Below are 114762 nucleotides of genomic sequence, written 5' to 3' on the forward strand. Positions count from 1 at the left end.
CCGCACGGCGCGGTGTCCAAGGAGTACGGCGTGTTCCTCGACAAGAAGGGGTTCGCGACGCGGGCCACCTTCGTGATCGACGTGCAGGGCCGCATCAAGGCCTCGATCATCACCGAGCCCGGCCTGCAGCGCGACGTCGCGGAGTACCGCGCAGCGCTCGACCGCCTCGCCGCCTGCACGGCACCCGTCCCCGTCGGCTGACGCCGCCGCTCCGAACCACCGGTGGGACGCGTCCGCGTCCCGGTGACCGGACGGGAGGCGCGGTGCACGCCGTCGACGACCCCGCCGGTGCGCGGGTGGTCACCGCCACCCCGTCGCCCGGCTCGTACGCGCCGCACCCGGTCACGGCCGACCCCGCGGTGTGGTCGCTCGTGCGCACCACCGTCGCGACGGACGCCGGTCCCGTGGTCGTGCACCACCGGCACGGACCGCGCCCGGTGCTGTTCCTGCACGGCGTCGCGGGTTCGTGGACGACCTGGACGCCGCTCCTGACCGCCGTCGACGGCCTGGCCGACCGCGGGCTGGTGCTCGTCGACCTGCCGGGGTGGGGTGCGTCGACGACCGCCCCTTCCGCCCCTTCCGGACCAGCCGACCTCGACGCGGTCGTCCGGGCCGTCGTCACGGTGCTCGACGCCCTCGGCACCGGTCCCGTCGACGTGGTCGGCCACTCGATGGGCGCGTTCGTGGGCCTCGAGACCGCCGTCGCGGCGCCGACGCGCGTGCGCTCGCTCGGTCTCGTCTCGGGCACCACGACGGCGACGGTCCGGGCGGCACGGCACCCGGTCCGTGCCCTCGCCACGCTGCCGGCGTTCACGCTGCTGCGCGCCGGGCTCGCGGTGACGGGTCCGACCGCCCGGTCGCTGCTGCGGGGGCTGGCCCGGGTCGGGGTGCTCCCGCTGCTCGCCGCACCGGTCTTCGCACACGTCCGCCGACTCGACCCGAGCGTGCTCGACGCGTTCGTCGCCGAGTTCCGGCCGCAGCTGTTCTCCGCGGCGGCCCGCTCGGCGGCCGGGTACGACGTCGAGCGCTGGCGCGCGGTGACGAGCCCGGCGACGGCGGTCGTCGGCCGGCAGGACGTGTTCGCCCGGACGACCGACCTGGACGACCTGCGGGCGCTGCTGCCCGGGGTCCGGACCGCGGTGCTCGAGGACTGCGGCCACTTCGCGCACGTCGAGCACCCGGACGCCGTCGCTGCGCTGCTCGGGCTCGCCTGACCCGCACCGTTCGGATCCGGCTGACCCGCATTGCTCGGGCTCGCCTGACCGCACCCGCCGGGCTCGCCGGGCGCGACCCGGTCGCGCCCGGCACCGACGACCGACGTGCCGGACGTCAGCGGTACTGCGGCGGCCAGTCGAACGGCGCCGGCCGGTGGGCGACCTCGCCGATCGTCGTGACCGCGAGGACGACCTGCCGACGGTCCTCGAGCGCGATGGTCCGGGGGTTGCCGAGGAAGCGGTGGCCGTCGACCCACACGGTCAGTTCCCCCCGCAGCCCGCCGACGTGCCCGGCGCCGAGCGAGACGCCCCACTCGTCGAAGAACTGCCCGAGGGTGAACGTGCGGCGCTCCGGCGACTCGACGTGCAGGATGCCCGACGTGTCGTGCGTGTGCAGCTCCGCGGCGAACCGCTCGCGCGACGAGTGTCCGACGTTCCCGGGCACCGTGACCGGCACGTCCCCGTCCAGGATCGTCAGGTGGGTGTGCACGTGCTCCGCGAGCGGCTCACCCCACACGTTGCGCAGGCCCGCCGCGTCGGCCCGCGTCTGCAGGTCGGTCGGGGCCGGCCACGGAGGCGCGGACCGGGTCGTGCCCGCGGCCGGCGTCGAGCAGACGGCCAGCAGCAGGACGGCGACCGCCGCCACGACCACCACCGCGCGCGGCGCGGGGCGGGCGCCCGCACCGCCCGTTCGGCGACGCGGCCCGGCCGCGGTCGTGCTCACCACCGGTCGTGCACGGCGGCACGGAACCACCGGTCGTAGAGCTCGTGCACCGTGGCGTCGAGGCCGGGCACCTCGCCGAGGTCCGCGGCGCCCGCGTTCGAGCGGGCCTGCTCGGGGTTGCGCGCACCGGGGATCGCGGCCGTCACGCCGTCCTGGGCGACGATCCACGCGAGCGCCGCCTGCGGGACCGAGACGCCCTCGGGCAGGGCGGCGGCGAACGCCTGCGCCGCCTGCACGCCGTCCGCGAAGTCGACCCCGCTGAAGGTCTCGCCCTGGTCGAACGCCTCGCCGTGCCGGTTGTAGTTGCGGTGGTCCTGTTCCGGGAACGTCGTCTCGGTCGTGTACCCGCCGGACAGCAGCCCCGAGGCCAGCGGCACCCGGGCGAGGATGCCCACTCCCGCCTCACGCGCGGCGGGCAGCACGCGGTCCAGGGGCTTCAACCGGAACGCGTTGAGGATGACCTGCACGCTCGCGACACCCGGCCGGGCGATCGCCGTCAGTGCCTGGTCCGCGGTCTCGACGGACACGCCGTACGCGGCGACCGACCCGTCGGCGACGAGGGCGTCGAGGGCGTCGTAGACACGGTCGTCCTCGAAGACCGCGGTCGGCGGGCAGTGCAGCTGGACGAGGTCGAGCGTGTCCTGCTGCAGGTTCCGCCGCGAGCGGTCCACCCACGCGCGGAAGTTCGCGGCGACGTAGTTCTCCGGCACCTGGTCGGCGCGACGGCCCATCTTGGTCGTCACGGTGAGCGGGACGTCGGGGTTGGCCCGTCGCCAGGCTCCGATGCGCTGCTCGCTCCGGCCGTCGCCGTACACGTCGGCGGTGTCGAACAGGGTGACGCCGGACTCGACCGAGGCGTCCATCACGGCGGCGGCGTCCTGCTCGCTGACGGGACCCCAGTCACCGCCGAACTGCCAGGTGCCGAGACCGACCACGGACACGGAGCGGCCGGTACGGCCGAGGGTGCGACTCTGCATGCCGTCGAGCGTAGTCACGGCCGGTGCGGGCGGTGCCCGGACCGTCCGGTCCGGGCACCGTCGTCGTGCGGCAGGATCGGCGACGTGGACCGTCCCGCCGCCGCACCGCCCCAGCCGTCGCTCGCCCGCCGTCTGACCCTGCCCGACGCCGTGCTCATCGGGCTCGGGTCGATGATCGGGGCGGGCGTGTTCTCGGCGTTCGCACCCGCGGCCGCAGCCGCGGGCGCGTGGCTGCTCCTCGCCCTGGCGCTCGCCGGTGCCGTCGCGTTCTGCAACGCCACCTCGTCCGCCCAGCTCGCGGCGCAGTACCCGACCTCGGGCGGCACCTACGTGTACGGACGGGAGCGGCTGGGACCGTGGGCCGGGTACGCCGCCGGGTGGTGCTTCGTCGTCGGGAAGACCGCGAGTGCCGCGGCCATGGCGCTCACCTTCGCGTCCCACGTCGCCCCGGGGCCCTGGACGAGACCGGTCGCCGTCCTCGCGGTGCTCGCGACCACCGGGGTGAACCTGCTCGGGATCACCCGGACCGCGCGGCTCACCCGCGTGCTCGTCGCGGTCGCCCTCGTCGCGCTCGTCACCGTCGTCGTGATCGGCGCGACGACCACCGCCCCCGCCGCGGACGGACCAGCCGGGGGCCCGTCACCGCTCGGGGTGCTGCAGGCCGCGGGCTTCCTGTTCTTCGCGTTCGCCGGGTACGCCCGCATCGCCACCATTGGCGAGGAGGTCGTCGACCCCGCCCGGACGATCCCGCGCGCGGTCGTCCTCGCGCTCGGGCTCGCCCTCGTCGTCTACGCCGCGGTCGCGCTCGCCCTGCTGCACGCCCTCGGCCCGGCGGGCACGGCGGGCACGCCGACACCCCTCGCCGCCGTCGCCGCGCTCCCCGGCGGGCCGTGGCCGGTCGTCGTCCGCGTCGGGGCCGCCGCGGCCTCCCTCGGGGCGCTGCTCGCGATCGTCGCCGGCATCGGTCGGACCGCCCTCGCCATGGCCCGCGGCGGCGACCTGCCCGCGGCGCTCGCCGCCGTGCACCCCCGCCGCCGGGTGCCCCACCGCGCCGAGGCGCTCCTCGCCGTCGTCGTCTGCGTCCTCGTGACGACCGTCGACCTGCGCGCGGCGATCGGCGCCTCGGCGTTCGGTGTCCTGCTCTACTACGCGGTCGCGAACGCCGCGGCGTGGACGCAGGACCGCGCGCACCGCCGCTGGCCCCGGGCGCTGGCGCTCGCCGGGGTGGTCGGGTGCGTGGTGCTCGTCGCCGCCCTGCCACCGTCGTCCGTGGTGGCGGGCACCGTGGTGCTGGCGGTCGGACTCGCGCTGCGGTGGGTGCGGCTGCGCCGTTCCGCTCCACGGCGCCCGAGTCCGCCGCCGGGCGACTGACGCTCGCGGGTGCGCCGGACGCCAGGGGAGCCCGGCCGATCACCGGGGTCGCGCCGCGCTCGGTCCCCGTCGTCAGTCCGCGGAGCGGGGGTCCGTCGACGGGTCGTACCGCTGGTCGCCCCAGGTCCCGTCGTCACCGGGTGGGGCCGGGTGCTCCGACTGCCAGGTGCTGCTCACGTCGTCGAACTCGGACGCGCCGCACCAGTCGCCCGCGGACAGGTCCGAGACGCCGAAGACCACGAACAGCGAGGACTCCGGCACGATGCCGAGGGACTCGCCCCTGGCCGTCATGCACCCCTGGAACCGGTGGAACGCCGCGAGGTACTCGCTCCGGGTGACGACGCCGTCCCGGACCGCCTCCTGCTGCGCGGCGCTGGGTCCGGGCAGCGGCGGAGCCCCGAGCCACCCCGTCGACAGTGTCCAGCGCGCACCGGGAGTGGTGCGGACGACGACGGTGCGCGACGGCAGCGCTCCGACCGCGATCGTGCCCGTCACGGTCCGACCCGGGTCGCACGAGGGCACCGAGGACCCGCCTGCCTCCGATGCCGCGAAGCCGACCCGCGTCGCCCCGGCGTCGGACAGGCAGCGGAGTGACCAGGCGAGCTGCTCGGCGCCGGGCGGTGGTGCACCGACCGAGACCTCGTCGTCCCCCGACCCGAGCACGGCCTCGGGATCCCCGACGATCGGGGTGTACGGCATCGTCGTGCCCTGCACCGCGGCCCGGGCTCCGGCACGGGCGGCCGTGGCGTCGGCGTCAGGCGTCGCGGCGGCGGTGATCGCCCCGCCCACGGTCGCACCGGCGAGCACGCAGAGCAGCGCACCGCCGACGCTCGCGGACCGCCACCGCCGTCGCCGGGCGGTCTGCTCGACGGTCGTGACGAGCAGGGACCGCAGTGCCAGGGTCCGCTCGTCGACGGCGCCTGCCGGAGCGCCGCGGTCGTCGGCTCGGGGCTGGTCGTGGTGGGTCACGGGCGTGCTCCGTTCGGTCGGGTCCGGCGTGCGGGCTGGTGCTGGTGCTGGTGCTGGTGCTGGTGCTGGTGCTCGTGGTGGTGGTCGTGGTGGTGGTCGTGTGGCTCCGCATCCGACGACCGCGCGAGCCGTGCCGCCAACCGGGCACGCGCACGGGAGAGTCGGGACTTGACGGTGCCCGGCGGGATCCCGAGCGCCTCGGCGACCTCCCGCTCGGCGTAGCCCTCCAGGACGACGAGGGTCAGGACCTCCTGGTCCCGGGGAGCAAGCGTGCGGAGGGCACGCACGGCCTCCCCGTCGGTCTCGCGGTCGGCGTGGTCCGGCGACGGCTCCGGTGGGGGCAGCCGGTCGAGCGCCGCCCGGTACCGGCGGGTCGCGCGGCCCTGGTTCCGCGCCGTGTTCGTCGCCGTGACGAGCAGCCACGGGAGCACGGACCCGTCGACGAGCCGCACACGGGCCCGGAGCCGCCACGCCTCGAGGAACACGACCGCGACCGCGTCGGCGGCGTCGGCCTCGACGGGCAGCAGTCGCTGCGCGTGCCGCAGCACACGGTGCCGGTGCCGGTCGAACACGCGGCCGAACGCCTCGCCGTCACCACCGAGGGCCCGGCCCCAGTCGACGCGGTCCTCGTCGGTGCTCGTGCCCGGTCTGCCGGGCTGCTCGTTCCCCATGCCCAGGAGTGTCCGCTCGGTGCCGATCGGTTCCACTCCGTCCCGATCCGGTCCCGTCCCGCGTGTCGACCCCACCTGCGGAAGGCTCGCACGACCCGTGCGGCCCCCCGTGGGGCGCGCCGCGCTCGCCGCGGACCGGTTGTGGCGGGGCCCCGAGGAGGCGGGTCGCGCCTCCCGGCCGGTCGCGGACGACCGGACCCGCCGTGTCGGAGCCGAGCCGGGCCTCCAGACCGACGGCTGCGCCGTCAGGACGCGGTGGTGACCCCGCGGCGCAGCACCGCGCGCGCAGCGCGGGCACGGGGGATCACCCAGCAGGCCGACCACACGCCCATGCCGACCCACAGGCCGCTGAGCAGCAGCGTGAGGAGCAGTCCGTGCTGGTCGAGGGCCGACCAGGTCATCGCCGTCCACAGCACGCAGAGGACGATCTTGCTCCAGCCGGCGCCCTCGCGGTCGGCCTGCGCCTGCAGGAGGGGGATCCAGACGTCGGCGGTGACGTCGGGCGGGACCGCGCCGTCGGCGACCCAGCGCTGGGCGCGCACCGACTGCTCGTAGCCACCGCCGGAGCGCCAGCTGCGCAGCTGGGTCCAGACGCCGAGCGCGGCACCGAGCAGTCCGGCCGGGACCCCGACCGCGACCAGGAGACCCGTGGTGGGTTCCGCCCAGGACGAGGCGACGAGGACGACCAGGACCGCGCCGAAGGCCGCGCCCGCGACCGCGGTACCGAGCAGGCGGAGCCGCCCGGCCTCGTCGAGCACTCCGACACCGTCCACGGGGACGACCGTACCCGGCTCGGCGGGAGGGACGCTGCGCGCACGGCCGGGGTGCGGCATGATCGACCGGTGCCCTCCTCGAACCCGACCACGGCCTACCGCGCGGCGCGCGACGAGCTCCTCGCCGTCCTCGACGAGCACGACGCCGGCCGTGCCGAAGCAGCGCGCCGTGCCTTCCGGTGGCCCGACGTCGGCGAGACGTTCAACTGGGCGACCGACTGGTTCGACGTCGTCGCCCGGGGGAACGACCGCGTCGCTCTCTGGATCGTCGACGGCGAGGGCGGGTCGCGCACGACCTACGCCGAGATGGCCGCACGGTCGGACCGCCTCGCGGTGCACCTCGACCGCCTCGGGGTCCGCAAGGGCGACCACGTGCTCGTCATGCTCGGCAACCAGCTCGAGCTGTGGGAGACGATGCTCGCCGTGATGAAGCTCGGCGCCGTGATCCTGCCGACCTCCACGATGCTCGACACCGCCGACCTGCAGGACCGCATCGACCGCGGTGGCGTCGCACACGTCGTGACGAACCACGGCGAGACCCCGAAGTTCGACGGTGTCACGGGAGCGCCGTCGCGCATCGTGATCGGCGGCGCGGCCGACGGCTGGACGACCTACCCCGACGACCTCGGCACCCCGACCGACACCGCCGCGCGCCCCGTCGTCACGACCCTGACGACCGACCCCTGCCTGGTGTACTTCACCTCGGGCACGACGTCGAAGCCGAAGATGGTCGTGCACACGCAGGCCTCGTACCCGATCGGCCACCTCAGCACGATGCACTGGCTCGGCATCCGGCCCGGCGACGTGCACCTGGCGATCAGCTCGCCCGGCTGGGGCAAGCACGCCTGGAGCTGCTTCTTCGCGCCGTGGATCGCCGAGGCGACCGTGTTCGTGTACGACACCCCGCGGTTCGACCCGGCCGGGCTCCTCGACCAGCTCGATCGGGCCGGCGTCGACACCTTCTGCGCGCCGCCGACCGCGTGGCGCATGCTGCTGCAGGCTGACCTCGGACCGAAGCCGCGCGCGCTCCGCGAGGTCGTCTCGGCCGGCGAACCGCTCAACCCGGAGGTCATCGCCCGCGTGCAGGACGCCTGGGGCCTGACCATCCGCGACGGCTACGGCCAGACCGAGACGACCGCGATCATCGCGAACGCGCCCGGCGCACCGGTCACACCCGGTGCGATGGGCCGACCGCTGCCCGGCGTCACCGTCACCCTGCTCGACCCGCTGACCGGTGCGCCCGTCGACGAGGGCGAGGTCTGCCTCGACCTGACCGAGCGGCCGACCAACCTGATGGCCGGGTACCTCGGCGACCCCGACCGCACCGCGGACGCGATGCGCGACGGGTTCTTCCACACCGGCGACGTCGCCTCGCGGGACGCCGACGGCCAGCTGACGTTCATCGGCCGGACCGACGACGTGTTCAAGTCGTCCGACTACAAGGTGTCGCCCTTCGAGGTCGAGAGCGCCCTGCTCCAGCACGCAGCCGTGGCCGAGAGCGCGGTCGTGCCCGCGCCCGACGCGGCACGCCTCAACGTGGTGAAGGCCTACGTGACGCTCGCCGCCGGGTGGGAACCCTCCGAGGAGACCGCCCGCCGTGTGCTCGAGCACGCCCGGACTGCGCTGCCCGCCTACGCACGGGTGCGTCGGGTGGAGTTCGGCGAGCTGCCGAAGACCATCTCGGGCAAGATCCGTCGCGTCGAGCTGCGGGAGCGCGAGGAGCGTTCCGCGGCGTCGGGGACGGCGGTGACGGGGGAATGGCGCGACGACCAGTTCCCCGAGCTGCGTGCGGTGGGGCGGCGCGCGGACGACCGGCACGGGGCGGCGGGATCGGACGAGTCCGGGTCCGGGTCCGACGGATCCTCTTCGTGAGCGCGGACTGACCTGGCGTTCGCCCGGGGCGTCGGCAGCCGTGTCGGGCTGATCGCGCTGGTCCGATCAGCCGGCCCGCACGGACGGGTCGGTCAGGCGGCCCGGAAGAAGTCGCCGTAGGACGGGTCGCGCGGCACGTCGCCGAGCGTGCGGTGGTGCACGAGCGCCTCGATCTCGTCGGGGTGCCGCATGCCGCGGCGGTGCCACTCGTGCGGGTCGCGCTGCAGGGCGCCGAGGTCGCTGGTGTGGACCACGCGGCTCACGCTCCCAGGGTGACGACGCTGACGGCGGCGGCGGTGACCGTCACGGCCACGATGCCGACGGAGGTCGCGACCGCGGCGAGCAGGCGCCCGTGTGCCGCTTCCCGGACCTCGGAGAACTGCGAGTGTGTCGCGTCGATGGTGCTCATGGCCGGGCCCTCCCTGTGTCGTCGCACCCGCTGCTGCGGTGCTGGGACCAGACTGCGCCTGTTTCCCTAGTTTGTCTAACTACCGACTTGGATGCGTACGCATATGGGACATCGGGTCGCCCACCTCCGACCCGTCGGCGTCCATCGCATCGATCACGTCCGCGAAGAACGCGCGCATCTCGTCGATCGTCTGCGGGGACAGCCGCTCCGCCGCGGCGATCATCCGGGCGTGCACGTCGGTCAGTTCGGTCCGCACCTCGTCGTCGGTGTGGCCGGTCGCGACCAGGAGCACCCCGCGGCCGTCGTTCGGGTCGGCGCGCCGCTCGACGTGCCCCGAGGCGACGAGTCGCTTGAGCACCGCGGTGGTCGACGCCGAGGTGATCCCGAGGTGTGCCGTCAGGTCACCCGGGCGCACCTGCTGGCCGCGTTCGCCGGCGCGGAGCAGGAACCGCACGGCCTCCATGTCGGTGGCGTTCATGCCCATCGACCGGCGCGTGCGTTCCCGCATCGCGACCTCCGAGGCGCGGTAGCGCCGCATCATCGTCAGCAGCTCGACACCGCTCCGACCGGGACGGCCCGGGTACCAGTACCCCGTCGCGCCGTACGTGTCGTCCTCGCTCACCCCGCACCACCTCCCGCAGTGGCCCAGACGGTACCGGGGTCCGCTCGCAGGTCGGGGTACAGATCCACGGTCGTCCCACCGTCGGGACACCCCCGACCCGTCGGCGCGGCACGCCTGACCCGTCGCCGCGGCGCGCCCCACCCGTCGGCGCGGCACGCCTGACCCGTCGCCGAGGCGCGCCCCACCCGTCGGCGGGGCACCCGTCCGCCGGAGCGGCACGGACCGTATGCTCCGGGGTGAGCACTCGTCACACGAGACGGAAGGTCGGCATGACCAGCACCGCACCCACCCCCGACACCACGGCGACCCCCGTCCGCCGTACCCAGGCGACCGCGTCGGTCGCCGCGATCCTCGCGGAGTCCGCCGCCCGGTTGCCCGACGACGTCGCCGTCGTCGTGGGGGACGAGCGCACGACCTATTCGGAGCTGTGGGCGCAGACGCTCGCGTACGCCGGTGCGCTCCGTGCGCGCGGCATCGGCGAGGGCGACCGGGTCGCCATGCTCGTCCCGAACGTCGCGGACTTCGCCCGCGTCTACTACGCGACCCTCGCGCTCGGCGCGGTCGTCGTGCCCGTGCACGCACTCCTCAAGCGCCGCGAGATCGAGTACGTCCTGCAGGACAGCGGCGCAGCCGTCCTCGTCTGCGCGGCGCCGCTGCTCGCCGAGGGGGCCGCGGGTGCGGCCCTCGCCGGTGTCGACGTGGTCACCGTGCTCGCGCCGGCCGACGCCGACACGGGGCACGACGGCCTGGAGGCGCTGGCCGCCGCCGCCACGCCCCTCACCACGTACACGCCCCGCGATCCCTTCGACACCGCGACGATCCTGTACACGAGCGGCACGACGGGGCGGCCCAAGGGTGCCGAGGGGTCGCACTTCGCGCTCCTCGCCCAGGTCGACACGAACCTGATGAGCACGTTCGACATGCGCCGCGGTGACGTCCTGCTCGGCGCGCTCCCGCTCTTCCACACGTTCGGGCAGACCTGCACGATGAACACCGGCTTCCGCGCCGGCGCCACCATCGTCATGCTGCCGAGGTTCGACGGCGACGCGGCCCTCGCGGCGATGGTCGAGCACGAGTGCGTGATCTTCATGGGGGTGCCGACGATGTACATGGCGCTCCTCGACGCCGCGAGCCGGAGCGACGCGCGCCCGGCCCTGCGCTACGCCATCTCCGGGGGAGCCTCCCTGCCGCTCGCCGTGCTCGAGCGCTTCCAGCAGGTGTACGACGCTCCGATCCACGAGGGCTACGGCCTGACCGAGACCTCGCCCGTCGCGTCGTTCAACCACGTCGGCACCGCACCGCGGCCCGGGACCATCGGCACGCCCGTCTGGGGCGTCGACATCGAGATCGCCGACCCCGAGGTCCAGGACGCCGTGCACTTCCTGCCCCGTGGCGAGATCGGCGAGCTCGTCATCCGCGGGCACAACCTCATGAACGGGTACCTGAACCGCCCGGAGGACACCGCCGCGGTCATGGTGGAGGGGTGGTTCCGCACCGGCGACCTCGGGACGAAGAGCGAGGACGGGTACCTCACCATCGTCGACCGGACGAAGGACATGATCATCCGCAACGGCTACAACGTGTACCCGCGGCAGGTCGAGGAGGTCCTCGCGACCCACCCCGACGTGACCATGGCCGCGGTGTTCGGCGTGCCGCACGAGGTGCACGGCCAGGAGGTCGCCGCCGCCGTCGTCCTGCGCGGTGGAGCGACCGTCACGCCGGAGGAGCTCGTCCGGTTCGTCGCCGACGAGATCGCCGCGTACAAGTACCCGCGCACGGTCCACGTCGTCGACGCGCTCCCGCTCGGCCCGAGCGGCAAGGTGCTCAAGCGCGAGTTGGTCGAGCGCTTCGGCCGGTAGGATCGGCCGGGAGGGCCTTTAGCTCAGCTGGTAGAGCGCCACGTTTACACCGTGGATGTCGTCGGTTCGATCCCGGCAGGGCCCACTGGAGAAACCCCCGAGCAGGAGCCGGACGGCGCCTCGCACGGACGCCGCGGGCCGTGCCGGGAGCACCGACCGGCCACCTCCGGGTCAAGCGCTGTTCACCGGCTGCCACTACCTCTGCTCGTCGGAACCTCGTCCGAGGCTCCCGACATCGGAGAACCCATGAACGCGCGCACCGCACTGTCCTGCTTCGCCGTCACCGCCCTCGCGTCGCTGGCGCTCGCGGTACCGGCACACGCCGACGACGCCCCCTCCCTCAGCAGCAAGCAGCCCTACGTCGCCCCCAGCCCGTCGGACATCGGTGCCTACTCGCCCGCTCCGGACGGCTACGCACCCGTCGCCACGGAGTCGGTCGCCCGACACGGCTCCCGGGGGCTCTCCTCCTACAAGTACGACGCGCTGCTGCACCGCCTCGCCGCGACGGCGCAGGCCGAGAACGGGTTCCTGACGCCGGAGATCGGGAGGGAGTTCTCCGCGAACCTGGACGCCATCACGGCCGCGAACGTCGAGAACGGCTACGGCATGCTCACGGGTCAGGGCGCCGCCCAGCACCGTGGCATCGGCGCGCGGGCCGCACAGCGCAACGCGCAACTGTTCGCGGACGCGGCGAAGACGGGTGGGCGTGTCGTCGCCGAGACCTCGGGTGAGCAACGCGCCACCGAGTCGGGCGAGAACTTCCTGGCGGGCTTCGGGATGCCGGGTGTCGCGCTCGTGCCGCGTCCGGATCTGCTCTACTTCCACGAGGTCCAGAACCCGGACGGCACCGACAAGGCCGTGGGGTCGCCCGAGCGTGCGCGTGCCCAGGCGTACGAGGACTACATCGCCCGACAGACCGGTGCCGGCGGCACGATCGCCGCGGCGCTGCAGTACATCGAGAGCCGGCCGCGATCGGTCGCGGCGGCCGACGACCTGCTCTCCGGCATCTTCACGCCCCGGTTCATCGCTGCGATCGGCACGGACGCGGCGCACGTCTGGTACGACACCGCCGACGGCACCAAGGGTGGCGGGGTGACGTGCGCGCCCGGCGCCGACAGGACGGCGGACCCCGACGCCTGCGGCGATCCGAAGAAGTCGATCAAGACCCCGGTCGATGCGGCGATGGCGTTGTACAACCTGGACATCATCGCGGCGGACATGCACGACGAGGACGTCGCTCCGCACGAGTTCGACTTCACCCAGTACTTCGCAGGCCGATCGGCGGATGCCGAGTGGTTCGCGTACCTGCTCGACGCCGAGGACTTCTACGAGAAGGGCCCGAGCCTCGCCGGGCACGACGAGACGTACTCGATCGCCGAGCCCCTGCTCGACGACTTCTTCGCGACCATCGACGCCCGCGTTGCCGGCGGCGACGTGGTCGCGACCTTCCGCTTCGCGCACGCCGAGACGATCATCCCGTTCGCTGCGCTGCTGCGTCTTCCGGGATCCACGGTCGCCGCACCCGACGATCCTGCTCCGGCGTCGGATGCCGACGTCTACGACTCCGCCACCAACCCGTGGCGAGGGTCCCAGGTGACACCGATGGCCGCGAACGTGCAGTGGGACGTCGTGGCGCGAGCGGGCATCGACCCCGCCACCGGAGCGGCCTACACGCCGCTGGTGCGCATGCTCTACAACGAGCGTGAGATCGCGTTCGCCGCCGGGTGCCGTGCGGTCGCCGCCGGGTCGAACTGGGTCAAGGAAACCGAGCTCAAGCGCTGCCTCACCGGCGCGGCGATGTCCGAGAGCCCGCTGATCGCTGCTGCCACGCCGGGACCGGCGGGGACGCCCGCCTCGTCGCCCTCCCCGATGCCGGCCGTGACCACGACATCAGCGGCTCAGGGCGCCGGCACGCCGGTGGTCCCGGCGACGGGCACGCTGGCCGCGACCGGAGCACCGTCGCCCCTCGGGCCGGCGTCGCTCGCAACGCTGCTCCTCCTCGCCGGTACCGCAACGCTGGTGCTGCGTCGCCGGCGTCGGCGCACCGAGTGACACCGGTGTAGAGCGTCGGCATCCCCGGGGTCGCCGCTCCGTCGTCCCGCAGCCGGCGTCCTCCGCGCGTGGCGCTGCGGGCAGGATGAGCCCACCACTCTCGGCTGGTCACATCGCGACCCGAGCGGCCACCGGGACCCGATGGTGCTGGCTCCGTCAGATCCAAGCGGTCTCGTACGAGAGGTGCTCGCCGCGCTCCAGTTCGTCGAGGCCCCGACGGAGGGACTCCAGCCGTCCACGACCGACGACGGAGCAAGCCACGAGGCGCCCGCGCGTCTCGACCGCTGCGCAGTGGGTCGTGAGCAGGTCCCGCAACGCGGCGACGTCTCCGTCGGGTGCGAGGAGGACGCGAAGCGACCAGTGATCGCTCCGCTCCAGGACGTCCCCAGGGGTCAGGCCGATCTCGGCGTCGTCCGCGAGCGCGACGACATCACCGAGGCAGAAGCCGTAGGTGAAGAACGGGATGCAGCACAGCCGGTAGCGCTGGTCACGGAGCTTCTCGAAGAGCAACTGTTCGAACCGGAGCGACCCTGGGCCGCTGTCATCGAACGTCGTGTTCGCAACGAAGTCGACCTTGTCGCCCCACGCCGGAGCGGGGTGGAGGACCCACTCGTCCGGATTCGACGGCAGCGGCAACATGATTCCCTTCCACACTGACCGACGGCCGACGGCCGGCGCCCGCGAGCAAGCGTACTGAGCGTCGAGCGCGGGAGCGGCTCAGGAGAGAGCGGCCCTCCGAACGGGTCAGGGACGTCCCGGCAGTCGGAGGTCCCGCCACGTGAAGCCGCCTCGGGGTGGGAGTGCGGCCAGGATGTGATCACTGTCGAAGCGGGCCTTCGGTGCCAGGTCGTCGGGCAGTTCCCCGGCGGGCTGTGTCGCCTCCGTGACACCCTCGGCGAGCATCCGCACCTGCGCCTTGGCGACGAGTGGCACCCGCATCGTCCACTCGGTGACCTGCGCGAGCACCCGGTGCGCCCAGACCGGTGCCGGGAACACCCACACCGGCCGACCGACCACGCCGGCGACACGGCGGACGGCCTCGCTGAGCAGCAGCGCCTCGCCGCCGCGGACCGCGACGGTCCTGCGTGACAGTCGTCCCTCCAGTGCGCCGACCAGCACGTCCACGAGTTCAGCGACCGGGATCGGGCTGATCGTCTTCTCGCGCAGACCGACGGAAGCGAACAGCGGCACGGTCTGCACGGTGTGGCTGAGATGGTCGACGAGGTGGTCACCGTGGCCGTAGATCATGCCGGCCTTGAGCACGGTGTAGTCGAGCCCAGAGGCGCGGACCATCTCCTCCGCTGCCCACTTCGTCTCGTGGTACGGAGACCCCGTGCCCGGTCGCGCCCGCAGGAAGCTCAGGAGGACGACTCGCTGCACCCCTGCCCGGTGCGCTGCTTCGAGCACGGCGGCCGTCCCGCGGATGTGCACCCGCTCGAACGACTGGTCACCGATCTCGCGGTTGATGCCCGCGCAGTGCGCCACGGTGTCGACGCCCGCGAACGCCTCGGTGAGCGCGTCGACGTCGTCGATCTCGATCCCGGTCCGACGGGAGACGATCACCACGTCCTCGGGGTCGTACCGCTCCGCGAGGTGCCGTCCGACGAAGCCGGTCCCGCCCGTGATCGCAACCCGCATGCGTCTCTCTTCCGTCAGGGACGCCGCGCGTCCTCGATTCGAACTCTAGGGCGTTCGGGACCGTTCGACGGCGCTCCACATCGGGCGGCGCGCTCGACTCCACGTGCACGGTCGAGGACCGAGCCGTCCCGTGCCAGCCCGAGCTCCCCGCCGACTCGTGGGCCCGATCCGGTGTCCGGTGCCGATCGACTACCGGGCGCCAGTGGTGTCGCCTGGTCCGGAGCGGTGGTCGTGCCCCACGGGGCAGTCGCACCAGACGAGGATCTGCTCACCGGTCGCGATGCCGGTGAACGTCTCGACGTGGCGGGATGGGGACGGTGTGTTCGTCATGGTGACTCCTGATCCGACGGGTGGCTGGGTGGTCGCGGGTGATCCCGCGCTGCGGAACCCTTCCCGCGACTCGTGCTCGTGCTCGTGCTCGTGCTCGTGAGGACAGTCGGTGCACCCGCTCCTGCGGGCGGTCGCGATCGGGGACTTCGGACGGACGCGTCCCGACGCGATCGACGAGTTCGGACGGCGTGCTCCCGGTCCTCACTCGGTCGGACGCCTGCCTAGTGGTACTGCCCGTGGCGGTGGTCCCAGCTCGGGAACTGGTCGGACAGGAACCGCATGATGCGGTCGAGGTCGAGTCCCTTCCGGATGAGCGTCGGAACCGGAGCGACCGAGCGGGCTCCGTGTTGCTCGGGCACGAGGTGCCCGCCCTGGTCGACCATCGACACCATGACGCCCTGTTCCCAGCGGGTGTCAGCGTCGCGGTCGGGCTGGACGGAGGCGACGTAGTCGTCGGCCTCGACGAGGAGGTCCGCTGCGCCAGCGATCCGATCGCCGATCCCGGCGAGGACACCGCGGTTCCCCTGCCCGGACGGGTTCGCCGAACTCGCGAACGAGAGCAGTTCGTGCTGCTCCCAGAGGTCTCGCGCGATCGATTCGGCCGGCACTCCGAAGCGGATGACGAAGCACGACGTCGCCCGGCTGTCCATCACGAGTTCGCGGGAGCCGTCGTCGGGGATGTGTCGCAGTCCGTCCGGGCGCCAGGGGAGGATGCAGCCGAGCAGGACGTCCTCGTTCCAGCAGCGTTCGTAGAGTGCGTCGATCTCCGGCGTCGTCTCGGCCAGTCGATGCACCATCTCGAGCGAGCTGACGAGGACCACCCCGGGCTTCGACAGGGGCCGCTGCTTGGCGTCGAACTTCCGCTCCAGGCCACGTCGATCGGTCGTCATCACGATGTAGCCGACCTTGGTGGGGGCGACGATCATGCCACCCGGGGCCACGAGGCGCTGCGCTGCCGCTGCCTGCACGTCGTCACTCCATCGCACTGCTGTGGTCATCGGCCCGGCCTCGTCCCTGACAGATCATCGGTCTTCGTCAGACGATCGTATGGCGAACGATGGGGCCACCGCTGCTGATTCCCAGCGTGCACGCGGGCTGTCGGCGCAGACGGAGAGGTCGTTCAGCGAGCCGGCGGCGGCCGTGCCATCGGGCGGTGCGGCCTGCTGACCTGCACGACCAGGATCGCGTCGGGTCGCGCCGCTGAACGCGCACTCACCAGACGTTCGTCTGACCGTCACCCCGAGTTGGTCGGCGGAGGGGTCGTCCTTCGGCCGTACGTCGGTTCCGGCACCGACGATCCCGACGGGTGATGGTCACCCCTCGTCAGCAAGGAGAACAGTCATGGGAACCCTCGTTCCGACTCGTGCCACCGAGCGCCGGCGCACCACGCTCCTCGCGCTCACCGTGTCGACCCTGGCGGTCCTGCTCGCGGTGCTCGTCGCGCCCGGGCCGGCGTCCGCGTCGACGACCACTCCGTCGGATGCACGAGCGGCAGTGGTCCGCTCGATCGAGCGCGGCACCGTCCTGGTGGACATCCGGTCCGGGGCGCTCTCGTCGACGATGCTCGACCAGGTCGCGACGACTGGCTTCAGCGTCGGTGGACAGACGATGCGCCACTGGACCGACCTGACCACGCAGGAGGACGCGGAGGCGCGTGCGACGGCATCGCGGATGACGCCGCAGCAGCTGCTCGGCACCTCCGGTGACGGTGGTGCCGTCGCCGCGCCGCGCACCGCGGCCGGGGACCCGGCCGCCGAGATCGGGGAGAGCAAGCACTGGTGGAGCAACCACGAGTACTTCCTCTCCGGCCAGGTGGTCCGCACGATCGTCACCGTCGGTGCGGGCGTCTACCTCGCCGCCGTCTGCATCAGCCTCGACCTGTCGAAGACCTCGTGCACCGCCCTCGGGGTCCTCGTCGCCGGTGCGGCGGAGTTCATCAAGAGCGGTGGATGCGGTCGCGGGTACTGGTTCGACTTCCCGCAGGTCTGGAAGTCGCACTGCGGCTGAGGTGCGACACGCGCGTGGGCGGCGTGCTCCGGCGCGCCGCCCACCGGCGCTCCGGAGGGACGATCGTCGCCGGTCGCCGGTCGCCGGTCGCCGGTCGCCGGTCGCCGGTCGCCGGTCGCCGGTCGCGGTGAGCGGAGGGAGCGGACGCCCCGGACAGGATCCGGACGGGACGCGTGCGCCGCGGAAGGACTCAGGCGGAAGGTCCGCTGGTCCGTCGACCCTGGTGTGCCCGGCGCGGACGGCGGGGGACGAGTCGCCAGGTCAGTCGCCAGGTCAGCGGGAGGAGTCCGGCGGCGAGCAGGGCCTTGAGCGCGTCACCGACGAGGAACGGCACGAGTCCTGCGCCGAGGACGGCTGCGGGGGAGTGCGGAGCGCCGAGGTGCGTGAGGCTGATCGCGAGCCAGGGCAGCGCGACGGCGTACATCGCGGCGGAACCGAGCCCGAACGCGGCGAGGGAGCGCAGCGGTGTGCGGTCCCAGCCTCGCTCGGCGAGGAAGCCGACGAGGGCGGCGGCGACGACGAAACCGACGAGGTAGCCGCCGGAGGGCATCGCGAACGGGTTGCCGGAGGCGCCGCCGGTGAAGACCGGCAGACCGACGGTGCCGGCGACGAGGTAGAGGCTGGTGGCGGCGGCTGCCCGGCGGGTGCCGAGCGCGGCGCCGAGGACGAGGACCGCGAACGTCTGACCGGTGATCGGTACGGGCCACAGCGGGACGGTCAGCTGCGCTGCCGCTGCGAAGAGACCGGTCCCGGCGACGACGGTGGCGACGTTCGCAGTGGTTCCGCGGGCGACGAGATCGCCGAGGACGTGCGGCGTGGTGGTGGTGCTGGTCGTGGTCACGGTAGGCCTCCGGGTCTGTTCCTGGACGGGTGAGGTGCACCGAGCGTCGCACGACCGGGCCCGCGAAGTTGTGTACAACAGTGTGTCCAGCGCTGTCGACACAGGAAAGTTCGTTCCGGGGAACATGCCGGAAACATCCCGTCGCCAGGCTCGTTGCCACGCCCCCGGTCGTGTCCCGGTGGCGTCGCCCGGTCCACTCCGATGACGTGGTGTGTGTCGTTCCGGGTCTTCACCTCAGCCGTGCACCACCGATCGAAAGGGTTCGCCGTGTCCACTGACGTCGAGGCACCTCACGACGGCACCATCACTGTTCCTGGCTCCTCCGCATCGTCCGACACCCGCGCTGCGACGCGGGAGAGCCTGGAGGACTACACGCTGCGCTTCGCTCCTCGCTCCTACCGGAAGTGGGGCGCAGGAGTCGTCGCGACGAGCGCACTGGGCGGGATCGCGTACCTCGCCGACTTCTCGATCGGCGCGAACGCCGGCATCGCCTACGGGACGACGAACGCGCTGCTGGGCATCCTCGTCGCCGCGGTGGTCATCTTCGTCACGGGGATCCCGCTGGCGTACTACGCCGCCCGGTACAACATCGACCTGGACCTCATCACCCGGGCGTCGGGTTTCGGGTACTACGGCTCGGTGATCACGAACGTGGTCTTCGCCACCTTCACGTTCATCTTCTTCGCCCTCGAGGGGTCGATCATGGCGCAGGGCCTGGAGCTCGGGCTGCACGTGCCGCGGCCGCTCGGGTACGCCGTGTCCACGCTGATCGTCATCCCGCTGGCCGTGTACGGGATGAAGGCGCTCTCGAAGCTGCAGGTGTGGACCACCCCGTTCTGGTTGGTGCTCATGGTGGTGCCGCTGGCCTACCTGCTCGTCTCCGACCCGTCGTCGCTGTCGACCTTCTTCGCCTACGCGGGCAAGGACGGCTCCGGGACCGGGGTCAGTCCCGCATCGGTCATGCTCGCTGCGGGTGTGTGCCTGTCGCTGATCGCGCAGATCGCCGAGCAGATCGACTACCTCCGGTTCATGCCGCCCCGCACCGACGCGAACCGTCGCTCGTGGTGGCGTGCGGTGATCATCGCGGGCCCGGGTTGGGTGGTGTTCGGCGCGTTGAAGCAGGCGATCGGCCTCTTCATCGCCGTCTACCTGATCGCGACGCTCGACCCGGCAGCGTCGGCGACGGCGAACGAGCCGGTGCACCAGTTCCTCGGCGTGTACGAGCGGATGATGCCGGGGTGGCTGGCCATGACGCTCGCCGTGGTCCTGGTGGTGCTGTCGCAGATCAAGATCAACGTCACCAACGCCTACTCCGGCTCGCTGGCGTGGACGAACGCCTTCACCCGGGTCACCCGCGCGTACCCGGGCCGGCTCGTGTTCGTCGTCGTCAACCTCGCGATCGCGTTGGCGCTGATGGAGCTGAAGATGTTCGACTTCCTCAACACCATCCTCGGCTTCTACGCCAACTGCGGGATGGCCTGGATCGTGACGGTCGCCGTGGACATCGCCGTCAACAAGTACCTGCTGGGCTTGTCGCCGAAGCACCCGGAGTTCCGCCGCGGCATGCTGTACGCCTGGAACCCGGTCGGGGTGGTGTCGCTCCTGCTCGCCGCCGGCGTCTCGATCGCGGTCTTCTTCGGTGCGTTCGGTCCCGGCGTCGCTCCGTTCTCGGCGATCTTCGCCGTCGCGATCCCGATCGTGGTGACGCCCCTGACGGCGGTGCTGACCCGCGGGCGGTTCTACCTGCGCCGCACCGACGACGGCATCGACCTGCCGATGCTCGACGCCGACGGGAACCCCAGCGGGGAGCTGCTGCGCTGCCACGTCACGGGCCTCGAGTTCGAACGCCCGGACATGCTGCTCTCGGCAGAACGCGCTCCGGACGGGTCGGCGCAGTACATCTCGTCCCTGGCGTTGGCGACGGACAAGACGGGCCGGTACGTCCTGCCGGAGCAGCGATGACCGCCGCGGACGACCGGGCCCCCGCGACGGGTCGGCGGGGGCGTTCCCGCACCGACGTCGTCTACGAGCACCTCCGGGAACAGCTGATGAACGGCCGGTACGCGCCGCGCAGCCGACTCCGCGAGGACGCGATCGCGCACGAACTGCAGGTGTCCCGCACGCCGGTCCGGACGGCGCTGTTCATGCTCCGTGCCGACGGGCTGATCGACAACGACGAGTACGGGTACCGGGTGGTGCTGCCGGACCTGCACCACCTGGCCGAGCTGTACGAGCTCCGCGTCACGATCGAGATGCGCGGCGTGCAGCGCACCGTCGAACGGGAGCTCGCCGGCTACGACTTCGCGCTCCTCGGCGCGGAGCTGGACCGGTGGCGGGAGCTGCGACGATCGCCCCCGTCGCCCACGCCCCAGTTCGTGATGGACGACGAACGCTTCCACGTCACACTGTGCCGCGCCGCCGGGAACGAAGCCCTCGTCGAGGCGCTGGAGAGCGTCAACCACCGCATCCGCGCGGTCCGCATGTACGACTACGTGACCGAAGACCGCATCACCGCCACCATCGACGAACACCTCGCGATCGGTGACCTGGTGGTCGCCGGACACCTCGAGCAGGCCAAGACCGCGCTCGGGGAACACATCGGCGAGTCCATGGACACGGTGATGGCGCGCGCGACGCGCGCGATCACCAACATGGTCACCCGCGGCGTCCTCTGACCCCACCCCGACCGCCGCCCGCGCCGCCGTCGGTCGGCGCGGGCGGCGCCCCTCCTCCGTCTCGCCACCACCCGGGAAGGCAACCACCACCATGCCTGAGCAGCAGCCTGCGTTCGAGAGCGTCCTGATCGCCAACCGCGGGGAGATCGCCCGCCGCGTCATCCGCACCGCGAAGCGGATGGGCCTGCGCACCATCGCGGTGTACTCCGACGCGGACCGTGCCAGTGCCCACGTGCGCGAGGCCGACGAAGCGCACCGCCTCGGCCCGGCCGCCCCGGAGCAGAGCTACCTCGACGTCGACCGCATCCTCGCCGCCGCGCGGGCGTCCGGGGCCGGCGCCGTCCACCCGGGCTACGGGTTCCTGTCCGAGAACCCCGGGTTCGCCCGAGCCGTCGAAGCCGCCGGGCTGGTGTTCATCGGTCCGACGTGGCAGCAGATCGAGGCGTTCGGACCGAAGCACACCGCCATCGCGATCGCGACGGAGTGCGGGGTGCCCTGCGTGCCCGGGTCGGGACTGGTCGACACCGTCGACGAGGCGGCGACGGCCGCGGAGCGGATCGGCTACCCGGTGATGGTCAAGGCCTCCGGCGGTGGTGGCGGCGTGGGGATCTCCACCTGCTGGAACGAGGCCGACCTGCGGGCAGCGTTCGGGTCCGTGACCCGACTGGCGGCTGCGAACTTCGCCACACCGGGGGTCTTCGTCGAGAAGTTCATCGCCCGTGCGCGCCACCTCGAGGTGCAGGTCTTCGGCGACGGCGACGGGACCGTCCGGATCCTCGGCGACCGGGACTGCAGCCTCCAGCGCCGACACCAGAAGGTCGTCGAGGAAGCCCCCGCCCCGGACCTGCCCGGACACGTCCGCACGCTGATGCACGCCAGCGCGACCGCACTGGCCGAGCACGTCGGCTACCGGTCCGCGGGGACGGTCGAGTTCGTCTACGACACCGACACGCAACAGGTGTACTTCCTCGAGCTCAACACCCGCCTCCAGGTCGAACACCCCGTCACCGAGCAGGTCTTCGACGTCGACCTCGTCGAGTGGATGCTCCGCGTCGGACTCGGCGACACCGGCCCGTCCGGCTTCCTCGCCGGCACCACACCCGTCCCGAACGGTCGTCACGCGATCGAAGCGCGGGTCTACGCCGAGGACCCGGTGAAGCACTACCAGCCCTCCACGGGGCTGCTCACCCGGGTCCGGTTCCCCGACACCGACGGTGCGGAGCGCGGCGACGTGCGGATCGAGACGGGCGTCGAGACGGGCGACGAGGTCTCCCCGGTCTACGACCCCATGCTCGCGAAGGTGATCGTCACCGCCGACGACCGTCGCACCGCCTTCGCCGCCCTGCAGCGCGCCCTGTCGGACACCGAGGTCGCCGGCATCGAGTCGAACCTCGGCCTGCTGGGGGCGATCTGCACCACCGACGCGGTGCTCGACGCGGCCGTGACCACGAACCTCCTCGAGGACGTCTCCGATCCCCGGCCACGCATCGACGTGCTCCGGGGCGGCGCATCGACGACCGTCCAGGACTGGCCCGGCCGGATCGGTCTCTGGCAGGTCGGCATCAGCCCCGGCGGCCCGATGGACGACCGCTCCTTCCGGGCGGCGAACACCGCCGTCGGCAACCCGGAGGGCGCCCCGGCCCTGGAGTGCACCGTCTCCGGACTGGCGCTGCGGTTCACGGAGGAGACCGTCGTCGCCGTCACCGGCGCACCCGCACCCGTCACGGTCGGCGGGGTCGCCGTCCCGCAGTGGGAGCCGATCACCGTCCCCGCGGGCGGCACGCTCGACGTCGGCACCGTCCGCGGGACCGGGGTGCGCACCTACCTCGCCGTCCGCGGCGGCCTCGACGTGCCCAGCTACCTCGGCAGCGCAGCCACCTTCGAGCAGGGCCGCTTCGGCGGGCACGGCGGCCGCCCGATCGCCACCGGGGACGTCCTCCGTGCCACCACCACCACGTCGCTGGCCACGCCGACCGTCATCGATCCCGCCGCCCGGATCAGCACGAGCAGCAGCTGGGAGCTGCACGTCACCGAGGGCCCCCAGCCCGCCCCGGAGTACTTCACCCGGGAGGACGTGCAGCAGCTCTACGACGCCACGTGGACCGTGCACTTCCACGCCGCCCGCACGGGGGTGCGCCTGATCGGCCCGAGACCGACGTGGGCGCGCAGCGACGGTGGGGAGGCCGGCCTGCACCCCTCGAACCTGCACGACAACGCGTACTCCGTCGGCGCCGTCAACTTCACCGGCGACACCCCCTCCGTCCTCGGCCCGGACGGGCCGAGTCTCGGCGGGTTCGCGTGTCCGGTCACCGTGGTGAGCGCGGACCGCTGGAAGCTCGGCCAGCTCCGCCCCGGCGACACCCTCCGGTTCGTCCCCGTCGACAGCACCCAGCTGCCCGCGATCGCCGAGGCGAACCGCACGAACACCGTCTTCACGCCGACCCTGAGCCGTCGCGACGACGACGACGGCGTCCTGGCCGCCCTGCCCGCCACCGGGACGACCCCGGCGGTGGTGTACCGGCGCGGCGGCGACGACAACGTGCTCGTCGAGTACGGGCCGATGACGTTGGACCTCGGCCTGCGCATGCGGGTCCACGCCCTGATGCAGGGCCTCCGCGAGGCGGCGCCGGCCGGGCTCGTCGACCAGACCCCCGGCGTCCGGTCACTGCACCTGCACGTCGACCCCGCGGTGCTGCCGATCCGACGCCTCGTCGACCTGCTGGTCGAGATCGAGCAGCACCTGCCCGCCACGGACGACCTCGTCGTCCCGAGCAGGGAAGTGCACCTGCCGCTCTCGTGGGACGACCCGACCGTCGCCGAGGCGATCGCCCGCTACGGCTCCCTCATCCGCGACGACGCCCCGTGGAACCCCTCGAACATCGAGTTCATCCGCCGCGCCAACGGGCTGGAGACCACCGACGACGTGCAACGCATCGTCACCGAGGCCGAGTACATGGTCCTCGGACTCGGCGACGTGTACCTCGGCGCCCCCGCCGCCGCGCCGCTGGACCCCCGGCACCGACTCCTGACCACCAAGTACAACCCGGCCCGGACCTGGACGGCAGAGGGAACCGTCGGCATCGGCGGCACGTACATGTGCATCTACGGCATGGACAGCCCCGGCGGCTACCAGCTCGTCGGGCGCACCGTCCCCATCTGGGCCGGCCTCCGAGCGCGACGGACGTCCTTCACCGACGGACACCCCTGGCTGCTGCGGTTCTTCGACCGCATCAGGTTCCACCTCGTCAGCCCCGACGAACTCACCGACCTGCGCGCCGAGATGGCAGCGGACCGGCTGCAGCTCGACATCCGCCCCGGCGAGTTCTCCCTCCGGCAGCACCAGGAGTTCCTCACCCGACACGCCGCGGACATCGAGGCGTTCCGCGCCCGTCAGGCCGCCGCGTTCGAGACCGAGCGCCTCGCGTGGGAAGCCGCCGGCGAGTTCGCACCGCGCGACGACGGAGCGGCCGCTGCGACGACCACGGACGACGTGTACAGCCGCCTGCCCGACGGAGCGACCGTCGTCGAGGCACCGATGGCCGGGGCCGTCTGGCGGGTCGACGCCGCCGCGGACGACGTCCTCGACGACGGCGCGGACCTGCTGGTGCTCGAGGCGATGAAGATGGAGACACCGGTCCGGGCGCCGCACCACCTCACCGTGCTGGAACTGCTCGTCGCCCCCGGGGACACCGTGGCGGCGGGCCAGCCCCTCGCCGTCGTCACCGCAGCCGACGTCCACGCCGACGTCTGACCACCGGCCAGCGCCCCGAAACGGAGACGACCCGCACCATGAGCACCACCACTCCCACCTTCCGTCCCACGGCCGCCGCTCCCACGCCGGACCCGGTCGCCCGCGTCACCGCGGCCTACGAGCGGATCGCGTCCGTCGACCGACCGGAGGTCTGGATCACCCTCCGGGACCGGGACGACGCGCTGGCCCGGGCACGCACCGTGCAGGAACGCCTGGACACGGTCGGTGCCGAACGCCTCCCGCTGGCCGGCACGGTGATCGCCGTCAAGGACAACATCGACGTCGCGGGACTGCCCACGACGTGCGCAGCACCGTGGACCGGGTTCGTCCCCGACGAGAGCGCGACGGCCGTCGCCCGCCTCGAGGACGCCGGTGCGGTCGTGATCGGCAAGACCAACCTCGACCAGTTCGCCACCGGTCTCGTCGGTACCCGCAGCCCCCACGGCGTCGTCCGGAACGCGTTCGACCCGGGACTCGTGTCCGGCGGGTCCAGTTCCGGGTCGGCGGTCGCCACCGCGCTCGGCATCGTCGACGCCGCCCTCGGCACCGACACGGCAGGGTCCGGTCGGGTCCCGGCCGCGTACAACCGGCTCGTCGGCATCAAGCCGACCCTCGGACTGGTGCCCGCTCGCGGCATGGCCCCTGCGGCTCCGTCCTACGACACCGTCACGGTGTTCGCTCCCACCCTCGCCGTCGCCGAGCACGTCGCCGCCGTCATCACCGGGGTCGATCCGCTCGACCCCACCAGCCGTGCGTGGGACCCGGCTGCTCCCGCCGCCGCGCCGCCCACGTCGCGGCTGGCGATCGCGCGGGAACCGGACCTCGCGCCGCTCAGCCCCGCGTGGCGCGCCAGCTACGACCAGACGCTCGAGGTGTTGCGCGCCGCCGGCGCGGAACTGGTCGAGACGGACATCACCCCGCTGCTGGACGCTGCGAAGCTGCTCTACGACGGTGCGCTCGTCGCCGAGCGCACGTACGCCGTCGGCCACCACCTCGACGCCGACCACGGATCGGGGGACCCGAGTGTGACCGCGATCATCCGGGGCGGGCACGGTCCGAGTGCCGTCGACCTGGTGGCCGACCAGCAGACCCTCCGGCGCGCGGCCCTGACCGCTCGGACACTCCTCGGCGAGGTCGACGCGCTCCTGCTGCCCACCGCGCCCGGCCACCCGAGCATCGCCGACGTGCAGGCCGACCCGATCGGCGTGAACTCGTGGGTCGGGACCTTCACCAACTTCGTCAACCTGCTCGACCTCGCGGCGATCGCGGTCCCCGGAGCCGAGGCCGACGGCCGACCCTTCGGCGTCACGCTCATCGGTCCGGCCTTCTCCGACGCAGCCCTCGCCGACCTGGCCGACCGGTTCCTCCTGCACGAGACGGGGCGATCTGCGCCGTGGCGTCCGCCGACGATCGACATCGCCGTGTTCGGAGCCCACATGAGCGGACAACCCCTGAACCGGCAGCTCACCGACCTGGGTGCCGTCCACGCCGGACCCGCGGTCACCGCGCCGCGCTACCGCCTCCACGCCCTCCCGACGACGCCGCCGAAGCCCGGCCTGGTCCGCGTGCACGACGGCGGCGCCGCGATCACGGGGGAGCGGTGGTCGATCCCCGCCGCACGCGTCGGCACCTTCCTGACGCAGCTCGTCGCGCCGATGACCGTGGGCGTCGTCGAGCTCGGGTCCGGCGACACGGTCCTCGGCTTCCTCTGCGAACCGCTCGCGACCGTCGACGCACCGGACATCACCGACGCGGGGTCCTGGAGGTCCCACCTCGCGGCGCGGTAGGACCCGCGACGCGCGACGGCCGGGGCGGCGGCGACACGCCCCCCGCCCCGGCCGACGTGCGACGCGTCACCAGTGCACGTGCCACCCGATCGAGTTGTTGGTCGAGCCCCCGTGCGCCGACTCGGCGTGGGCGGTCGTCGGGGTCGCGGGCCCGCCGAGTGCAGCCGTCGCCGCGACGGCCACCGCCGCGGCGACGAGGCCGATCCGGGGCACGAGCGCCCCCAGGGACGCGAGGGACGGGGTCGAGGTCGAGGTCGTCATCAGGTTCTCCTCCGGACGGACGGACGGACGGACGGACGGACGGTCGGATGGGCGGACGGTCGGATCGGACAGGAACGGATCCGAACGAGCAGTGCAGGCCGCACCGCCTCGCGAGACGATCGTATGGCGAATCCTGCATCGCGAGCCCTGAGAACCCGACCAGCCACCGGTCGTCCGCGCCGCCAGGACGGCCCGCAGCCGGGACGCGTGGCAGGGTTGACCTGTCCGTCGAGCGCGCGGCTCCGGGTGGTCGACGCCGACCGGAGCCGACCGCCACCGCACGTCGTCACGCACGAGGAGACCCATGTCCCGCAAGACCATCGTCATCACCGGGGCCAGTGACGGCATCGGTGCCGCCGGCGCACGTCAGCTCGTCGCGGACGGGCACGACGTCGTGGTCGTCGGCCGTTCAGCCGACAAGACGCGCGCTCTCGCGGAGGAACTGCACGTGCCGTTCCACCTGGCCGACTTCGCCGAGCTGGAGCAGGTCCGCACCCTCGCCGCGGCGCTCCGGTCCGAGCACGCCCGCATCGACGTGCTGGTGAACAACGCCGGCGGGATCTTCGGTGACCGGGCCCGCACCGCGGACGGGTTCGAGAAGACGCTCCAGGTCAACCACCTCGCCCCGTTCCTGCTGACGAACCTGCTGCTCGACACCCTCCTCGACAGCCACGCGACCGTGGTCAACACGTCGAGCATCGCGGCACGGCTGTTCGGCCGGATCGACCTCGACGACCTCGGCAACGAGCGGCGGTACTCGTCGAACAAGGCCTACGGCGACGCGAAGCTGGCGAACGTCCTGTTCACCAAGGAACTGCACCGGCGCTTCCACGCCGACGGGCTGTCCGCCGCCGCGTTCCACCCCGGGGTGGTCCGCACCAACTTCGCCGCCGACACGACGAGCCTCATGCGCTTCGTGTACCGCACCCCGCTCGCCCGCGTGTTCGGCTTCATCGGCCCCGAGGCCGGCGCGGCGCCGATCTCGCAGTTCGCCGAGGGGGAGCCCGGCGTCGACTGGACCTCCGGCGAGTACTACGAGAAGGGCGTCGTGGCGCGGACCAACCCGCAGGCAGCCGACCCTGCCCTCGCCGCAGGACTCTGGGAGCGGAGCGCCGCGATGGTCGGACTGGCGTCCTCCGGACGCTGACCCGGCGACGCCGGGGCCGGACCGGTGACGGGTGACCGGTCGTCGGGGCCGACACCCGTGAGCGGGACGGACGCCGGGACGGACGGGAGGCGCGGTGCGGGCCCGCACCGCGCCTCCCGTCCGTCCTCCGGTCACCGACCGAAGCCGTCATCGCGGCGGCGCGCAGGCGGCGCCGTCAGCGCTGCGGGACCGGTTCCGTGAGGCCGAGGATGCAGCCCTCCACCGCCGCGATGCGGACGCGCTCGGTGTCGTCGTGCAGGACGCTCTGGCTGACCGCGCCGACGTGCGCGGCGACGACGGCGCGGGTGAACAGTGCCGGGTCGACGGTCGGTCGTCGCCCGATCCGCGCGAGGCTGCCGACGAGCAGCGGCTGCAGGGTGTCGTGGAAGTGGTCGGTGTGCTCGCGCAGCAGCCGGTTCAGCGCCTCGTCGTGCCGCGCGCGGGTGATCAGCACCGAGCGGATCGCGTACCACTTCTCCTCCGGCGGGAGCCCCGACACGACGCCGCGGACGACGTCGTCGATGGTCGGGTCGTCGGCGGTCTCGGCGCGCTCGAGCACGCCGCTGAGCAGCTCGAACACCAGGGCCGCCTGCTGCTCGTACACGGCGAAGAAGAGCTCGTCGACACTGCTGAAGTTCGAGTAGAACGCGCCGCGGGTGAACCCCGCGCGGCTGACGACCGCCTCGACGCTCACCGCCGTGGTGCCGGTCTCGTCGAACACCGCCTCGGCGGCCGCGACGAGCTGCGCCCGGGTGCTGCTGCGCCGTCGGACCGGTCGCGCGGCTGCCGGAGGGGGAGTGCTCATGCGTCCACGCTACTGAGCCGTCGGCGGCACCGCGGCGAGGTAGTCGTGGACGGGCCGGACCGGGGCCAGGGTCAGGTCGGTCAGGACGTGCGACGCGCTCACGACCTCGAGGACGGGCAGGTCGGCCATCGGTGCCATGACGTGCTCGAAGAGCTGCAGTCGCGCCGGTCCGGTCCAGGCCTCCTTGACCGTGACGTCGGTGATCTCGGTGCGCACGAGGTGTGCGGCCCGCAGGCCCTGGGTGAAGACGTCGGGCACGAACTTCACCATGAACGTCGGCACCGCGATCTGCGCCCGCGCCTCGTCGAGGTCGAGCGGTTCCCACTCGTACGCCATCGTCGCGGTCGCCACACGCTCGGCGCCGCGGTCGAGCGTCCCGACCAGGGCGCCCTCGTCGACGCGCAGCCGCGGGGTGCCGAGCACCTTCGGGTACGCGCTGAGCTCGCGGCCGGAGACCGTGGCGGCGAAGTTGTCGAGGTACATGGCGTGCAGGTACTCGCCGTGCTCGCCGTCGTGGGTGACCTGGATCGCCTGCCCGGACTCGACGTAGGGGCCGTAGCCGTCGACCTCGCCCATCTTCATGACCTCGAACCGGACGAGGGGCTCCTCGACGACCAGTGGTTCGGGCACGACCGCGCGGAGCGCCTCGGGGTCGGTGCGGTAGACGACGTTGAGGTACTCGCGGTCCCGGAAGCGCGTGGCGCGCAGCGGGTACACGGGGGCGGTGAGCGGGGTGGTGCCGCGGCGCAGCGCGTCGAGGGGATCCATGGGTCGTCCTTCCGATTGCAGTACAGATCGTATCGAGTACAGTCTGTATCGAGAGGTCCGGAGTGACAAGTCCCGGGCCCCATCCGTCCCCACGAGGGACCCCGCACCCGAGAGGAAGCCCAGATGGCGTACCAGCTGCCCGCAGACCACCGGTCCCGCCCCGTCGCCGTGATCGGAGGCGGCACGCTCGGCCGCCGCATCGCGCTCATGTTCGCGAGCGGGGGTGCCGAGGTCCGCGTCCACGACCGCTCCGAGCAGGTCCGGGACGACGCGGTCGCCTACGTCGAGGCCACGCTGCCCGAGGTCGTCGCGGCGCGGGACGGCGCGGTCGCCGGTTCGGTCCGCGGTGACGGCGACCTCGCCTCGGCCGTCGAGGGCGCCTGGCTCGTCGTCGAGGCGATCCCCGAGCGCCTCGACCTGAAGACGCCGCTGTTCGGACAGCTCGACCGGCTCGTCGCCGCCGACACGATCCTCGCCACGAACTCGTCGTCGTACCCGTCGCGGCTCGTGGTCGACGAGGTCGAGCACCGCGAGCGGGTCCTCAACGTGCACTTCTCCATGCCGCCCCAGCAGAACGCCGTCGACCTGATGAGCGACGGTGAGACCAACCCGGGGATCATGACGTTCCTGCAGGAGCACCTGCCCCGCTACGGCGTCTTCCCGTTCGTCGCGCGCCGGGAGTCGACCGGGTTCATCTTCAACCGGATCTGGGCGGCCATCAAGCGCGAGTCGCTGGCGGTCGTGGCCGACGGCGTCTCGACACCCGAGGACGTCGACGCCATGTTCCGGATCAACTCGGGTGCCCCGGCCGGGCCGTTCCGGATGATGGACCAGGTCGGTCTCGACGTCGTGCTCGACATCGAGGACCACTACGCCGCCGAGGACCCGCACCTGCCGGAGGGGCCGCGTCGGCTGCTGCACGAGTACGTCGACGCCGGGCACCTCGGCGTGAAGACCGGTCGGGGGTTCTACCGCTACGACGACTGAGCCGCGGCCGCCTCCGCCTCCGCGTCCGCGGCCGCGGGCGCGGACGAGGACCTGGACCGGTGAGCCGACCGCGAGCGGTCGCGGACGGGAGGCGTGGCACCGGACCGGCACCGCGCCTCCCGTCCGTCAGTCGACCACGGTCAGACCGACGATCGCCCGCTCAGGCCGCCATCGGACCGGAGCGGCGGTGCCCGCGCGGACGTCGAAGCGGTCGAGCATCATCACCTTGTGCCAGACCGCGACGAAGGCGCGGACGAACCGCTCCTGGCCGTCGCTGCCGGCGTCGACGTCGGCGACGGCCCGCAGCTGCGCGTTCGACCCGAACACCAGGTCGGCGCGCGAGGCCGTCCACCGTGCCTCGCCGGACGCCTGGTCCCGGCCGGTGAAGGGCGTGGCCGCGTCGTCGTCCTTCGTCCACACCAGCGCCGTGTCGGTCAGGTCGACGAAGAAGTCCGTCGTGAGCACGCCCACCCGGTCGGTGAGCACGCCCGTGTCCGAGCCGTCCCAGTTCGCGCCGAGCACGCGCAGTCCGCCGGTCAGGACGGTCCACTCGGGTGCCGTCAGCGTGAGCAGGTTCGCCCGGTCGAGGAAGACCGCCTCGGGCGCGACGCCCGCCGCGAAGTCGTCGTACCGCGGGGAGACGAAGTTCCGGAAGCCGTCGGCGACCGGGCGGAGCCACTCGAACATCTCGACGTCGGTGCGGTCCTGCGTGGTGTCGACCCGACCCGGTGTGAACGGCACGGTGGTCTCGGTGCCGGCGGCCCGTGCCGCCTGCTCGACGCCGACGCACCCGGCGAGCACGACGAGGTCGGCGAGCGAGACCTGCCGGCCGCCGGAGGTGCGGGCGAAGTCCGCCTGCACGCCACGCAGGGCCTCGACGACGGGGACGGTCCGGCGATTGACGGCCCAGTCCTTCTGCGGGGCCAGGGCGCGCTTCGCTCCGTGACTGGGAGGAGCACGTGAGACCGGCCGCTCGGCGCTGTGGATCCGGTCACGAGCGAGCACCCGCCGGGCGTCCACAGGGCCCCGCCGGGCACCCGCCGGGCGTCCGTCGGGCACCCGCCGCGCACCCGCCGGACTTCCGCCGGCGGCGACGACCTGCCAGCATGGTCCCCACCGGACGACGACGTCCGTCAGACCCGAAGGGACCCCGCCGTGTCCGTCACGCTCAACCCGTACATCGGCTTCCGCGACCAGGCCCGCGAGGCCCTCGACTTCTACCACCGCGTCTTCGGCGGGGAGCTCAAGACGATGACCTTCGCCGAGGGCGGCATGGTCCAGGACCCGGCCGACGCCGACAAGGTCATGCACGGCCAGATCGTCGCCGAGGACCTGACGCTGATGGCCTCGGACGCCCCGGCGAGCATGCCGACGCCGACCGAGAGCAACATCTCGGTGTCCCTCAGCGGCGACGACGAGGCACGGCTCACCGGCTACTGGGAGGGCCTCGCCGACGGCGCGACGGTCATCGAGCCGCTGACGAAGGCGCCGTGGGGCGACACGTTCGGCATGCTCACCGACCGCTTCGGGGTCACCTGGCTCGTGAACGTCAGCGGCGTCCCGGCCTGAGCGGGCCGGGTCGCGGTCCGCGGGACCACGGACGGACGGGAGGCGCGGTGCCAGCCGGCACCGCGCCTCCCGTCCGTCGATCGGTGCTGACCACCGACCGGAGCTGACCGACGGTCAGCGCCGATCCGCGATCAGTGCCGTCCGTCGATCAGTGCTGACCGTTGATCAGTGCTGACCGTTGATCAGTGCTGACCGTTGATCTGGCCGAGCCAGCGACCGAAGGTCGCCTCGTGCTCGTCGTGCAGCACGCGCAGCGTCGTGGTGGTGGGGTTCCAGCGTCGCTCGGTGTCGGCGCCGTGCCCCTCGTGGAGGTCCAGGCTCATGATGTGCTCCTTCGCAGGTCTGTGGATGGTTCGACGCCGGGGGCGGCTCCGGCATTCCCGATCACGGCGTGACCATGCCGCCGTTGACGTTCAGGGTCTCGCCGACGACGAAGCTCGACTCCTGCGAGGCGAGGAACACGTAGGCCGGCGCGAGCTCGGCGGGCTGCGCGGCGCGGCCCATCGGCGACTCGCTGCTGCCGAACTCGGGGAGCGACTCGGGGTCGACACCGCCGCTCGGCTGCAGGACGGTCCAGGTGGGCCCCGGAGCGACGACGTTCACCCGGATCCCGCGCTCCACGAGGAGCTGCGACAGCCCCTTCGAGAAGTTGTTGATCGCGCCCTTCGACGCGGCGTAGTCGAGCCGGTCGGGTGCCGGCTGGTACGCCTCCATCGACGCGGTCGTCGTGATGGTCGACCCGGGCTCGAGGTGGGGGAGCGCGGCCTTCACGAGCCGGAACAGCCCGAACACGTTGACGTCGAACGTCGCCTCGAACTGGTCGTCGGTGATGTCGAGCAGGTCGGGCTGCCAGCGCTGCTTGCCGGCGACGCTCACGACCGTGTCGATCCCGCCGAGGTCCGCCACGGCGCGCTCGATCAACTCGCCCGCGTACGCCTTGTCGCGCAGGTCACCCGGCACCGTCACGGCGCGGCGACCGGCGGCCTCGACCTGCTCGACCACGTGGTCGGCGTCGGACTGCTCCTCGGGCAGGTAGGCGAGGACGACGTCGGCACCCTCGCGGGCGAAGGCGATCGCGACGGCCGCGCCGATGCCCGAGTCAGCCCCGGTGATGACCGCACGTCGCCCCTGCAGCCGTCCGGTGCCGCGGTAGGAGCCCTCGCCCAGGTCGGGGACCGGGGTCATCTGCGACTGCAGGCCCGGCTCGTCCTGGGTCTGCGGCTCGGGGGAGACGTTCGGGTAGCGGGTCCGCGGGTCGCCGAACACGAACTGGTCGACGGGTGCTGCCTGGTCGTCGGGCGCGTGCCCGTCCTGCTCGGTCATGCTCGTGTGGCTCCTTCGACGGTGGGTGTTCCGGGGGACACACAACCCGTCCACCCCTGGAAGCACCTGCAGTGGCGTCCGTTGTGCGCACCGTTCCGGGGGACACGGGCTCCTGCGCGGCCGCCCAGGCTGCACGGGCAGCGTGACCGCCATGAGCGACGACCAGCACGACGAGCAGCAGACCCGCGACGACTTCGCCGACGCCGTCAACATGACCGCGTCGGAGCTGCAGCGGTGGCTGGACTCCGACGAGTCGAAGGAGGTCGGGCAGAAGCCGTCGAGCGGCGGCGAGTCCACTGGGCACGAGAGCGGGCGCCACATCGTCCGGATCCTCGAGAAGCAGCAGGGCGACTACACCGACGACGACTACGCGCACATGCGCAAGGTCGTCGGGTACGTGGCCCGGCACAGCAAGCAGGAGCCGAAGGGCGACGCGCACGACTCGAAGTGGCGCTACTCGCTCATGAACTGGGGCCACGACCCCGAGAAGTGAGCACGACCGACCGACCGGGCCCGGCCCGGCACCGTGCCCGGGCCGCGATCGGGCAGGATGGACCCGTGGACGACTCCGGCATGCCCCGTTTCCGTCGCGTCTGGTCGACGATCCAGGTCGGCGTGCTCGCCGCGGCCGTCGTCTTCTGCGTCGTGATGCTCGTGATCGGCCAGGGCAAGCTCGACCGCGTGTACGCCGTCGCCGCGGTGTTCTTCGGCCTGGCCCTGGTCGGGCACGCGACGTACCTCTGGCTGCTGGCGCGGTCGCGCCGCTGAGGCGGCCGTCCGGATCCCGCCGCTGAGGCGGCCGTCCGGGTCGCTCCGGATCGCCGGCCGCGCGGATCCCGCCGCTGCGGCGGCGGTCAGCCGCCGTCGGCCGTCCTGTGGGCGGGTCCGGTCGTGTGGTCCACGTGACCGCGAGACGGACGGGAGGCCCGTGGCGGCGTCGCCACGGGCCTCCCGTCCGTCCCGTGCCGGGCCGGACCGTCCTGCTAGGCGAGCTGCGAGACGCGTACCCAGTCGACGAGCATCTGCTGCGGGAACCGGGTCGTCGCGTCGGGCGACCCCGGCCACGTGCCGCCGACGGCGACGTTGAGGAGCACGAAGAACGGCTTGTCGAACACCCACGGGTTCGCGCCGACGTCGGCACGGGTGACCGTCCGCTGCGCGACCCCGTCCACCAGCCACGTGATCGAACCCGGGCGCCAGTCGACACCGAAGACGTGGAAGTCGTCGGCGAAGGCCGCGCCGGTCGGGTTCGTGTACGCGGCCGACAGGCCGGAGGCGCCGGAGTAGCCGGGGCCGTGCACGGTCGCGTGGACGACCGTCGGCTCGTACCCGACGTTCTCCATCACGTCGATCTCACCGCAGGCCGGCCAGCCGACCTGGCCGATGTCGGCGCCGAGCATCCAGAACGCCGGCCAGATGCCCTGCCCGCGCGGGATGCGGATGCGGGCCTCGACCCGGCCGTACTGGGCGGTGAAGGTGCTCTCGGTCTTCAGCCGGGCGGAGGTGTACGACCCGTCGGCCTCCCGGATCGCCGTGATGACGAGGTTGCCGTTGCCGTCGAGGGCGGCGTTCCGGCGGGAGTCCGTGTAGGTCTCGAGCTCCGCGTTGCCCCAGCCGCCGGCGCCGGTGTCGAAGCGCCAGATGCCGGGGTTCGGGGCGGTCCCGGCGGGGCCGTTGAACTCGTCGGCGGCGAGGAGCGCGGTGGTGGTGCCGGCCGTCGGCGTCGTGCTCGTGGTCCGACGGGTCGCGGCGGACGCGCTGTCGGTCGCGAGGAACGCGGAGCCGGCCACGGCCGCGGTGGCACCGCCGGCGAGGCCGAGGGTCAGGAAGCGACGGCGGTCGAGCGCGTCGTGGTGCTGGGGCATGGGGTGGTCCCTGTGCTGGACCGGACGGGTGCTCCGGCGGGTGTGGGTGGGGGGCTGGAGGATCTTGTCCCCTCCGAGCCCGGTGCGCCAGTCCGTGTTCGGGGGGCACCCGGACGAGGGAGGTCGGCGTGCCGCTGCGCCTCGCGGCCGGCCGGGGATGCGTGGTGCCGGGGCTGCACCGTCCGGCGTGTCGCGGGTCCGGTCCGGCTGCGCTTTCCGGCCCCGCGCGGAGGCCGAGCGACGTCTCGCGTCACGCTGCGTCGGGCGGTGTCGGGCTGTGTCGGCCTGCGTCGGGCGGTGTCAGGGGCGGTAGCCGACGCACAGGACGGTCACGTCGTCCGGGTGGTCACCGGCGTGGGCGAGCTCGGCGATGCCGTCGACGATCTGCTGCGGGTGCTGCCGTTCCGCGACCCAGGCCTCGAAGCGCTCGACCGCGTCGAGGTCGCCGCCGAACAGGTCGAGCACGCCGTCGCTCACCGCCACGACGACGTCGCCGGGCTCCAGGTCGGTCTGGTCGGCGGTCCACTCGGTGCCGACGCCGATCGGCAGGTGCGCCGCGCGCAGGGGGTGGACGGTGCCGTCGGCCCGGCGGAGCACGGCGAGCCCGTGTCCGGCGTCGACCCACCGCGCCCGGCCGTCCCGGGCGACGCGGAAGTGGAAGCAGGTGGTGAACTGCCCGCTCGTCAGGTCGGAGACGCCGGTCGCCAGCCCCGTGGCAGCGCGACGGACCGCGACGGCCGGGTCGGACTCGTCGACGGTGCTGCGGATGAGGGAGCGCACCGCGGCGGCGATCATGCCCGCGCCGACGCCCTTGCCCATCACGTCGCCGAGGGTGAACGCTGCACCGTCGGCGGTGGGGAACCAGTCGTAGAAGTCGCCGCCGACGGTCCGGGCCGGGATGCAGACCCCGACGGCGCGGAACTCGTCGGGCAGCCCGGCGGCGGTCGTCGGGAGCAGGGACTGCTGCACGAGCGCCGCGCGACCGATCTCGCCCTCGGCGATCCGGCGGCGGCGCTGCGCGGTGTCGAGCTGCAGCCCGGACAGGCGTGCGAGCTCGTTCGTGACCGCTGCCGCGGCGGCGTAGACGAGCAGGGCGAGCACGAGTCGGACGAGTTCGCTCGGCTGCGGGGTCCGCGGCGCGATCGCGTAGGACAGCATGAGCGTCGCGGCCGTCCCGACCAGGGGGTACACCACGTGCTGCCGGCCCGGGTTCGTCGCCATCCAGATCACCGGGAGCACGACGATCGCCAGGAACACCGACCGAGCGTCGCCCGTGCCGTAGCGGAGGAGTCCGATCGCCAGGAAGTCGAGTGCGGGGACGAGCAGTTCGAGACGGGTGACCGCGGGCCACCGTGCCATCGCCCCCGCGGCGACCAGCCCGACGAGCGCGAGGCCGACGCCGGACCACATGGCACGCGCGTCGGTGACGTCGAGTCCCTGCACGACCGTGCTCGTCACCGCGGCGGCGACGATGAGGACCGCGACCACGGTCTGCTTCGCGAGCGGGTGCCACGACGCGCGCAGGGCGCTCAGGACGATCGGCCCCGTGTCGTCCCGGACGGACGCCGTCCACGTGGGGGAGGCGTGGCTGCCGGTGGTGCTCGTCACGCGCCCGAGTCAATCGGGTCGAGCATCACTCGGCAAGTCCGCGTTCAGGGGTGTCGCGCAGGTTGGACTGGTATCGGCGACGTTGGACGACGGGCGTCGCCCGGTCGTGCGCGGGGCGTCGCGCGTTCACACGAAGGACGTGGCGGGTCCGCACGCGGGGCGTCGCGGCATCGCCCAGGGGCGTCGCCGGGTCAGACGCCGAGGCGGAGCAGCAGGGGCCCGAGGAGGCCGACGACCCAAACGAGCACCATCACGAGCGCCCCGCCGACGATGAACCGACGGCGCCGACGCAGGCGCGGACTGCGGTCGTCGTCGCCCCACATCTGCGCCCGCACGAGCGTGCGGTTCGCCTGCTCGACGACCTTGCGCACCTCGGGGTCGTCGAGCGGGAGCGCCCCGGACCGGGCGTGTTCCGCGATCGCCGTCGCTTCGGCGACGGTCAGCTCGTCCTTCGGCATGGGGCCATCGTCCCACCCCGTGCCGTGCGGCGGCCAGGAGCCCTGACGGGTTCAGCGGGTCGGGCCGCCCTCGGCCCGCAGGCGAGCGAGTTCCTCGGCCAGGAGCTCGCGTGCCCACCCGACGTCGTCCTGCCGGGGACGGTGCGCCAGGTGCAGGGCGAGCCCGTCGAGGAGGGCGTGGAGCCGCGCGACCCGGCGCTCGGTCGGGGCCGGTGCTCCGCTCCCGGTCCCGGACGGGTTCAGCAGTGCGAGGAGCGACGCGCACGCGGACCGCACCGCGCGGTCGGCCTCGTCCCACGCCGCACGCACCCCGGGATCGGTCAGGGCGACGGACCCGAGGGTGAGGAACACCTCGGTCTCGGTACGGCGCTCGTCGTCGAGCGGCAGCAGCTGCTCGAGGCACCGGGAGACGAGGGGGACCGGGTCGACCTCGGGCGCGGGCAGGGAGGGGTCTGCGAACACCGCGTCCATGCGCTCCTGGACCCGTGCGGCCACGCGCCGGAGGCAGGCCACGCGCAGGGCGTCCTGGGTCGGGTAGGCGCGGCGCAGCGAGGCGGTCGCGATGCCCGCCTCCTCGGCGACGTTCCGGACCGAGAACGCCACGAGCCCGTCGCGCGTGAGGACCCGCCAGGCTGCGTCGCCGATCTGCCGGTCGCGTTCGTCGTGGTCGATCAGGCGGGGCACGTGCCGATCGTACACAGTCGTACTAGCATCGCCGTTGTGAACACAGTCGTACTCAATCGGTCCTCCGGTACCCAGGGGTTCCCGTGCTGATCGCCGTCATCGTCGCCTGCGAAGCGGGTTTCTGGGTGGCGGTGCTCGGCGGCCTGGTCCTCCGGTACGTCGTCGGACTCCGCCGGACCGGAGCGGTCCTGCTCGCCCTCGGGCCCGTCCTCGACGTCGTCCTGCTCGCGGTGACCGCACTCGACCTCGCCCGCGGAGGGACGGCCGACTGGATGCACGGTCTCGCCGCGCTGTACGTCGGCGTCTCCCTCGCGCACGGGCGCCGCATGGTCGCCTGGGCCGACGCGCGCTTCGCCCACCGGCGGACGGGGCGTCCGCTCCCGGAGCGCAGGACCGGGTGGGCGTACACCCGTGCGTGCTGGGCCGACGTGCTCCGGACCGGCCTCGGCGTCGTCGTCGCGGCCGGCGTCATCGGAGCGTTCGTGCTCGCGTTCGGTACCGGGGAGCGCACGGCAGCCCTCGTCGCGTGGCTCCCGGTCCTCGCGGTCGTGCTCGGCGTCGAACTCCTGTGGGCCGTCAGCTCCACGGTGTGGCCGAAGCGCGCACGCTGACGGTGCCCGGTCGTCGCGACACCCGACGACCGCGCACGATGCCGGAGCGCGGTCGTGACGACCCCGCCCGGCTCGTGCGCTCGCCGCGGCCGTCGCCCGTCGCCCGTCGACGTCGGGTGTCCGGTGGACGACCCGCTGGACGGCACCGCAGGCCGCACCGGGTACCGATGGGGACATGGCACATCGGTTCCGCGGGAAGATCGTCGTCGTCACCGGAGCATCGAGCGGCATCGGGAGGGCCGCCGCGCACGAGTTCGCGCGGCAGGGCGCGACCCTCGTCCTCGCCGCTCGCGGCAGGGAGAGCCTCGAGGCGGCGGCGCAGGAGTGCCGCGACCTCGGTGCCGAGGCGGTGGCGATCCCGACCGACGTCGCCGACGAACACCAGGTCCGTGACCTCGTCGCCACGACGACCACGCGCTTCGGCCGCATCGACGTCTTCGTCGGCAACGCCGCCCTGTTCGTGTACGGCCTGTTCGAGCAGACCCCCGTCGAGGCCTTCAAGCGGGTCGTCGACACGAACCTGCACGGGCACGTGCACGCCGTGAAGGCGCTCCTGCCGCACTGGAAGCAGCGCGGCGAGGGCACCTACGTGCTCGTCGGCTCAATCCAGTCGCTGCTGTCCGCGCCGTACCAGTCGGCGTACGTGACGAGCAAGCACGCAGCCCTCGGCCTGATGGACGTGCTCGCCGACGAGCACCAGGGCACCCGGATCCGCTTCGGCGCGGTGCTGCCGTCGACGATCGACACCCCGATCTACCAGAACGGCGCCAACTACACCGAGAAGGCGTCGCACCCGCTGCCGCCGACCGTGTCGGTCGAGCGCGCCGCGAAGGCCGTCGTCCGCCAGGCGCTGCACCCGAAGCGCAACCGCTACGTCGGACGCCTGCAGGCGGCGCTCGTCCCCGCCGAGTTCATCGTCCCCGGGATCTTCCACCGGATCACCCGTCCCGCTGTCGAGGTGTTCGCGCTCCGCGGTCGCCAGGCGCCCACCGACGGCAACCTCTACGCGCCCGCCGACCACGCGAACGCGACCGACGGTGGCTGGGTCGCGAAGCGCCGCCGCGTCACCCGCCCGCTCCTGTGGGCGGGCATCGCCGCGGTGGTGGGCACGGTCGTGCTCGGCCGCTCGCGTCGCTGACGCACTACCGGACGGACGGGAGGCGCGGCACCGGTCGGTGCCGCGCCTCCCGTCCGTCACCCGGTCGCGTCACGGACGCGGCCCACCGGACCGGGTCGGCCCGTGCCCGGCCGTCGCGACCGGGCGTCCCGTCAGGCCGCGCGCTCGACGCGCGGGCCGTCGAGCACCGCGGCCACCGCCTCGATCTCGACCAGTTGGTCGTCGTAGCCGAGGACGGTGACGCCGAGCAGCGTGCTCGGCACGTCGTGCTCCCCGAAGGCGTCGCGGACGACCTGCCACGCGGCGACGAGGTCGGCCTGCCGCGTCGAGGCCACGAGCACCCGGGTCGAGACGACGTCCTCGAGGGCGGCGCCGGCGTCCGCGAGCGCCTGGCGCAGGTTCGCGACGCAGGCGGCGGCCTGCCCGGCGTGGTCGCCGACGGCGACCGTGCGGCCGTCCGCGTCGAGTGGGCAGGCCCCCGCCAGGAAGACGAGCCGCGCATCGGCCGGTGCGGTCGCGGCGTAGGCGTACTCGGCGACCGAGCTGAGGGACGAGGACCGGATGAGCTGCACAGCGCTGACCATGACGCCATCCTCCCCGAGGCCGGCACCTCCGGCTCGGGTCAGGGGTCGAGGCGGGTCCAGCCGCTCAGCGCCCGCCAGGTGCGCGGGTCGAACGTGAACACGCTGCCCATGCCCGGCTGGTCCAGGCGCCGCGAGACGGGCTCGCCCCGCAGGTCGGCGAGGAGCAGCGCCCCGACAGCGCCGTGGGCCACCACGGTGACGTCCGTGCCCCGACCGGCGGCGGCGGTGAGGTCGCGGACCGCCCCGACGATCCGGCGCTGCGCGTCGACCGCCCGCTCCCACCCTCGCACCGACTCCTCGGGCCGCGCGAAGAACGCGTCGACCACCGGTTCGAACGCCTCGGGAGGCAGGTAGCCGGTCGCGCTCCGGTCGATCTCGCCGAGCCGCGCGTCCTGCTCCGGCACCACACCGACCGCCGCGCCGAGGACGGCCGCGGTCTCGACGGCCTTGCGCTCGGTGCTCGAGACGATCCGGCGCACCCCGGGTGCCCACGCGACGCGGTGCGCGCCGGACGCCCGGGCGCGGCCGGAGTCCGACAGTCCCCAGGACTCGATCGGGACCGCGGGGTCGACGACGACCTCGGCGTGGGTCAGGAAGAACGACGGCACCGGCACAGCCTGGCAGACCCGTCCCGCCACCACGGCAGGGGTCGGTCGTATGGTGTGCTCGTGGAGTTCCCGGGGGAGGCGGACGGCGCGCGTGACGCGTCGACCTCTCCGGGGTCACCCCGGGGCACGCAGGACCAGCAGGACCACACGCCCCGAGAGGCGCGGCGCGCTCCGCGCACCAGCCCTCACGGAGGCACCGACAGGTCCCCCGGGAACCCCACGCACGCACCGCTCCCGGTCGTGGCGCAGGCGCTCGCCGACGCCTTCCTCGCCGCCGACGACTGGAGCCGCGACGCGCTGACCGCCGCCGGGTACGACGTGCTCGGGGTGGAGCGGACGTACGTCGGTGTCGCGGTCGGGACGGCGCTCGACGCGTACCCACGGCCGCCCGTCGACGCGCCCCGGCAGCTCGCCGCGGTGCTCGCGACCGCCCCGCGCCTCGTCCGCCTCCACGACAGCCGCGGACCACGACGGCCCGTCCGGGTCCTGGCCCGGCAGGCCACCGCCGTGCGGGCGCGCCCGGTGACGGACAGCCCGCTGCTCGTCGACACGCTGCCCGAGCTCGCCCGAGCGCTCGACCTGACGGTGGGGCGGTTGCTCTGGCTCGCCGACACCCGCGGGTGGAACCGCCGTCCGGGTGCGTCGAGTCCGCTCCACCACGTCCGGCACGAGTGGGTCGCGCGGCCCGGGCGGACCCCGAGGCTCCTCGAGAAGCCGATGGCGATGCTCCGGCGCACCCAGCGGACCGTCCTCGACGACCTGCTCGCGGCGCTGCCGGTCCACGACGCAGCGCACGGCTTCGTGCCCGGGCGCAGCGTCGTCACCGGTGCCGCCGGGCACGTCGGACGCCGGGTCGTCCTGACCGCCGACCTCACGTCGTTCTTCGCCACGGTCCGAGCGCCGACCGTGTACGGCGTGTTCCGCGCCGCGGGGTACGCCGAGCCGCTGGCGCACGTCCTCACCGGGCTCTGCACGCACCGGGTCCCGGTCCACGTCCTCACGGCGATGCCGCCGGGTGGGAGCATCGACGAGCGTCGGGCGCTCCGGGACGCCCTCGTCGAGGCGCACCTGCCCCAGGGAGCCCCGACGTCGCCGGCGCTCGCCAACCTGGCCCTCCGACACCTCGACGCCCGACTGGCCGGGTGGGCGACCGCAGCGGGGGCGACGTACACGCGGTACGCCGACGACCTGACCTTCAGCGGCGACGACCGCCTCGCTGCCCGCGCCGACGCGTTCCTCCGCGGTGTCGAGCGGATCGTCGCCGACCAGGGCCACACGCTGAACCCCCGGAAGACCCGGGTCCGGCCCGCCGGGGTGCGGCAGTCGGTCACCGGTGTGGTCGTGAACGAGCGCACCGCACCCGGCCGCCGCGAGGTCGACCGTCTCAAGGCCGTGCTGCACAACTGCGTCGTGCACGGTCCGGCGTCGCAGGACCGCGCGGGGCACGCGGACTTCCGGGCGCACCTGCTCGGCCGGATCGGCTGGGTCGGTCAGGTGCACCCGGACCGGGCAGCGAAGCTCCGGGCGCTGTTCGCCCGGATCGAGTGGTGAGACGAGCCCCAGCGCACGGAACCACCCGGTAGCGGCGCTCGTCCGAGCGCCGACCCCGGACCGCGCCCCTGGCCCCGCACCGGTGTGCTCGCTACCGTGACGCCATGACAGCGCACCGCGTGACCGCACCGCAGCCGCCGGCGGACGGCACGAAGCCGAAGGGGCCGGCGTCGTACTTCCCGAGCATCGAGAAGACCTCCGGCCGTCCGGTCCAGGAGTGGCTCGACCTCGTGGCCGACCGGCTCGACACCCACCGGCACATGGAGGTCGTGACCTGGCTCAAGGAGGAGCACGGCCTCGGGCACGGCCACGCGAACGCCCTCGTCGCCTACGTGCGGCACGCGCTCGCCTGACCCCGGGACAGCGCCGCACGTCACACGACGCAACGCACGGTCACGTGCCGCAACACCCGCCGACGCGGGCCGGGGCGCGTCGTAGCGTCACCGCATGACCGACTACCTCGACCGCGAGCGGGACAAGACCTTCACCCGGGTCTACAAGCAGCAGACCCCGGACATCCTGCAGGCCTTCGTGCAGTTCGACGCCGCGGTGTTCCAGCCCGAGGGGCGCGCGATCCCACTGCGGTACCGGGAGCTCATCGCGCTCGCGGTGGGGATCACCACGCAGTGCGTGTACTGCATCGACGCGCACAGCCAGCGCGCGGTGGCCGCCGGCGCGACGGAGGCCGAGCTCGCCGAGGCCGCCTGGGTCGCGACCGCCATCCGCGCCGGCGGTGGCTTCGCCCACGGGCGACTCGGCTTCAAGTTCGGCGCCGACGCCACCCCGCCCGAGCACGCCTCGCAGCCGCAGACGCAGGGCCAGCCCGAGCCGCACGACCACGGCGCGAGCCAGCCGCACCAGGGGACGAACCCGTGAGCACGCGCCCCGTCCTGGTGACCGCACTGCAGGGCGCCGGCTGGCACCCGGCCGCCTGGCGCGTCGCCGGACCCGCCGCGCGCCGTCTGACGAGCCTGCGCCACTGGCGCGACGTCGTCGTCGAGCAGGACCGCGCGGGCACCGACGCCGTCACCCTCGAGGACTCCTTCACCGCCGGACCCCTCGACCCGGACGGGGACCTCGAGACCCGCACGGTCGTCGGGCGACTCGACGCGCTGCTCGTCGCCAGTGCGGTCGCCCCCGCGACCCGCGCCGTCGGTCTGGTGCCGACCGTCTCGGTGACGCACACCGAACCGTTCCACGTCGCCACGGGCCTCCAGACCCTGGACCACGTCTCCGCGGGGCGAGCCGGGTGGCGGATCCAGGTGAGCCCGACGGCCCGCGAGGCCGCGCTCTTCGGCCGCCGCCCCGGCGGCGACGACGCGGCCACGCTGTTCGCCGAGGCACGGGAGGTCGCCGAGGTCGTCTCGCGGCTCTGGGACAGCTGGGACGACGACGCGATCATCCGCGACGTCGCCACCGGTCGTTTCATCGACCGCGACCGCATCCACGGGGCCGCGTTCGTGGGCGAGCACGTCTCGGTGCACGGTGCGTCGATCGTGCCGCGCTCGCCGCAGGGACGGCCGCCGGTGTTCGCGCTCGCGCACCGCGCCGACGCGGCGGCGTTCGCGGCCGACGCGGCGGACGTCGTGCTCGTCACGCCGGGTGGGGCCGGTCCGTCGGGGAGCGCCGGTCCGACGGGTGGGCCCGGTCCGTCGCACGGAGCCGGCCTGGAGGCGCGGGGTGCGCTGGCGCTCGTCCGTGACGCCGAGCAGGCGGCCGGGTCCGACGTCCGCCGTCCGGTCCTCGCGGACCTCGCGGTCCTCGTCGGGGCGTCCGCGTCCGAGGCCGCCGACGCCCTCGCCGCGCTCGACGCGGCCGCGGGCTCGTCGTACGCAGAGGCGTCCGACGCTCCGGTGCTCGCCACCACCGTGCCCGAGCTGGTGTCCCTGGTCGGGGACCTCGCGTCCCTCGGGTACGCCGGCGTCCGGCTCCGGCCGCTCCGCATCCCCGAGGACAGCACCGCCGTCGCCCGCCGACTCGTGCCGGCGCTCGTCGCCGCCGGGTTGCGCGCCGACGTGGCCTCCCGTCCCACCGCCGACCTGCGCACCCGACTCGGCGTCGCGCCCGCGGTCAGCCGGTACGCCCGCACCACCGCCGACCAGGAGGTCCCGGCATGAGCACGAAGCGTCAGGTCCACCTCGCCGCCCACTTCCCGGGCGTCAACAACACCACCGTGTGGAGCGACGACCGCGCGGAGAGCCAGATCGCGTTCTCGTCGTTCGAGCACTTCGCGCGGAACGCCGAGCGGGGGTGCTTCGACTTCCTGTTCCTCGCCGAGGGGCTCCGGCTCCGCGAGCAGAAGGGGCGCATCCACGACCTCGACGTGGTCGGTCGACCGAACACGCTCGCGATCCTCGCGGCGCTCGCCGGCGTGACGTCGCACATCGGCCTGGTCGGGACGCTGCAGACCACGTTCAACGAGCCCGTGGAGCTCGCGGAGCAGCTCGCCACGCTCGACCACCTGACCGACGGGCGCGCCGGCTGGAACGTCGTCACGAGCTCCGACGCCTTCCACGGCGCGAACTTCCGCCGCGGCGGGTTCCTCGACCACGCCGACCGGTACACGCGGGCCGACGAGTTCGTCACCCTGGCGCGCGAGCTGTGGGACTCGTGGGCGCCCGACGCGGTCGTCGCCGACGCCGCGGGCGGGGTGTTCGCCGACCGCTCCCGCATCCGCGACGTCGACCACCACGGGCCGCAGTTCGACGTGCGCGGGACCTTCCCGGTGCCGCGGAGCCCGCAGCGGCACCCGGTCGTCGTGCAGGCGGGGGACTCCGACGAGGGCCGCGACCTCGCCGCCCGACAGGCCGAGGTGGTCTTCTCGCTGCACACCGAGTTCGACGACGCCCGCGCCTTCCGCGCCGACCTCACGGAGCGGCTGGCGCGCGTCGGCCGCTCGGAGGACGAGCTGCTCGTCCTGCCCGGGGCGACGTTCGTCCTCGGCGACACCGCGGCGGACGCCGAGGAGCGGTCCCGCGCGATCCGCCGCGCCCAGGTCAGCCCGGCCACGGCGATCGCCTTCCTCGAGCAGGTGTGGAACCGCGACCTGTCCGGCCACGACGTCGACGGGCCGCTGCCCGACGTCGAGCCCGACGTCGACGCCGAGACGATCACGCGCGGTCGGGTCCGGCACGTCCGCGACCCACGGGCGACCGTGCAGGCGTGGCGCGACCGGGCCGACGCCGAGCACCTGTCGACCCGGGACCTCGTCATCGCGGTCTCGACGCGGGGCGGCTTCGTCGGGACGCCGTCGCACATCGCGTCGGAGATCGACCGGTACGTGCAGGAGCGCGCGTCCGACGGCTTCGTCGTCGTCCCGCACACGAACCCGTACGGCCTCGACGAGTTCGTCGACCGCGTCGTCCCGCTGCTGCAGGAACGCGGCGTGTACCGGCAGGCGTACGACGACGGTGCCACGCTGCGGTCGACGCTCGGGCTGCCCGGCCACGTCCTCGACCGCCAGGAGGTCTCCGCGTGAACGCCGTCCCGCTGTCCGTCCTCGACCTCGTCCCGGTGTCGTCCGGGTCGTCCTCGGCGACGGCCCTGCGCAACACCCTCGACCTCGCCCGGGCCGCCGAACGCGCCGGGTACGCGCGGTACTGGCTCGCCGAGCACCACCTCAACCCCGGGGTCGCCGGCAGCGCGCCGAACGTCGTCATCGGGGCCGTCGCGGCCGTGACCTCCCGGATCCGCGTCGGCAGTGCGGCGACGCTCGTCGGGAACGTCCGCGGGCTGCAGATCGCCGAGACCTTCGGGACCCTGACCGGCCTGTACGGTCCCCGGTTCGACCTCGGGCTCGGGCGCTCCGGAGCGCCGGCACCCGGGACGCCGAAGCCGCCGTCGCTCGCACCGCGGGCCGACGAGGTCGTCGACGGGCTGCTCGTCCCGGCGCCCTTCGACCTCCGGATCGCGCCGGGGTCGAAGTTCGCGCTGCAGGGCGAGCTGCTCGGTCGGGTGCCCGGCGACGTCGAGCGGTTCGACGGCGACCTCGCGCTGGTCCGGGAGCTGTTCGCCGGCACCTGGACCCGCGACGGTGCGGTCGTCGAGGCACCCCCGGCGACCGGTGCCGACGTCGAGCTCTGGATCCACGGGTCGACCGGCGGCGAGAGCGCCCGGGTCGCCGGGTCCCTGGGCCTGCCCTACGGCGCGAACTACCACTCGTCACCCGGGACCGTCCTGGCCTCCGTCGCGGCGTACCGGGCGGCGTTCCGACCCGGCGTGCTCGCGGCGCCGCACGTGATCGTGTCCGCCGACGTGGTCGTCGGTCGCACCACCGAGGAGGCCGACGAGCTCGCCGAGGGCTACGGCCCGTGGGTGCACTCGATCCGCTCGGGCACGGGTGCGATCCCGTACCCGACGCCCGACGCGGCCCGTGCGACGCCGCTCCCGGACGACGCCGCTGCCGCCGTGCGGGACCGTCTCGCGACGCGGTTCGTGGGCGACGCCGGCCACGTCGCCGACCGGCTCGAGGTGCTCCGTCGCGTCACCGGGGCGGACGAGCTGCTCGTCACGACCATCACGCACGACCACGACGCCCGGGCCCGCTCGTACGAGCTGCTCGCGGCCGAGTGGGCGCGGCGGGCCGCGGTCGGCGAGCCCGCCTGACGCGCACCGCGCACCGCGCATCGCGCACCGCCACACGGAGGACACCCCCGTGACCACGACGGTCACGGGGGTGTCCGACGATCGGAGCCCCGCTCAGCCGTTGTCGAGCGGCAGCCCCTCCGGGTTCACCTGCGAGGTCTGCACGGCCTCGTTCGACAGGTTGTACGCCCGCAGCCACTTCGCGTAGGTCCCGTCCGCGATGAGCGCGTCGATCGCGTCGGCGATCGGCTCCGCCAGCCCGCTGTCCTTCTTCGTCGTCGCCGCGATGAGCCCCTGCAGCGTCGAGCCGGCGCCCGAGTACGTCCCCGCGGTCTTCGTCGGGTGTGCGCTGCCGGCGCTCTGCGTGTTCGCGTACGCGATCGTCGGGTTCGGGCCGAAGTAGCCGTCGATCTTGCCGGAGCCGAGCGCGAGCTGCACCGCGTTGCCGTCCGGGTAGTACTTGACGTCGATGGTCTTCCCCTGCTGCTCGAGGTCGGCCTTCCACTCGAGCAGGATCTTCTCCTGGTTCGTCCCGGAGCTCACCGCGATCGTCCTGCCGGCGAGCACGGACGGGTCGCCGTCGAACGCGAGCTTCGAGGTCGCGAGCACCTGGAGGGCGAGGTTGTCCTGGCGGTAGGACGCGAAGTCGTACTTCTCCTTCCGCTGTTCGGTCACGGTGACGTTCGAGAACCCGGCGTCGATCTTCCCGCCGTCGATGCCGACGAACAGGTTGTCCCACGTGGCGTTCCGCACGTCGGCCTCGAGCCCGAGCTTCGCGGCGACCAGTCGTCCGAGGTCCGGTTCCGAACCGGTCAGCGTCCGCTGGTCGTCGCCCGTGAAGGCGAGCGGCGGGAACCCGGCGGGCAGCGCGCCGACACCGATCACGAGCTTCCCCGAGGACTTGACGGCGGCCGGTAGCTCGTCGTGCAGCGTCGTGTCCTCGGCGACCCGGACCGTCGTCTCGGTGGCCGCACCGTTCGACGCGGCGCCGATGGTCACGGAACCGCGCGAGGACCCCTGACCGCTGCCGGTGGCGGCGGCGCCCGACGAGCAGCCCGCGAGGGCCACGACGACCCCGGCGGCGAGGACGAGGGCGCCGGCGCGGGCGCGCCAGCGAGTGGGCGGTGCGGCGGGCGGTGCGTCGGACGTGGGGGAGAGGGCGGTGGTGGGCAAGACGGACTCCTTCGGTGGGTGCGGGTTCACCGGACGCGGGACAGGAAGTCCCGGGTCCGGGCGTGCTGTGGGGCGTCGATGACCCGGGCGGGCGGCCCCTGCTCGACGACGCGCCCGTGGTCGAGGAAGACGACGTGGTCGGCGACCTCGCGGGCGAACGCGACCTCGTGCGTGACGACCACGAGGGTCGTTCCCGACGCGGCGAGGTCCCGGACGACGCCGAGCACCTCGCCGACGAGCTCCGGGTCGAGCGCCGACGTGGGCTCGTCGAGGAGCACGACCGACGGGTCGAGCGCGAGCGCCCGGGCGATCGCGACGCGCTGCTGCTGGCCGCCGGACAACTGCCGGGGCCGGGACGCGCCGCGGTCGCCGAGCCCGACGCGCTCGAGCAGCTCCTGGGCGCGAGCGCGCGCCGCTGCGACCGGGACCCCGGCGGCGACCGGCCCCTCGGCCACGTTCTCGAGCGCCGTGAGGTGCGGGAACAGCTCGAAGTGCTGGAACACGAACCCGATCCGGGAGCGCTGCCGACGGATGTGCCGCTCGGGCAGCTCCTGGTACCGGACGCGCCCGTCCCGCCCGGTGCGCAGCCGGACCCCGATCGTCTCGCCGCCGACCGTGACGACGCCCCGGTCGAGCGGTTCGAGGTGGTTGATCGTGCGGAGCAGGGTCGACTTGCCCGAACCGGACGGCCCGAGGACGACGGTGACGCTCCCGGCGGGCAGCGACAGGTCGACACCGTCGATCACGACCTGGTCGCCGAACGCCTTGACCGCGCCGTGGACGCCGATCGCCGCGCTCACCGGGCGCTCCGGGCGTCGGCGGTGAGCACCCGGGCACCGCGCGCCGACGACGGAAGGCGACCCGCGCCTCCCGTCCGTCGCCGGACCGCACCGCGCACCCGCTGCCACGGCGTCGGCGGGAGCGAGCGCGCGGACCCGCGGTTCGTCCAGCGCTCGACGTGGTACTGCACGACCGACACCGCGCTGGTCAGCGCGAGGTACCAGAGCGTCGCGACCACGAGCAGCGGGATGATGTCCGTCGGGTAGGTGCTCGACAGGTTCTGGACCACGCCGAACAGGTCGAGCAGCGAGACGTAGAACAGCAGCGACGAGGCCTTGAGCAACCCCACCACCTGGTTGACGAACGCGGGCACGATCGACCGCAGCGCCTGCGGCAGGACGACCCGGACGAACTGCCGTCGCGGGGGGAGCCCGAGCGCCCGTGCCGCCTCGAGCTGGCCGTGGTCGACCGCGAGCACCCCCGCCCGCACGATCTCGGACGCGTAGGCGACCTCGCTCAGGCTCAGTGCGAGGACGCCGATCGCCAGGTCGCCGAGGACGTCCGCGGTGGGCACCGTGACCTGCGGGCCGAACGGGACGCCGATGCCGATCGTCGGGTACAGCGACCCGAGGTTGTACAGGAAGACGAGCACGAGGATGAGCGGCACGGACCGGAACAACCACACGTACCCCCACGCCAGCCCGGACAGCACCGGGTTCCGCGACAGCCGCGCGAGCGCGACCAGGACCCCGCCGGCGAAGCTGATCACCGCGCTCAGGCCGGTCGCCACGAGCGTGAGCTGCAGCCCGGTCAGGATCGCCGGGCTGAACAGCCACTTCCCGACCGCGGGCCAGCCCCAGGCCGGGTTCGTGAACAGCGTCTCGACGCCGTTCAGCAGGAGCACCAGCACCACCGCGGCGGCGATCCACCGCACGGGGTGGCGCAGCGGCAGGACGGGGCGGTCGAGCGCGGCGCGTGCGGCCGCGTCGATGGTCGGGGCGACCGGACGGGAGGCGCGGCCCCCCTCCGCAGCGCGGGTCGCCCCGGCAGGGTGGCCGGGTCGCGTGCCGCGGTCACCGTCGGCGGGGCGGGGCGCGAGGGTCTTCTCGAACGCGTGCACGCCGACCTCCTCGGCCGGTCTGCTGACGTCGTACAGCGGGGTGTAGCCGGCGCGCCGGTACAGGGCCACGGCCTCGGGTTGGCGCGGGCCGGTGGTCAGGACGACCCGGCGGGAGCCCCGGCGACGCGCTTCCTCCTCGAGCTCGGCGACCACGCGGCCGGCCAGGCCCCGCCCGCGGGCACCGGGCGCGGTCCAGATCCGCTTCAGCTCGACGGTCTCGTCGTCGTGCGGCATGAAGGCACCGCCGGCCACCAGTCGGTCGTCCTCGTGGAGCAGGAGGAACACCCCGCGCGGGGCCACGAAGTCCTCGGCGGGGTAGCGGGCGAGCTCCGCCGCCGCACCCCCGTCGAGCTGGTCGCCGTAGCGCGCGTCGTACTCGCGCTCGAGGTCGGCCAGGAGCGGAGCGGCGGCGGGGTCGTCCGGGTGGACGACGCGGAACACCAGCTCGCCACGCCGCGTCGAGCGGGTGGTCACGTCTGCCGTGTCGGTCATGGCGAGGACCGTACGAGCGGCGGTCCGGGCGCGGCAAGCACCGGCGCAACACGACGGCACACGACGGAACACGGCGTCACACTCGTCCCGTCGTCGGTGTGGTCGTGTCCGCGTGCCGAGTGCTCCCGAGAGGTTGACGGAGTTGTCGAAGCACGGTCCCCCGTGGTTGACTGGGTTGACAGGAGGAACCATGGCTGCGACCACACAGGCACGACACGAGCAGGCCGGGCGTCCGGGCGTCGGGGCGGACGGTGCCGCACTGCTCGACGCGCTCCGACGCCGCATCGAGAGCGGACGCGCGGCCGGGGCGCTCGACTCCGGCGTCGACGTCGAGCTGCTCGCCGACCGGATGGTCGCGGCACTCCCTTCGGTCAAGCACGAGGCCGACGCCCTGATCGGGCCGTTCTACGACACGCCGACCCTCGCGGCGTGGCGCGGGGTGACCCGCCAGGCGCTCAGCAAGGCGACGGCGAAGCGCGACCTCATCGGCCTGAAGATCGGCGACGGCAGCCTCGTCTTCCCGTCGTTCCAGTTCGGCGTGTCCGGCAGCCCGTTGCCGCACCTGCGCCAGGTCCTCGCGCTCGTCGACCCCGACCGCATCGACCCGTGGGGGAGTGCGCTCTGGCTGAACACCGAGGCCGAGGAGTTCGGCGGGACCACGGCCGCCCAGGCGCTCCGCGACGGCCGCGAGGAACAGGTGCTCGCGGCGGCCCGTCGGGCGGCGACCGCGTGGGCGGCCGACGCGTGACACCGGACCGCAACGAGGTCGCCCAGCGGCGCCCGCGACCCGACCTCGACCTGACCGACTTCCCGGCCGAGGAGTCGCGGGGCACGACGTTCTACCGGGCGAAGCGGCACGACCGTGGCGCGTGGTGGTTCGCGAGCACCGAGCCCGACGCCGACGGTGTCGACGGCGGCCGGTTCGACCTCGCCGTGCCGCGGGGCACCTGCTACTGGGCGGACGCGGTCGAGGTCGCCGTCCGGGAGCGCCTGGCGCACCACGTGCTCTCGACGAACACGGTGTTCGCGTCGCGGGCCCGGGAGATGGTCGTCGTCGCGGCCCGGGCGTCCCGCGGGCGACGCTTCGCCGACGTCACGCACCCGGCGGCCGTGCGCTCCGGGGTGGGCGCCGAGCTCCAGACGATGGGCGACTACCGCGTGCCGCAGGCCTGGGCGCGCGCGTTCGACGCCGCGGGGTTCGCGGGGGTGCGGTACAGCACGCGCTTCACGAGCGCCGCGGCCGCGAACGCCTGGGCGGTCTTCGGGGCGGCCGGTGTGCCCCGCCGTCCACGACCCGAGCGGGTGCACCGCGACGGGGTCACCGCCTGCCGCGAGGCCGGGATCCGGGTGCTCGACGACGGGTCCGAGTCCGGGCCGGAGCGCTTCACCTTCGCGACGCCGCCGCAGGACTGACCCGCGGGCACGAGCGACCGGACGCGGGCGGGACCGGTCGCGCGGCCGGTCGCGCGCTCGTGCGGCGGCGGTCGGCGCTGTCGGTGGCGGTGCCTACGGTGGCCCACGTGGTGGAACCCGTGGACGCCTGGTGGCGCCGGCGACAGTGGTCGCGCGGCACAGCCGTGCCGTACGCCGTCGGGACCTTCCGTGAAGCGTGGGCCTCGTACCCGGTCCTGGTCCGGCAGTACCACCCGGAGTGGAACCACGGGGTCGTCCTGACCCAGGTGCCGCCGCTCGCCGAGGTCCTGCTCACGTGGGAGTGCGACGTCGGCCACGTCTTCGTCGCGACCCCCGCCGAGCAGCGCTCCCGGCCGGGCCGCGAACGCCGCCGCTCGGTGTGGTGCCCGGAGTGCCAGGTCCAGGCACAGCCGCAGCGGTGGCCCGTGCTGCCCGAGGACTGGCCGGCGTCGGTGCCCGTCCCGCAGCGCGCCGTCCGGAGCGTCGGGCGCCAGACCCTGCCGTCGGCGCGCGGGGGAGCCGCAGCCGCGCGCGGACCGGCGGCCGTCGGGGCGCTGCCCGGTGCCGTCCCGTCCGGCGGCCTCCCGCCCGGTGCGGTGGCCTCGACCCGTCGTCGGCCCGTCCGTGGCGGTGCGCCCGTCCGCGGTGGTGGCCCCGTCCGGGGTGGCGGTGCGCCCGTGCGCGGTGGCGGACCGGTCGGCGGTGGCGCACCGGTGCGTTCCGGGCAGCCGATCCCGCGGGTCGTCTGCCCGAAGACCCCGCGACTGCCGTCGGGCGAGTCCTTCACGAGCACGTGCGCGCCGGCCACCGCGTCCGCGGTCGAGGCGGACCTCCGCGCGGCCCTGCAGGAGCGCTTCGCGTTCACGTTCTCGCACACGGCGATCCGCCTCGACCGACCGTTCTTCGACCACGTCGAGGCCTGGCCGGACATCGTCCTGCCGGAGCTCCGCGTCGCGATCGAGTACGACAGCACGGGCCGCCACGGGCTCGAGCACGTCGGTCCGCGGCAGGAGACCGACCGGCGGAAGGACCGTGCGGTGCGGAGTGTCGGCTGGGAGGTCGTCCGCATCCGCACCGGACGCCTGCCCGCGCTCGGCCCGTACGACCTGCAGGTGTCGGGCATCTCCCGGCGGACCGTCGACCAGCTCGCCGACACGCTGCGCGACCTGCGCGGACCGCTGTTCGTCGACGCCTACGCCCGGTGACCGCGCCCTCCGCCCGCGCCGCCGACGACCGCGGTCGGGGTACGGCAACGGGGTACGCCAGCCTGAGACCGACGCCGAGCCGCCGGTAGGAACGAACGATGACTGCGACCGTGTTCTGCCTCCACGCCCTCGGGTCGAGTTCGGAGGAGTTCGTGCTGCTCCGGTCCGAGCTCGCCGGCGACCTCGACCTGGTCGGGATCGACCTCCCCGGCTTCGGTCGCAGCCCGGCCTCGGCCGGCACGACGGTCGAGGAGATGGCCGTCGCCGTCGAGCGCGCCGTCGGGGCGAGCGGCGCCACCGAGTGGGTGCTCGTCGGCCACTCGATGGGCGGCAAGGTCGCCACGGTGGTCGCGGACCGCACCGTCTCCGGTGCGAACGGCCTGTTCGGGCTCCGCGCCGTCGTGCTGCTCGCGGCCTCGCCGCTGTCGCCCGAGCCCATGGCCGAGGACCGTCGCGCTTCGATGCTCTCGTGGGCCGAGGACGGTCGCATCCGCCCGGACCACGCCGCCGCGTTCGTCGACGCGAACACCGCCGAGGTCCTGCCGCCCGACCGGCACGAGATGGCCGTGCACGACGTCGAGCGCACGGACCCCCGCGCCTGGCGGGACTGGCTGCTCCGCGGCAGCCGCGAGGACTGGTCGGCCGACGCCGTGCCGAACCCCGTCCCGACGCTCGTGATCGCCGGGGCCGAGGACGGCGACCTCGACGCCGACGCCCAGCGACGCCTGACGATGCCGCACTGGCCCGCCGCCGAGCTGCACGTCGTCGACGGTGCGGCGCACCTGCTGCCGTGGGAGCGTCCGCTCGAGGTCGCTGCGGTCGTGCGTGACTTCTGGAACCGCCGGGTCGCGCACGCGCCGGCCGTCCCCGCCGGCGCGGTGCGCGTGATCGCCTCGCCCCGGGTCAGCGCCCGCACGCGCGGCGTCTTCGCGGTGCGCTCCCTCGCGGACGACCCCGCCGCCGAGCCCGCCGCGCTCACCCGTCGGCAGCTCGACACCCTGCGCGCCGTGGCCCGCACGGTCGTCCCGCAGCCCGGCCCGCACCACGTCGACCTGGCCCTGCGCGTGGACGCCCAGCTCGCCGCCGGCGCGGGCGACGGCTGGCGGCCCGACGGTCTGCCGACCGACGTCGAGGCGTACCGGGCGGCACTCGACGTGCTCGCCCCGGTGGTCGACGGCGGGGACCTCGATGCGGTCCTCGAGGCCGTCGCCGCCGGTCGCCACCGGTCGGACGGCCCGCTCGACGCCGGGGCGCTGCGCGCCTGGTTCGAGGACGCCAGCGTGGACCTGGTGAAGCAGTGGTTGGCGCACCCCGCGACCATGTCCGAGATCGACTACGACGGCTACGCCAACGGCGGCGACGGCGTCCGCAAACAGGGCTTCCAGTTGCTCGGAGCCGGGCAACGCGAAGCATGGGAACCAGAGGGAGCACGACGATGAGACTCGACGCACAGCGCCGCTACCAGGACGACGAGGTCGTCGACGTGGTCGTCGTGGGCACGGGTGCCGGCGGTGCTCCGCTGCTCGCCCGGCTCGCCCGCGAGGGCCTGACCGCGGTCGCCCTCGAGGCCGGCCGCAACACCGAACCCGAGGACCACCTGCCCGACGAGGTCGAGGCGCCGGCGGACATCAACTGGATGGACGAGCGGATCAGCGGCGGGTCCGCCCCGACCGCGTTCGGCCCGAACAACAGCGGCACGGGCGTGGGCGGGTCGACCCTGCACTGGGGCGCGTTCACCCCGCGGCCGAGCACCCACGACCTGCGCCTGCGCACCGAGTCCGGGCAGGGCGAGGACTGGCCGGTCGACCACGCCGAGCTGACCGCGTACATCGAGCGCGTGGAGCACGAGGTCGGCGTCGCCGGCCCCGCGCACTACCCGTGGGACCCCGCACGCCGCTACCGGATGGGCCCGCCCGCCCGGAACGCGTCCTCGGACATGATGATGCGCGGCACCGCGGCGCTCGGCATCACCGCCACCGACGCCCCGGTCGCGCTCACCACCGAGGACCGGCACCAGGAGCACCACGGCCTCCGCCAGGCCTGCGTCTCGTGCGGGTCCTGCCACCAGGGCTGCCGCAACGGCGCGAAGGTGTCGATGGACACCACCTACCTGCCCGCCGCCGTGGCGTTCGGCGCGGAGATCCGACCCGGCTCGTTCGTGCACGGCATCGAGCTCGACGGGTCCGGACGCGTCAGCGCCGTGCTCTACACGCGCGACGGCCAGGAGCGCCGCCAGCGCTGCCGGTCCCTCGTGCTCGCAGCGGGCGGGGTCGAGACGGCACGCCTGCTCCTGCACACGGGCCTGGCGAACAGCAGCGGCCAGGTGGGCCGGAACTTCACGGCGCACGGTGCGACCCAGGTCTGGGCGACCTTCGACGAGTCGATGCGCTCCTACCGCGGGTACCCGTCGTCGATCATCACCGAGGACTTCGTCCGCCCGGCCGACGCCGACTTCGCGGGTGGCTACCTCATCCAGAGCCTGGGGGTGCAGCCGCTGACCTTCGCCACGACGCTCGTGCGCGGCGGCGGGCTGCGCGGCGCCGAGTTGGTGCGGGCGATGCGCGACTACCCCCGGACGGCCGGCGTCGGGATCAACGCCGAGTGCCTGCCGTACGTCGACAACCGGCTCGTGCTGTCCGACGAGCTCGACGAGCACGGTGTCCCGCGGGCCCGGGTGTCGTTCTCGCCCGGCAGCAACGAGGACGCCATCCGCGCCCACGCCGTCCGCACCATGACCGCGATCGTCGAGGCGGCGGGCGGCACCGACGTCCGCGTGCTCGAGCGCACGGCGCACACCATCGGCACCGCGCGCATGGGGGCCGACGGCGGCAGCTCGGTCGTCGACCCGGCAGGCCGGTCGTGGGACGTGCCGAACATGTGGATCTGCGACAACTCGGTGTTCCCGAGCGCGGTCATCGCCAACCCGGCGCTGACGATCATGGCGCTGTCGCTCCGCACGGCCGACCGGTTCCTCCGTGACGACGCCGCGGCGGACCGGGCGGGAGCGGCGACCGTTGCCGCCTGACGCCTGACGCCTGACGCCTGACGCTGACGCCGGGCACGCGCACCCGAGCGAGAGCGAGCGCGAGCGTGCCGGCACCGCACCGGTGCCGGCACGGGCACGGCCCCGCCCCGACGCCCGCCGACCACCCGTTCGGCGGGCGTCGTGCGTCACCCCCGCAGGGCCAGCGCCTCGCTCGTCCACCGCGCGTGCAGCGCCCACGGGTCGGTGACCCCGGCCCCGACCACCGCGACGTGCGCGAGCAGTGCCGGGGTCGTCCGGAACCACTCGGTGCGCGGGTACCGGTCGGCCGCGAACGCGCGGTGCCGTCGGCGTTCGAGCGTGCGGTCGCCCCGTTCGAACGCCAGGAGCTCCTGGTGCGGGACCGCCGCCAGGCGCTGCCGCGGGTTCGTCGTCGTGCCGATCTTGATCCGGTCGCCGAAGTCGTCGCGCTGCCGCAGGTAGTAGACGACGTCGACGCGGGGCGGCGCGAGGTCGCCGTCCGGCACGTCGCCCCACGGCCACTCGCACACGGCGCACAGGCTGCCCGACGGGAACCGGACGCCGCTCCGCGACCCGCACAGCGGGCACGGCCCGGGCAGCACGTCCTCGACACCGGTGTGCTCGGCGGCCAGGTCGGCCACGAGCGCGACGTGCCCCGCGCACAGCGGCAGCACGGCCGCGACGGCGGGCAGTGCGTCGCCGTCGCACCCGGGGATCGCGCACCGCGCGCGGTCGCCCGCACGGCCGTCGGGGACGGGAGGGGTGCGCTTCGCGGTGACCACGCGCCGGACGCTAGCCGCACCCACCGACGTGCACCGCGCCTCCCGGCCGCACCGGAGCGCGCAGCCGCGACGACAGCGACCGCGGCGGCCGCAGCCCACCGCGACCGCGGCGGCCGCCGCGCGCCCGCGTCAGTCCGGGAACACCATGCCGACGGGTTCGCGCTTCTCCTCCTGGAACCGGTCCTCGGCACGGCCGAGCGCCCAGTACGCCGACAGCGACAGGTCGGCCTTGTCGAGTCCCCAGTCGTCCTGCAGCAGCCGACGGATCGCCTTGACCGCGGTCCGCTCGCCGTGCGCGAAGACCCGGACCGGTCGGGAGGCGCGGGGCAGTGCGCGCGCCGCCGCCAGCAGGAGCGTGCCCGGCTCGGCGCCGGTGGCGTCGCGGTGCAGCCACCGCAGGTCGACCCCGGCGGGCACCACGAGCGCCTGCTCGTCCTCGGCACCGGCCACCTCGACGAGCGCGACGCCCTGCGCGGTGGCGGGCATCGCCTCCAGGGCGGCGCCGATCGCGGGCAGGGCGCTGTCGTCGCCGAGCAGCACGTGCGTGACGGCCGGTTCGGTGGACGGCGTGTACCCGCCGCCCGGGCCGCTCAGCGCGAGCAGGTCCCCGGGACGGGCGGCGGCCGCCCAGGGCCCGGCGAGGCCGTCGTCGCCGTGCACGACGAAGTCGATCGCGATCGTCCCCGCCGCGTGGTCGACGGCGCGCACGGTGTACGTGCGGCGCGCGGGCCGCTCGTGCTTCGGCAGGGCGGTGCGGAGCGCCTCGAGGTCGTACGGCGGGGTGAGCCCGGACGACGGCGGGGCGAGCAGCAGCTTGACGTACTTGTCGGTCGCCGCGAGCCGGTCCGGGTCGGTGCCGTCGACGAAGTCCCGGAAGGCCGGCCCGCCGAGGTGGACGCGGACCATGTGCGGCGTCAGCCGTTCGGTCCGCTCGACGACGAAGACGTGCTGCTGGCGCTTCGGGCTGGGGGTCATCGGGGGACTTCCTGTCAGTGGGCTGCTTGACGTTCCGAGCACTGAGGTTAGCTTTACCTCATGGGTGCGACCGTGACGACGTTCTCCGAGCTGCTGCGGCGGCGGGCGGGCCGATCGGACGCGGCCGCCGGCACGTCCGGGGCCCACGGACTGCTCGCGGGGGAGTGCGAGGTCGCCGACTACGCCGACCTGCTCGGACAGTACGCCGTCGTGTACGCCGCACTCGAACGGGCCGCCGAACGGATGGCGGACCACCCCGTCGCGGCGCCGTTCGTCACGGCGCAGCTCACCCGGCTGCCCGCGATCCGCGCCGACCTCGAGTACCTCGTCGGCCCGGACTGGTCGGAGCTGTGCTGCCCGACGCCCGCCACCACGGCGTACGTCCGACGCCTGAACGAGGTCGCGGCGACGTCGCCCGGCGGGTTCGTGGCGCACCACTACACGCGGTACCTCGGCGACCTCAGCGGCGGCCCGTCGCTCGCCCGGCTGCTCGAGGAGCGGTTCGGCTTCGACACGAACGGCGTGCTCTTCACGATCTTCGACCAGGTCGCCGACCCGGCGGCGTTCGAGGACACCTACCGTGCCGAACTCGACGCCGCCCCGTGGTCGGCCGAGGAGCGCGAGGCCGTCCTCGCCGAGGTCGACCTGGCCGCGTCGCTCGACCGTGCGGTGCTGCGGTCCATCGGGCACGGCGCCCCCGCCGCGACGGCCTGAGCACCGGCGCCGTCGCACCGCTCGGAGTCCGTCCGGACGGTCCTCGTCACGCGTCGTCACGCGTCGCCGTCCGCCGGTACGCTGCTGGGGACCCGGGCCGCGTGCCCGGCGGACGTGAGAGGAACCCATGACGGCGATCGACGGATCGACGCGCCACGGGCGCGCACGGGACGACGTCAGCGGAGCGGTCGACAGCGACCTGCGCGCGGACGTGCGGTACCTCGGCAACCTGCTCGGGCGGGTGCTGCGGGAGACCGGTGGCGAGGACCTGCTGCACGACGTCGAGGACCTGCGGGCCGCGGTGATCGGGGCCTACGAGGGCTCCGACGCCGAGGGTGCCGCGCGGGCCGAGGCGATCGTGGCCGGCATGTCGGCCGAGCGCGCCGAGGCGGTGGCCCAGGCGTTCACGACGTACTTCCACCTCACGAACCTCGCCGAGGAGCACCACCGCGTCCGGGTCCTCCGCGGTCGCGGCGACGACGGCGGCGTCGCGGGCGACTCGTTCCCCGCGACCTACGCGTCGCTGGTCGAGCAGGTCGGCGCCGACGCCGCTGCCGAGCGGCTCCGCGACCTCCGGTTCCACCCGGTCCTCACCGCGCACCCGACCGAGGCCCGCCGTCGCGCGGTGACCACGGCGGTCCGCCGGATCACCGACCTCATCGACGAGCGCGACCGCGCCCGCAACGCCACCGCGCGTGCCGAGAACGAGCGCCGGCTGCTCGAGGAGATCACGACCCTCCTCCGCACCTCGCCGCTCCGCACGACCCGGCCGACCCCGCTCGACGAGGTCCGCACCGCGATGAGCGTGTTCGACCAGACGCTGTTCGAGATCGTGCCGCAGGTGTACCGCCTGCTCGACGACCGGCTGCTCGGCGACGACGCCGGTCGCGTGCCGGTGACCGCCCCGGCGTTCGTCCGGTTCGGCACCTGGATCGGCGGCGACCGCGACGGCAACCCGCACGTGACCGCCGACGTCACGCGGCAGGCGGCCGAGATCGCCTCCGAGCACATCCTGCTCGGCCTCGCCCGTGCCGCGACCCGGATCGGGTCGGCCCTGACGCTCGACGCCGCCGAGACCCCGGCCGACGCCGGGCTGCAGGCGCTCGTCGCCGCGCAGGAGGCCCTCGACCCGGGCATCGCCGAGCGCATCGGCGTCCGCGCCCCGAACGAGACCCACCGCCGGGCGCTGCTGTTCGTGGCCGCCCGCATCCGTGCCACCCGCCGCGGTCAGGGCCCGCTCGTCTACGACGGCCCCGAGGCGCTCCTCGCCGACCTCCGGGTCATCCAGGCCTCGCTCGTCGCGGCCGGCGCGGCACGGACCGCGAACGGCGACCTGCAGAACCTCGTCTGGCAGGTCGAGACCTTCGGCTTCCACCTGGCCGAGCTCGAGGTCCGCCAGCACTCGCAGGTGCACCGGACCGCCCTCGCCGAGATCCGCGCGGGTGGCCCGCTGAGCGAGACCACGGAGGAGGTCCTCGCGGTCTTCCGGACGATCGCCGAGCTCCAGCAGCGGTACGGCGTCCGCGCCGCGCACCGCTACATCGTCTCCTTCACCCAGTCGCCCGTCGACCTGGCGAACGTGCACGAGCTGGCCGTCGCCGCGCTCGGTTCGCCCGAGGCAGCGCCGGTGCTCGACGTCATCCCGCTGTTCGAGACCTTCGCCGACCTGCACGCCAGCGTCGACATCCTCGACGAGGCCGTGCGCACCGAGCCCTTCCAGCGCCGCCTGGCCGCGACCGGGCGCCGACTCGAGGTCATGCTCGGGTACTCGGACTCGTCGAAGGACGTCGGTCCGGTGTCGGCCAACCTGGCGCTGTACGACGCCCAGGCCCGGATCGCCGACTGGGCGCAGGACAACGACGTCGAGCTGACCCTGTTCCACGGCCGTGGCGGCTCGCTCGGCCGCGGCGGCGGACCCGCGAACGAGGCCGTCCTCGCGCAGCCGCCGGGGTCGATCGACGGTCGCCTGAAGCTCACCGAGCAGGGCGAGGTCATCTTCGCCCAGTACGGCGACCAGGACATCGCCGCCCGGCACCTCGAGCAGATGGCCTCGGCCACGCTGTTCGCGTCGTCGCCGTCGAACGAGGACCGCACCGCGGCCGCAGCAGACCGGTTCGCCGACCTCGCGCAGCAGCTCGACGACGTCTCCCGCGCCGCGTTCTACGACCTCGTCAAGGCCGACGGCTTCGCGCCCTGGTTCGCGCGGGTCACGCCGATGGAGGAGATCGGCCTGCTGCCCCTCGGCTCGCGCCCGGCCCGTCGCGGCCTGAGCGTCGAGTCGCTCGAGGACCTCCGGGCCATCCCGTGGGTCTTCTCGTGGACGCAGGCGCGCATCAACCTCGCCGGCTGGTACGGCCTCGGGTCCGCGCTGCAGGCGGTCGGCGACGTCGAGCTGCTGCGCACGGCGTACCGCGAGTGGCCGCTGTTCGGCGCGATGATCAAGAACGTCGAGATGTCGCTCGCGAAGACCGACGAGCAGATCGCGCGCCGGTACCTCGAGCTCGCCGACCGCGACGACCTCGCGGCGCAGGTGCTCGACGAGATGCTCCGCACCCGCGAGTGGGTGCTCCGGGTGTCGGGCGGCAGCGACGTGCTCGAGGACCGTCCCGTCCTCGCCCGCGCCGTGCGCCTCCGCAGCCCGTACGTCGACGCCCTGTCGCACCTGCAGCTCCGCGCGCTCCGGGCGATCCGGACGTCCGGCAGCACCGACCCGACGGACGGCGACCACCGCCTGCTCCTGCTCACCGTGAACGGCATCGCCGCCGGCCTGCAGAACACCGGGTGACCGGGTCGGGTCGCGCCGCGACCCGGTGACGGACGGGAGGCACGTGGCGGGTCCGCCACGTGCCTCCCGTCCGTCCGGGGTCGCCCCGCGCGCCCACCCGCGCCGCCTGCCGCTCTCGTGCGGCACGTCCGCTGTCGTCCGACGGCCGCGGTGTCGCACGATGCGCACGCATCCGCGGCCCTGGTCCCGTCGAACCGATTCGATGGCGCGTACCGTGGCGCGCGTGACGACGGAGCGCGCAGGGACCGGTTCGACGGCCACCACCGGGGCCGCCCTGCCCCCGATCGTCCCGCTCGCCCTCATCGTCGGGGTCTCGCCGTTCGCGACCGACATGTACATCCCGGCGCTGCCGGCGATCGCACGCGAACTCGGCACGACTCCGGGCGCCGTGCAGCTGTCGCTGACCGCGTTCCTGGTGGCGTTCGCCGTCGGCCAGCTCCTCGCCGGTCCGGTCAGCGACGGCATCGGCCGCCGCCCGCTGCTGCTCGTCGGGACGGTCGGGTTCGCGCTCGCCTCGGTCGGGTGCGCCGTCGCCCCCGACGTCGGGACGCTGGTCGCCGCGCGCGTGGTCCAGGGCCTGGCAGGGGCCGCGGGTGCCGTCGCCGGGCGGGCGATGGTGTCCGACACGACGACCGGCGCGCGGACCGCCCGCGTGTTCGGCACCCTGGCGGCGATCAACGCCCTCGGCCCGGTCGTCGCACCGCTGGCCGGGGGAGCGGTGCTGACGGTGTCGACCTGGCGGGCGATGTTCGTGGTGCTCGCCGCGCTCGGGGTCGTGTTCGCGGTCGCCGTGGTCCTGCGCTTCCGGGAGACGCTCCCGCGGTCGGCCCGGGGCGGGACGGGGTTCCGCGCGAACGGTCGACGCATCCGCGACCTGCTGGCGATCGGGAGGTTCCGCGCCTACGTGCTGACGGGGGTGCTGTCCACCATGGGCTTCTTCGCGTACATCGCCACGAGCTCGTTCGTGTTCCAGCAGCAGTTCGGCTTCAGCGAGCAGCGCTACACGCTCGTGTTCGCCACGAACGCGACGGCGATGGTGGTGACGACCCTGGTGTTCCGCCGCGTCGTCGGCCGGTTCTCCGAGGACGCGCTGCTCACCACCGGCCTGCTCGTCGGCGCGGTCGGCAGCTCGGTCGTGCTCGTCGCGGCGTCGACCGGTGCCGGACCGGTGCCCGTGTGGTGCGGTCTCGCCGTGGTGACCGGCGCCTGGGGGTTCGTGCTGCCCGCCGCGATGACGAGGACCCAGCACGTCGGGGCCGCGCACCCCGGGACCGCGGCGGCGCTCCAGGGCGGGCTGACGTTCGGACTCGGCGGGCTCGGCACCCCGCTCGCGGGCGCGCTCGGCGGGACGGCACTCGCGATGGGCGGCGTGATGGCGGTGCTCATCACGGCCGCGCTCGTCGTCCAGGTCCTCGCCACGCGGAGGAACCGTACCGGCTGACGGCACCGACCCGGTAGGTTGCTGGGTGCACCGACACTGATCAGGAGGGCGGCTGCATGGACATCCAGGTACACGAGGTCTCGTCGGACACGGCGGTGCTGGAGTGCAGCGGCCGGCTCAACATGGTGAGCGCGGGGACGTTCCGCGAGACCGTCGCGACAGTGGTCGACGGTGGGCGCGCTCGGCTCGTCGTCGAACTGTCCGGCGTCGAGTTCATGGACTCCTCCGGCCTCGGCGCCCTGGTCGGCTGCCTGAAGACCGCGCGACAGGCCGGCGGTGACCTGCGCATCGCGGCACCTTCCGAGCAGGTGCAGATGGTGCTCAAGCTCTCGAACATCGACAAGATCCTGCGGACGTACCCGGACGGGGACGTCGCGGTGACGAACTGGGGATGAGCCCCGTCATGGGCGGCCACGTGCTCGACCTCGCCTGCCCGCCGGACGACGTCACGGCGGTGCACACGTTCCTCGAGTCCGTGTGGGACCGCGAGCCCGACGTGTCCGTCGAGGACCGGATGGCCCTCGAGCTGGCGCTGGTCGAACTCGCCTCGAACGTGATCGAGCACGGCGCCGGCGGACGCCCGGTCTCCTGTTCGCTCCGCCTCGACGTCGGGGCGGACGACGTGCGGGTGCTGCTCACCGACGACGGGGTGCCGGTTCCGGTCGACCCCGCGAAGGCGCACCTGCCCGAGGGGCTCGCCGAGAGCGGCCGCGGGCTCGCGCTCGTGCAGATGGTCGTCGAGGACCTCCGCTACGAGCGTGTCGGCGACGGGAACCGCTGGACCGCGCACCGCGGCCGGCACTGACCCCTGCCCGGTACCGCTCGTCACCCGAGCGGGGGCGGCGGTCATCCACTTCCCGCACGGCGGGAGACGGTCCACGCACGCTGGACGGACACGCCGGACACCGCCCGTGCCGGGTGGGACGCTCCCCCTGATGACCATGCAGACCCCCGCCGACCCACGGACGCGCTTCGAGACGGCGGGCACCGACCTCGGTGACGCCCTCGACACGTTCGGACGGGCGTACGACGGCTCCGGGTTCGTCGGGTCGCGCACCGAACGTCCGTTCTCGTACCGGTTCCGGGTGGTCGGCGACCAGACGATGTCGTTCCGCTCGACGCTGTTCGACGCGCGTGCCGCCGGAGAGGCCGGCACCGACGACGAGTACGTCGTGATGTGGACCTCGCAGGGCGGTGGCACGATCACGGCCGGCGGCGAGGAGGTCAGCTACGCGCCGGGCACACCCGTCGTGTTCCCGACCGAGGGGTCCTTCCGCTTCGAGCTCCAGGACGTCCGCGAGAGCCTGGTGCACTTCGACCGGGGCTACCTCGAGGGCATCGCGGCCGAGCTCGGACAGACCACCCCGGGTCCGCTCGTGTTCGACCACGCGCAGACCCCGCGGGCCGAGGACCTCCGCGCCTGGAACGCCCAGGTGCGTCGGGCCGCGCAGACCGTGCTCGGGTCGGCACCGGTGTCGCCGATCGCGATGGCCGAGACCGCACGCGACACCGCCCTCGCGATGCTCCGCACGTTCCCGCACCGCCAGCTCGCCCCGACGGCACCCGTGCCCGAGGGAGCGAGCAGCCGTGTGCGCGAGGCGATCGAGTTCCTGCACGCCTTCGCGCACACGCCGATCACGACGACCGACGTCGCCGAGCACGTCGGCCTCAGTGTCCGCGGACTCCAGCAGGCGTTCCAGCGGCAGGTCGGCACGGCACCGAACGCGATGCTCCGCGGCGTCCGCATGGACCGCGTCCGCGAGGAACTCCAGCGCGGCACGCCGGGCGAGACCACGGTGGCCGAGGTCGCCGTCCGCTGGGGCTTCGCACACCTCGGCCGGTTCTCGGCGGCGTACGCCAAGCGCTTCGGCGAGTACCCCCGCGAGACCCTCGGGCACTGAGGCCGACCGGTCCGGCGTCACCCGGTGACGCGGGACGACGCCCGGCCGGAGCCGACGGCTACGATCCGACCGTGACCGAACTCCCCGTCGACGGCGCTGTGGACCACCCGTGGGTCGTGATCCCGGGCATCTGGGGCTCCGACGCCGAGCACTGGCAGTCCCGGTGGGAGCGGGACCGCGGTCCCGACGCCGTGCGCATCGCCCCCGGGTCGTGGTCCGAACCGGACCCGGAGGACTGGGCACACGCCATCTCGCGTGCCGTGGCCGCGGCGCCCCGCCGGCCCGTCCTCGTGGCGCACAGCCTCGGGGTGCTGGCGGCGGCGCACTGGCTCGTCGACCACGCGGAACAGGTCGCCGGGGCGTTCCTCGTCGCACCGCCCGACCCCGACGGCCCCGCGTTCCCGGCCGCGGCGGCGGGGTTCCGCGCCCCGAACCGGGCGGTGCAGGTACCGACCGCCCTCGTGGTGAGCGACGACGACCCGTACTGCGGCGTCGACCGGGCGCTGGGGTTCGCGGCGACCCTCGGTGCCGAGGTGCTCCGCGTGGGTCCCCGCCAGCACGTCAACGTGGCCAGCGGCGTGGGGGACTGGCCGGAGGGCCGTCGGCTGCTCGAGGCCTTCTCCGCTCGCTGCTGACCGCGCTCCCGAGACGGCGGGACGGGGTGCGACACACCGCTCACGTCCGGGGTGGCACACCACGCGCCGGACCCCGGGAACCGCGACACACCGCGGATGTGCCGCATCTCGAGGCGCGTGATATCTATCCTGCGTCACATGGAAACGCAGTCCGGTGCACGCGCTCCCCTCGTCGACCCGTTCGGGCGCGAGCTCGAGGAGTGGCTCCGGGACGCCCCGGCCACCCGGACGCCGTACCTGGCCGACCTGGTCGTCCCGCCCGTCACCGGACCGGTGCAGCGCCCCACGGCCGCCGACCTCGCCGCGGTCGACGGCGCGCAGACCGCCGTGGTCGAGCCGACCACCGCAGCGGACACCGCGGCCGCCGCCGACGCGACCACCTCCCACGACCCGAGTGTCACCACACCCGACGCCGAGCGCACCAGCCCGGACGCCGCGCGCACCGCACCGGACGGAGCATCCGAGGCGGCAGCGCCCAGCGCCTTCCGCCGCCGCGACCGCGCCCGCCACGTCGCCGCCTGCGCCCCGGCCTTCCCGGAGCCGCCGGAGCGCATCGCCCTGCGCATCGAGGACCTCGCCGTCGAGGTCGCCGCGAGCAGCGGACGCACCACCATCGAACGCATCGTCCTGCTCGAGGACGAGGTCCGACGTCGTGACGAGGACCTCGCCCGCCTCGCCGCCTGGGAGGCCACGGTCGCCGGGTACGACGACGCCGAGGTCACCGCCGCCCGCGAGTTCGCACACGCCGTCTTCGCCGACCTGCTCGCCGACGCAGCCGCCGAGTCGGACCGCCGTGAACGCGCCGCCGCCCGCCGGGCCACGGCGTCACGTTCGCTCGCGGACACCGGCCGCGGCACCGCGGACCGCGGTGCTCGGACCGTCGGCCGCGCCGCCGCGCGCCGGGCCGCGATGGCGTCCCCGGTGGTCCCCACGGTCGCCCCCGGCGCCGAGGCGACCGCCCCGGGCCGCGACGAACCGGCCCGACTCGTGCTGTCCCTCCCGGCCGTCAGCCCGGTCTCGGCGAACACGCGCCCCACGCCGCTCGTGCAGCCGGCCACCGGCCCCACGGTCATCGACCGTGCCGCCTTCGCGGCCGTGCTGACCGCGCACACCGGCGCCACCGCGAGCACGCCCGTCGTCCTGCCCGAGACGGTCGCCTCCGGCCTCGGTCCGGACGGTGCCGACGCGACACGGTCCGCCGACACCTCGAGCGCACCCGTCACGGTCGACCAGGACCAGCCGGGCTGGTGGGCACGGCTCGTGACGCGCCTGCTGCGCCTCGTCGGCCGACGCTGAACCGCCCGGGCCCGGTCCGACCCGCGGCCCGGCGGGACCGGACGGCTCGGTAGACTGACGGGATGCCGACGCTCCGCGAACTCCAGGCCGTCATCGAGGACCTGTGGCCCGCCGTCGGGGCCGAGTCCTGGGACGCCGTCGGGCTCGTCGCCGGACACCCCGACCAGCAGGTCGAGCACGTGCACCTCGCCGTCGACGCCGTCCCGGCCACCGCGAGCGAGGCCGTCGAGCTCGGCGCGGACCTCCTCCTGACGCACCACCCGCTGCTGCTCCGCGGGGTCACCACGATCGACGAGTCCACCTACAAGGGTGCGGTCCTCGCGACCCTCGTCCGCGGCGGTGCCGGGCTCCTCGCCGCGCACACGAACGCCGACGTCGTCACGACCGGCACCTCGGCCGTGCTCGCCGACCGGCTCGGGCTGACCGACCAGCGCCCGCTGGAGTCCGGCTCGGACCCCGAGACCGGCATCGGCCGCGTCGGGACCCTGCCGACGGCCACGACGCTCGGGGCCCTCGCGCGGTCCCTCGTCGACCTGCTCCCGCCCACCGCGACCGGCGTCCGCGTGTCCGGCGACTTCGACCGGCCGGTCCGCACCGTGGCGCTCTGCGCGGGTGCGGGCGACTCGCTCCTCGGCAACCCCGCGGTGCGGGCCGCCGACGTCTACGTCACGAGCGACCTGCGCCACCACCCCGCGTCGGAGTTCCGGGAGCAGGCGATGCTCGGCGACGGCCCCGCACTCGTCGACACGTCGCACTGGGCCACCGAGTGGCTCTGGCTCGACGTCGCGGCCGAGCAGCTCCGCCGGGCAGCCGGCGTCCGCGTCACCGTGAGCGACCTCCGTACCGACCCCTGGGACTTCGCCGTCCTGCCGGCAGCCGAGCCCGGCGGGCCCGCCGAGCAGCCCGCCGAGCCGGCCGAACGGGCCGACCAGCCCGCCACGCGGGCCGACCAGCCCGCCACGCGGACCGACCAGCCCGCCGAGCGGGCCGACCAGCCCGCCACCGCCGCGTCCCACCCCGACACCACCACCGTCCCCGAAGGAGACCGACCGTGAAGGCAGCACCCGAGGACCAGGTCGTCCTCCTCGACCTCCAGCGACTCGACAACGACGTGACCCGCCTCACGCACCGCATCACGTCGCTGCAGAAGGGCGACAAGCTCACCGAGCTCGGCAGCACCGCCGCGAAGCTCCGCGCCGAGCTCGTCGCCGCCACCGGCCGTGCCGAGGACGCCGAGCGGGACCTCGCACGCCTGGAGTCCGACACCGCGACCGCTCAGGCACGCATCACCCGCGACACGACGATGCTGCAGAACGTCTCGAACGCGAAGGACGCCGCCGGGCTGCAGAGCGAGATGGAGTCGCTCCAGCGGCGCATCGGCGACCTCGAGACGGCCGAGCTCGAGGTCATGGAGCAGCTCGACGTGCACCGTGCCCGGGTCGGGGACATCGAGGCGCAGCTCGCCGACGTCGAGGCCTCCCGGTCCTCGCTCGTCGCCGAACGCGACGCCGAGATCGCCCGCGTCGAGGCCGACCGCGACGCCGCGGTGCAGAGCCGGGCAGCGGTCGCCGCGAAGGTGCCCGCCGACCTCCTGGCGCTGTACGACCGGCAGCGGGCGCGGTACGGCTTCGGCGCGTCGCTCCTGCAGGGCGGCGTCTCCACGGCGTCCGGGGTGACGCTCACCAACTCGGACCTGCAGACCATCCGTCGCGCCGCACCGGACGACGTGGTGCTCTGCCCGGACAGCGACGCGATCCTGGTGCGGACGGCCGAGTCGGGCCTGTAGCCGACGCGACCAGCAGACGGACGGGAGGCGCGGTGCCAGCTGGCACCGCGCCTCCCGTCCGTCTCGTGGTCGGTGCGCGAACGGGCCGGCCGTACGCCGGGTTCTGTCCCGCCGCTGACGCGGCGGTGACGGCCATCTCTCTCGGACCGACGTTGCCGTCGGCCTCCAGCGGTCTACCCGAGGACTCGGCGAGCAGCCTCGACGTCCTCTGTCTGACCTTGCTCCGGGCGAGGTTTACCGAGCGGATCCGGTCACCCGGACCCCTGGTGGTCTCTTACACCACCGTTTCACCCTTACCGACGTCGCCGCCGGCGGTCTGTTCTCTGTGGCACTGTCTCGCGGATTGCTCCGGGTGGGTGTTACCCACCGCCCTGCTCTGTGGAGCCCGGACGTTCCTCGGCACTCCCGGGGGAGTGACGCGACCGTCTCACCGACCCGTTCGCACCGCTGAGTCTACCGGGGCGCGTGCGACCGTGCGGCCAGCGTCGCCGCACCGATGATGCCGGCGTTGTTGCGGAGCGTCGCGGGGATGATCCCGGCCTGCAGGTCGAGCAGCGGCAGGAACTCCTCGTGGTGCTTCGACACGCCGCCGCCGACGACGAAGAGCTCGGGGGAGAGCAGCGCCTCGAGCGTCGAGTAGTACGTCTGCAGGCGCTTCGCCCAGTGCTTCCAGCTGAGCTCGTCCCGCTCCTTCGCCGCGAACGAGGCCCGCGACTCGGCGTCGTGGCCGTCGATCTCCAGGTGTCCGAGCTCCGAGTTGACGATGAGGACACCGTCGTTGATGAGCGCGGTGCCGATCCCGGTGCCGAGGGTCGTCACGACGACGAGGCCATCCTTGCCCTTCGCGGCGCCGAACTGCTGCTCGGCGAACCCGGCGGCGTCGGCGTCGTTGACGAAGTGGATGGAGCGCCCGAGTTCCTTCTCGAACAGCGCCTCGGCCTCGAAGCCGATCCACTTCTTCGACACGTTCGCGGCCGACATGGTCTTGCCGTCACGGACGATCGCGGGGAAGCAGACCCCGACCGGCACGTCCGCGCCGGGGGCGAGCTCGTCGAGGATCGACTTCGCCACGGCGACGATGTCGTGCGGCTTCCCGCCCTCGGGGGTGGCCTTCTTGATCCGGTCGGTCTGGAGCTCGCCGGTGGTCACGTCGACGATCGCGCCCTTGATGCCCGTACCGCCGATGTCGACGCCGACTGCGAGTGAGGTCATGGGAACTGGGGCCCTTTCAGGAGACGGTGAGGAGTTCCGCGCCGCGCTCGGTGACGACGAGGGTGTGTTCGAACTGTGCGGTCCAGGACTTGTCGCGCGTCGAGACGGTCCAGTCGTCGGACCAGATGTCGGCCTCGATGCCGCCGAGGGTGAGCATCGGCTCGATCGTGAACACCATGCCGGGCTCGATGACGGTGTCGTACTGGGGTGCGTCGTAGTGCGGGATGATCAGCCCGGAGTGGAACGCGCGCCCGACGCCGTGGCCGGTGTAGTCGCGGACGACCCCGTAGCCGAAGCGCTTCGCGTAGGCCTCGATGGCCCGTCCGATGACGTTGACCTGGCGTCCGGGCGCGACGGCCTTGATCCCGCGACGCAGTGCCTCTTCGGTGCGGGTGACCAGGTCGGTGACCTCGGGGGCGGCCTCGCCGACGACGAACGTGCGGTTCGTGTCGCCGTGCATGCCGTCCTTGTACGCGGTCACGTCGATGTTGACGAGGTCGCCTTCCTGCAGCACGGTGTCGTCCGGGATGCCGTGGCAGATCACCTCGTTCAGGCTGGAGCAGAGCGACTTCGGGTAGCCGCGGTAGCCGAGCGTCGAGGGGTAGGCGCCGTGCGACACGACGTACTCGTGCCCGATCCGGTCGAGCTCGTCGGTCGTGACCCCGGGCCGGATCGCGGCACCGACCGCGTCGATGGCCCGCGAGGCGATGCGCCCCGCAGCGCGGATCCGCTCGACCTCGTCGGGCGTGTAGGTGTCGCCGAGGCCGTGCTCGTGCGGCTCGGCCTTCCCGACGTACTCGGGGCGCTCGATGTCCCGGGGGACGGGTCGCTGCGGGGAGATCCGGCCGGCGGTCAGGTGTCCGTGTGCGTCCCGGGGCATGCGGACCACTCTAACCGGGCGTCGCGCTGCGCCGTCGCGCGGCCGCGTTGCGCGGTCGGTCGCCCACGGGTGGCCGTGAAGTGCGGACGGCGGCGGCCGACGCGCGGCTGCGCGCCCGCGGAGCGCGGCCGGTGGCGGCCGGGAAGCGACCGCCTGGAGGCCCGGTGCCGGCCCGCCGGACCGGCACCGGGCCTCCAGACGGTCGCCCTTGCGCGCGGAGCGCGGACGACGGCGGACCGCTCGCCGGGGTCGCGCCGCCGCGGCCCCGGGCACTGTGGCAAGAGCGACAGATCACGTCTCCGTCGCCCCGCCCACCACGCGAGAGCGACAGATCGCGGCCGATGTTCCGCGCCGATCTGTCGCTCTCACGGAAGCGACAGTTCGGCGACGCAGACCCACCCGCCGCGCCCGACCCGCCCTCGAACCCACGCCCGTGTCGCGAAAGCGACAGATCACGTCTCCGTCGGCCCCTCCACCACGCGAGAGCGACAGATCGCCGTCGATGTTCCGCGCAGATCTGTCGCTTTCACGAAAGCGACAGTTCGGCGACAACGACCCGCCCGCTCGCCCGCCGCGCCCGACCGAGCCCGCCGAGCCCGCCGAGCCCGACCGCGCCCGGCCGCGCCCGCGCCCGCGTGGGTACGGTGGCGGCATGAGCGACGAACGCATCGAGTCCCAGTGGTGGTTCAACGACAAGACCAAGACGGTCGAGCAGGGCCCGCAGTCCCCGCAGCGCGACCGCATCGGCCCGTTCGAGACGCGCGAGGAAGCGCAACACGCCCTGGACCGCATCAAGGCCAACAACGAGCGTTGGGACGACGAAGACCAATAGGCTGGGGGTCCTGCAGCACCACGGAAAGGGCCTCGAATGGACAAGCAGACGGACTTCGTGCTCCGCACCATCGAGGAGCGGGGCATCAAGTTCATCCGCCTCTGGTTCACGGACGTCATCGGCACCCTGAAGTCGGTGGCGATCGCGCCGGCCGAGGTCGAGGGTGCCTTCGCCGAGGGCATCGGCTTCGACGGCTCCGCCATCGAGGGCCTGACCCGCAGCTACGAGGCCGACGTGCTCGCGCACCCGGACCCCTCGACCTTCCAGATCCTGCCGTGGCGCGGTGAGGTCGACCCCACCGCGCGGATGTTCTGCGACATCACGACGCCCGACGGCCAGCCCGCCGTGGCCGACCCGCGCAACGTGCTCAAGCGCACCCTCGCCAAGGCGAGCGACCGGGGCTTCACGTTCTACACGCACCCCGAGATCGAGTTCTACCTGCTGAAGAGCCGCGACTGGAAGGACGGCGGCCCGCAGCCCGTCGACCAGGCCGGCTACTTCGACAACGTCCCGGGCGGCAGCGCCCACGACTTCCGACGCCGCTCGGTCCGGATGCTCGAGGACCTCGGCATCTCGGTCGAGTTCAGCCACCACGAGGCCGGTCCCGGGCAGAACGAGATCGACCTCCGCTACGCCGACGCGCTGACGATGGCGGACAACATCATGACCTTCCGCACGGTGGTCAAGGAGGTCGCGATCGAGCAGGGCGTCTACGCGACGTTCATGCCGAAGCCGATCTCCGGGCAGCCGGGCTCGGGCATGCACACGCACGTGTCGCTCTTCGAGGGCGACCAGAACGCCTTCTACGAGGCCGGCGGCGAGTACCAGCTCTCGCAGACCGCGCGGCACTTCATCGCGGGCGTGCTCCGCCACGCTCCCGAGATCACCGCCGTGACGAACCAGTTCGTCAACTCCTACAAGCGGCTCTGGGGCGGCGACGAGGCACCCTCGTTCGTCACCTGGGGGCACAACAACCGCTCGGCGCTGCTCCGGGTCCCGCTGTACAAGCCGAACAAGGGCCAGTCCGCCCGGGTCGAGTACCGCGGCATCGACTCCGCGGCGAACCCGTACCTGGCGTACTCGTTGCTCCTCGCGGCCGGTCTGAAGGGCATCGACGAGGGCTACGAGCTCCCGCCCGAGGCCGAGGACAACGTCTGGAGCCTGTCCGACGCCGAGCGCCGTGCACTGGGCTACAAGCAGCTCCCGGCGAGCCTCGACCACGCGCTCGGCCTCATGGAGGACTCCGAGCTCGTCGCCGAGACCCTCGGCGAGCAGGTCTTCAACTACGTGCTGCTCAACAAGCGGCAGGAGTGGAAGGCCTACCGCGACCAGGTCACGCCGTTCGAGCTCGACACGAACCTCGGCGCGCTCTAGCAGCCCGCCCGGAGCACCACGTGACCGGTCGGACGAGGACGTCCCGTTCCGAGATGGCCCGGTTGGGCTTCGCGGAGCTGTCGGAGAGCCTGGAACGGATCGCCGGCCTGGAGGCGCGGTTCGGCCCGGACCTGCGGGTGCCGGTCAGCGACGCCCCGGCGCTGTGGGAGGCCACGGCCGATCCCGACGGTGCGCTCCGCCTCGTGGAGCGCCTGCTCGAGCGCGCCCCGGACGAGCTGCGGCCGGTCCTGGCGGACCGGCAGGCGACCGAGCGGCTCGTGCGTCTGCTCGGGGCCTCGGTCGGGCTGGGGGAGTTCCTGCACCGGCGCCCGGCCGAGATCGCGCTGCTGCTCGAACCCGTGACCGCGCCGTGGGACCAGGACGCGTACACGGCGTCGCTCCTCGAAGCCGTCGACGGAGCGACGGGCGAGGACGCCCGCCTGCGCCTGCGGGTCCGGTACCGCCGGCACCTCGCGCAGATCGCCCTGTACGACGTGCTCCACGCCGCCCCGACCGAGGTGTTCCCGTCGGTGGCGGCCGGACTCGCCGACCTCGCGGGCGCCGCGCTCGAGGCCGCGGTCGACGTCGCCCGGCGCGAGGTCCCGTTCCCGGCCGCCGACGTCGCGGCCACCCCGCTCGCGGTCATCGGCATGGGCAAGGCCGGCGCGCGCGAACTCAACTACGTCAGCGACGTCGACGTCATCTTCGTGACCGAGCCGACCCGCGACGACGACGCCGACACCGGGGTCGGGACCGACCGGGCCGTGCTCATCGCGACGCGCCTGGCGATCGCGGCGACCCACGCGATCACCGACCTCGCCGCCGAACCCGCGCTGTGGGAGGTCGACGCGAACCTCCGACCGGAGGGCAAGGACGGGGCGCTCGTCCGGACCCTCGATTCCCACGTCGCGTACTACGAGCGCTGGGCGAAGGGGTGGGAGTTCCAGGCGCTCCTCAAGGCCCGTCCGATCGCGGGGTCCGCCGACCTCGGGGCGCGGTACGCGGCGGCGGTCGCCCCGTTCGTCTGGAGCTCGGCGCAGCGGCCGGGCTTCGTCGAGTCGGTGCAGCGGATGCGCGAGCGGGTCACGGAGCACATCCCGGACGCCGAGGTCGACCGGCAGCTGAAGCTCGGTCCGGGTGGGCTGCGTGACGTCGAGTTCACCGTGCAGCTCCTGCAGCTCGTGCACGGTCGGGACGACGAATCGGTGCGGGTGCGCTCGACGCTCGAGTCGATGGACGCCCTCGCCAGCGCCGGGTACGTCGGACGCCCCGAGGCCGCGCGCTTCGGGCCGGACTACGCCCTGCTGCGGCTGCTCGAGCACCGCATCCAGCTCCGACGGCTGCAGCGCACGCACCTCATGCCCTCGGACGAGGACGAGCTCCGGGTGCTCGCCCGGTCGACCGGCCTCGCGACCTCCGCGTCCGCGCTCGAACAGCGGTGGCGCGGCGTGAAGCTCGAGGTCCGCGGACTCCACGAGCGCCTGTTCTACCGTCCGCTGCTCTCCGCGGTCGCGGCGACCGACGGCGACATCGTCCTGACGAACGACCAGGCGGCGGACCGCCTCGGTGCGATCGGCTTCGCGGACCCGTCCGGTGCCCTCGGCCACATCCGGGCGCTCACGCAGGGCACGAGCCGGCGCGCGGCGATCCAGCGGAACCTGCTCCCGGTGCTCCTGCGGTGGATGGCGGAGGGGCCGGCACCGGACCGTGCGCTCCTGGCCTTCCGTCGCCTGAGCGACACCCTCGGCGAGTCGAGCTGGTTCCTCCGCATGCTCCGCGACTCGTCCGGTGCCGCGCACTCGCTGACGACGGTGCTGTCCGAGTCGGCCTTCCTCGCCGGCCTGCTCGAACGGTTCCCCGAGGCCGTGGCGTGGCTCGACGAGCCCGAGGCCCTGCTGCGTCCGCGTCCGGCGGAGTCGTTGCTCGCCGAGCACAGCGCGACGACGGCCCGGCACGGCGACGACGTCGAGGGTGCGGCCGCGCTCGTCCGGTCGGCCCGGCGTCGGGAGACCCTGCGGCTCGGGATGGCGGCGGTGCTCGGCCACCTCGACGTCGACCAGCTCGGCCCCGCGCTCACCGACGTCACCGAGGCGACGCTCGCGGGCGTCCTCGCCCTCGCCCGACGGGACGCCCCGGAGGGGCTGGAGTTCGGTGTGGTGGCGATGGGCCGGTTCGGCGGACGCGAGCTCGGCTTCGGGTCGGACGCCGACGTCCTGTACGTGTACCGCGCGACCGAGGACCTGCCGTCCGAGCAGGCGTCCCGGGCCGCGCAGCGCATCGTGCGCGAGCTGTCCCGGCTCACCGAGGACGCGATCCACCCGTTCGAGCTCGACATCGACCTGCGCCCCGAGGGGAAGAACGGCCCGGTCGTCCGCACGCTCGACTCGTACGGCGCGTACTACGCCCGCTGGTCCCTCACGTGGGAGGCCCAGGCGCTCCTGCGCGCCCGGGGCTCGGTCGGCGACCAGCAGCTGCTCCGCGACTTCGAGCACCTCGCCGACCGCACGCGCTACCCCGAGCACATCGACGAGCGCGAGGTCCGCGAGGTCCGCCGGATCAAGGCACGCGTGGAGTCCGAACGACTCCCGCGCGGCGCCGACCCCGCACGGCACCTCAAGCTCGGACGAGGGTCGCTGAGCGACGTCGAGTGGTTCGTGCAGCTGCTCCAGCTCCAGCACGCGACCGCGGTGCACGGTCTCCGGACCACGTCGACGCTCGAGGCACTGGACGCGGCGACCGCGGCCGGGTTCGTCGCCGCCGAGGACGCCGAGAAGCTCGGCGCCGCCTGGCGCTTCGCGTCCCGCACCCGCAGTGCGCTCGTGCTCTGGTCGGGGAGGACCACGGACGTGCTGCCCGTCGACCGGGTGCAGCTCGAGGGCATCGCGCGGCTGCTGGAGTACCCGCCGGGGTCCGCGTCGCGCCTCGAGGACGACTACCTCGGCGTCACCCGACGGGCGCGGCAGGTGTTCGAGCGGGAGTTCTACGGCGCCTGACCCGGCGCTGACCCCGGCCGCGACACGCCCGGGACGACCTCCGAGACCCGAACATGAGAAGGTCTCCGGGTCGATTCCTGTGCATCGATCGCTGTCCCCCGATCGCGTTCACGGCGTACCCCGCCGTCACCCCCGTGCCGACGCGCACCATCGGACGGCTCCGCTCGTCGGCGACCCGCAACCGGGCCGGGCCGGGCGACCCCGCGGATCGGTCGGTACCGCCTGCTGACCTGGGGTTCCTGGCGGACGCGGGTCGCGCCTCCCGGCCGTCGACGGGTCCCGCCGGAACGGTGACGCGACACTGACCGGTCCGCATCAGTGCTGTCAGCAGCAGTGCGGACAGCGTTCCCCGATGCCGTGGGGGACACCGACGTACCCCGCGAGGGGACCCGACCGCCCCCGGACGGGGGACGCGTTGCGCCGGCGTTCAGGTTCTGTCTCAATGAGGACACCCGAACCCCCACAGGTTCCTCGATGGAGCGGAATCCCCACCTCGAACGTTGAAGCAGGGATCGATGTTCACCTTCATCCTCCAGATCCGGCAGATGGTCGAAGGGCATCCCGAGTTCTACCTGTTCGCCGTGTACTCCGCGGTGATCTGGTTGCTCTGGATCCTCAAGGTCGTGCTGTCCGCCCGGTACCGCCCCTTCACCGGCACGTACACCGGGACGACGAGTGTCGTCGTCCCCGTGGTGGACGAGCCACTCGACCTCTTCCGGGACGTCATCGGCCGCATGGTCGAGCAGCGACCGGGCGAGATCATCGTCGTCATCAACGGCGCCCGCAACGAGGCACTCGAGGAGGTCTGCGACGAGTTCGCCCCGCTCGTCCGCTGGACCCACACCCCGATCCCCGGCAAGCGCAACGCCGTCAAGGTCGGCACCGAGCTCTCGAACGGTGACATCACCGTGCTCGTCGACTCCGACACCGTCTGGACGCCCGGCACGCTCGAGGAGCTGCTGAAGCCGTTCGCGGACGAGTCCGTCGGCGGCGTCACCACCCGCCAGCGGATCCTCGAGCCGACCCGGTCCTGGATCACCCGCTGGGCGGACTGGCTCGAGAACTCCCGGGCGCTGTACTCGATGCCCGCGCAGAGCGTGCTCGGCCAGATCGGCTGCCTGCCCGGGCGGACCATCGCGTTCCGCCGCAGCATCCTCACCCGCGTGATGGACAAGTTCATGCACGAGGAGTTCATGGGCGTCTTCCTCGAGGTGTCCGACGACCGGACGCTCACGAACCTGACGCTCAAGGAGGGGTACCGGACCGTCTACCAGTACACCTCGCTCGTCTACACGGACGCACCGCTCCAGGTGAAGAAGCTGTTCAAGCAGCAACTGCGCTGGGCACGCGGGTCGCAGTACAACACGCTGCGGATGCTGCCGTGGATGCTCGGGCACGCCCCGCTGCTCGCGGTCTTCTTCGTCACCGACATCCTGCTGCCGTTCATGCTGTTCGGCGTCATCGCCGGGTGGATCTACCGGGCGCTCACCGGGCAGGGCGAGAACCTGTACCAGGGCATCCTGCAGCAGTACGGCTTCTCGACCGGCTTCGTCTACGTCGCCGCACTCATGGTCGTGTCGAGCGTGCTGAGCATGGCGATCCGGCAGATCCGACACCTGTCCGAGAAGCCGAGCGACTTCTTCCGGCTCCCGCTCTTCATCATCGTGTCGACCTTCTTCCTCATGCCGATCCGGCTCATCGGCTTCTTCCGCCTGGCGCACGCGTCGGGGTGGGGGACCCGGGCCGGGGCGTACGCCGGTGGACCGATGGAGCAGGAGCCGGTGCAGCCGACGACCGGTCTCGCGCCGGTGAGCCCGGTCGATGCCGCAGGGACCGGCGACGGCCCCGCGACCGGTGCCGCGGACCGCGCGCTGCCGGCCGAACAGGCCGCCGCCGACCGCGCCTTCGACGAGCTGTTCGGCGCGGACGCGACCACCACCTCGACCACGACGGTCCTCGCGACCCGCCGCTCGACGGCCACCGCCGCGGCCCCGGCCGGGCGCCCCGCGCCGCGCCGCGGTCGCCGGCTCAACCCGTACGCGGCGATCCCGTACTGCATCGGGATCGCGATCTTCGCTCTGGAGGCGTTCCTCATTGTCTGACCTCATCCGTTCCACCGGAACCTGGTGGGCACAGTCCAGCAAGCACGCCCGTCGCACCGCGATCGGGACCACCGCGATCGTCCTCGTCCTCGGACTCATCACCTGGATGGTCTGGGTGTCGCCCGGCGGTCCGGTGTCGACGGCGGTCGGTGAGGCCCTCGGGGTCCGCCCACCGGCGTCCGCGTCGAAGAAGGTGTCCGCCGCCGAGCTCCAGACGAAGCTCACCGCCGCGCAGAAGCAGATCTGGGCGCTCGAGGGCAAGCTCGACGCCTCCGGGGCCCAGGCTGGCTCGCGGGCCGAGGAGATCACGAAGCTCAAGGCGCAGATCGCGTCGCTGCAGTCCGACCTCGGCGCCGCGAAGAGCGCCGCGGCCGGGGCCGCGAGCGCGGCCGGCGCGGCCAAGGCCGCCGGTGCCGGCGGTGCGGCGAAGGGTGGTTCCGGGGCGCACGGCGGCAGCGCTGGCTCGCCGAACGCCGGCCCCTCGAAGGACCCCTCGACCGAACCGATCAGCACGCCGTCGAAGGCCGAGATCCTCGGGCAGCAGTCCCGCTGGTTCGGGCTCTACACGGCGCAGGCACCGTTCAACTGGGCTGAGTACGACAGCGTCTCGCAGGAGGTCGGCAAGGCCACGAACATGGTCGGCTTCTTCCAGGGCTTCGACCAGGACTTCAACCAGACCGCCGTCCAGCGGTCCTGGGCGAACGGACGACTGCCGATGATGACGTGGGAGACCGTGCCCGCGAAGACCGGGAACGACGAGGCCTACGTCGCCGGCTACACGAACCAGGACATCGTCTCCGGCAGGTTCGACGACTACCTGACGCGGTACGCGCAGGCGCTGAAGGCGAACGGCATGCCCCTCGTCATCCGCCTCGACCACGAGATGAACGGCTCCTGGTACAACTGGTCCGAGGGCGCCAAGCAGCAGAACGCGAAGGGTTCCTACACGGCCATGTGGCAGCACGTGTGGAACGTCTTCCAGGCGAACGGCGCGAACGACTACGTCATCTGGAACTGGTCGCCGTCGCGCATCGACAAGCTCGGCAACCCGGACTACCAGACGCTCGCGTACATGCAGCAGTACTACCCGGGCGCGCAGTACGTCGATTGGGTGGGCATGTCCGGCTACTACCGCACGCCGACCGAGCAGCCGACGTTCCAGAACACGTTCGGCGCGACCCTCGCCCAGATCCGCAAGGTCGCCCCGGGCAAGAACATCGTCCTCAACGAGATCGGCGCGACCGAGACCGGGGGCACGGTCTCCGACAGCCAGAAGTCGCAGTGGCTCGACTCGCTGTTCGACGCCCTGGCCGACCCGGCGAACCGTGACGTCATCGGCTTCGCGTACTTCAGCCAGGTGGCGACCACCATCGTCGACGGAACCCGCACCACGAACGACTGGCGCATCGACTCCCGCGCCGACAGCCTCGCGACCTTCGCGAAGGGCATCGCCCGCACCGACATCGACTACGACCTGCAGGAGGTCTCGAAGTGACCGCTCCGAAGAAGGCATCCACGTCCCCCGACACCCGCCCCGCGCCGGTGATCAGCGTCATCGGCACCGGTTACCTCGGTGCGACCCACGCGGCCGCCATGGCCGAGATGGGCTTCGACACCATCGGCGTCGACGTCGACCCGGCGAAGCTCGCGGCGCTCTCCGCCGGCGAGGTCCCGTTCTACGAGCCCGGGCTGCCGGAGCTCATCACGAAGCACGTCGCGACCGGCAAGCTCCGCTTCACCGACTCGATGGCCGACGCGGTCGCCGCGGCCGACGTGCACTTCATCTGCGTCGGGACCCCGCAGAAGGCCGGGTCGCACGCGGCGAACCTCGCGTACGTCGAGAGCGCAACCCGCGGGGTCGCCGAGCACCTCACCCACCCGGGCCTCATCGTCGGGAAGTCGACCGTGCCGGTCGGCACCGCCGAGCGGCTGCGCGGCATCGTCCGGGAGTTCACCCCGAGCGGGATCGACGCCGAGCTCATCTGGAACCCCGAGTTCCTGCGCGAGGGCAAGGCCGTCGCGGACACGCTGCACCCGGACCGCCTGGTGTGGGGCGGTGCCTCGGCCGCTGCGGACGCCGTCATCCGCGAGGTCTACGCCGCCCCGATCGCCGAGGGCACCCCGGTGGTCTCGACGGACCTCGCGACCGCCGAGCTCGTCAAGGTCAGCGCGAACGCGTTCCTCGCGACGAAGATCTCCTTCATCAACGCGATCTCGGAGATGTGCGCCATCACCGGTGCCGACGTCACCACCCTCGCCGACGCCCTCGGGCACGACGAGCGAATCGGCCGGAAGTTCCTCAACGCCGGCCTCGGCTTCGGCGGCGGCTGCCTGCCGAAGGACATCCGTGCCCTCATGCACCGTGCGGGGGAGCTCGGCGCCGGGCGGGTCGTCGGACTCATGCAGCAGGTCGACGAGATCAACATGGGGCAGCGGGAACGCGTCATCGACATGTCCATCGAGTCCCTGGGTGGCTCGGTGCTCAACCGTCGCATCGCGGTCATCGGGGCGGCCTTCAAGCCGCTCACCGACGACGTGCGGGACTCGCCGGCGCTCAACGTCGCCGCCGCCCTGCACCTGCGCGGCGCGCAGGTCTCGCTGTGGGACCCGGAGGCGAACGACACCGCCCGTCGGTCCTTCCCGACGCTGACGTACGCCACGTCGATGACCGACGCGGTCGAGGGCGCCGACCTGGTGCTCGTGCTCACCGAGTGGGACGAGGTCGTCGGTGCCGACCCGGCCGCCCTCGGAGCGCTCGTCGGACGCCGTTCGGTGATCGACGCGCGCAACTGCCTCCCGGTCGCGAACTGGGTCGAGGCGGGGTGGTCCGTCCGTTCCCTGGGACGTCCCACGCCGGTCACGGGTGCACCCGTGAGCGTGGCGGCGGGTGCCGCCGACGTGCTGGCGACGGCGCGGTAGGCACTCGTCGCCCCGAGGACGGGGCCCGCGCCGGGGCGGCGTGGGCCCCGTCCGTGCGTGTGCGCGTGTCCGGCACCCGGGTGCTGCGTCGTCCGTGGGCCCCGGGGGCGGGTCACGGCGCGGCACTGCGTGCCGCCGTCTGCTCCGGCAGCGAGGTGGCGCGGCACGGTGACGCGGTGCGGTGACCACGAGGGTGCGTCGCGACCAGCCTGGAGGCGCGGCGCCCGTCCGCCAGGCCACCCCGCGCCTCCAGGCTGGTCACCACCGCACCACCTGCCGGGCGGACTGTTGCTTCCGGGCGTAGCTGGTCCTTCCGGGCGTACCAGGTCCGTTGATCCGCCCAGGTACGCCCGATCCCACTCGGGACGCCGTCCTGACCGGTGCCGCGAACGCAGGAGAGCCCCGCACCGGGACAGTGCGGGGCTCTCCTGCGTTCAGCGAAGGTCAGACGCCGAAGTACAGCTCGTACTCGAACGGGTGCGGACGCTGCGCGAGCGGGAGGATCTCGTTCTCACGCTTGTAGTCGATCCACGTCTGGATGAGGTCCTCGGTGAAGACGTTGCCCTTCGTGAGGAACTCGTGGTCCGCCTCGAGCGCCTCGAGTGCCTCGTCGAGGGAGCCCGGCACCTGCGGGATGCCCTTGGCCTCCTCCGGGGGGAGCTCGTAGAGGTCCTTGTCGACCGGCTCGTGCGGCTCGATGCGGTTCTGGATGCCGTCCAGGCCCGCCATCAGCTGCGCGGCGAAGGCGAGGTACGGGTTGCCCGAGGCGTCCGGCGCGCGGAACTCGATGCGCTTCGCCTTCGGGTTCGTGCCCGTGATCGGAATGCGGATCGCTGCCGAGCGGTTGCCGGCCGAGTAGACCAGGTTGACCGGTGCCTCGAAGCCCTTGACCAGGCGGTGGTACGAGTTGATCGACGGGTTCGTGAACGCGAGGAGCGCCGGGGCGTGCTTCAGCAGGCCGCCGATGTACCAGCGGGCGACGTCGGACAGGCCGCCGTAGCCGTTCTCGTCGTAGAACAGCGGCTTGCCGTCGTTCCAGAGCGACTGGTGGGTGTGCATGCCCGAACCGTTGTCACCGAAGAGCGGCTTCGGCATGAACGTGGCGACCTTGCCCCACTGGTCGGCCGTGTTCTTGACGATGTACTTGAACTTCAGGATGTCGTCCGCGGCGTGGACCATCGTGTCGAAGCGGTAGTTGATCTCCTGCTGGCCGCCCGTGCCCACCTCGTGGTGCGAGCGCTCGAGCACGAAGCCCGCCTCGATCAGCTTGAGGGTGATGTCGTCGCGGAGGTCGGCCGTCTTGTCGACGGGGGAGACGGGGAAGTAGCCGCCCTTGTAGGGGGTCTTGTTCGCGAGGTTGCCGCCCTCTTCCTCGCGGCCCGTGTTCCACGCGCCCTCCTCGGAGTCGACCGCGTAGAACGACTGGTTCTGGGTCACCGAGTAGCGGACGTCGTCGAAGATGTAGAACTCGGCCTCGGGGGCGAAGAACGCGGTGTCCGCGATGCCGGTCGAGGCGAGGTACTTCTCCGCCTTCTTGGCGACCTGGCGCGGGTCGCGACCGTAGATCTCGCCGTTCCGCGGGTTGTAGATGTCGAAGATCATGATCAGCGTGCGCTCGGCACGGAACTGGTCGATGTAGGCCGTCGTCACGTCGGGGATGAGCTGCATGTCCGACTCGTGGATCGACGCGAAGCCGCGGATCGACGAACCGTCGAAGAGCTGACCGACCGAGAAGAAGTCCTCGTCGACCGTCGACGCCGGGATGTTGAAGTGCTGCTGGACCCCGGGGAGGTCCGTGAACCGGATGTCGAGGAACTTGACGTCCGTGTCCTTGATGAAGGCGAGCACCTCGGAGGAATCGCTGAACATGTGTGTCGATCTCCTGGGGGGTAGGTGATGTCGGAGGTGCCGCGGGTGCACCCTCCGACGAGGCTATTGACCAAGAGTTTCCCGGACATGACTGCGTTGTTTCGCGCGTGTTACGTCGAGGTGGTCGCCTACGCTGGAGGCATGGCCCGCAGCACCACCCCGCCCTCCGACGCATCCGCACACGCCGCTGGCGGACACCCGGACGGCTGGCCGGGCAAGGAGCTCGGTCTTCCCGAGGAGGGCCCCCGCAGCGTCGGGCGCATCGGACGGCGGGTCGTCGCGCTCCTGATCGACGGGGTCCTGGCCGACCTCGTGGCCTTCCTGCTCGGCGTCTGGTCGCCCGTGAACGGCTCCGGCGACATCGCGCACACGTGGATCCAGCTGGCGATCTTCGCCGTGCTGCAGGTCCTGTTCATCTGCACGTTCTCGGGGTCGTTCGGCCACCTGTGCGTCGGGCTGCGCGTCGTGCCGATGCGCGGCGGCTACGTCGGGGTGTGGCGGCCGGTGGTCCGGACCCTGCTGCTGTGCATCGTCGTGCCGGCGCTCATCATCGACCGCGACAGCCGCGGCGCCCACGACCGGATCGCCGGGACGGTGCTCGTCCGACGCTGACCGGCGGGCGCGCGGGCGCGCGGGCGTGGGCGTGGGCGTGGGCGTGGGCGTGGGCGTGGGCGTGGCCGGGCGTCCTAGCGCGACGCGGCCTGGTGTGACGTGCTCCCGAACAACCGAAAGCACGTCGCGCCACGGCGTTCCGTGGCGCGACGTGCCTTCGGTTGTGCGAGCGGCAGCCCGGGCCCCGGGCCCCGAGACGGGTGACGCCGGTGCGCCCCAGGCCTGCCGCACCCGTACCCGCACACGACGGAGGCCCCCGACCTGGCACGGTCGGGGGCCTCCGTTCGGTCAGCCGTCGGGGCGGCTGCGCCGGGAACGGCGCTGGCTCAGCGCGGACGCCCGGCACGCACCCGCATCGGGTCCATGCCCTTCGGGATCGCCGACGCCGGGCTGTGCGTCAGGGACTCGAGCCGGTTCGCGACCGCGAGGACCTCGTTGCGGTTCAGCGACTTCTTGTACTTGTTCATCGCACGCGGCAGCTTGTGCAGCGTCACACCGTCCTGCTCGTCGTCGACGTGGACGACGTGGACCGGGACGTTCGGCACGATGCGCTGGACCTTGCGGCGCTCCTCGTCGAGCTGGCGCTTGAGGGTGCCACGCTGACCCTCGGTGATGAGGACGACGCCCGGGGCGCCCACCGCACGGTAGACGGCGGCCTGGGAGCGACCGTGCACCGCGACGGGCATCTCGCTGGAACGCCACTGCCGACGCAGGGAGTTCGACAGCACGGCACCGACGGCACCGGGCTGGCCGGCGATCTGCGAGTAGGCCGCACGCTCGGCGAGACGACCGAGGACGATCAGGAACAGCAGGACTCCGAGCAGCACGCCGGCGACGATCCAGAGCGTGATCGCGAGCCAGTTCTGACCCGGGAGGAGGAACGCGAGCAGCACGCCCGCGACGACCGGTCCGAGGAAGGCGAGGAGGAACCACCACACCGACTTCGGGTCTGCCCGGCGGGTCATGGTGAAGACCTGGTACATCTGCTTGAGACGACCCGGCTCCTTCGCCGTCGTACCTTCTGGAGTGCTGCGTGCCATGCCAACAGGATACGGCCTGCGCCGTGTCACGAGGACCGCTCGCGGTCAGGCTGTGGGCGAACGTCGCTGTCCACAGGTGGTCGTCACCGGACGGGAGGCCCGCCCGCCCTCCGCCACGCTGGTCACCATGACGACGGGGGAGCGGACCGAGCTGTGGTGCGGCGCCGAGGACGACGGCGCCTTCACGCGCTGGGTGGCAGACCGCGCCCCCGGCTGCGGACCGCACCTCGTCCCGATCACCCGCGTCGGCCGGTGCCCCCGCGGCCACCTCGCCGCCGAGGTGCTCCGACCGGCCGTGCGATCGCTCGACGCGGCACTCGACGTCCTCGGTGTCCCGACGAGCGGCGTCGCCGTCACGCTCTCGGTCCCCCTGCTCGAACTCGCCCACCGAGGCCGAGCGGGGGCGCTCGAACTCGGCGCCGTCGCTGCCGAGGACATCGGCGTCGACGAGGCCGGCGCGGTCGTGGTGGCCGACCGGCCGCCGGGCGGAGCGCCGTGCTGTCCGGACCCGCACGACGCGAGGACCGACCCGTCACCGTCACCGGGCGCGCGGACGACGTTCGAAGACCGCGACGGGGCCCGGGGCCTCCTCACCGCCGCACGAACGGTGTGGGACCGCACGGACCCTCGGGAACCGGCTCGTGCGGCCCTGGACCCCCTGCTCGACGCCGCGCGCGCCGGCGACGCCGACGTCGTCCGCGCGGCGCTCGACGCGGTGCTGGCCGCGGCACCGCCGAGGCCCGTGCGCTGGGTCCGGCCGGCCTGGGTGTCGTTGGGCACGCCGGTCGATCCCTCGGCCGAGCCGACCGGTGGGACCAGTCCGTCGCGGGGACTCGACCGTGCCCTGGTCGTGCTCCGCGAGGTGGTCGAACAGGGTGTGCCGATCGGGGCCTCTCGCCGAGTGCCGCTCCGGATGGTGCTCGTGGGACTCGTCGTCGTGGTCGGCGTCCTCGTGCTCGCGTCGGCCGCGTGAGGCCGCGACGCACCCCCGAGCCGTGACGCCGTGGAGTGCTCAGCGACCCCGTGACGGCCGACCCCCGGCACCCGCGTGACCGGCACTCCCGGGTCGCACGGGAACGGCCCCGGTCCCACGAGGGGACCGGGGCCGTTCCGGTGGCAGGGCTCGAGCGCCGGGATCAGTACCCGAGGTTCGGGCCGAAGTTGCCCTCCTCGAGGCGGTTCTTCACCGCGACGAGGTAGCGCGATGCGTCGGCACCGTCGATGATCCGGTGGTCGTACGACAGCGCGAGGTAGACGAACGAGCGGATCGCGATCGCCTCCTGCCCGTCGACCTTGACGACCGCCGGACGCTTCGTGACGATGCCGGTACCGAGGATCGCCGACTGCGGCAGGAACACGACGGGGGTGTCGAACAGCGCGCCGCGCGACCCGGTGTTCGTCAGCGTGAACGTTCCGCCGGCCAGCTCGTCGGGCTTGAGCTGGTTGTTCCGGGTGCGCTCGGCGAGGTCCGCGATGGCCTTCGCGAACTGCGCCAGGTCGAGCGACGACGCGTCCTTGATGACCGGGGTGAGCAGACCGCGCTCGGTGTCGACCGCGATCGACACGTTCTCGTGCTCGGGGTAGACGATCTCGTCGCCCTCGACCGTCGAGTTGATCTTCGGGTGCGCCTTGAGCGCCTCCGAGGCGGCCAGCGCGAAGAACGGCATGAAGCTGAGCTTCGAGCCGGTCTTCTCGAGGAACTGCGCCTTGTTCGCGTCGCGGAACTGCGCGACCTTGGTGACGTCCACCTCGACGACGCTGGTGAGCTGCGCGGTCGAGGTCATCGACTGCACGGCACGCTCGGCGACGACCTTGCGGAGGCGCGACATCTTCTCGCGGGTGCCGCGGAGCGGCGAGGTCTCGGCGACGAACGGGCCGGCCGGGGCAGATGCCGCGGTCGAGGACGACCCGGCTGCGGACTTGGCCTGCTCAGCGGCGGCGAGGACGTCCTCCTTGCGGATGCGTCCCCCCACACCCGAACCGGTCACGGTCGACAGGTCGACACCCTGCTCGTTCGCGAGCTTGCGCACGAGCGGGGTGACGTAGCCGGATGCGGCGGCGTCCTGGTTCGGCTGCGGGACCGACGCGCTGGCGGCGGAGCCCGATGCGGCCGGAGCGGCGGCCGGGGCGGGCGCCGGGACCGCTGCCGGGACGGCGGCGGGCGGCGGCACCGGAGCGGCCTGCGGGACCGGGGGAGCGGAGGGGGCCTGCGGGGCGGCGGGCTGCGTCTGCCCGCCCGGAGCCGGCTCGGCCTGCTGGGGCTCGGGAGCCTGCTGCTCCTCCTGCTGCTCGGTGCTCGGAGCCGTCTCGGGCTCGCTCGCCTCTGCGGCGGACTCGTCGGCACCCTGGGCCTGCTCGGCGCCGGAGTCGCCCGAGTCGGAGGAACCCGAGCCGGAGCCGTCGCCGATCTTCACCAGCGCGGTGCCGACCTCGACGGTCTCGTCCTCCTGGACGAGGATCTCCTCGACGACGCCGGCGATCGGCGACGGGATCTCGGTGTCGACCTTGTCGGTCGAGACCTCGAGCAGCGGCTCGTCGACCTCGACGCGGTCACCGACGTTCTTCAGCCATCGGGTCACCGTGCCCTCGGTGACGCTCTCGCCGAGCGCCGGGAGGTTGACGGATTCGCTCATCGGGTGGGCTCCTGTTCGCGGGTTGCTGTGGTGGTGGATGTCGTGGTCGCGCTGCGCACGGTGGTCGTGGTGATCACAGTGCGTGCAGCGGCTTGCCCGCGAGCTTGAGGAACGCCTCGCCGAGCGACTCGTTCTGCGTCGGGTGCGCGTGGATGAGGGGGGCGATGTCCTCCGGGTACGCCTCCCAGTTGACGGCGAGCTGGGCTTCGCCGATCAGCTCGCCGACGCGGGCGCCGATCATGCTGACGCCGACGACCGGACCGTCGACGACGCGGACGACCTTCACGGCACCGGACGTGCCGATGATGTGGCTGCGGCCGTTGCCGGCGAGGTTGTACTCGTACGTGTCGACCTTGTCGGCGCCGTACTGCTCCTCGGCCTTGGACTGCGAGAGCCCGACCGATGCGACCTCGGGGTCGGAGTAGGTGACCTTGGGGATGTTGACGTCGTGGATGACGACCGGCTTGAGACCGGCGATCTCCTCGGCGACGAAGATGCCCTGCTGGAAGCCGCGGTGCGCGAGCTGCAGGCCGGGGACGATGTCGCCGACGGCGTAGACGTTCGGCAGGTTGGTGGCGAGACGCTCGTCGGTGGTGACGAAACCGCGGTCCATCGCGACGCCGACCTCGTCGAAGCCCATGTTCTGCGTGAGCGGACCACGGCCGACGGCGACCAGGAGGACGTCGCCCTCGAAGGTCTTGCCGTCCTCGAGCGTCACGACGACGCCGTTCTCGTGCTGGTCGACGTGGTCGAACCGGATGCCGAGCGAGAACTCGATGCCGCGCTTGCGGAACGCGCGCTCGAGCTGCTTCGACATCGACTCGTCCTCGGCGGGGATGAGGTGGGGGAGACCCTCGACGATGGTGACCTCGGCGCCGAAGGACTTCCAGACGCTCGCGAACTCGACGCCGATGACGCCGCCACCGAGGATGACGACCTTGTTCGGGACGTAGTCCATCTTCAACGCGGTCTCGGACGTGATGACGCGGCCGCCGATCTCGAGGCCCGGGAGGGACTTCGAGTAGGAGCCGGTGGCGAGCACGACGTTCTTGCCGGTGACGGTCTGGTCGCCGACCTGCACCGTGTTCTGCGAGGTGAGGCGGCCCCAGCCCTCGACGACCGTGATGCCGCGGGCCTTGACCAGGCCCTGCAGGCCCTTGTACTTCGAGCTGATGACGCCCTGCTGGTACTCGATGACCTTCGGGACCTCGACACCGGCGAACTCGGCGACCACGCCGTACTTCTCGGCGTCACGCGTCGCGTCGGCCACCTCGGCGGCGTGCAGCAGCGCCTTGGTCGGGATGCAGCCGCGGTGCAGGCAGGTGCCACCGAGCTTGTCCCCTTCGATGAGCGCGACGCTCATGCCGAGCTCCGCGGCCCGGAGCGCAGCGGCGTAGCCACCACTGCCGCCACCGAGGACCACGACGTCGTAAGTCTGTTCCGTCACCTGGTGCAACTCCCTCGTGCGTGTCGGGGTCCGGGTCGGACCCCACTGGACACCGCGGAGGCGGCGTCCGACGGTCGGACCGCATGGTTCCGGTCCCGTCCCGCTGGTTCCGGCGGGGGCGCGTCGGTGCGCTGCCCCGCCGGGACCAACCTACTACTTGGACTGGAGCTCTTCTGCGAGCCGGACGAGCGTGCGCACCATGACTCCCGTGGCCCCCTTGCCGAGCCAGCCGTAGCCGCCGCCCTTGTGCTCGGACGGACCGGCGATGTCGAGGTGCGCCCACGGGATGCCCTCGCCGACGTAGCGCTCGAGGAACTTGCCCGCCAGGAGCATCCCGCCGGACGGGTTGCCCACCGTGGCGTTCACCATGTCGGCGACGTCGCTGGCGAGGCGTGCGTCGAGCTCCTCGGGCAGCGGCATCGGCCAGATCGGCTCGGCCACGGCGTCGGCGACGGCACGGACGCGGGCGACGAGGTCGTCGCTGCCCATCAGGCCGGTGGTGCGGTCGCCGAGCGCGACGACCTGTGCACCGGTGAGCGTCGCGACGTCGACGATCGCGTCGGGCTGCTCGAGCGAGGCCGCTGCGATGCCGTCGCCGAGCACGAGACGGCCCTCGGCGTCGGTGTTCGTGACCTCGACGGTCTTGCCGTTCTTCAGCGTCAGCACGTCACCGGGGCGGGTGGCCGAGCCGGACGGCATGTTCTCGGCGAGGCACAGCCACGCGGTGATGCGCGTGTCGACCCCGAGCCGTGCGGCCGCGACGGTCGCGGCGAGCACGGTCGCGGCGCCGGTCATGTCGGTCTTCATGCCGAGCATCGACGCGGCGGGCTTGAGCGAGAGCCCGCCGGTGTCGAACGTGATGCCCTTGCCCACCAGGGCGAGGTGCTTCGCTGCGCCCTCGGGCTGGTACCGCACGACGACCAGGCGCGGCGGGCGCTCGGATCCGCGTCCGACGCCGAGGATGCCGCCGAAGCCCTGCTCCTCGAGCGCGTGCTCGTCGAGCACCTCGACCGTCAGGGGCAGCCCCTCGGCCTGCGCGACCGCGACGTCGGCCACGTCGGCGGGACCGAGGTCACCGGCCGCGGTGTTGACGAGGTCGCGGACGAGGGCGGCGGCGTCGGCGACGATCGCCGGACGGACCGTGGCGTCGGCCGGCACGTCGGACGGTGCGAGGACCTCGATGCGCTGGTCGCCGCGGGTCGGGCCGGTCGTGCCGGCGCCCTTGTGGCGTGTGAAGGCGTACGCGCCGAGTGCGGCACCCTCGAGCGCGGCGTCGACGAGCTCGGCCGAGTCGGTGGGGAGGGCGAGCGTGATCGACGAGGCGTGGGGGAGCTGCCGGACGGCGCTGCCCGCGGCCGAGCGGATCGCCGCGACGTCGACCGAGGAGCCGAGGCCGACGAGCGCGATGCCGGCGGCGGCGACCCCGGTGCCGGGCAGGCGGATGAGCTGGTCCTTCGCGCCGGTGACGCCGACGGTCGCGAGGTCCAGGTCGACGAGGGCGTCCAGCGTGCCGGTCGCGCCCGCAGCGAGGGTGGGCGCGCCGCCGTCCTTCCCCGGGACGACCCCGAGGACGAGGACGTCGGCCTCGACGTCGGAGGGTGCGGATGATGAGGTGGAGAGCGTCGGTCGGACCATGCGCCCAGCCTATCCAGCACGTGTTCGCCGACAGCGTGGGTGTCCGGCCCGGTCCCGTCGGGGCCTCCGCCTAGCATGGGACGGTGAACCACCCCGAGGACCTGTACACCGTCGCCGACGCCGCTCCCGACGTCCCGGCCGGCCTGCACCTGGTCGCCGGACTGACCGGCTTCGTGGACGCGGGGTCGGCCGTCGCCCAGGTCGCGTCGTCGATCCTCGGGCTCGAGCACGACCTCGTGGCGGAGTTCGACCCCGACGCGCTGCTCGACTGGCGCGCCCGCCGCCCCGTCATCACCTTCGAGCAGGACCACATCACCGCGGTCGACCCGCCCCGGCTCGTGCTCCACCTGGTACGCGACGAGCTCGGGCAGCCCTTCCTGTTCCTGACCGGGTACGAGCCCGACTTCCAGTGGAACCGCTTCGTCCGCGCCGTCACCGAGCTCGCCGACCGCCTGCAGGTGGCCGACACGACGTGGCTGCAGTCCATCCCGATGCCGGTCCCGCACACCCGGCCGGTCGGGCTCACCGTCTCCGGCACGCGGGCCGACCTCGTCGAGCAGATGAGCGTCTGGAAGCCCGAGACGCAGGCGCCGGCGAACGTCCTGCACCTCGTCGAGCACCGCCTCGCCTCGTCCGGTGCGCAGGTCACCGGGCTCGTCCTGCTCGTCCCGCACTACCTCGGCGACACCGAGTTCCCCGACGCCGCGGTCGCGGGACTGTCGGGCATCTCCGCGGCCACCGGGCTCATCTTCCCGACCGACGCCCTGCGCGAGGCGGGTCGCGAGTTCCTGACCCGCGTCGACGAGCAGGTCGCCGGCAACGCCGAGCTGCAGCGGCTGGTCTCGGTGCTCGAGGAACGGCACGACACCTACATGGAGGGCAACCCCGTCGGGTCGCCCCTCACCGGGGTGGACGGCGAGGTCCCGACGGCCGACGCGATCGCGGCGGAGCTCGAGCGGTTCCTCGCCGACCGCCGTCCGGACGGCGACGCAGCCGCCGACTGAGCGCGCGGAGCGCACACGCGGCGGCTCCCGTCCCAGCGTGCCGGGCGGTCGGACTGGAGGCTCCTCCACAGCCCGCCTCGTCACTCGCGTCGTGCACAGGCGGACGCTGGTGACGCACCGGTCTCGGTAGCCTGGTGGGGTGAACTCCCGTCGTGCCTTCCTCGTGTGGGGCGTCGCGGTGCTGGCCTACGTCCTGGCCGTGGTGCAGCGCTCGTCCCTCGGTGTCTCGGGCGTCGACGCCCAGGACCGCTTCGGGGTGTCCGCCGCCGTCCTGTCGACCCTGGCGGTCGTCCAGATCGCCGTGTACGCCGGGCTGCAGATCCCGGTGGGCATCGCGCTCGACCGGGTCGGACCGCGCCGGCTCGTGCTCCTCGGCGCGGCGCTGCTGGTGGCCGGCCAGGCGGTCGTCGCCTGCTCGCCGACGATCGGGCCGGCGATCGCGGGCCGGGTCCTCGTCGGTGCCGGTGACGCGATGACGTTCATCTCGGTGATCCGGCTCGTGCCGATGTGGTTCAGCGGTCGGATCCTGCCGCAGGTCTCGCAGTGGACGGGCAACCTCGGCCAGGTCGGGCAGGTGCTGTCCGCGTTCCCGTTCGCCGTCCTGCTCCACACCGCCGGGTGGACCCCGGCGTTCGGTGTCGCGGCGGCGGCGAGCCTCGTCGGGCTGCTGCTCGCCGTGGTGTTCGTCCACAACGGGCCGGTGCCGGTCCGGACGGACACCATCCCCTTGCCCCTGCCGCACTCGTGGCGAGGCGCGTTCCACACCTTCGGGCACGCCCTCCGCCGACCGGGCACCCAGCTCGGGTTCTGGTCGCACTACGTGACCCAGTCGTCCGGCACGGTGTTCTCGCTCCTGTGGGGCGTTCCGATGCTCCGCGGGCTCGGCTACACCCCGTCCGAGGCGGCGACCTTCCTCACGGTCATCGTCGTCGTCGGCTTCGTCGCCGGTCCGGTGCTCGGGGTCCTCTGCGCGCGGTTCCCACTGCGTCGGTCGAACCTCGTGCTCGGCATCGTCGGAGCGCTCGCACTCGTCTGGACCGCGGTGCTCCTCTGGCCAGGGCACCCGCCGACGTGGCTGCTCGTCCTGCTCGTCGTGGCGATGGGCGTGGGCGGACCGGGCTCCCTGATCGGCTTCGACTTCGCCCGCAGCTTCAACCCGGTGGGGTCCCTCGGATCGGCGAACGGCGTCGTCAACGTCGGCGGCTTCCTGGCGGCCTTCGTGATGATGTTCCTCATCGGGACCCTGCTCGACGTCGTGTCCGGGGCCACGGGGCGCACGGTCTTCGACTGGGAGAACTTCCGGGTCGCCCTGACCGTGCAGTACGTCGTCGTCGGCATCGGCGTGGGCATGCTCCTGCACGCCCGTCGGCGCACTCGTCGGGAGCTGCACGCGCAGGAAGGAATACAGGTCGGACCGCTCTGGGTTGCACTCGTTGCGCGCCTGCGGAAGAAGGCCGTGCAACAATAGACCGAGGACCCGTTCTGGCCCCCTCGCAACCGTGACGCTCGACTGCGCCGCGAACGCGGGGGACTTGACATGGGTCCTCGTGCTGCCCGGAACGGTAGGACGTGTGACGCGGGGGACTGCGGCGGACGCCCTGGGCGGCGAGGGAGGCCACGACCCCACGAACGTGGCACGACGAGAGAGGTGATCGCATGGCTGCCCGGAGCACGACGATCGATCCCACGAAGGACACCGAGCCCGAGGGCGTCGCCACCGGCGACGAGCCCGCGGCCGAGACCAAGGCCGCGCCGAAGAAGCGCGCCGCACCGGCCACCGCCGCGAAGAAGCCAGCCGCCAAGAAGGCTGCGCCGAAGAAGACCACCAGCCGTGCGAAGAAGCAGGCTGACGAGGTCGACGAGGACGAGGCCGTCGAGCCCGTGGACGAGGTCGTCGACGCGACGGACGACGCCGACGAGACCGAGACCGAGGGCACGGCTGCGAAGCCCGACGCCGCGGCAGCCGTCGCCGCCGGTGCGCTGGTCATCTCGCAGTCCGACGACGACGAGGCCCCGGTCTACTCGACGACCATCACGGGCGCCACGGCCGACCCGGTCAAGGACTACCTGAAGCAGATCGGCAAGGTCGCCCTCCTCAACGCCGAGCAGGAGGTCGAGCTCGCGATGCGCATCGAGGCCGGCCTGTTCGCCGAGGACAAGCTGCAGCACAGCACGGGGCTGTCCAAGTCCGAGGAGCGCGAGCTCCGCTGGGTCGCCCGTGACGGGCAGCGCGCGAAGAGCCACCTGCTCGGGGCGAACCTCCGTCTGGTCGTCTCGCTCGCCAAGCGCTACACCGGCCGCGGCATGCAGTTCCTGGACCTCATCCAGGAGGGCAACCTGGGCCTGATCCGTGCGGTCGAGAAGTTCGACTACACCAAGGGCTTCAAGTTCTCGACGTACGCGACGTGGTGGATCCGCCAGGCGATCACCCGCGCCATGGCTGACCAAGCCCGCACCATCCGCATCCCGGTGCACATGGTCGAGGTCATCAACAAGCTCGCCCGCGTCCAGCGCCAGATGCTGCAGGACCTCGGTCGCGAGCCCACTCCGGAAGAGCTCGCCCGCGAGCTCGACATGACCCCGGAGAAGGTCGTCGAGGTGCAGAAGTACGGCCGCGAGCCGATCTCGCTGCACACGCCCCTGGGCGAGGACGGCGACTCGGAGTTCGGTGACCTCATCGAGGACACCGAGGCGGTCGTGCCGGCCGACGCGGTCGGGTTCACGATGCTGCAGAAGCAGCTCGAGAGCCTGCTCGACTCCCTGTCCGAGCGCGAGGCGGGCGTCATCCGCATGCGCTTCGGCCTGGGCGACGGCCAGCCGAAGACCCTCGACCAGATCGGTGACACGTTCGGTGTGACGCGCGAGCGCATCCGCCAGATCGAGTCCAAGACGATGGCGAAGCTCCGCCACCCGTCGCGGTCGCAGTCGCTGCGCGACTACCTCGAGTAGGCCGATGCGCTTCCTCATCCCGATCCTGGTCGGGCGGGTCCTCCGCGCCCTCGCACGTGCGCGCGGCGGGGGATCCGCCTACCCGGGCTACATCGTCCTCAAGCTCGTGCCGGACTTCCTGCAGCACGTGACGAAGCAGTTCCCGAACGGCGTCGTCTTCGTGCTCGGCTCGAACGGCAAGTCGACGACGACGCACATGATCTCCGACATCGTGCGGGCGCACGGGCTCCGGGTGTTCACGAACCCGTCCGGTGCGAACCTGCCGCAGGGGATCGCCTCGGCGCTCCTGTCCGAGGTGTCGCTGACCGGTCGGCTCAAGGCGGACATCGGCATCCTCGAGGTCGACGAGGCCTTCGCGGTCGAACTCGCGGGGATCCTGTCGCCGTCGACGGTCACGATGCTCAACGTCCAGGTCGACCAGCTCTACCGGTTCTTCGAGACCGAGCGCGTCGCGGCGATGATGCTCGACACGGCGGCGCTCTCGACGGCGAACGTCATCACGAACCGCGACGACCAGTTCCTCGACGCCTACACGGCGGAGCCGGGGCAGCGCGTGCTGCGGTTCGGTGCGAGCGCCGAGGTCGTGGCGGCGGCGCCGAACGGCCTGCAGAACGCCGACGACTTCGACCGCACCGACGGCGAGCCGAACCCGGCCGAGTCCGAGGTGGTCGTCAACACCGGCGACGGTGCGACGATCCGCTTCGCCGGGACGGACATCCCCGTCCGGCTGCCGGCGCGCGGCCTGCACTACGCGGTCGACGCCGCGGCGGCCACCGCGACCGCGAGTGCTGCACTCGGCGCGCAGTTCCGCGCGGAGGCGGTCACGCGGGCGTTCGGCACGATGAAGCCGGCGTACGGCCGTGGCGAGCGGCTCCCGATCGCCGGCGAGTCCGCCGAGTTCACGATGTTCAAGAACGCCGCGAGCCTCCAGCTCAATCTCGACGCACTGCCGGACAGCCCGGAGCAGGTCCTCATGGCGATCGACGAGGGCACCCCGGACATCTCGTGGATCTACGACATCGACTTCTCGAAGCTCGACCACGTCGACGTGGTGTCGGGCGACAAGGCCTGGCAGATCGCGATCGCGCTCGAGCACGCCGGTGTCCGCATCGACCGCGTCGAGCCGGACGTCGAGGCGGCGATCCGTCACATGGAGCAGCTCGGAGCGACGACCTCCGGCACGAAGAACTTCATCGTCAACTACGAGATCATGATGATCGCCCGCAAGGCCCTCGGGCACGGCGACATGGAGAAGACGGCATGACCGCCGACCGGTTGACCATCCTGCACGTGTACCCGCGCCAGATGGGCGTCTCGGGCGACCGTGGCAACGTCGCGGCCCTGGTCCGCCGGGCCGAGGCGGCGGACATCGCGACCGAGGTCGTCGAGTACGCCCCCGGTGACGACCTGCCCACCGCAGCCGACGTCGTCGTGGTCGGCAACGGACCCCTCAGCGCCATGCGGTCGCTCGGGGCGGACGTCGCCCGTGTCGGCGCCCCCCTGCGCGACCTGGCGGCCTCCGGCGTGCCGGTGGTCGCGGTCGGTGGTGGCTTCGACCTCGCGACGAACGAGGTCGTCCCGACCGAGGGCGAGCCCGTCACCGGGTTCGGCGTGTTCGACGCGCGTGCGGTCCGTGGGGCCGAGCGTCGTGTGAACTACTTCGTCCTCGACGCCCGGTACCCGCTCCTGCCCGGCGCTCCGACGCGCCTGGCCGGCTTCGAGGACCACGCGACCCGGATCGAGCTCGGCGCCGGCGTCGAACCGTTCGCCGACGTCGTCTCCGGCGGTGGCAACCAGGCCGGCTCCCCGGTCGAGGGCGCGATCGTCGGGACGTCCTTCGGCACGCACACGCAGGGGCCGCTCCTGCCGCTCAACCCGCAGCTCACCGACGCAGTGCTCGCTGCGGCCACCGCGCGGCTCGGCCGCGCGTACGCCCCGGACCCGGAGCGGACCGCGACGATCGACCGGTACGCGCGCGAGGCGCGCGCGACGGTCGACCGCTACGTCGACAAGGCCTTCAAGCGGATCACCTGATCCCGCGGGCCGGCAGACCGACCCGTTCCGGGGGACCTGCCGCACACAGCAAGACGGGAGGCGCGGTGCCAGCTGGCACCGCGCCTCCCGTCTGCTGTGGGGGAGCGCCTACTTCGACTCGTAGAGTCGGCTGCTCTCGTCGTGCCACTCGATCGCGGTGGCCGCGAGCTTGTCCTTGAACTCAGCACCGTGGTGCGCGCAGAAGTAGAGCTCGCCGCTCGCCATCGTCGCGCGGATGTAGGCCTGCGCTCCGCAGCTGTCGCAGCGGTCGAGCGCGGTGAGCTGGTTGCTGGTGGTCTCGTCGATGGAGAGGTCGTGCACGGTCTGGGTCATTGCTGTGCTCCTCACGGATCGCAGGGGGTGCGTTGAGTCACCATTTGAACACGTGGTGGCTGGGAACCCTGCATCGCGCGCACCCTGTTTCGCTCACCGCGGACCACTTGTCCCCAGTCCGAGGCGCGCCGCTCCGCTCGGCCGAGGGTGTCGGTGCGCGTCGGTACCATCGGCGGGTGAGCTCCGACTACTCTGCGCGCCATCTCTCCGTCCTCGAGGGGCTCGAGGCGGTCCGCAAGCGTCCGGGCATGTACATCGGGTCGACCGACTCCCGCGGCCTCATGCACTGCCTGTGGGAGATCATCGACAACTCGGTCGACGAAGCCCTCGCCGGACACGGTGACGAGATCGGTGTCGTGCTCCACGCCGACGGCTCGGTCGAGGTACGGGACACCGCGCGCGGCATCCCGGTCGACGTCGAGCCGAAGACCGGGCTCACCGGTGTCGAGGTCGTGTTCACGAAGCTGCACGCCGGCGGCAAGTTCGGTTCGGGGTCGTACGCGGCCTCGGGCGGACTGCACGGCGTCGGCGCCTCGGTGGTCAACGCGCTGTCGGAGCGCCTCGACGTGGAGGTCGACCGGGGCGGCAAGACCTACGCCATGTCCTTCCACCGCGGTGAGCCGGGGGTGTTCGACGGCGACGGCCCGGACGCACCGTTCTCGCCGTACACGTCGGGCAGCGAGCTGCGGGTCGTCGGCAAGGTGAAGAAGGGTGTGACCGGGTCCCGCGTGCGCTACTGGGCGGACCGGCAGATCTTCACCCCGGACGCGAAGTTCAGCACGAGCGACCTGGTCAGCCGGGCGCGCCAGACCGCGTTCCTGGTGCCCGGGCTCGGCATCACGATCACCGACGAGCGCCCGGCGTCGATCGCCGCCGCGGCCGAGCGGGCCGAGGCGACGGGCACGACCGTCGCCGCCGGGCCCGTCGTCGAGCGCTTCCGGTACGAGGGCGGCATCAGCGAGTTCGTCGAGCACCTCGCCCTCGACAGCGCCGTCACCGACGTCTGGCGCATCCAGGGCACGGGCACGTTCACCGAGACCGTGCCGATGCTCGACGACAAGGGCCACATGGTGTCGACGTCCGTCGAGCGCGCGTGCGAGGTCGACATCGCGCTGCGCTGGGGCTCCGGGTACGAGACGATCGAGCGCAGCTTCGTCAACATCATCGCGACGCCGAAGGGCGGGACGCACCTGGCCGGCTTCGAGTCGGGCATCGTGAAGGCCGTGCGGACCCAGGTCGAGGCCAACGCCCGCAAGCTCAAGGTCGGGCAGGACAAGCTCGAGAAGGACGACGTCCTCGCCGGGCTCACCGCCGTGTTGACCGTCCGCCTGCCCGAGCCGCAGTTCGAGGGGCAGACGAAGGAGGTCCTCGGCACCCCGGCGGTCCGCAAGATCGTCGACCAGGTCGTGTCGAAGCACCTCACCGACATCCTCACCTCGACGCAGCGGACCGAGAAGGCGCAGGCGGCGCTCGTGCTCGAGAAGGTCGTCGCCGAGATGAAGACCCGCATCTCCGCGCGCGCCCACAAGGAGACGCAGCGTCGCAAGAACGCGCTCGAGAACTCCTCGCTGCCGACGAAGCTCGCCGACTGCCGCAAGCAGGACGCCGAGGGTACCGAGCTGTTCATCGTCGAGGGGGACTCGGCGCTCGGCACCGCGAAGCTGGCGCGCAACAGCGAGTACCAGGCGCTCCTGCCGATCCGCGGCAAGATCCTCAACGTGCAGAAGGCCTCGGTCTCCGACATGCTCTCGAACGCCGAGTGCGCGTCGATCATCCAGGTGATCGGCGCCGGCTCCGGTCGTTCGTTCGAGATCGACCAGGCCCGCTACGGCAAGATCATCATCATGTCCGACGCCGACGTCGACGGCGCGCACATCCGCACCCTGCTGCTGACGCTGTTCTTCCGGTACATGCGTCCGATGATCGAGCAGGGCCGCGTCTTCGCCGCCGTTCCGCCGCTGCACCGGGTCGTCGTCGTGAACCGCGGCAAGCCGAACGACACGCTGTACACCTACTCCGAGGCCGAGCTGCAGGCCGTGCTGAAGAAGCTCGCGAAGCAGGGCAAGAAGTACCAGGAGCCGATCCAGCGGTACAAGGGCCTGGGCGAGATGGACGCCGACCAGCTGGCCGAGACGACGATGGACCGGACGCACCGGACCCTGCGTCGGGTGAACGTCACCGACGCCGAGGGCGCCGCGAAGGTCTTCGAGCTGCTGATGGGCAACGACGTCGCGCCGCGCAAGGAGTTCATCCTGGCTGGCGAGGGCCTCGACCGGGACCGCATCGACGCCTGAGCGCGAGCGAGGCCTGCCGGCGTCGCCGCTCCGGGCGGGGACGCCGGCAGGCGGTGACGCCGGCAGGCGGTGGCGCCGGCGCCGCCCGCACGCGGTGACGCCGGCGCCGCCCGCCGCTACGCTTCGCCCGCGGTCCCGTCGAGCGCCGCGGCGCTCCCGCCGATCGTCGCGATCACGGCCTCGAGCGGCGCACCGGAACCGTCGCGCTTCGACAGCCAGTCGGGCAGCGTCCGTGCGGCACCGTCGGAGCCGACGGCGTGCGGCGGTGCGATGCCCGCCCAGGCGACGGTCACGCCGTCCTCGCCCTTGAGGAACGCGTGCGCGCGGACCCCCTGGGTCGCCCGGCCCTTGACCGGGAACTCCGAGAACGCCGACACCTTGGCGCGGCCCGCGTCGGTGCCGGGCAGCGCGCCCGACGACGTCGAGACCGTGGCGACGACCGCGTCGTCGGAGCGCGGGACCGAGCCGAACCAGACGACCGAGGCACCCGCAGCGAGGGACACGCCTGCGACGCCACCGGCCGGGAGCCCCTGCGGGCGGACGCCGACGGCGGGGAAGCGGAGGAGCTGCGCGTTCGAGGTGATGAACACCAGGTCGTCGCTCTCCGGTGCCTGCGCCGCGCCGACGACGGTGTCCTTCGACTTCAGCCCGATCGCGACGAACTCGTCCTTGTCGGGCCAGGCACCCGTGGCGACGCGCTTGATGACGCCCTGCTCGGTGCCGATCGCGAGCGAGTCGGTGGCGCCGTCGGACAGGTCGACGAGGGCGACGACGGTCTCGGTGCGGGTGATGCCGAGGTACTCGGCCACGCGGACGCCCGCGTCGAGCCGCACCGACGCCGGCGGCACCGAGGGGACGTCGACCGGCGAGAACCGCAGCACCCGTCCGGTCGAGGTCAGCGCACCGACCCGACCGCGGACCGTCGAGACGACCGTGGAGCGGACCGCGTCGTGCTTCGAGCGCTTCGGGACCCGCACGATGCCGAGGTCGGTGTCCGGGATGTCGACCCGCACGAGCCGCCCGGTGGTGGACAGCAGCACGCGGCACGGCGAGTCGGCGACCTGCAGGGACTCCGGGTCGACCGCAGCCTTGCGGGCGCCGCGGACCGGCGCGTCGGCCTCGGTGAGCAGCGTGCGGCGCGGCGTCGCGAAGCGGTCGGACACCTCGGTGAGCTCGAGCGCCACCTGGGCACGGAGCCGGTCGTCCGAGGCCAGGAGCTCCTCGAGCGCGGCGATGTCGGCGAGGAGCTGGTCGCGCTCGCCCTCGAGCTCGAGGCGCGAGAACTTCGTCAGCCGCCGCAGCCGGAGCTCGAGGATGTACTCGGCCTGCACCTCGGAGAGGTCGAACACGTCCTGCAGGCGGCCGCGAGCGGTCTCGGAGTCGTCCGAGGAACGGATGACCTCGATGACCTCGTCGATGTCCAGGATCGCGACGAGCAGACCCTCGACCAGGTGCAGCCGCTCCCGGCGCCGGGCGAGGCGGTACTCCGACCGACGGGTGACGACCGCGATGCGGTGCCGCACGTACACGTCGAGCAGCTCCCGCAGCCCGAGGGTGCGCGGGGAACCGTCGACGAGCGCGACGTTGTTGATGCCGAAGCCGTCCTCGAGCGGGGTGTGCTTGTAGAGCTGTTCGAGCACGGCCGTCGGGTTGAAGCCGGACTTGATGCCGATGACGAGCCGGAGGCCGTGGTTGCGGTCGGTCAGGTCGTTGACGTCCGAGATCCCGACGAGCTTCTTGGACTGGACGCCGTCCTTGATCTTCTCGATCACGCGCTCCGGGCCGACCAGGTAGGGCAGCTCGGTCACGACCAGGCCGGTCTTGCGCGGCGTCAGGTTCTCGACGCTGACCTTGGCGCGGGTGCGGAAGGAGCCGCGCCCGGAGGCGTAGGCGTCGCGCACCCCGGAGAGCCCCACGATCGTGCCGCCGGAGGGCAGGTCGGGACCGGGGACGAACTCCATGAGTTCTTCGAGCGTCGCCGACGGGTGCAGGAGCAGGTGCTTGGCGGCCTCGACGACCTCGCCGAGGTTGTGCGGCGCCATGTTCGTCGCCATGCCGACCGCGATGCCCGAGGCCCCGTTGACGAGCAGGTTCGGGAACGCCGCGGGCAGGACCGCCGGCTGCATGATCTGGTTGTCGTAGTTCGGGACGAAGTCGACGACGTCCTCGTTCAGCCCCTCGGTCATCGCCATCGACGGTTCGGCGAGCCGGGCCTCGGTGTAGCGCGCGGCCGCCGGACCGTCGTCGAGCGAGCCGAAGTTGCCGTGTCCGTCGACGAGCGGGACGCGCATCGTGAAGGGCTGCGCCATCCGCACGAGGGCGTCGTAGATCGCGCCGTCGCCGTGCGGGTGCAGCTTCCCCATCACCTCGCCCGTCACGCGCGCGCTCTTGACGTGCCCGCGGTCCGGGCGCAGGCCCATCTCGGCCATCTGGTACAGGATGCGACGCTGCACCGGCTTGAGGCCGTCGCGTGCGTCGGGCAGTGCCCGCGAGTAGATGACGGAGTACGCGTACTCGAGGAACGAACCCTGCATCTCCTCGGAGACGTCGACGTCCTCGATGCGCTCACCGTCGGGCAGGCCGACTGCTTCCGTGCGTGCCATGGGACCTTTCTGGGAGGATCTGGGGGTGCCCCCCAGCGTACCGAGCGCCCCCGACGCCCCCGCGAACCTCGCCGACGTGCTGCCGAGTTGCCTCGTCGCACTCGGCGCCGCCGACGACGCGTGGTTGCGTGCCACCGGCCGGGAGGCGCGGATCACCCTCCGTCCCGCCCGTTCCGCGGTCGTCGTGCTGGTCGACGGCCTGGGGTCCGCCGCGCTGGCTGCGCGAGCGGGACACGCGCGCTGGCTCGCCACCGGGGGGAAGCGGATGCGCAGCGGGTTCCCCACGACGACCGCCGCCGCCCTGAGCACCCTGACGACCGGTCGCTCGCCCGGGACCCACGGCGTGGTCGGGTACAGCGGGTGGAACCCGGACACAGCGCGGGTGATGAACCTGCTGAGCGGGTGGGACGACGTCGTGCCCGCGGACTGGTTGCTCGCGTCGACGGTCTTCACCGACGCGGTCCTGCTCGGGGTCGACCCCGTGGTGGTCGGTCCGACCCGGTACCGCGCGTCGGGGATGACCGCGAGCGTGCTCGGCGGCGCGCGCTACGTCGCCGCAGACAGCATCCCGCAGCGGGTGGACGCCGCACTGGCCGAGACCGCGACCGGCCGGTCCCTGGTCTACCTGTACGTGCCGGAGCTCGACTCGATCGGGCACAAGCACGGGTGGCAGTCCGACCGGTGGACGGCCGCGCTCGAGCTCCTCGACGGCGAGCTCGCCCGGCTCGAGGACCGCGGTGCGCCCGACGTCGGGCTGCTCGTGACCGCCGACCACGGGGTGCTCGACGTGCCGGAGCAGGCGAACGTGGCGATCGACCCGGCGCTGCTCGAGGACGTCGTCGGGGTCGCCGGTGACCCGCGCTGCCGGCAGCTCACGGTCGCACCCGGGACCGACGTCCCGGCGCTCGTCGAGGCCTGGCGGGTCCGCTACGGCAAGAAGGCGTACGTCGCGAGCCGTGACGAGGCGGTCGCGGCCGGGTGGTTCGGCGCCGTGGACGAGCGCGTGCTCCCGCGCATCGGCGACGTCGTGGTCGTGGCGCGGGGTTCCTGGGCCTTCAACGACGACCGCGAGGTCGGGCCGCGCGACACGCCGAAGCGCATGATCGGCCAGCACGGGGCCATGACCGACGACGAGGTGTTCGTGCCGCTCCGGCTCGGCGGGGCGTTCGCCGCCTGACCCCGGCGGTCAGGCGCGCTCGGTCAGGCCGGGTCCTCCGGGCGGGTGCCGAAGACGATCTCGTCCCAGCTCGGCATCGAGCGGCGGTTCCGCTTCTTGCGGTCGGGACGCGCGTCGGCGTCCGGCGCCGATGCCGGGCGGGCATCGCCGCGCTCGGGGGCCGACACGGGCGAGTCGAAGCCCTGCAGGGGGATGTCGACGACGCTGATGGACGTGCCGCGCGGCTCGTCCTGCTGCTCGCCGAACGCCGCGGCCTCGCGCTCACCACGGCGGCGGCGCAGGGCCTCGAGGAGGTCGGCGGTCTCGTTGCCCGGCGAGCGGTCCTCGACGGGTGCGGCGCCGATGCGGGGGAGCGGCGCACGGAGCGGACGCTCGGCGGCCTCCGGCTCTGGCTGCTGCTCCTCGACCTGCTCGACGCGGAACGCGCCCGAGTCGAAGCGCGTGCCGTCGGCTGCCTGGTGGTCGTTCTCCACCGCACGGAGGCGCGGGGCGATGCCCTCCTCCTCGGTGTCGGACAGCCGGTGGGCGTCACCGTTGTCCGGGGTCAGCGTCGAGGTCTTCGGGTCGAAGAGCCACTGCGCGTCGTGCTCGACCTCGGACGCGGTGTAGCGGACGCGCACCTGCCAGCCGTGCTCGGCGTGCTTCCAGGACCCCCACGTGACCGCGGTGGCGTCGCCGGACGCGAGCTTGGCGTCGATGGCCTCGCCGAAGGTGTCCGGGGACTCGGCGTCCGCCGGGGTGACCGGCACGCGGCGTGCTGCGTCGAGGATGAACGCACGCTCGGCGAGCACGGGGCCCTCGAAGCGACGGACGTACTCGACGTCGACGTCGAGCGCCGAGGCCACGTCGGCGGCGTCGGCACCACCGCGGATGCGTGCCTGGACGTCCTTCGGCGAGACGCGCTTCTGCGGGCCCGCGTCGGGGTTCGCCTGCCGGACCTGGCTCGACAGCGACGAGGTGACCGGCAACCGGAACTCGGTGCCGCCGTCGGTCGCGAGCAGGAGTGCCCCGGCCTCGACTCCGATGACTCTCACGTGTTGCATGGTTCCGCCTCCCGAGCGTCCGTACGGTCGTGCGCGTACCCGAGGAGTATGCAGGGGCCCCGGGCCGATCCGGCGGAGGCGCACGGGCGCGCCGCGGGTTGGTGCCGACCGGTGTGCGGCACCCGGGAATGTCCGGGTCGGGTGTCCGGTTGCAGGGCCTGACGATCCCACAGCGCGTTCGGTTTGCGCTCTGCGGGGCCGTGGTGCAAACTGTCGCCGCCGATCACCGGCGACGACCTCTCGAACCGAGAAATGGATGGGCATGGCCACCGATTACGACGCCCCCAGGAAGACCGACGAATCCTCTGACTCAGAGTCGATCGAGGCCCTCAAGGAGCGCGTGCCCGACAAGATGTCGGGGGTCGTCGACGATGATTCGGACAACCCCGGCAGCTTCGAGCTCGCCGGACAGGACCTCAGCGACGTCGACCTCGACGTCGTCGTGCTCCCGCCGCAGGTCGACGAGTTCACGTGCGTGGAGTGCTTCCTCGTGAAGCACCGCTCGCAGCTCGACCACGAGTCGAAGCTCGGGCCCGTGTGCGCGGAGTGCGCCTCGCTCTAGGCAGATCGACCGGAAGGCCCGTCACCCCTCGGGGTGGCGGGCCTTCCGTCGTCCCGACGGGCCGGACCAGCCGACGGTGTCGGTGGACGGGACCAGCCGACGGTGTCGGTGGACGGGACCAGCCGACGGGGCCGGCGCGCGGGGCGGGCCCGACCCGCGCCTCCCGGCCGGTCCTCAGGCGCGCAGCGCCTCGACCACGCGCTCCGGGTGCCGCACGCTGACGAGCCAGTACGGCGTCGGGTCGGCGGGGTCGGCGACCTCGACCTTGACGACGCCGCGCACGTAGCCGCGGAAGAGCGTCCACGCACGGGCGTCGAGCTTCGGACCGCGCTGGGTCGTGGCCTCCGCGCCCTGGTACGCGGTGACCGCACCCACGAGGCCTCGGGGCAGGTGCGCGCGTCCGGCGCGGAACTCGGTGTCGGTGACCTCGACCACGGGGGCGAGGACCCCGAGCAGGACGACGACCCCGGCGTACATCCCGATCGCCACGAGGACGCCGGCGAGGACGCTGATCGGCAGGAAGACGAGGAGGCTCGCGGGGATGACGAGCGCCGTCGCCAGGTAGAGGGCGGGCGGGGCCCAGAGTCGTTCGCGGTACACGGTCACGGGGTCCATTCGACCACGAACCGGTCCAGGTCACGGAACGGTCACGGGCTGCACTACCCTCGTCACGTGACCGAACCAGTCGACGTCCTCTGGACGGGGGAGAACACCCCCGCGTACGCGCACCCCGGCGACGCCGGTGCCGACCTCGTCTCCACCGAGTCCTTCGTGCTCCGTCCGGGCGAGCGCCGCCTCGTCGGGACGGGCCTGCGCATCGCGCTGCCCGACGGCCACGTCGCCTTCGTCGTCCCGCGCAGCGGCCTCGCGGCGAAGCACGGCATCACGATCGTGAACGCCCCTGGCACCGTCGACGCGGGCTACCGCGGCGAGGTCAAGGTCGCCCTGCTCAACACCGACGCCACCGAGCCGTACGAGGTGCACGTCGGCGACCGCATCGCCCAGCTGATCGTCATGCCGGTGCCGCGCGTGTCGTTCACCCGCGTCGACGCACTGCCCGAGAGCGGTCGCGGTGAGGGCGGGTTCGGGTCCTCGGGCTACGGTGACCGGAGCGGTGCCCCCGGCGCCGCCCACGACGTTGAGGAAGGAACGGACGCATGAAGTTCGGTCGACGCAAGCAGAGCGAGGTCGAGGTGGCGGACGCCGTCGCCGCGGACGCCGAGGTGGCGGACACGACGCCCGAGCTCGACATCGCCACGGACGCCGACGCCGGGGTCGACGAGGTGGACGCGGTCGCCCCGACCGACAAGTCCGCACCGGCCGACCGTGCCGAGAACGGTCCGCACGACGAGACCGAGGCGAACCTGGTGCGCCCGTACGTCGACCTCGGTGGCGTGAAGGTCCTGCCGCGCGAGGGACTGCACCTGCGTCTCGAGGTCGAGGAGGGCTCGCAGCGCGTCGTCGCCGTGGGCCTCGACTACGACGAGTCGACGCTGCAGGTCCAGCCGTTCGCCGCGCCCCGGTCGACCGGCCTGTGGCACGAGATCCGCGCGCAGATCGCCGAGCAGATCGAGCGCCAGGGCGGCACCGTGGACGAGGTCGAGGGTCCCTTCGGCCCCGAGCTCCGTGCCCTCGTGCCGGTCGTCACCGACGGCACCGGCACCACCGACGGTGCCCGCCCGGCACGCTTCGTCGGGGTCGACGGCCCGCGCTGGTTCCTCCGCGGCGTGATCGCCGGCAAGGCCGCCGAGCAGCCCGACGACGCCACCGAGATCGAGGAGCTGTTCCGCAGCGTGGTCGTGGTGCGCGGCACCACGCCGATGCCGCCGCGCGACCTCATCCCGCTGCACATGCCGAAGGCGACGCAGAGCGCCGTCTGACGCCGTCCCGACACACGATCAGGCCTGGAGGCACGGTGCCGGTCCACGACGACAGCCCACGTCCCGAGGCGGACGCGGTCCCGACGGACGCGTCCGACACGCTCGCGGCCGGTGCGGGTGCGTCCGGCACGGGTGCGTCCGTGGCGGGCGAGCCCGGTGCGGCGCAGCCGACCTTCTCGGAGCAGTTCCGCGCCGCGGTGCAGAACGCCGGGATCGCCCGCGTCGCACCCGGCGAGACGCCGTCGGGCCGCGACCTGCTCGGCGCCGTCGGCGGGATCCGCGGGCTCGCCGAGTCGATCCTTCCGGGCCTGGCGTTCCTCGTCGTCTACACGATCACGAAGGAGCTCGTCCCGAGCGTCGTGATCCCGGTCGTCGTCGGGCTCGTCTTCGTCGTGCTCCGGCTGGTGCAGCGGCAGTCCGTGACGATGTCGTTCGCCGGCATCCTCGGCGTGGCCGTGTCCGCCGGGCTCGCGCTCCTGACCGGACGTGCCGAGACGAACTTCATCCCCGGCATCGTGATCAACGCCGTGTGGCTCGTCGGACTGCTCGTGTCGCTCGCGGTCCGGTGGCCGCTCATCGGCGTCGTCGTCGGCTTCCTGCTGCCGGCGGCCGAGGACGGTTCGCACGTCGACTGGCGCGCGGACCCCGCGAAGCGGCGGGTCCTGACGGTGGCCACGTGGGTCTGGGTCGGACTGTTCGCGCTCCGCCTGGCCGTCGAGGTGCCGTTGTACCTGACGGCGCAGGTCGAGCTGCTCGCCGGGCTGAAGCTGATCCTCGGCGTGCCGCTCTACGCCGCCGTGCTCTGGGTCACGTGGCTGCTCGTCCGCACGGTGTTCACGCGTCGGGACGACACCGCCGCGGTGTAGGGTTGTCTCGACATCGAGACAGTTTCCCGGCGGCGCTCGCACGGCCCCGGGATTAGGTTTGCCTTGCTGGTGGGACGGTCCGCGGCCCACGAGGATGAGGGCACACCGATCACCAGGGAGGCGGCACAGTGGCTGCAGTCAACAGCTTCGGCTCGAAGGACACACTGTCGGTTGGGGGTGTCGACTACGCGATCCACCGGATCGACGCCGTGCCCGGGCACGAGAAGCTCCCGTACAGCCTGAAGGTGCTGCTCGAGAACCTCCTCCGCACCGAGGACGGGGCCAACGTCACCGAAGCGCAGATCCGCGCCCTCGGCTCGTGGAAGCCAGAGGCCGACCCGGACACCGAGATCCAGTTCTCGCCGGCCCGCGTGGTCATGCAGGACTTCACCGGCGTGCCCTGCATCGTCGACCTCGCCACCATGCGCGAGGCGATGGCGCAGATCGGCGGCGACCCGAACAAGATCAACCCGCTGTCCCCGGCCGAGATGGTCATCGACCACTCCGTCGTCGCCGACCTGTTCGGTCGCGAGGACGCCCTGCAGCGCAACACCGACCTCGAGTACGAGCGCAACGGTGAGCGCTACCAGTTCCTCCGCTGGGGCCAGACCGCGTTCGAGGACTTCAAGGTCGTCCCGCCGGGCACCGGCATCGTCCACCAGGTGAACATCGAGTACCTGGCGAAGGTCACGTACACGCGCGAGTTCGACGGCGAGCTCTACGCGTACCCGGACACCCTCGTCGGCACCGACTCGCACACCACGATGGTGAACGGCCTCGGCGTGCTCGGCTGGGGCGTCGGCGGCATCGAGGCCGAGGCCGCGATGCTCGGCCAGCCGGTGTCGATGCTCATCCCGAAGGTCGTGGGCTTCAAGCTGTCCGGCGCGATCCCGGCCGGCGTCACCGCGACCGACGTGGTGCTCACCATCACGCAGGAGCTCCGCAAGCACGGCGTGGTCGGCAAGTTCGTCGAGTTCTACGGCGAGGGCGTCTCGGCGGTCCCGCTCGCGAACCGCGCGACCATCGGCAACATGAGCCCCGAGTTCGGCTCGACGGCCGCGATCTTCCCCGTCGACGACGTCACGCTCGACTACCTGCGCCTGACCGGCCGCGACGACGCGCAGATCGCCCTCGTCGAGGCGTACGCCAAGGAGCAGGGCCTCTGGCACGACCCCTCGGTCGAGCCGGCCTACTCGGAGTACATGGAGCTCGACCTGTCGACGGTCGTCCCCTCGATCTCCGGCCCGAAGCGTCCGCAGGACCGCATCGAGCTGTCGAAGGCCAAGGACCAGTTCGAGGTCGACCTCGCCAACTACGCGAGCATCGACCACTCGGAAGAGGACAAGGCCGTCGCCGACACCTTCCCGGCATCCGACCCGGTCGCCGCGGCGCCCGGCGACGAGCACGCGGTCGACGACCTGCAGGACGCCCAGGCGTCCGAGGTCCCGGTGCACGCCTCGAGCGCGCCCGGCACGGTCTCGAAGCCGACCTCGGTCACGGTCGGCGACGGTGACACGTTCACGATCGACCACGGCGCGGTCGCGATCGCAGCGATCACCTCGTGCACGAACACGTCGAACCCCTCGGTCATGATGGCCGCGGGCATCCTCGCCCGGAACGCGGCGAAGAAGGGCCTGAAGGCCAAGCCGTGGGTGAAGACCACCCTCGCGCCGGGTTCGAAGGTCGTCACCGACTACTACGAGAAGGCCGGTCTCACCAGCTACCTCGAGGAGCTCGGCTTCTACACGGTCGGCTACGGCTGCACCACCTGCATCGGCAACTCGGGCCCGCTGCCCGAGGAGATCTCGCAGGCCGTGCAGGACAACGACCTCGCCGTGACCGCGGTGCTCTCGGGCAACCGCAACTTCGAGGGCCGCATCAACCCCGACGTGAAGATGAACTACCTGGCCTCGCCGCCGCTGGTCATCGCGTACGCCCTCGCCGGGTCGATGCACTTCGACTTCGACGCCGACGCACTCGGCACCGACCAGGACGGCAACGACGTCTACCTGCAGGACATCTGGCCCGACGCGGCCGAGGTGCAGCAGGTCATCGACACCTCGATCGACACCGAGATGTTCACGCACGAGTACGGCTCGGTGTTCGAGGGCGACGACCGCTGGAAGAACCTGCCGACCCCGACGGGCGACACGTTCGAGTGGGACCAGGAGTCGACCTACGTCCGGAAGCCCCCGTACTTCGAGGGCATGACGATGCAGCCCGACCCGGTGTCGGACATCTCCGGTGCCCGTGTGCTCGCGAAGCTCGGCGACTCGGTCACGACCGACCACATCTCGCCGGCCGGCTCGATCAAGGCGGACAGCCCCGCAGGTCGCTACCTCGACGAGCACGGTGTGGACCGCAAGGACTTCAACTCGTACGGGTCGCGTCGCGGCAACCACGAGGTGATGATCCGCGGGACGTTCGCGAACATCCGTCTCCGCAACCAGCTCCTGGCCTCGGCCAACGACGGCGCCGGGGTCGAGGGCGGCTACACCCGCGACTTCACCACGGCCGACGGCGAGCAGTCGTTCATCTACGACGCGTCGCAGCACTACCAGGAGCAGGGCATCCCGCTCGTCATCTTCGGTGGCAAGGAGTACGGCTCCGGTTCGTCGCGTGACTGGGCGGCCAAGGGCACGAACCTGCTGGGCGTCAAGGCGGTCATCACCGAGAGCTTCGAGCGCATCCACCGCTCGAACCTCATCGGCATGGGCGTCGTCCCGCTGCAGTTCCCGGCGGGGGAGTCGGCGGACTCGCTCGGGCTCGACGGCACCGAGGTCGTCTCGATCTCCGGTCTGACCGAGCTCAACGAGGGCCGCACGCCCAAGACCGTGCACGTCACGGCCGAGCCGAGCGAGCACTCGCCGGCGGGCAAGCAGACCGTCGAGTTCGACGCGGTCGTCCGCATCGACACCCCCGGTGAGGCGGACTACTACCGCAACGGCGGGATCCTGCAGTACGTGCTCCGCTCGCTCGTGTGAGCACGGCGCGCGACGCGCGCACCGGTCGCTGACGCGACCACCTGACGGACCGGAGGCCCGTGGCGACACCGCCACGGGCCTCCAGTCCGTCGTCCGGTCGCGCGGATAGTGTGGGGGCCTGCCCCACGAAAGGAGCGCCCGTGAGCCTGCTCTCGAGCATCACGTCGCCGCGCGATCTGAAGCGTCTGTCGGACGCGCAGATGACCGACCTCGCCGCGGAGATCCGGCGGTTCCTCGTCGCCGAGGTCGCGAAGACCGGCGGGCACCTGGGGCCGAACCTCGGTGTCGTGGAGCTCACCCTCGCGATGCACCGCGTGTTCGACTCCCCGCACGACCCGTTCGTGTTCGACACGGGGCACCAGTCGTACGTGCACAAGCTCGTCACGGGGCGGCAGGACTTCTCGCGCCTCCGGGAGCGGGGCGGGCTCGCGGGCTACCCGCAGCGGTCCGAGTCGGAGCACGACATCGTCGAGTCCTCGCACGCGTCCTCGTCGCTGTCCTGGGCGGACGGGATCTCCCGCGCCTTCCGGCAGACCGGGCAGGACGACCGCACCGTGGTCGCCGTCGTCGGTGACGGCGCGCTGACCGGCGGGATGACGTGGGAGGCGCTCAACAACATCTCGGACAGCAACGACCGCCGGCTCGTGATCGTCGTGAACGACAACGGGCGGTCCTACGCCCCGACGATCGGCGGCATGGCCCGGTTCCTCAGCTCGGTGCGCACGCGCCGCGAGTACCGCGCGCTGTTCGAGAAGTCGCAGGCGGTCGCATCGCACTTCGGCGCACCCGGTCGGGCGTTCTACCGTGGGCTGCGTGGGGGGCTGCACGGGTTCCTCGCCCGGTTCACGAACAACGAGGCGCTGTACTCGAACCTCGACATCAAGTACATCGGTCCGGTGAACGGGCACGACCAGCGCGCGATGGAGGCGGCGCTCCGGCAGGCGAAGGCCTACGGCGCGCCGACGATCGTGCACGCGATCACCGAGAAGGGGCACGGCTTCGAGCCGGCGCTCCGCGACCAGGCCGACCAGTTCCACGCGGTCGGGCACATCGACCCGGAGACCGGCGAGTCGCTCGACGTGTCGTCGGGGCCGTCGTGGACGTCGGTGTTCGCCTCGACGCTCGCGGACATCGGCTCGGAGGACGAGCGGATCGTCGCGATCACCGCGGCGATGCTCCGCCCGACCGGGCTGCACCTGTTCCAGGAGCGGCACCCGTCCCGCGTGATCGACGTCGGCATCGCCGAGCAGCACGCCGTGACGACCGCCGCCGGCCTGGCGTACGGCGGGCTGCACCCCGTGGTGGCGCTCTACGCGACCTTCCTGAACCGGGCGTTCGACCAGGTGCTCATGGACGTCGCCCTGCACCGCGCCGGCGTGACGTTCGTCCTCGACCGTGCCGGCATCACCGGGCCGGACGGGCCGTCGCACCACGGGATGTGGGACCTCGCGCTGCTGCAGGTCGTGCCCGGGATCCGCATCGCGGCCCCCCGGGACGCCGTCACGCTGCGCGAGGAACTCCGCGAGGCCGTGGCCGTCGACGACGCCCCGACCGTGCTGCGCTGGTCGAAGGGGTCGGTCGGCCCGGACCTGCCGGCGCTCCGACGACTGGCCGACGGGGTCGACGTGCTCCGCGACCCGGCCGACGGACAGGAGCCGGACGTGCTCATCGTGGCCGTCGGCTCGATGGTGCCCGTGGCGCTCGACGCGGCGGCGCTGCTCGAGGCGCAGGGGATCGGCGCGACCGTCGTCGACCCGCGCTGGGTCGTGCCCGTCCCCGGGTCGCTCGTCGACCTGTCCCGCGAGCACCGGCTCGTCATCACGATCGAGGACGGTGTGCGCGTCGGCGGCGTCGGCACGCGGCTGCGCCAGGACCTGCGCGCCGCGGGGGTCGACACGGGCGTGAACGAACTCGGGTTGCCGGACGCGTTCATCGACCACGCGTCGCGGTCCGAGATCCTGGCGGACGCGGGGCTGACCGCGCAGGTGATCGCCCGGGACGTCATCGACCAGGTCGTCGGGACGAAGGTGCCGCAGGCGAAGCCGGCGCGGTCGCGGGAGTCCGCCGGGCGCTGAGGGCGCGGTGCGCGGGGCGTGCCGCTCGGCGCCGCTGGCGCCGCTGGCGCCGCTGGCGCCGCTCGGCGGCGCGACGTGCTCGCGCACAACGGAAAGCACCTCGCGCCACGGGGATCCGTGGCGCGAGCTGCTTCCGCTTGTGCAGGGCGCGGCTAGCGCGAGGCGGGGCCGACGATCGCCGGGTCGTGGAACGTGCCGCCGAAGACCCGCTCCGAGGCACCGGAACGGTCGAGGTACGGGCTGATGCCACCGGCCTGGAACGGGTAACCGGCGCCGAGGATCAGACCGAGGTCGATCTCCTCGACGTGCTCGACCACGTGGTCCTCGAGCATGCGGTGCACCTCGTCGGCCAGGGCGTCCTCGAACCGGCGCTGCATCTCGGCGGCGTCGACCGGCTTCGCGTCCTTCTTCGCGGGTGCGACGAGCTTCACGGCAGCGGGGTCGTACCCGGTCGCGTTGCCCTTCTTGTCGCGGGTCAGGATCGTCCCGTGCTCGGCGATCCGCTTCAGCCCGTCACCGGGGTAGAAGCGCTCCGGCCAGGCGGCGTGGTGCGAGTCGAGCACGTGTGCGCCGACCGGCAGGCCGACCAGTTCGAGCAGCTCGAAGGGCGACATCGGGAGGCCGAGCGGTGCCGCACCCTCGGCGACGGTCTCGAAGGAGGTGCCCTCCTCGACGCCGCGCATGGCCTCGCCGAGGACACGGGCGAGCACCCGGTTCACGACGAAGCCCGGCTGGTCGGCCGTGATGATCGCGGTCTTCTTGAGCGTCTTCGCGACGGCCAGCGCGGTTGCCAGCGTCTCGTCCGATGTCTGCTCGGTCCGGACGACCTCGAGCAGGGGCATCACGGCGACCGGGTTGAAGAAGTGGAAGCCGACGAGCCGCGACGGGTCGGACAGGACCGAGCCCATCTCGGACACCGACAGCGAGGACGTGTTCGTCGCCAGGATCGCGTCCGGGGCGATGACCTGCTCGATCTTCCGGAACACCTCCTGCTTGACGCTCATCTCCTCGAAGACGGCCTCGATGACCCAGTCGGCGTCCGCGAACGCGTCGTAGGACACCGAACCGCTGACGAGCGCCGAGATCCGGTTCGCGTCGTCGGGGGAGATGCGCCCCTTCTCGCGGAGCTTGGCGACCTCGCCGCGGATGCGCTCGACACCCGCGTCCACGCGCGCCTGGTCGACGTCGGTGATGACGACCGGCACACCGAGGCGGCGGGCGAACAGGAGCGCGAACTGCGACGCCATGAGCCCGGCGCCGAGGACACCGACCTTCGTGATCTTCTTCGCCTCGACGTCGGCGGGGGCACCCACCGGACGCTTCGCGCGCTTCTGGACGAGGTCGAACGCGTACATCGACGCCGCGAACTGGTCCCCGGCGAGGAGGTCGGCGAGTGCGTCGTCCTCACCGGCGAAGCGCTCCTCGAGCGAGCCGGACTTCGCGGCGGCGACGAGGTCGAGCGCGCGGAACGGCGACTTCGGCACCGTGCCGATCTTCGACGCGACCTGCTGGCGGGCGACCTTGACGACCGTGCCCCACGCGGCCTTCTCGAGCATCCCGGGCTCGTTGGCGCGCTTGACCTTCGTCCGACCGGACACGACGCCGTCGGCCCACGCGACCGCCGAGGGCAGGAACGTGACCGACGGGATGAGGGCGTCGCCGATGCCGATCTCGACCGCGGCCGGACCGTCCATCAGGCGGTTGTTCTTGAGCGGGTTCTCGACGATGACGCGGAGCGCCTTCTCCGGACCGATCAGGCGGGGGAGCAGCGTCGCGCCGCCCCAGCCGGGGATGATCCCGAGGAACACCTCGGGCAGACCGATGCCCTGCGCTGCGGAGGAGAACACCCGGTAGGTGCAGTGCAGCGCGACCTCGAGGCCGCCGCCGAGGGCGATCCCGTTCACGAACGCGAACGAGGGCACCCCCAGCTCGCTGAACTTCCGGAGCGTCGCGTGCCCGAGCACGCCGAGCTCGTGTGCGACCTCGCGGGACGGCAGCGCCGCGGCCTGCGACAGGTCGGCGCCGGCGGCGAAGCAGTACTCCTTGCCGGTGATCGCGACGGCCTGGACGTCGCCCTTCGCGGCCTCGTCGCGCAGGGTGTCGAGCACGTCGGACAGCTCGCGCATGGTGCGCGGGCCGAGCGTCGACGGACGCTTGTAGTCCTTGCCGTTGTCGAGCGTGATGAGCGCGAGGGTGCCACCGGAGGGCAGCGCCACGTGCTTGACGTACGAGTGCGTGACGACCTCGTCCTCGCTCAGCGCGGTCAGCTGGTCGATCGGGGTGGTGGTCATGCTCAGGCCGCCTTCCGTGCCGCGCTCTTGCTGAAGTTCGGGTTCTCCCAGATGACGGTCCCGCCCTGGCCGAGCCCGATGCACATCGTGGTGATGCCGTACCGGACGTCCGGCCGCTCGGCGAACTGCGCCGCGAGCTGGTTCATGAGCCGGACACCGCTCGACGCGAGCGGGTGCCCGACGGCGATCGCGCCGCCCCAGGCGTTCACGTTCGGGGAGTCCTGCGCGATGCCGTAGTTGTCGAGGAAGGCGAGCACCTGGACGGCGAACGCCTCGTTGATCTCGAACAGACCGATGTCGTCGATCGTCAGCCCGGCCTTGCGGAGCGCCTTGTCGGTCGCGGGGACCGGGCCGATGCCCATGACCTCGGGGTCGACGCCCGCGAAGGCGAACGAGACCATGCGCATCTTCGTCGGCAGGCCGTGCTGCTTGGCGCCCTCCTCGGACGCGAGCAGGCTCATCGTGGCGCCGTCGTTCAGGCCTGCCGCGTTGCCGGCGGTGACCCGTCCGTGGGGCCGGAACGGCGTGCGCAGGGCGGCCAGCGC

General features: G+C 72.9%; 102 protein-coding genes, 1 tRNA gene, 1 other RNA gene and 1 pseudogene (2 of these 105 only partly in view). 61 read left to right on the plus strand and 44 right to left on the minus strand.

Annotated features, from left to right (window positions below; genetic code table 11):
- A protein-coding gene (locus tag QOL15_RS07115) for a peroxiredoxin (protein ID WP_065959476.1) crosses the window boundary here: on the plus strand, nt 1-201 show its 3' portion. 288 nt of this gene lie to the left of the window's left edge; only the last 201 of its 489 coding nucleotides appear in the window; its start codon lies off the left edge, out of view; the stop codon is at nt 199-201.
- Nucleotides 202-263: 62 nt separating this feature from the next.
- Nucleotides 264-1214 (plus strand): alpha/beta fold hydrolase, encoded by a 951-nt coding sequence (locus QOL15_RS07120; protein WP_139197429.1) that lies wholly within the window; start codon nt 264-266, stop codon nt 1212-1214.
- Between the two features lie 115 nt (nt 1215-1329).
- On the opposite strand, the gene QOL15_RS07125 is transcribed toward QOL15_RS07120, so the two are convergent.
- Entirely contained in the window at nt 1330-1938 is a 609-nt protein-coding gene (locus QOL15_RS07125) for a hypothetical protein (protein WP_139197430.1), read from the minus strand.
- The gene (locus QOL15_RS07130; protein ID WP_071246775.1) at nt 1935-2915 is read right to left on the minus strand and encodes an aldo/keto reductase; all 981 of its coding nucleotides are present in this window, start codon (nt 2913-2915) and stop codon (nt 1935-1937) included. Before QOL15_RS07130 ends, QOL15_RS07125 begins: the two co-directional genes overlap by 4 nt.
- 84 nt (nt 2916-2999) lie before the next feature.
- On the opposite strand from QOL15_RS07130, the gene QOL15_RS07135 reads away from it, so the two are divergent.
- Nucleotides 3000-4286: an APC family permease gene (locus tag QOL15_RS07135; RefSeq protein WP_071246777.1), complete on the plus strand. Its 1287-nt coding sequence runs from the start codon at nt 3000-3002 to the stop codon at nt 4284-4286.
- A gap of 72 nt (nt 4287-4358) precedes the next feature.
- Here the strand turns inward: QOL15_RS07135 and QOL15_RS07140 are convergent, their stop codons facing one another.
- The 3 genes from QOL15_RS07140 to QOL15_RS07150 form a co-directional block, all read right to left on the minus strand.
- Nucleotides 4359-5255: a hypothetical protein gene (locus QOL15_RS07140; RefSeq protein WP_071246779.1), complete on the minus strand. Its 897-nt coding sequence runs from the start codon at nt 5253-5255 to the stop codon at nt 4359-4361.
- Nucleotides 5252-5926, minus strand: a complete 675-nt coding sequence (locus QOL15_RS07145; RefSeq protein ID WP_083393961.1) for an RNA polymerase sigma factor — start codon at nt 5924-5926, stop codon at nt 5252-5254. Before QOL15_RS07145 ends, QOL15_RS07140 begins: the two co-directional genes overlap by 4 nt.
- A gap of 245 nt (nt 5927-6171) precedes the next feature.
- Entirely contained in the window at nt 6172-6699 is a 528-nt protein-coding gene (locus QOL15_RS07150) for a hypothetical protein (protein ID WP_071284891.1), read from the minus strand.
- A gap of 69 nt (nt 6700-6768) precedes the next feature.
- On the opposite strand from QOL15_RS07150, the gene QOL15_RS07155 reads away from it, so the two are divergent.
- Nucleotides 6769-8571, plus strand: a complete 1803-nt coding sequence (locus tag QOL15_RS07155; RefSeq protein WP_083393946.1) for an AMP-binding protein — start codon at nt 6769-6771, stop codon at nt 8569-8571.
- Nucleotides 8572-8663: 92 nt separating this feature from the next.
- Here QOL15_RS07155 and QOL15_RS07160 read toward each other — a convergent pair whose 3' ends face one another.
- The 3 genes from QOL15_RS07160 to QOL15_RS07170 form a co-directional block, all read right to left on the minus strand.
- Nucleotides 8664-8834: a hypothetical protein gene (locus QOL15_RS07160; RefSeq protein WP_175473106.1), complete on the minus strand. Its 171-nt coding sequence runs from the start codon at nt 8832-8834 to the stop codon at nt 8664-8666.
- Complete coding sequence (locus tag QOL15_RS07165) at nt 8831-8980, minus strand: hypothetical protein (RefSeq protein ID WP_175473828.1); 150 nt, start codon at nt 8978-8980, stop codon at nt 8831-8833. Before QOL15_RS07165 ends, QOL15_RS07160 begins: the two co-directional genes overlap by 4 nt.
- A gap of 79 nt (nt 8981-9059) precedes the next feature.
- Nucleotides 9060-9602, minus strand: coding sequence for a MarR family winged helix-turn-helix transcriptional regulator (locus QOL15_RS07170; RefSeq protein WP_065959462.1), 543 nt, complete (start codon nt 9600-9602; stop codon nt 9060-9062).
- A 269-nt stretch (nt 9603-9871) separates the two neighbouring features.
- Here QOL15_RS07170 and QOL15_RS07175 point away from each other — a divergent pair, with 269 nt between their 5' ends.
- The 3 genes from QOL15_RS07175 to QOL15_RS07185 all read left to right on the plus strand — a co-directional run bounded on the left by QOL15_RS07175 (nt 9872) and on the right by QOL15_RS07185 (nt 13513).
- On the plus strand, nt 9872-11461 hold the full coding sequence (locus tag QOL15_RS07175; RefSeq protein ID WP_065959460.1) for a long-chain fatty acid--CoA ligase: 1590 nt from the start codon (nt 9872-9874) through the stop codon (nt 11459-11461).
- Nucleotides 11462-11473: 12 nt separating this feature from the next.
- A tRNA-Val gene (locus QOL15_RS07180) sits at nt 11474-11546 on the plus strand.
- A 161-nt stretch (nt 11547-11707) separates the two neighbouring features.
- Entirely contained in the window at nt 11708-13513 is a 1806-nt protein-coding gene (locus QOL15_RS07185) for a histidine-type phosphatase (protein ID WP_083393947.1), read from the plus strand.
- Between the two features lie 156 nt (nt 13514-13669).
- Here the strand turns inward: QOL15_RS07185 and QOL15_RS07190 are convergent, their stop codons facing one another.
- From QOL15_RS07190 to QOL15_RS07205, 4 genes are all read right to left on the minus strand, one after another.
- Complete coding sequence (locus QOL15_RS07190; RefSeq protein WP_071284890.1) at nt 13670-14152, minus strand: DUF4265 domain-containing protein; 483 nt, start codon at nt 14150-14152, stop codon at nt 13670-13672.
- Nucleotides 14153-14257: 105 nt separating this feature from the next.
- Nucleotides 14258-15151 carry an NAD-dependent epimerase/dehydratase family protein gene (locus tag QOL15_RS07195; protein ID WP_071246787.1) on the minus strand — a complete coding sequence of 298 codons (894 nt, stop codon included), beginning with the start codon at nt 15149-15151 and terminating at the stop codon, nt 14258-14260.
- 189 nt (nt 15152-15340) lie between these two features.
- Nucleotides 15341-15481, minus strand: coding sequence for a hypothetical protein (locus QOL15_RS07200; RefSeq protein ID WP_175473105.1), 141 nt, complete (start codon nt 15479-15481; stop codon nt 15341-15343).
- A 221-nt stretch (nt 15482-15702) separates the two neighbouring features.
- Nucleotides 15703-16479, minus strand: coding sequence for an L-threonylcarbamoyladenylate synthase (locus tag QOL15_RS07205; protein ID WP_071246789.1), 777 nt, complete (start codon nt 16477-16479; stop codon nt 15703-15705).
- Nucleotides 16480-16822: 343 nt separating this feature from the next.
- On the opposite strand from QOL15_RS07205, the gene QOL15_RS07210 reads away from it, so the two are divergent.
- Nucleotides 16823-17488: a hypothetical protein gene (locus QOL15_RS07210; protein ID WP_071246791.1), complete on the plus strand. Its 666-nt coding sequence runs from the start codon at nt 16823-16825 to the stop codon at nt 17486-17488.
- 190 nt (nt 17489-17678) lie between these two features.
- Here QOL15_RS07210 and QOL15_RS07215 read toward each other — a convergent pair whose 3' ends face one another.
- On the minus strand, nt 17679-18329 hold the full coding sequence (locus QOL15_RS07215) for a biotin transporter BioY (protein WP_065959449.1): 651 nt from the start codon (nt 18327-18329) through the stop codon (nt 17679-17681).
- A gap of 303 nt (nt 18330-18632) precedes the next feature.
- Here QOL15_RS07215 and QOL15_RS07220 point away from each other — a divergent pair, with 303 nt between their 5' ends.
- The 4 genes from QOL15_RS07220 to atzF all read left to right on the plus strand — a co-directional run bounded on the left by QOL15_RS07220 (nt 18633) and on the right by atzF (nt 26542).
- On the plus strand, nt 18633-20291 hold the full coding sequence (locus QOL15_RS07220; RefSeq protein ID WP_139197447.1) for a hypothetical protein: 1659 nt from the start codon (nt 18633-18635) through the stop codon (nt 20289-20291).
- Nucleotides 20288-21004, plus strand: a complete 717-nt coding sequence (locus QOL15_RS07225) for a GntR family transcriptional regulator (protein ID WP_065959447.1) — start codon at nt 20288-20290, stop codon at nt 21002-21004. Before QOL15_RS07220 ends, QOL15_RS07225 begins: the two co-directional genes overlap by 4 nt.
- A 91-nt stretch (nt 21005-21095) precedes the next feature.
- A complete protein-coding gene (gene uca, locus QOL15_RS07230; RefSeq protein WP_071246793.1) occupies nt 21096-24755 on the plus strand; it encodes an urea carboxylase in 3660 nt (1219 codons plus the stop codon).
- Nucleotides 24756-24793: 38 nt separating this feature from the next.
- Nucleotides 24794-26542 carry an allophanate hydrolase gene (gene atzF, locus QOL15_RS07235; RefSeq protein ID WP_065959443.1) on the plus strand — a complete coding sequence of 583 codons (1749 nt, stop codon included), beginning with the start codon at nt 24794-24796 and terminating at the stop codon, nt 26540-26542.
- A gap of 66 nt (nt 26543-26608) precedes the next feature.
- Here atzF and QOL15_RS07240 read toward each other — a convergent pair whose 3' ends face one another.
- Entirely contained in the window at nt 26609-26803 is a 195-nt protein-coding gene (locus tag QOL15_RS07240) for a hypothetical protein (protein ID WP_071246795.1), read from the minus strand.
- Between the two features lie 304 nt (nt 26804-27107).
- Between QOL15_RS07240 and QOL15_RS07245 the strand changes: the two genes are divergently transcribed.
- Nucleotides 27108-27950, plus strand: coding sequence for an SDR family NAD(P)-dependent oxidoreductase (locus QOL15_RS07245; RefSeq protein ID WP_071246797.1), 843 nt, complete (start codon nt 27108-27110; stop codon nt 27948-27950).
- Between the two features lie 175 nt (nt 27951-28125).
- Here the strand turns inward: QOL15_RS07245 and QOL15_RS07250 are convergent, their stop codons facing one another.
- On the minus strand, nt 28126-28755 hold the full coding sequence (locus QOL15_RS07250) for a TetR/AcrR family transcriptional regulator (RefSeq protein WP_065959436.1): 630 nt from the start codon (nt 28753-28755) through the stop codon (nt 28126-28128).
- A 9-nt stretch (nt 28756-28764) separates the two neighbouring features.
- Nucleotides 28765-29523 (minus strand): acetoacetate decarboxylase, encoded by a 759-nt coding sequence (locus QOL15_RS07255; RefSeq protein WP_065959434.1) that lies wholly within the window; start codon nt 29521-29523, stop codon nt 28765-28767.
- A gap of 123 nt (nt 29524-29646) precedes the next feature.
- On the opposite strand from QOL15_RS07255, the gene QOL15_RS07260 reads away from it, so the two are divergent.
- Nucleotides 29647-30510 carry a 3-hydroxyacyl-CoA dehydrogenase family protein gene (locus QOL15_RS07260; RefSeq protein WP_065959432.1) on the plus strand — a complete coding sequence of 288 codons (864 nt, stop codon included), beginning with the start codon at nt 29647-29649 and terminating at the stop codon, nt 30508-30510.
- Nucleotides 30511-30636: 126 nt separating this feature from the next.
- On the opposite strand, the gene QOL15_RS07265 is transcribed toward QOL15_RS07260, so the two are convergent.
- Nucleotides 30637-31515 (minus strand): peroxidase family protein, encoded by an 879-nt coding sequence (locus tag QOL15_RS07265; protein WP_217640990.1) that lies wholly within the window; start codon nt 31513-31515, stop codon nt 30637-30639.
- Between the two features lie 150 nt (nt 31516-31665).
- Here QOL15_RS07265 and QOL15_RS07270 point away from each other — a divergent pair, with 150 nt between their 5' ends.
- Nucleotides 31666-32079 carry a VOC family protein gene (locus QOL15_RS07270; RefSeq protein ID WP_065959429.1) on the plus strand — a complete coding sequence of 138 codons (414 nt, stop codon included), beginning with the start codon at nt 31666-31668 and terminating at the stop codon, nt 32077-32079.
- Between the two features lie 182 nt (nt 32080-32261).
- On the opposite strand, the gene QOL15_RS07275 is transcribed toward QOL15_RS07270, so the two are convergent.
- The gene (locus QOL15_RS07275) at nt 32262-32402 is read right to left on the minus strand and encodes a hypothetical protein (RefSeq protein ID WP_175473156.1); all 141 of its coding nucleotides are present in this window, start codon (nt 32400-32402) and stop codon (nt 32262-32264) included.
- A gap of 61 nt (nt 32403-32463) precedes the next feature.
- A complete protein-coding gene (locus QOL15_RS07280) occupies nt 32464-33402 on the minus strand; it encodes an SDR family oxidoreductase (protein WP_071246801.1) in 939 nt (312 codons plus the stop codon).
- 151 nt (nt 33403-33553) lie between these two features.
- Between QOL15_RS07280 and QOL15_RS07285 the strand changes: the two genes are divergently transcribed.
- Nucleotides 33554-33895 (plus strand): DUF3140 domain-containing protein, encoded by a 342-nt coding sequence (locus QOL15_RS07285; RefSeq protein ID WP_065959424.1) that lies wholly within the window; start codon nt 33554-33556, stop codon nt 33893-33895.
- A 65-nt stretch (nt 33896-33960) separates the two neighbouring features.
- The gene (locus QOL15_RS07290) at nt 33961-34170 is read left to right on the plus strand and encodes a hypothetical protein (protein ID WP_071285666.1); all 210 of its coding nucleotides are present in this window, start codon (nt 33961-33963) and stop codon (nt 34168-34170) included.
- Between the two features lie 215 nt (nt 34171-34385).
- Here QOL15_RS07290 and QOL15_RS07295 read toward each other — a convergent pair whose 3' ends face one another.
- The 4 genes from QOL15_RS07295 to QOL15_RS07310 form a co-directional block, all read right to left on the minus strand.
- Nucleotides 34386-35267, minus strand: a complete 882-nt coding sequence (locus QOL15_RS07295; RefSeq protein WP_083393948.1) for a family 16 glycosylhydrolase — start codon at nt 35265-35267, stop codon at nt 34386-34388.
- Nucleotides 35268-35567: 300 nt separating this feature from the next.
- Entirely contained in the window at nt 35568-36875 is a 1308-nt protein-coding gene (locus QOL15_RS07300; protein WP_065959420.1) for a PP2C family protein-serine/threonine phosphatase, read from the minus strand.
- A 191-nt stretch (nt 36876-37066) separates the two neighbouring features.
- Nucleotides 37067-37333 (minus strand): hypothetical protein, encoded by a 267-nt coding sequence (locus QOL15_RS07305; protein ID WP_065959418.1) that lies wholly within the window; start codon nt 37331-37333, stop codon nt 37067-37069.
- Between the two features lie 51 nt (nt 37334-37384).
- Nucleotides 37385-38017: a TetR/AcrR family transcriptional regulator gene (locus QOL15_RS07310; RefSeq protein WP_071246941.1), complete on the minus strand. Its 633-nt coding sequence runs from the start codon at nt 38015-38017 to the stop codon at nt 37385-37387.
- 83 nt (nt 38018-38100) lie between these two features.
- Here QOL15_RS07310 and QOL15_RS07315 point away from each other — a divergent pair, with 83 nt between their 5' ends.
- Together QOL15_RS07315 and QOL15_RS07320 are read left to right on the plus strand one after the other, a co-directional pair.
- On the plus strand, nt 38101-38628 hold the full coding sequence (locus QOL15_RS07315) for a hypothetical protein (RefSeq protein WP_071246805.1): 528 nt from the start codon (nt 38101-38103) through the stop codon (nt 38626-38628).
- A 175-nt stretch (nt 38629-38803) separates the two neighbouring features.
- Entirely contained in the window at nt 38804-39766 is a 963-nt protein-coding gene (locus QOL15_RS07320) for an SDR family NAD(P)-dependent oxidoreductase (RefSeq protein ID WP_071246807.1), read from the plus strand.
- Nucleotides 39767-39897: 131 nt separating this feature from the next.
- Here the strand turns inward: QOL15_RS07320 and QOL15_RS07325 are convergent, their stop codons facing one another.
- Entirely contained in the window at nt 39898-40329 is a 432-nt protein-coding gene (locus QOL15_RS07325; RefSeq protein WP_065959411.1) for a RidA family protein, read from the minus strand.
- A gap of 38 nt (nt 40330-40367) precedes the next feature.
- The gene (locus tag QOL15_RS07330) at nt 40368-40937 is read right to left on the minus strand and encodes a histidine phosphatase family protein (RefSeq protein ID WP_083229978.1); all 570 of its coding nucleotides are present in this window, start codon (nt 40935-40937) and stop codon (nt 40368-40370) included.
- A gap of 240 nt (nt 40938-41177) precedes the next feature.
- Here QOL15_RS07330 and QOL15_RS07335 point away from each other — a divergent pair, with 240 nt between their 5' ends.
- The 6 genes from QOL15_RS07335 (at nt 41178) to QOL15_RS07360 (ending at nt 47093) form a co-directional block, all read left to right on the plus strand.
- Nucleotides 41178-42488 carry a reverse transcriptase family protein gene (locus tag QOL15_RS07335; protein WP_071246809.1) on the plus strand — a complete coding sequence of 437 codons (1311 nt, stop codon included), beginning with the start codon at nt 41178-41180 and terminating at the stop codon, nt 42486-42488.
- A 104-nt stretch (nt 42489-42592) separates the two neighbouring features.
- Nucleotides 42593-42841, plus strand: coding sequence for a DUF4287 domain-containing protein (locus tag QOL15_RS07340; protein ID WP_071246812.1), 249 nt, complete (start codon nt 42593-42595; stop codon nt 42839-42841).
- A 94-nt stretch (nt 42842-42935) separates the two neighbouring features.
- Complete coding sequence (locus QOL15_RS07345) at nt 42936-43364, plus strand: carboxymuconolactone decarboxylase family protein (RefSeq protein ID WP_083229964.1); 429 nt, start codon at nt 42936-42938, stop codon at nt 43362-43364.
- Entirely contained in the window at nt 43361-44605 is a 1245-nt protein-coding gene (locus QOL15_RS07350; protein WP_065959402.1) for an LLM class flavin-dependent oxidoreductase, read from the plus strand. Before QOL15_RS07345 ends, QOL15_RS07350 begins: the two co-directional genes overlap by 4 nt.
- Complete coding sequence (locus QOL15_RS07355) at nt 44602-45966, plus strand: NtaA/DmoA family FMN-dependent monooxygenase (protein WP_065959400.1); 1365 nt, start codon at nt 44602-44604, stop codon at nt 45964-45966. The genes QOL15_RS07350 and QOL15_RS07355 overlap by 4 nt, the downstream gene beginning before the upstream one ends.
- On the plus strand, nt 45963-47093 hold the full coding sequence (locus tag QOL15_RS07360; RefSeq protein ID WP_071246814.1) for an LLM class flavin-dependent oxidoreductase: 1131 nt from the start codon (nt 45963-45965) through the stop codon (nt 47091-47093). Before QOL15_RS07355 ends, QOL15_RS07360 begins: the two co-directional genes overlap by 4 nt.
- A gap of 93 nt (nt 47094-47186) precedes the next feature.
- On the opposite strand, the gene QOL15_RS07365 is transcribed toward QOL15_RS07360, so the two are convergent.
- From QOL15_RS07365 to QOL15_RS07375, 3 genes are read right to left on the minus strand one after another with little or no spacing between them, the layout of a single operon-like run.
- Nucleotides 47187-48245: a transporter substrate-binding domain-containing protein gene (locus QOL15_RS07365; RefSeq protein WP_065959586.1), complete on the minus strand. Its 1059-nt coding sequence runs from the start codon at nt 48243-48245 to the stop codon at nt 47187-47189.
- A gap of 26 nt (nt 48246-48271) precedes the next feature.
- Nucleotides 48272-49045 carry an amino acid ABC transporter ATP-binding protein gene (locus QOL15_RS07370; protein ID WP_065959396.1) on the minus strand — a complete coding sequence of 258 codons (774 nt, stop codon included), beginning with the start codon at nt 49043-49045 and terminating at the stop codon, nt 48272-48274.
- The gene (locus QOL15_RS07375) at nt 49042-50637 is read right to left on the minus strand and encodes a GNAT family N-acetyltransferase (protein ID WP_083393949.1); all 1596 of its coding nucleotides are present in this window, start codon (nt 50635-50637) and stop codon (nt 49042-49044) included. Before QOL15_RS07375 ends, QOL15_RS07370 begins: the two co-directional genes overlap by 4 nt.
- A gap of 190 nt (nt 50638-50827) precedes the next feature.
- Between QOL15_RS07375 and QOL15_RS07380 the strand changes: the two genes are divergently transcribed.
- From QOL15_RS07380 to QOL15_RS07400, 5 genes are all read left to right on the plus strand, one after another.
- On the plus strand, nt 50828-51385 hold the full coding sequence (locus tag QOL15_RS07380) for a hypothetical protein (protein WP_083229962.1): 558 nt from the start codon (nt 50828-50830) through the stop codon (nt 51383-51385).
- Nucleotides 51382-52050, plus strand: a complete 669-nt coding sequence (locus QOL15_RS07385; RefSeq protein ID WP_139197433.1) for an RES family NAD+ phosphorylase — start codon at nt 51382-51384, stop codon at nt 52048-52050. Before QOL15_RS07380 ends, QOL15_RS07385 begins: the two co-directional genes overlap by 4 nt.
- A gap of 107 nt (nt 52051-52157) precedes the next feature.
- Nucleotides 52158-53255, plus strand: a complete 1098-nt coding sequence (locus QOL15_RS07390; RefSeq protein WP_071246816.1) for a hypothetical protein — start codon at nt 52158-52160, stop codon at nt 53253-53255.
- Between the two features lie 98 nt (nt 53256-53353).
- Nucleotides 53354-54694: an alpha/beta fold hydrolase gene (locus QOL15_RS07395; RefSeq protein WP_083393950.1), complete on the plus strand. Its 1341-nt coding sequence runs from the start codon at nt 53354-53356 to the stop codon at nt 54692-54694.
- A complete protein-coding gene (locus QOL15_RS07400; RefSeq protein ID WP_071246818.1) occupies nt 54691-56280 on the plus strand; it encodes a GMC family oxidoreductase in 1590 nt (529 codons plus the stop codon). The genes QOL15_RS07395 and QOL15_RS07400 overlap by 4 nt, the downstream gene beginning before the upstream one ends.
- A 146-nt stretch (nt 56281-56426) precedes the next feature.
- On the opposite strand, the gene QOL15_RS07405 is transcribed toward QOL15_RS07400, so the two are convergent.
- Both QOL15_RS07405 and QOL15_RS07410 read right to left on the minus strand, forming a co-directional pair.
- Entirely contained in the window at nt 56427-57041 is a 615-nt protein-coding gene (locus QOL15_RS07405) for a GIY-YIG nuclease family protein (protein WP_065959388.1), read from the minus strand.
- A gap of 129 nt (nt 57042-57170) precedes the next feature.
- The gene (locus QOL15_RS07410; RefSeq protein ID WP_071246820.1) at nt 57171-58016 is read right to left on the minus strand and encodes a siderophore-interacting protein; all 846 of its coding nucleotides are present in this window, start codon (nt 58014-58016) and stop codon (nt 57171-57173) included.
- A 60-nt stretch (nt 58017-58076) separates the two neighbouring features.
- Here QOL15_RS07410 and QOL15_RS07415 point away from each other — a divergent pair, with 60 nt between their 5' ends.
- The 10 genes and pseudogenes from QOL15_RS07415 to QOL15_RS07460 all read left to right on the plus strand — a co-directional run bounded on the left by QOL15_RS07415 (nt 58077) and on the right by QOL15_RS07460 (nt 68574).
- Nucleotides 58077-58730: a heme oxygenase (biliverdin-producing) gene (locus QOL15_RS07415; protein ID WP_071246822.1), complete on the plus strand. Its 654-nt coding sequence runs from the start codon at nt 58077-58079 to the stop codon at nt 58728-58730.
- A gap of 127 nt (nt 58731-58857) precedes the next feature.
- A complete protein-coding gene (locus tag QOL15_RS07420) occupies nt 58858-61515 on the plus strand; it encodes a phosphoenolpyruvate carboxylase (RefSeq protein WP_071246824.1) in 2658 nt (885 codons plus the stop codon).
- Between the two features lie 223 nt (nt 61516-61738).
- On the plus strand, nt 61739-62956 hold the full coding sequence (locus tag QOL15_RS07425; RefSeq protein ID WP_254784100.1) for a multidrug effflux MFS transporter: 1218 nt from the start codon (nt 61739-61741) through the stop codon (nt 62954-62956).
- A gap of 56 nt (nt 62957-63012) precedes the next feature.
- Nucleotides 63013-63351, plus strand: a complete 339-nt coding sequence (locus QOL15_RS07430; RefSeq protein ID WP_071246826.1) for an STAS domain-containing protein — start codon at nt 63013-63015, stop codon at nt 63349-63351.
- Nucleotides 63348-63761 (plus strand): ATP-binding protein, encoded by a 414-nt coding sequence (locus tag QOL15_RS07435; RefSeq protein ID WP_253181523.1) that lies wholly within the window; start codon nt 63348-63350, stop codon nt 63759-63761. The genes QOL15_RS07430 and QOL15_RS07435 overlap by 4 nt, the downstream gene beginning before the upstream one ends.
- A 130-nt stretch (nt 63762-63891) precedes the next feature.
- A complete protein-coding gene (locus QOL15_RS07440) occupies nt 63892-64857 on the plus strand; it encodes an AraC family transcriptional regulator (RefSeq protein WP_071246828.1) in 966 nt (321 codons plus the stop codon).
- A gap of 71 nt (nt 64858-64928) precedes the next feature.
- Entirely contained in the window at nt 64929-65492 is a 564-nt protein-coding gene (locus QOL15_RS07445) for an alpha/beta hydrolase (protein ID WP_254784101.1), read from the plus strand.
- Between the two features lie 138 nt (nt 65493-65630).
- Nucleotides 65631-66788 (plus strand): hypothetical protein, encoded by a 1158-nt coding sequence (locus tag QOL15_RS07450; protein WP_071246832.1) that lies wholly within the window; start codon nt 65631-65633, stop codon nt 66786-66788.
- A gap of 62 nt (nt 66789-66850) precedes the next feature.
- A pseudogene (locus QOL15_RS07455) lies at nt 66851-67657 on the plus strand (Nif3-like dinuclear metal center hexameric protein); the annotation flags it as partial.
- A gap of 182 nt (nt 67658-67839) precedes the next feature.
- Entirely contained in the window at nt 67840-68574 is a 735-nt protein-coding gene (locus QOL15_RS07460) for a zinc ribbon domain-containing protein (RefSeq protein ID WP_065959369.1), read from the plus strand.
- A gap of 77 nt (nt 68575-68651) precedes the next feature.
- Here the strand turns inward: QOL15_RS07460 and rnpB are convergent.
- The 3 genes from rnpB to map form a co-directional block, all read right to left on the minus strand.
- Nucleotides 68652-69012: RNase P RNA component class A (gene rnpB, locus QOL15_RS07465), an RNA gene on the minus strand.
- 15 nt (nt 69013-69027) lie between these two features.
- Nucleotides 69028-69786, minus strand: a complete 759-nt coding sequence (gene ppgK, locus QOL15_RS07470; protein WP_065959368.1) for a polyphosphate--glucose phosphotransferase — start codon at nt 69784-69786, stop codon at nt 69028-69030.
- Nucleotides 69787-69802: 16 nt separating this feature from the next.
- Entirely contained in the window at nt 69803-70666 is an 864-nt protein-coding gene (gene map, locus QOL15_RS07475) for a type I methionyl aminopeptidase (RefSeq protein WP_071246947.1), read from the minus strand.
- 652 nt (nt 70667-71318) lie between these two features.
- Between map and QOL15_RS07480 the strand changes: the two genes are divergently transcribed.
- The 6 genes from QOL15_RS07480 to QOL15_RS07505 all read left to right on the plus strand — a co-directional run bounded on the left by QOL15_RS07480 (nt 71319) and on the right by QOL15_RS07505 (nt 80886).
- Complete coding sequence (locus QOL15_RS07480) at nt 71319-71498, plus strand: SPOR domain-containing protein (RefSeq protein ID WP_065959365.1); 180 nt, start codon at nt 71319-71321, stop codon at nt 71496-71498.
- Nucleotides 71499-71534: 36 nt separating this feature from the next.
- Nucleotides 71535-72872, plus strand: coding sequence for a type I glutamate--ammonia ligase (glnA, locus tag QOL15_RS07485; RefSeq protein ID WP_065959363.1), 1338 nt, complete (start codon nt 71535-71537; stop codon nt 72870-72872).
- 20 nt (nt 72873-72892) lie between these two features.
- Nucleotides 72893-75865: a bifunctional [glutamine synthetase] adenylyltransferase/[glutamine synthetase]-adenylyl-L-tyrosine phosphorylase gene (locus QOL15_RS07490; protein ID WP_071246834.1), complete on the plus strand. Its 2973-nt coding sequence runs from the start codon at nt 72893-72895 to the stop codon at nt 75863-75865.
- 515 nt (nt 75866-76380) lie between these two features.
- A complete protein-coding gene (locus QOL15_RS07495; RefSeq protein ID WP_065959359.1) occupies nt 76381-77967 on the plus strand; it encodes a glycosyltransferase family 2 protein in 1587 nt (528 codons plus the stop codon).
- Nucleotides 77960-79462 (plus strand): glycoside hydrolase family 26 protein, encoded by a 1503-nt coding sequence (locus tag QOL15_RS07500; RefSeq protein WP_071246836.1) that lies wholly within the window; start codon nt 77960-77962, stop codon nt 79460-79462. The genes QOL15_RS07495 and QOL15_RS07500 overlap by 8 nt, the downstream gene beginning before the upstream one ends.
- The gene (locus tag QOL15_RS07505; protein ID WP_065959357.1) at nt 79459-80886 is read left to right on the plus strand and encodes a UDP-glucose/GDP-mannose dehydrogenase family protein; all 1428 of its coding nucleotides are present in this window, start codon (nt 79459-79461) and stop codon (nt 80884-80886) included. Before QOL15_RS07500 ends, QOL15_RS07505 begins: the two co-directional genes overlap by 4 nt.
- 444 nt (nt 80887-81330) lie before the next feature.
- On the opposite strand, the gene glnA (QOL15_RS07510) is transcribed toward QOL15_RS07505, so the two are convergent.
- Nucleotides 81331-82755: a type I glutamate--ammonia ligase gene (gene glnA / locus QOL15_RS07510; protein ID WP_065959355.1), complete on the minus strand. Its 1425-nt coding sequence runs from the start codon at nt 82753-82755 to the stop codon at nt 81331-81333.
- A 141-nt stretch (nt 82756-82896) separates the two neighbouring features.
- On the opposite strand from glnA (QOL15_RS07510), the gene QOL15_RS07515 reads away from it, so the two are divergent.
- Nucleotides 82897-83367 (plus strand): RDD family protein, encoded by a 471-nt coding sequence (locus tag QOL15_RS07515; RefSeq protein ID WP_071246838.1) that lies wholly within the window; start codon nt 82897-82899, stop codon nt 83365-83367.
- Nucleotides 83368-83693: 326 nt separating this feature from the next.
- On the opposite strand, the gene QOL15_RS07520 is transcribed toward QOL15_RS07515, so the two are convergent.
- The gene (locus QOL15_RS07520; RefSeq protein WP_065959351.1) at nt 83694-84407 is read right to left on the minus strand and encodes a DUF4191 family protein; all 714 of its coding nucleotides are present in this window, start codon (nt 84405-84407) and stop codon (nt 83694-83696) included.
- Between the two features lie 127 nt (nt 84408-84534).
- Here QOL15_RS07520 and QOL15_RS07525 point away from each other — a divergent pair, with 127 nt between their 5' ends.
- On the plus strand, nt 84535-85380 hold the full coding sequence (locus QOL15_RS07525) for a hypothetical protein (protein ID WP_139197435.1): 846 nt from the start codon (nt 84535-84537) through the stop codon (nt 85378-85380).
- Between the two features lie 163 nt (nt 85381-85543).
- Here QOL15_RS07525 and sucB read toward each other — a convergent pair whose 3' ends face one another.
- The 3 genes from sucB to QOL15_RS07540 form a co-directional block, all read right to left on the minus strand.
- Entirely contained in the window at nt 85544-87040 is a 1497-nt protein-coding gene (sucB, locus tag QOL15_RS07530; RefSeq protein WP_071246842.1) for a 2-oxoglutarate dehydrogenase, E2 component, dihydrolipoamide succinyltransferase, read from the minus strand.
- A gap of 73 nt (nt 87041-87113) precedes the next feature.
- Nucleotides 87114-88487, minus strand: coding sequence for a dihydrolipoyl dehydrogenase (gene lpdA / locus QOL15_RS07535; RefSeq protein ID WP_071246844.1), 1374 nt, complete (start codon nt 88485-88487; stop codon nt 87114-87116).
- A gap of 153 nt (nt 88488-88640) precedes the next feature.
- Complete coding sequence (locus tag QOL15_RS07540; protein WP_071246846.1) at nt 88641-90122, minus strand: leucyl aminopeptidase; 1482 nt, start codon at nt 90120-90122, stop codon at nt 88641-88643.
- Between the two features lie 83 nt (nt 90123-90205).
- Between QOL15_RS07540 and QOL15_RS07545 the strand changes: the two genes are divergently transcribed.
- The 5 genes from QOL15_RS07545 to QOL15_RS07565 all read left to right on the plus strand — a co-directional run bounded on the left by QOL15_RS07545 (nt 90206) and on the right by QOL15_RS07565 (nt 96109).
- Nucleotides 90206-91126: a proteasome assembly chaperone family protein gene (locus QOL15_RS07545; RefSeq protein WP_071246848.1), complete on the plus strand. Its 921-nt coding sequence runs from the start codon at nt 90206-90208 to the stop codon at nt 91124-91126.
- A 139-nt stretch (nt 91127-91265) separates the two neighbouring features.
- Nucleotides 91266-92594: a nitrate/nitrite transporter gene (locus QOL15_RS07550; protein WP_071246849.1), complete on the plus strand. Its 1329-nt coding sequence runs from the start codon at nt 91266-91268 to the stop codon at nt 92592-92594.
- 188 nt (nt 92595-92782) lie between these two features.
- Nucleotides 92783-94075 carry an RNA polymerase sigma factor gene (locus tag QOL15_RS07555; RefSeq protein WP_139197436.1) on the plus strand — a complete coding sequence of 431 codons (1293 nt, stop codon included), beginning with the start codon at nt 92783-92785 and terminating at the stop codon, nt 94073-94075.
- Between the two features lie 4 nt (nt 94076-94079).
- A complete protein-coding gene (locus tag QOL15_RS07560) occupies nt 94080-95339 on the plus strand; it encodes a MurT ligase domain-containing protein (protein WP_071246852.1) in 1260 nt (419 codons plus the stop codon).
- Entirely contained in the window at nt 95336-96109 is a 774-nt protein-coding gene (locus tag QOL15_RS07565) for a type 1 glutamine amidotransferase (RefSeq protein WP_071246854.1), read from the plus strand. The genes QOL15_RS07560 and QOL15_RS07565 overlap by 4 nt, the downstream gene beginning before the upstream one ends.
- Before the next feature lie 108 nt (nt 96110-96217).
- Here the strand turns inward: QOL15_RS07565 and QOL15_RS07570 are convergent, their stop codons facing one another.
- Nucleotides 96218-96442, minus strand: coding sequence for a hypothetical protein (locus QOL15_RS07570; RefSeq protein WP_065963576.1), 225 nt, complete (start codon nt 96440-96442; stop codon nt 96218-96220).
- A gap of 176 nt (nt 96443-96618) precedes the next feature.
- On the opposite strand from QOL15_RS07570, the gene QOL15_RS07575 reads away from it, so the two are divergent.
- Nucleotides 96619-98736: a type IIA DNA topoisomerase subunit B gene (locus QOL15_RS07575; RefSeq protein WP_065963579.1), complete on the plus strand. Its 2118-nt coding sequence runs from the start codon at nt 96619-96621 to the stop codon at nt 98734-98736.
- 116 nt (nt 98737-98852) lie between these two features.
- Here the strand turns inward: QOL15_RS07575 and QOL15_RS07580 are convergent, their stop codons facing one another.
- Nucleotides 98853-101339: a DNA topoisomerase (ATP-hydrolyzing) subunit A gene (locus QOL15_RS07580; protein ID WP_071246859.1), complete on the minus strand. Its 2487-nt coding sequence runs from the start codon at nt 101337-101339 to the stop codon at nt 98853-98855.
- Between the two features lie 25 nt (nt 101340-101364).
- Here QOL15_RS07580 and QOL15_RS07585 point away from each other — a divergent pair, with 25 nt between their 5' ends.
- Entirely contained in the window at nt 101365-102516 is a 1152-nt protein-coding gene (locus QOL15_RS07585; RefSeq protein WP_065963584.1) for an alkaline phosphatase family protein, read from the plus strand.
- Nucleotides 102517-102539: 23 nt separating this feature from the next.
- Here the strand turns inward: QOL15_RS07585 and sepH are convergent, their stop codons facing one another.
- Nucleotides 102540-103550: a septation protein SepH gene (gene sepH, locus QOL15_RS07590; RefSeq protein ID WP_171898799.1), complete on the minus strand. Its 1011-nt coding sequence runs from the start codon at nt 103548-103550 to the stop codon at nt 102540-102542.
- 271 nt (nt 103551-103821) lie between these two features.
- On the opposite strand from sepH, the gene QOL15_RS07595 reads away from it, so the two are divergent.
- On the plus strand, nt 103822-104121 hold the full coding sequence (locus QOL15_RS07595; RefSeq protein WP_065963598.1) for a DUF4193 domain-containing protein: 300 nt from the start codon (nt 103822-103824) through the stop codon (nt 104119-104121).
- A 174-nt stretch (nt 104122-104295) separates the two neighbouring features.
- Here the strand turns inward: QOL15_RS07595 and QOL15_RS07600 are convergent, their stop codons facing one another.
- A complete protein-coding gene (locus QOL15_RS07600; RefSeq protein ID WP_253181671.1) occupies nt 104296-104736 on the minus strand; it encodes a DUF3093 domain-containing protein in 441 nt (146 codons plus the stop codon).
- A 57-nt stretch (nt 104737-104793) separates the two neighbouring features.
- Between QOL15_RS07600 and dut the strand changes: the two genes are divergently transcribed.
- From dut to dxs, 5 genes are all read left to right on the plus strand, one after another.
- Nucleotides 104794-105282 carry a dUTP diphosphatase gene (gene dut / locus QOL15_RS07605; protein ID WP_071246861.1) on the plus strand — a complete coding sequence of 163 codons (489 nt, stop codon included), beginning with the start codon at nt 104794-104796 and terminating at the stop codon, nt 105280-105282.
- Nucleotides 105279-106001: a DUF3710 domain-containing protein gene (locus QOL15_RS07610; RefSeq protein WP_253181672.1), complete on the plus strand. Its 723-nt coding sequence runs from the start codon at nt 105279-105281 to the stop codon at nt 105999-106001. The genes dut and QOL15_RS07610 overlap by 4 nt, the downstream gene beginning before the upstream one ends.
- 35 nt (nt 106002-106036) lie before the next feature.
- Nucleotides 106037-106867 (plus strand): DUF3159 domain-containing protein, encoded by an 831-nt coding sequence (locus QOL15_RS07615; RefSeq protein WP_254784103.1) that lies wholly within the window; start codon nt 106037-106039, stop codon nt 106865-106867.
- Nucleotides 106868-106995: 128 nt separating this feature from the next.
- Nucleotides 106996-109851, plus strand: a complete 2856-nt coding sequence (locus tag QOL15_RS07620; protein WP_071246863.1) for an aconitate hydratase — start codon at nt 106996-106998, stop codon at nt 109849-109851.
- 140 nt (nt 109852-109991) lie between these two features.
- A complete protein-coding gene (gene dxs, locus QOL15_RS07625; RefSeq protein WP_071246865.1) occupies nt 109992-111926 on the plus strand; it encodes a 1-deoxy-D-xylulose-5-phosphate synthase in 1935 nt (644 codons plus the stop codon).
- Between the two features lie 152 nt (nt 111927-112078).
- Here the strand turns inward: dxs and QOL15_RS07630 are convergent, their stop codons facing one another.
- Entirely contained in the window at nt 112079-114217 is a 2139-nt protein-coding gene (locus tag QOL15_RS07630; protein ID WP_071246867.1) for a 3-hydroxyacyl-CoA dehydrogenase NAD-binding domain-containing protein, read from the minus strand.
- Between the two features lie 2 nt (nt 114218-114219).
- Nucleotides 114220-114762 carry the 3' end of a thiolase family protein gene (locus tag QOL15_RS07635; RefSeq protein WP_065965055.1) on the minus strand. 669 nt of this gene lie beyond the right edge of the window, so 543 of the gene's 1212 nt are visible here — the last part of the coding sequence; its start codon lies beyond the right edge, outside the window; its stop codon occupies nt 114220-114222.

This window comes from Curtobacterium sp. MCBA15_012 (assembly GCF_001864935.2).
Classification (GTDB): domain Bacteria; phylum Actinomycetota; class Actinomycetes; order Actinomycetales; family Microbacteriaceae; genus Curtobacterium.

Excerpts from the sequence above, each read along its gene's own strand:
- QOL15_RS07130 (WP_071246775.1), bottom strand. The coding sequence starts at position 2,915 with ATGCAGAGTCGCACCCTCGGCCGTACCGGCCGCTCCGTGTCCGTGGTC.
- QOL15_RS07145 (WP_083393961.1), bottom strand. The coding sequence starts at position 5,926 with ATGGGGAACGAGCAGCCCGGCAGACCGGGCACGAGCACCGACGAGGAC.
- QOL15_RS07165 (WP_175473828.1), bottom strand. The coding sequence starts at position 8,980 with ATGAGCACCATCGACGCGACACACTCGCAGTTCTCCGAGGTCCGGGAA.
- QOL15_RS07175 (WP_065959460.1), top strand. The coding sequence starts at position 9,872 with ATGACCAGCACCGCACCCACCCCCGACACCACGGCGACCCCCGTCCGC.
- QOL15_RS07185 (WP_083393947.1), top strand. The coding sequence starts at position 11,708 with ATGAACGCGCGCACCGCACTGTCCTGCTTCGCCGTCACCGCCCTCGCG.
- QOL15_RS07190 (WP_071284890.1), bottom strand. The coding sequence starts at position 14,152 with ATGTTGCCGCTGCCGTCGAATCCGGACGAGTGGGTCCTCCACCCCGCT.
- QOL15_RS07195 (WP_071246787.1), bottom strand. The coding sequence starts at position 15,151 with ATGCGGGTTGCGATCACGGGCGGGACCGGCTTCGTCGGACGGCACCTC.
- QOL15_RS07200 (WP_175473105.1), bottom strand. The coding sequence starts at position 15,481 with ATGACGAACACACCGTCCCCATCCCGCCACGTCGAGACGTTCACCGGC.
- QOL15_RS07205 (WP_071246789.1), bottom strand. The coding sequence starts at position 16,479 with ATGACCACAGCAGTGCGATGGAGTGACGACGTGCAGGCAGCGGCAGCG.
- QOL15_RS07210 (WP_071246791.1), top strand. The coding sequence starts at position 16,823 with ATGGGAACCCTCGTTCCGACTCGTGCCACCGAGCGCCGGCGCACCACG.
- QOL15_RS07225 (WP_065959447.1), top strand. The coding sequence starts at position 20,288 with ATGACCGCCGCGGACGACCGGGCCCCCGCGACGGGTCGGCGGGGGCGT.
- uca (WP_071246793.1), top strand. The coding sequence starts at position 21,096 with ATGCCTGAGCAGCAGCCTGCGTTCGAGAGCGTCCTGATCGCCAACCGC.
- atzF (WP_065959443.1), top strand. The coding sequence starts at position 24,794 with ATGAGCACCACCACTCCCACCTTCCGTCCCACGGCCGCCGCTCCCACG.
- QOL15_RS07240 (WP_071246795.1), bottom strand. The coding sequence starts at position 26,803 with ATGACGACCTCGACCTCGACCCCGTCCCTCGCGTCCCTGGGGGCGCTC.
- QOL15_RS07245 (WP_071246797.1), top strand. The coding sequence starts at position 27,108 with ATGTCCCGCAAGACCATCGTCATCACCGGGGCCAGTGACGGCATCGGT.
- QOL15_RS07250 (WP_065959436.1), bottom strand. The coding sequence starts at position 28,755 with ATGAGCACTCCCCCTCCGGCAGCCGCGCGACCGGTCCGACGGCGCAGC.
- QOL15_RS07255 (WP_065959434.1), bottom strand. The coding sequence starts at position 29,523 with ATGGATCCCCTCGACGCGCTGCGCCGCGGCACCACCCCGCTCACCGCC.
- QOL15_RS07260 (WP_065959432.1), top strand. The coding sequence starts at position 29,647 with ATGGCGTACCAGCTGCCCGCAGACCACCGGTCCCGCCCCGTCGCCGTG.
- QOL15_RS07275 (WP_175473156.1), bottom strand. The coding sequence starts at position 32,402 with ATGAGCCTGGACCTCCACGAGGGGCACGGCGCCGACACCGAGCGACGC.
- QOL15_RS07280 (WP_071246801.1), bottom strand. The coding sequence starts at position 33,402 with ATGACCGAGCAGGACGGGCACGCGCCCGACGACCAGGCAGCACCCGTC.
- QOL15_RS07285 (WP_065959424.1), top strand. The coding sequence starts at position 33,554 with ATGAGCGACGACCAGCACGACGAGCAGCAGACCCGCGACGACTTCGCC.
- QOL15_RS07295 (WP_083393948.1), bottom strand. The coding sequence starts at position 35,267 with ATGCCCCAGCACCACGACGCGCTCGACCGCCGTCGCTTCCTGACCCTC.
- QOL15_RS07305 (WP_065959418.1), bottom strand. The coding sequence starts at position 37,333 with ATGCCGAAGGACGAGCTGACCGTCGCCGAAGCGACGGCGATCGCGGAA.
- QOL15_RS07320 (WP_071246807.1), top strand. The coding sequence starts at position 38,804 with ATGGCACATCGGTTCCGCGGGAAGATCGTCGTCGTCACCGGAGCATCG.
- QOL15_RS07325 (WP_065959411.1), bottom strand. The coding sequence starts at position 40,329 with ATGGTCAGCGCTGTGCAGCTCATCCGGTCCTCGTCCCTCAGCTCGGTC.
- QOL15_RS07340 (WP_071246812.1), top strand. The coding sequence starts at position 42,593 with ATGACAGCGCACCGCGTGACCGCACCGCAGCCGCCGGCGGACGGCACG.
- QOL15_RS07345 (WP_083229964.1), top strand. The coding sequence starts at position 42,936 with ATGACCGACTACCTCGACCGCGAGCGGGACAAGACCTTCACCCGGGTC.
- QOL15_RS07355 (WP_065959400.1), top strand. The coding sequence starts at position 44,602 with ATGAGCACGAAGCGTCAGGTCCACCTCGCCGCCCACTTCCCGGGCGTC.
- QOL15_RS07375 (WP_083393949.1), bottom strand. The coding sequence starts at position 50,637 with ATGACCGACACGGCAGACGTGACCACCCGCTCGACGCGGCGTGGCGAG.
- QOL15_RS07380 (WP_083229962.1), top strand. The coding sequence starts at position 50,828 with ATGGCTGCGACCACACAGGCACGACACGAGCAGGCCGGGCGTCCGGGC.
- QOL15_RS07395 (WP_083393950.1), top strand. The coding sequence starts at position 53,354 with ATGACTGCGACCGTGTTCTGCCTCCACGCCCTCGGGTCGAGTTCGGAG.
- QOL15_RS07400 (WP_071246818.1), top strand. The coding sequence starts at position 54,691 with ATGAGACTCGACGCACAGCGCCGCTACCAGGACGACGAGGTCGTCGAC.
- QOL15_RS07410 (WP_071246820.1), bottom strand. The coding sequence starts at position 58,016 with ATGACCCCCAGCCCGAAGCGCCAGCAGCACGTCTTCGTCGTCGAGCGG.
- QOL15_RS07415 (WP_071246822.1), top strand. The coding sequence starts at position 58,077 with ATGGGTGCGACCGTGACGACGTTCTCCGAGCTGCTGCGGCGGCGGGCG.
- QOL15_RS07420 (WP_071246824.1), top strand. The coding sequence starts at position 58,858 with ATGACGGCGATCGACGGATCGACGCGCCACGGGCGCGCACGGGACGAC.
- QOL15_RS07430 (WP_071246826.1), top strand. The coding sequence starts at position 63,013 with ATGGACATCCAGGTACACGAGGTCTCGTCGGACACGGCGGTGCTGGAG.
- QOL15_RS07435 (WP_253181523.1), top strand. The coding sequence starts at position 63,348 with ATGAGCCCCGTCATGGGCGGCCACGTGCTCGACCTCGCCTGCCCGCCG.
- QOL15_RS07440 (WP_071246828.1), top strand. The coding sequence starts at position 63,892 with ATGACCATGCAGACCCCCGCCGACCCACGGACGCGCTTCGAGACGGCG.
- QOL15_RS07450 (WP_071246832.1), top strand. The coding sequence starts at position 65,631 with ATGGAAACGCAGTCCGGTGCACGCGCTCCCCTCGTCGACCCGTTCGGG.
- ppgK (WP_065959368.1), bottom strand. The coding sequence starts at position 69,786 with ATGACCTCACTCGCAGTCGGCGTCGACATCGGCGGTACGGGCATCAAG.
- map (WP_071246947.1), bottom strand. The coding sequence starts at position 70,666 with ATGCCCCGGGACGCACACGGACACCTGACCGCCGGCCGGATCTCCCCG.
- QOL15_RS07480 (WP_065959365.1), top strand. The coding sequence starts at position 71,319 with ATGAGCGACGAACGCATCGAGTCCCAGTGGTGGTTCAACGACAAGACC.
- glnA (WP_065959363.1), top strand. The coding sequence starts at position 71,535 with ATGGACAAGCAGACGGACTTCGTGCTCCGCACCATCGAGGAGCGGGGC.
- QOL15_RS07495 (WP_065959359.1), top strand. The coding sequence starts at position 76,381 with ATGTTCACCTTCATCCTCCAGATCCGGCAGATGGTCGAAGGGCATCCC.
- glnA (WP_065959355.1), bottom strand. The coding sequence starts at position 82,755 with ATGTTCAGCGATTCCTCCGAGGTGCTCGCCTTCATCAAGGACACGGAC.
- QOL15_RS07515 (WP_071246838.1), top strand. The coding sequence starts at position 82,897 with ATGGCCCGCAGCACCACCCCGCCCTCCGACGCATCCGCACACGCCGCT.
- QOL15_RS07520 (WP_065959351.1), bottom strand. The coding sequence starts at position 84,407 with ATGGCACGCAGCACTCCAGAAGGTACGACGGCGAAGGAGCCGGGTCGT.
- QOL15_RS07525 (WP_139197435.1), top strand. The coding sequence starts at position 84,535 with ATGACGACGGGGGAGCGGACCGAGCTGTGGTGCGGCGCCGAGGACGAC.
- sucB (WP_071246842.1), bottom strand. The coding sequence starts at position 87,040 with ATGAGCGAATCCGTCAACCTCCCGGCGCTCGGCGAGAGCGTCACCGAG.
- QOL15_RS07540 (WP_071246846.1), bottom strand. The coding sequence starts at position 90,122 with ATGGTCCGACCGACGCTCTCCACCTCATCATCCGCACCCTCCGACGTC.
- QOL15_RS07555 (WP_139197436.1), top strand. The coding sequence starts at position 92,783 with ATGGCTGCCCGGAGCACGACGATCGATCCCACGAAGGACACCGAGCCC.
- QOL15_RS07560 (WP_071246852.1), top strand. The coding sequence starts at position 94,080 with ATGCGCTTCCTCATCCCGATCCTGGTCGGGCGGGTCCTCCGCGCCCTC.
- QOL15_RS07565 (WP_071246854.1), top strand. The coding sequence starts at position 95,336 with ATGACCGCCGACCGGTTGACCATCCTGCACGTGTACCCGCGCCAGATG.
- QOL15_RS07570 (WP_065963576.1), bottom strand. The coding sequence starts at position 96,442 with ATGACCCAGACCGTGCACGACCTCTCCATCGACGAGACCACCAGCAAC.
- QOL15_RS07580 (WP_071246859.1), bottom strand. The coding sequence starts at position 101,339 with ATGGCACGCACGGAAGCAGTCGGCCTGCCCGACGGTGAGCGCATCGAG.
- QOL15_RS07595 (WP_065963598.1), top strand. The coding sequence starts at position 103,822 with ATGGCCACCGATTACGACGCCCCCAGGAAGACCGACGAATCCTCTGAC.
- QOL15_RS07600 (WP_253181671.1), bottom strand. The coding sequence starts at position 104,736 with ATGGACCCCGTGACCGTGTACCGCGAACGACTCTGGGCCCCGCCCGCC.
- QOL15_RS07610 (WP_253181672.1), top strand. The coding sequence starts at position 105,279 with ATGAAGTTCGGTCGACGCAAGCAGAGCGAGGTCGAGGTGGCGGACGCC.
- QOL15_RS07630 (WP_071246867.1), bottom strand. The coding sequence starts at position 114,217 with ATGACCACCACCCCGATCGACCAGCTGACCGCGCTGAGCGAGGACGAG.